The organism is Rhodococcus baikonurensis (genome assembly GCF_040489275.1).
GTDB lineage: Bacteria > Actinomycetota > Actinomycetes > Mycobacteriales > Mycobacteriaceae > Rhodococcus_F > Rhodococcus_F baikonurensis.
Genome location: NZ_JBEUOQ010000002.1, coordinates 515,191 through 628,835, shown reverse-complemented (window position 1 = coordinate 628,835; position 113,645 = coordinate 515,191). Strand labels below are relative to the sequence as shown.

The 113,645-nt window shown below is 63.1% G+C and carries 111 protein-coding genes, 1 tRNA gene and 1 pseudogene (1 of these 113 running past the window's edge); 42 read left to right on the top strand and 71 right to left on the bottom strand.

The annotated features are described in order from the left end of the window. Positions 1-115 precede the first annotated feature (115 nt). Both ABWI03_RS07180 and ABWI03_RS07175 read right to left on the bottom strand, forming a co-directional pair. Entirely contained in the window at positions 116-610 is a 495-nt protein-coding gene (locus ABWI03_RS07180; RefSeq protein WP_003945065.1) for a general stress protein, read from the bottom strand. Between the two features lie 106 nt (positions 611-716). Next, positions 717-1,679 carry an HpcH/HpaI aldolase/citrate lyase family protein gene (locus tag ABWI03_RS07175; protein ID WP_095972901.1) on the bottom strand — a complete coding sequence of 321 codons (963 nt, stop codon included), beginning with the start codon at positions 1,677-1,679 and terminating at the stop codon, positions 717-719. Between the two features lie 72 nt (positions 1,680-1,751). Here ABWI03_RS07175 and ABWI03_RS07170 point away from each other — a divergent pair, with 72 nt between their 5' ends. The 5 genes from ABWI03_RS07170 (at position 1,752) to ABWI03_RS07150 (ending at position 7,292) form a co-directional block, all read left to right on the top strand. Beyond that, positions 1,752-3,038: a magnesium transporter MgtE N-terminal domain-containing protein gene (locus tag ABWI03_RS07170; protein ID WP_019749352.1), complete on the top strand. Its 1,287-nt coding sequence runs from the start codon at positions 1,752-1,754 to the stop codon at positions 3,036-3,038. Continuing rightward, positions 3,035-3,577 (top strand): DUF1003 domain-containing protein, encoded by a 543-nt coding sequence (locus ABWI03_RS07165; RefSeq protein ID WP_003945067.1) that lies wholly within the window; start codon positions 3,035-3,037, stop codon positions 3,575-3,577. Before ABWI03_RS07170 ends, ABWI03_RS07165 begins: the two co-directional genes overlap by 4 nt. Positions 3,578-3,652: 75 nt before the next feature. After that, positions 3,653-5,122 carry a lytic transglycosylase domain-containing protein gene (locus ABWI03_RS07160; RefSeq protein ID WP_298775263.1) on the top strand — a complete coding sequence of 490 codons (1,470 nt, stop codon included), beginning with the start codon at positions 3,653-3,655 and terminating at the stop codon, positions 5,120-5,122. A gap of 145 nt (positions 5,123-5,267) precedes the next feature. Beyond that, positions 5,268-6,131, top strand: a complete 864-nt coding sequence (locus tag ABWI03_RS07155; RefSeq protein ID WP_095972903.1) for a lytic transglycosylase domain-containing protein — start codon at positions 5,268-5,270, stop codon at positions 6,129-6,131. A 24-nt stretch (positions 6,132-6,155) separates the two neighbouring features. Further along, entirely contained in the window at positions 6,156-7,292 is a 1,137-nt protein-coding gene (locus ABWI03_RS07150; RefSeq protein WP_095972904.1) for an Mrp/NBP35 family ATP-binding protein, read from the top strand. 64 nt (positions 7,293-7,356) lie between these two features. Here the strand turns inward: ABWI03_RS07150 and tatB are convergent, their stop codons facing one another. The 4 genes from tatB to sigE all read right to left on the bottom strand — a co-directional run bounded on the left by tatB (position 7,357) and on the right by sigE (position 10,386). Then, the gene (gene tatB, locus ABWI03_RS07145; protein WP_003945177.1) at positions 7,357-7,749 is read right to left on the bottom strand and encodes a Sec-independent protein translocase protein TatB; all 393 of its coding nucleotides are present in this window, start codon (positions 7,747-7,749) and stop codon (positions 7,357-7,359) included. Positions 7,750-7,823: 74 nt separating this feature from the next. After that, positions 7,824-9,302: a S1C family serine protease gene (locus tag ABWI03_RS07140; protein WP_353798767.1), complete on the bottom strand. Its 1,479-nt coding sequence runs from the start codon at positions 9,300-9,302 to the stop codon at positions 7,824-7,826. 75 nt (positions 9,303-9,377) lie between these two features. Next, positions 9,378-9,737 carry an RNA polymerase subunit sigma-70 gene (locus ABWI03_RS07135; RefSeq protein ID WP_298775257.1) on the bottom strand — a complete coding sequence of 120 codons (360 nt, stop codon included), beginning with the start codon at positions 9,735-9,737 and terminating at the stop codon, positions 9,378-9,380. Positions 9,738-9,789: 52 nt separating this feature from the next. Next, the gene (gene sigE, locus ABWI03_RS07130; protein ID WP_029255812.1) at positions 9,790-10,386 is read right to left on the bottom strand and encodes an RNA polymerase sigma factor SigE; all 597 of its coding nucleotides are present in this window, start codon (positions 10,384-10,386) and stop codon (positions 9,790-9,792) included. A 330-nt stretch (positions 10,387-10,716) separates the two neighbouring features. Between sigE and ABWI03_RS07125 the strand changes: the two genes are divergently transcribed. Next, positions 10,717-11,352, top strand: coding sequence for an O-methyltransferase (locus ABWI03_RS07125; RefSeq protein ID WP_007736091.1), 636 nt, complete (start codon positions 10,717-10,719; stop codon positions 11,350-11,352). Here the strand turns inward: ABWI03_RS07125 and glgC are convergent. Then, positions 11,349-12,563, bottom strand: a complete 1,215-nt coding sequence (gene glgC / locus ABWI03_RS07120; protein WP_003945185.1) for a glucose-1-phosphate adenylyltransferase — start codon at positions 12,561-12,563, stop codon at positions 11,349-11,351. The two genes, ABWI03_RS07125 and glgC, sit on opposite strands and share 4 nt — an antisense overlap. Before the next feature lie 132 nt (positions 12,564-12,695). Between glgC and glgA the strand changes: the two genes are divergently transcribed. Then, positions 12,696-13,868, top strand: a complete 1,173-nt coding sequence (glgA, locus tag ABWI03_RS07115) for a glycogen synthase (protein WP_124569917.1) — start codon at positions 12,696-12,698, stop codon at positions 13,866-13,868. 6 nt (positions 13,869-13,874) lie between these two features. On the opposite strand, the gene ABWI03_RS07110 is transcribed toward glgA, so the two are convergent. The 10 genes from ABWI03_RS07110 to dapE form a co-directional block, all read right to left on the bottom strand. Next, complete coding sequence (locus ABWI03_RS07110; RefSeq protein WP_095972924.1) at positions 13,875-14,714, bottom strand: putative RNA methyltransferase; 840 nt, start codon at positions 14,712-14,714, stop codon at positions 13,875-13,877. Positions 14,715-14,831: 117 nt separating this feature from the next. Then, a complete protein-coding gene (locus ABWI03_RS07105) occupies positions 14,832-14,999 on the bottom strand; it encodes a DUF3117 domain-containing protein (RefSeq protein WP_003945169.1) in 168 nt (55 codons plus the stop codon). Positions 15,000-15,150: 151 nt separating this feature from the next. Beyond that, the gene (locus tag ABWI03_RS07100; RefSeq protein WP_166813459.1) at positions 15,151-15,720 is read right to left on the bottom strand and encodes a DNA-3-methyladenine glycosylase I; all 570 of its coding nucleotides are present in this window, start codon (positions 15,718-15,720) and stop codon (positions 15,151-15,153) included. Beyond that, on the bottom strand, positions 15,720-16,097 hold the full coding sequence (locus tag ABWI03_RS07095; RefSeq protein WP_296556564.1) for a DivIVA domain-containing protein: 378 nt from the start codon (positions 16,095-16,097) through the stop codon (positions 15,720-15,722). The genes ABWI03_RS07100 and ABWI03_RS07095 overlap by 1 nt, the downstream gene beginning before the upstream one ends. Positions 16,098-16,129: 32 nt before the next feature. Then, positions 16,130-17,071, bottom strand: coding sequence for a glucosyl-3-phosphoglycerate synthase (locus ABWI03_RS07090; RefSeq protein WP_019749363.1), 942 nt, complete (start codon positions 17,069-17,071; stop codon positions 16,130-16,132). Continuing rightward, complete coding sequence (gene folP / locus ABWI03_RS07085) at positions 17,068-17,967, bottom strand: dihydropteroate synthase (RefSeq protein ID WP_298775240.1); 900 nt, start codon at positions 17,965-17,967, stop codon at positions 17,068-17,070. Before folP ends, ABWI03_RS07090 begins: the two co-directional genes overlap by 4 nt. A 30-nt stretch (positions 17,968-17,997) precedes the next feature. Next, positions 17,998-19,770: a long-chain-acyl-CoA synthetase gene (locus ABWI03_RS07080; RefSeq protein WP_095972910.1), complete on the bottom strand. Its 1,773-nt coding sequence runs from the start codon at positions 19,768-19,770 to the stop codon at positions 17,998-18,000. A gap of 88 nt (positions 19,771-19,858) precedes the next feature. Next, positions 19,859-20,416 carry an LOG family protein gene (locus ABWI03_RS07075; protein ID WP_095972911.1) on the bottom strand — a complete coding sequence of 186 codons (558 nt, stop codon included), beginning with the start codon at positions 20,414-20,416 and terminating at the stop codon, positions 19,859-19,861. Then, positions 20,410-21,213, bottom strand: a complete 804-nt coding sequence (locus tag ABWI03_RS07070; RefSeq protein WP_003945176.1) for an LOG family protein — start codon at positions 21,211-21,213, stop codon at positions 20,410-20,412. The genes ABWI03_RS07075 and ABWI03_RS07070 overlap by 7 nt, the downstream gene beginning before the upstream one ends. A 16-nt stretch (positions 21,214-21,229) precedes the next feature. Beyond that, entirely contained in the window at positions 21,230-22,300 is a 1,071-nt protein-coding gene (gene dapE / locus ABWI03_RS07065) for a succinyl-diaminopimelate desuccinylase (protein WP_172436710.1), read from the bottom strand. A 49-nt stretch (positions 22,301-22,349) separates the two neighbouring features. Here dapE and dapD point away from each other — a divergent pair, with 49 nt between their 5' ends. After that, positions 22,350-23,303, top strand: coding sequence for a 2,3,4,5-tetrahydropyridine-2,6-dicarboxylate N-succinyltransferase (gene dapD, locus ABWI03_RS07060; RefSeq protein ID WP_019749368.1), 954 nt, complete (start codon positions 22,350-22,352; stop codon positions 23,301-23,303). Continuing rightward, positions 23,303-24,685 (top strand): amino acid permease, encoded by a 1,383-nt coding sequence (locus tag ABWI03_RS07055; RefSeq protein WP_073513025.1) that lies wholly within the window; start codon positions 23,303-23,305, stop codon positions 24,683-24,685. Before dapD ends, ABWI03_RS07055 begins: the two co-directional genes overlap by 1 nt. A gap of 9 nt (positions 24,686-24,694) precedes the next feature. Here ABWI03_RS07055 and ABWI03_RS07050 read toward each other — a convergent pair whose 3' ends face one another. Both ABWI03_RS07050 and ABWI03_RS07045 read right to left on the bottom strand, forming a co-directional pair. Further along, positions 24,695-25,453 (bottom strand): ABC transporter permease, encoded by a 759-nt coding sequence (locus ABWI03_RS07050; protein ID WP_298775229.1) that lies wholly within the window; start codon positions 25,451-25,453, stop codon positions 24,695-24,697. Further along, positions 25,453-26,442, bottom strand: a pseudogene (locus ABWI03_RS07045) (ABC transporter ATP-binding protein). The gene ABWI03_RS07050 and the pseudogene ABWI03_RS07045 overlap by 1 nt, the downstream one beginning before the upstream one ends. A gap of 211 nt (positions 26,443-26,653) precedes the next feature. Here ABWI03_RS07045 and ABWI03_RS07040 point away from each other — a divergent pair. After that, positions 26,654-27,874 carry an HNH endonuclease gene (locus ABWI03_RS07040; protein WP_298775228.1) on the top strand — a complete coding sequence of 407 codons (1,221 nt, stop codon included), beginning with the start codon at positions 26,654-26,656 and terminating at the stop codon, positions 27,872-27,874. Positions 27,875-27,889: 15 nt separating this feature from the next. Here ABWI03_RS07040 and ABWI03_RS07035 read toward each other — a convergent pair whose 3' ends face one another. The 8 genes from ABWI03_RS07035 to ABWI03_RS07000 form a co-directional block, all read right to left on the bottom strand. Next, a complete protein-coding gene (locus ABWI03_RS07035; protein WP_296554400.1) occupies positions 27,890-29,491 on the bottom strand; it encodes a substrate-binding and VWA domain-containing protein in 1,602 nt (533 codons plus the stop codon). Positions 29,492-29,704: 213 nt separating this feature from the next. After that, the gene (locus ABWI03_RS07030) at positions 29,705-31,117 is read right to left on the bottom strand and encodes an acyl-CoA synthetase (RefSeq protein WP_298775384.1); all 1,413 of its coding nucleotides are present in this window, start codon (positions 31,115-31,117) and stop codon (positions 29,705-29,707) included. A gap of 12 nt (positions 31,118-31,129) precedes the next feature. Next, positions 31,130-31,810: a rhomboid family intramembrane serine protease gene (locus tag ABWI03_RS07025; RefSeq protein WP_296554401.1), complete on the bottom strand. Its 681-nt coding sequence runs from the start codon at positions 31,808-31,810 to the stop codon at positions 31,130-31,132. A gap of 64 nt (positions 31,811-31,874) precedes the next feature. After that, entirely contained in the window at positions 31,875-32,978 is a 1,104-nt protein-coding gene (gene dapC / locus ABWI03_RS07020) for a succinyldiaminopimelate transaminase (RefSeq protein WP_095972237.1), read from the bottom strand. A gap of 5 nt (positions 32,979-32,983) precedes the next feature. Next, the gene (fdxA, locus tag ABWI03_RS07015; RefSeq protein ID WP_003945248.1) at positions 32,984-33,307 is read right to left on the bottom strand and encodes a ferredoxin; all 324 of its coding nucleotides are present in this window, start codon (positions 33,305-33,307) and stop codon (positions 32,984-32,986) included. Between the two features lie 146 nt (positions 33,308-33,453). Further along, a complete protein-coding gene (locus tag ABWI03_RS07010) occupies positions 33,454-34,212 on the bottom strand; it encodes a hypothetical protein (protein WP_298775222.1) in 759 nt (252 codons plus the stop codon). Further along, a complete protein-coding gene (locus tag ABWI03_RS07005) occupies positions 34,212-36,770 on the bottom strand; it encodes a bifunctional FO biosynthesis protein CofGH (RefSeq protein ID WP_124567140.1) in 2,559 nt (852 codons plus the stop codon). Before ABWI03_RS07005 ends, ABWI03_RS07010 begins: the two co-directional genes overlap by 1 nt. Before the next feature lie 118 nt (positions 36,771-36,888). Further along, positions 36,889-37,077, bottom strand: a complete 189-nt coding sequence (locus ABWI03_RS07000) for an Rv3202a family protein (RefSeq protein ID WP_095972234.1) — start codon at positions 37,075-37,077, stop codon at positions 36,889-36,891. A gap of 82 nt (positions 37,078-37,159) precedes the next feature. On the opposite strand from ABWI03_RS07000, the gene ABWI03_RS06995 reads away from it, so the two are divergent. Together ABWI03_RS06995 and ABWI03_RS06990 are read left to right on the top strand one after the other, a co-directional pair. Then, on the top strand, positions 37,160-37,663 hold the full coding sequence (locus tag ABWI03_RS06995; RefSeq protein WP_200316095.1) for a PH domain-containing protein: 504 nt from the start codon (positions 37,160-37,162) through the stop codon (positions 37,661-37,663). Continuing rightward, on the top strand, positions 37,660-39,231 hold the full coding sequence (locus tag ABWI03_RS06990; protein WP_298775218.1) for a PH domain-containing protein: 1,572 nt from the start codon (positions 37,660-37,662) through the stop codon (positions 39,229-39,231). The genes ABWI03_RS06995 and ABWI03_RS06990 overlap by 4 nt, the downstream gene beginning before the upstream one ends. Here the strand turns inward: ABWI03_RS06990 and ABWI03_RS06985 are convergent. From ABWI03_RS06985 to typA, 6 genes are all read right to left on the bottom strand, one after another. Then, positions 39,191-40,036: a uroporphyrinogen-III synthase gene (locus ABWI03_RS06985; RefSeq protein WP_298775215.1), complete on the bottom strand. Its 846-nt coding sequence runs from the start codon at positions 40,034-40,036 to the stop codon at positions 39,191-39,193. The two genes, ABWI03_RS06990 and ABWI03_RS06985, sit on opposite strands and share 41 nt — an antisense overlap. Before the next feature lie 51 nt (positions 40,037-40,087). Further along, on the bottom strand, positions 40,088-40,504 hold the full coding sequence (locus ABWI03_RS06980) for a hypothetical protein (RefSeq protein ID WP_298775213.1): 417 nt from the start codon (positions 40,502-40,504) through the stop codon (positions 40,088-40,090). A gap of 91 nt (positions 40,505-40,595) precedes the next feature. Beyond that, positions 40,596-40,754, bottom strand: a complete 159-nt coding sequence (locus ABWI03_RS06975; protein WP_019744522.1) for a hypothetical protein — start codon at positions 40,752-40,754, stop codon at positions 40,596-40,598. Between the two features lie 107 nt (positions 40,755-40,861). Continuing rightward, positions 40,862-41,746: an N-acetyl-1-D-myo-inositol-2-amino-2-deoxy-alpha-D-glucopyranoside deacetylase gene (mshB, locus tag ABWI03_RS06970; protein WP_298775211.1), complete on the bottom strand. Its 885-nt coding sequence runs from the start codon at positions 41,744-41,746 to the stop codon at positions 40,862-40,864. Further along, the gene (locus ABWI03_RS06965; protein WP_298775209.1) at positions 41,743-43,527 is read right to left on the bottom strand and encodes an ABC transporter family substrate-binding protein; all 1,785 of its coding nucleotides are present in this window, start codon (positions 43,525-43,527) and stop codon (positions 41,743-41,745) included. The genes mshB and ABWI03_RS06965 overlap by 4 nt, the downstream gene beginning before the upstream one ends. A gap of 150 nt (positions 43,528-43,677) precedes the next feature. Continuing rightward, positions 43,678-45,585, bottom strand: coding sequence for a translational GTPase TypA (gene typA, locus ABWI03_RS06960; protein ID WP_095972227.1), 1,908 nt, complete (start codon positions 45,583-45,585; stop codon positions 43,678-43,680). Positions 45,586-45,909: 324 nt separating this feature from the next. On the opposite strand from typA, the gene ABWI03_RS06955 reads away from it, so the two are divergent. Beyond that, on the top strand, positions 45,910-46,086 hold the full coding sequence (locus tag ABWI03_RS06955; protein WP_003945207.1) for a hypothetical protein: 177 nt from the start codon (positions 45,910-45,912) through the stop codon (positions 46,084-46,086). Here the strand turns inward: ABWI03_RS06955 and ABWI03_RS06950 are convergent. Next, positions 46,064-46,489, bottom strand: coding sequence for a (deoxy)nucleoside triphosphate pyrophosphohydrolase (locus ABWI03_RS06950; RefSeq protein ID WP_095972226.1), 426 nt, complete (start codon positions 46,487-46,489; stop codon positions 46,064-46,066). The genes ABWI03_RS06955 and ABWI03_RS06950 overlap by 23 nt on opposite strands. Positions 46,490-46,505: 16 nt before the next feature. Between ABWI03_RS06950 and ABWI03_RS06945 the strand changes: the two genes are divergently transcribed. The 3 genes from ABWI03_RS06945 to ABWI03_RS06935 all read left to right on the top strand — a co-directional run bounded on the left by ABWI03_RS06945 (position 46,506) and on the right by ABWI03_RS06935 (position 48,303). After that, positions 46,506-46,808 (top strand): 4a-hydroxytetrahydrobiopterin dehydratase, encoded by a 303-nt coding sequence (locus tag ABWI03_RS06945; RefSeq protein WP_095972225.1) that lies wholly within the window; start codon positions 46,506-46,508, stop codon positions 46,806-46,808. Between the two features lie 271 nt (positions 46,809-47,079). Beyond that, positions 47,080-47,823, top strand: coding sequence for an Rv1157c family protein (locus tag ABWI03_RS06940; protein WP_095972224.1), 744 nt, complete (start codon positions 47,080-47,082; stop codon positions 47,821-47,823). Positions 47,824-47,901: 78 nt separating this feature from the next. Continuing rightward, the gene (locus ABWI03_RS06935; RefSeq protein WP_253252990.1) at positions 47,902-48,303 is read left to right on the top strand and encodes a hypothetical protein; all 402 of its coding nucleotides are present in this window, start codon (positions 47,902-47,904) and stop codon (positions 48,301-48,303) included. Here ABWI03_RS06935 and ABWI03_RS06930 read toward each other — a convergent pair. Beyond that, positions 48,294-48,758 (bottom strand): MarR family winged helix-turn-helix transcriptional regulator, encoded by a 465-nt coding sequence (locus ABWI03_RS06930; RefSeq protein ID WP_166813482.1) that lies wholly within the window; start codon positions 48,756-48,758, stop codon positions 48,294-48,296. The two genes, ABWI03_RS06935 and ABWI03_RS06930, sit on opposite strands and share 10 nt — an antisense overlap. 79 nt (positions 48,759-48,837) lie before the next feature. Between ABWI03_RS06930 and ABWI03_RS06925 the strand changes: the two genes are divergently transcribed. Beyond that, the gene (locus tag ABWI03_RS06925; RefSeq protein ID WP_298775199.1) at positions 48,838-50,268 is read left to right on the top strand and encodes an MFS transporter; all 1,431 of its coding nucleotides are present in this window, start codon (positions 48,838-48,840) and stop codon (positions 50,266-50,268) included. Positions 50,269-50,502: 234 nt separating this feature from the next. Next, entirely contained in the window at positions 50,503-51,003 is a 501-nt protein-coding gene (locus ABWI03_RS06920; RefSeq protein ID WP_298775197.1) for a nuclear transport factor 2 family protein, read from the top strand. On the opposite strand, the gene ABWI03_RS06915 is transcribed toward ABWI03_RS06920, so the two are convergent. Next, positions 50,990-51,772, bottom strand: a complete 783-nt coding sequence (locus tag ABWI03_RS06915) for a DUF1906 domain-containing protein (RefSeq protein WP_200316118.1) — start codon at positions 51,770-51,772, stop codon at positions 50,990-50,992. The two genes, ABWI03_RS06920 and ABWI03_RS06915, sit on opposite strands and share 14 nt — an antisense overlap. Positions 51,773-52,672: 900 nt before the next feature. Between ABWI03_RS06915 and ABWI03_RS06910 the strand changes: the two genes are divergently transcribed. Continuing rightward, on the top strand, positions 52,673-52,903 hold the full coding sequence (locus ABWI03_RS06910) for a PLD nuclease N-terminal domain-containing protein (RefSeq protein WP_166813488.1): 231 nt from the start codon (positions 52,673-52,675) through the stop codon (positions 52,901-52,903). On the opposite strand, the gene ABWI03_RS06905 is transcribed toward ABWI03_RS06910, so the two are convergent. The 8 genes from ABWI03_RS06905 to ABWI03_RS06870 form a co-directional block, all read right to left on the bottom strand. Beyond that, positions 52,891-53,832, bottom strand: coding sequence for an antibiotic biosynthesis monooxygenase (locus tag ABWI03_RS06905; protein ID WP_298775187.1), 942 nt, complete (start codon positions 53,830-53,832; stop codon positions 52,891-52,893). The genes ABWI03_RS06910 and ABWI03_RS06905 overlap by 13 nt on opposite strands. Before the next feature lies 1 nt (position 53,833). After that, complete coding sequence (locus ABWI03_RS06900; RefSeq protein WP_298775185.1) at positions 53,834-55,234, bottom strand: amidohydrolase family protein; 1,401 nt, start codon at positions 55,232-55,234, stop codon at positions 53,834-53,836. A gap of 69 nt (positions 55,235-55,303) precedes the next feature. Next, the gene (locus tag ABWI03_RS06895; RefSeq protein ID WP_124567143.1) at positions 55,304-56,002 is read right to left on the bottom strand and encodes a CPBP family intramembrane glutamic endopeptidase; all 699 of its coding nucleotides are present in this window, start codon (positions 56,000-56,002) and stop codon (positions 55,304-55,306) included. A gap of 168 nt (positions 56,003-56,170) precedes the next feature. Next, positions 56,171-57,133: an ABC transporter substrate-binding protein gene (locus ABWI03_RS06890; protein WP_298775182.1), complete on the bottom strand. Its 963-nt coding sequence runs from the start codon at positions 57,131-57,133 to the stop codon at positions 56,171-56,173. Positions 57,134-57,243: 110 nt separating this feature from the next. After that, positions 57,244-57,723, bottom strand: a complete 480-nt coding sequence (locus ABWI03_RS06885; protein WP_003945229.1) for a VOC family protein — start codon at positions 57,721-57,723, stop codon at positions 57,244-57,246. 85 nt (positions 57,724-57,808) lie between these two features. Next, entirely contained in the window at positions 57,809-58,795 is a 987-nt protein-coding gene (locus tag ABWI03_RS06880; protein WP_298775179.1) for an alpha/beta hydrolase, read from the bottom strand. Continuing rightward, entirely contained in the window at positions 58,792-59,796 is a 1,005-nt protein-coding gene (locus tag ABWI03_RS06875; protein WP_298775177.1) for an alpha/beta hydrolase, read from the bottom strand. Before ABWI03_RS06875 ends, ABWI03_RS06880 begins: the two co-directional genes overlap by 4 nt. A 330-nt stretch (positions 59,797-60,126) precedes the next feature. Beyond that, positions 60,127-60,252 carry a hypothetical protein gene (locus ABWI03_RS06870; protein WP_019744544.1) on the bottom strand — a complete coding sequence of 42 codons (126 nt, stop codon included), beginning with the start codon at positions 60,250-60,252 and terminating at the stop codon, positions 60,127-60,129. 272 nt (positions 60,253-60,524) lie between these two features. Here ABWI03_RS06870 and ABWI03_RS06865 point away from each other — a divergent pair, with 272 nt between their 5' ends. Together ABWI03_RS06865 and ABWI03_RS06860 are read left to right on the top strand one after the other, a co-directional pair. Then, entirely contained in the window at positions 60,525-61,646 is a 1,122-nt protein-coding gene (locus ABWI03_RS06865; RefSeq protein ID WP_235169874.1) for a winged helix DNA-binding domain-containing protein, read from the top strand. Positions 61,647-61,760: 114 nt separating this feature from the next. After that, positions 61,761-63,458: a fumarate hydratase gene (locus ABWI03_RS06860; protein ID WP_029536802.1), complete on the top strand. Its 1,698-nt coding sequence runs from the start codon at positions 61,761-61,763 to the stop codon at positions 63,456-63,458. A 60-nt stretch (positions 63,459-63,518) separates the two neighbouring features. On the opposite strand, the gene ABWI03_RS06855 is transcribed toward ABWI03_RS06860, so the two are convergent. The 7 genes from ABWI03_RS06855 to ABWI03_RS06825 all read right to left on the bottom strand — a co-directional run bounded on the left by ABWI03_RS06855 (position 63,519) and on the right by ABWI03_RS06825 (position 68,173). Beyond that, positions 63,519-63,869, bottom strand: coding sequence for a hypothetical protein (locus tag ABWI03_RS06855; RefSeq protein WP_003945214.1), 351 nt, complete (start codon positions 63,867-63,869; stop codon positions 63,519-63,521). Between the two features lie 52 nt (positions 63,870-63,921). After that, positions 63,922-64,485 carry a mismatch-specific DNA-glycosylase gene (locus ABWI03_RS06850; protein ID WP_166813504.1) on the bottom strand — a complete coding sequence of 188 codons (564 nt, stop codon included), beginning with the start codon at positions 64,483-64,485 and terminating at the stop codon, positions 63,922-63,924. A 20-nt stretch (positions 64,486-64,505) separates the two neighbouring features. Continuing rightward, positions 64,506-65,834: a WS/DGAT domain-containing protein gene (locus ABWI03_RS06845; RefSeq protein ID WP_166813506.1), complete on the bottom strand. Its 1,329-nt coding sequence runs from the start codon at positions 65,832-65,834 to the stop codon at positions 64,506-64,508. Between the two features lie 32 nt (positions 65,835-65,866). After that, positions 65,867-66,343, bottom strand: coding sequence for an SRPBCC family protein (locus ABWI03_RS06840; RefSeq protein WP_166813508.1), 477 nt, complete (start codon positions 66,341-66,343; stop codon positions 65,867-65,869). A gap of 75 nt (positions 66,344-66,418) precedes the next feature. Next, positions 66,419-66,784, bottom strand: a complete 366-nt coding sequence (locus ABWI03_RS06835) for a VOC family protein (RefSeq protein ID WP_298775167.1) — start codon at positions 66,782-66,784, stop codon at positions 66,419-66,421. Next, the gene (locus ABWI03_RS06830) at positions 66,781-67,167 is read right to left on the bottom strand and encodes a phage holin family protein (RefSeq protein ID WP_003945275.1); all 387 of its coding nucleotides are present in this window, start codon (positions 67,165-67,167) and stop codon (positions 66,781-66,783) included. The genes ABWI03_RS06835 and ABWI03_RS06830 overlap by 4 nt, the downstream gene beginning before the upstream one ends. A gap of 40 nt (positions 67,168-67,207) precedes the next feature. Then, positions 67,208-68,173 carry an L-lactate dehydrogenase gene (locus ABWI03_RS06825; RefSeq protein ID WP_095972209.1) on the bottom strand — a complete coding sequence of 322 codons (966 nt, stop codon included), beginning with the start codon at positions 68,171-68,173 and terminating at the stop codon, positions 67,208-67,210. Between the two features lie 107 nt (positions 68,174-68,280). On the opposite strand from ABWI03_RS06825, the gene ABWI03_RS06820 reads away from it, so the two are divergent. Both ABWI03_RS06820 and ABWI03_RS06815 read left to right on the top strand, forming a co-directional pair. Next, on the top strand, positions 68,281-69,138 hold the full coding sequence (locus tag ABWI03_RS06820; RefSeq protein ID WP_298775163.1) for a PE-PPE domain-containing protein: 858 nt from the start codon (positions 68,281-68,283) through the stop codon (positions 69,136-69,138). Positions 69,139-69,201: 63 nt separating this feature from the next. Then, positions 69,202-70,299 carry a glycerophosphodiester phosphodiesterase family protein gene (locus ABWI03_RS06815; protein ID WP_298775161.1) on the top strand — a complete coding sequence of 366 codons (1,098 nt, stop codon included), beginning with the start codon at positions 69,202-69,204 and terminating at the stop codon, positions 70,297-70,299. Between the two features lie 300 nt (positions 70,300-70,599). On the opposite strand, the gene ABWI03_RS06810 is transcribed toward ABWI03_RS06815, so the two are convergent. After that, positions 70,600-70,672: transfer RNA gene (locus ABWI03_RS06810), tRNA-His, on the bottom strand. Positions 70,673-70,860: 188 nt separating this feature from the next. Here ABWI03_RS06810 and ABWI03_RS06805 point away from each other — a divergent pair. Beyond that, positions 70,861-71,925, top strand: a complete 1,065-nt coding sequence (locus tag ABWI03_RS06805; protein ID WP_298775159.1) for a pseudouridine synthase — start codon at positions 70,861-70,863, stop codon at positions 71,923-71,925. A gap of 442 nt (positions 71,926-72,367) precedes the next feature. Here the strand turns inward: ABWI03_RS06805 and ABWI03_RS06800 are convergent, their stop codons facing one another. The 3 genes from ABWI03_RS06800 to ABWI03_RS06790 form a co-directional block, all read right to left on the bottom strand. Next, positions 72,368-74,002, bottom strand: a complete 1,635-nt coding sequence (locus ABWI03_RS06800) for a DUF5677 domain-containing protein (RefSeq protein ID WP_054827600.1) — start codon at positions 74,000-74,002, stop codon at positions 72,368-72,370. A gap of 282 nt (positions 74,003-74,284) precedes the next feature. Further along, positions 74,285-75,364: a redox-regulated ATPase YchF gene (gene ychF, locus ABWI03_RS06795; RefSeq protein WP_054188760.1), complete on the bottom strand. Its 1,080-nt coding sequence runs from the start codon at positions 75,362-75,364 to the stop codon at positions 74,285-74,287. 70 nt (positions 75,365-75,434) lie between these two features. After that, positions 75,435-75,938 (bottom strand): CD225/dispanin family protein, encoded by a 504-nt coding sequence (locus ABWI03_RS06790; RefSeq protein ID WP_298775151.1) that lies wholly within the window; start codon positions 75,936-75,938, stop codon positions 75,435-75,437. Positions 75,939-76,027: 89 nt separating this feature from the next. Here ABWI03_RS06790 and ABWI03_RS06785 point away from each other — a divergent pair, with 89 nt between their 5' ends. The 3 genes from ABWI03_RS06785 to ABWI03_RS06775 all read left to right on the top strand — a co-directional run bounded on the left by ABWI03_RS06785 (position 76,028) and on the right by ABWI03_RS06775 (position 80,208). Continuing rightward, positions 76,028-77,605: an FMN-binding glutamate synthase family protein gene (locus tag ABWI03_RS06785; protein WP_298775381.1), complete on the top strand. Its 1,578-nt coding sequence runs from the start codon at positions 76,028-76,030 to the stop codon at positions 77,603-77,605. 111 nt (positions 77,606-77,716) lie between these two features. Then, positions 77,717-79,999: a carbon starvation CstA family protein gene (locus tag ABWI03_RS06780; RefSeq protein ID WP_007726338.1), complete on the top strand. Its 2,283-nt coding sequence runs from the start codon at positions 77,717-77,719 to the stop codon at positions 79,997-79,999. Positions 80,000-80,007: 8 nt separating this feature from the next. Further along, positions 80,008-80,208 carry a YbdD/YjiX family protein gene (locus ABWI03_RS06775; RefSeq protein WP_019744572.1) on the top strand — a complete coding sequence of 67 codons (201 nt, stop codon included), beginning with the start codon at positions 80,008-80,010 and terminating at the stop codon, positions 80,206-80,208. A 23-nt stretch (positions 80,209-80,231) separates the two neighbouring features. On the opposite strand, the gene ABWI03_RS06770 is transcribed toward ABWI03_RS06775, so the two are convergent. After that, positions 80,232-80,636, bottom strand: coding sequence for a hypothetical protein (locus ABWI03_RS06770; protein ID WP_003945253.1), 405 nt, complete (start codon positions 80,634-80,636; stop codon positions 80,232-80,234). Between the two features lie 152 nt (positions 80,637-80,788). Between ABWI03_RS06770 and ABWI03_RS06765 the strand changes: the two genes are divergently transcribed. After that, positions 80,789-81,988: an AI-2E family transporter gene (locus ABWI03_RS06765; RefSeq protein ID WP_124567069.1), complete on the top strand. Its 1,200-nt coding sequence runs from the start codon at positions 80,789-80,791 to the stop codon at positions 81,986-81,988. Here the strand turns inward: ABWI03_RS06765 and ABWI03_RS06760 are convergent, their stop codons facing one another. Beyond that, complete coding sequence (locus tag ABWI03_RS06760) at positions 81,989-84,967, bottom strand: AAA family ATPase (protein ID WP_298775148.1); 2,979 nt, start codon at positions 84,965-84,967, stop codon at positions 81,989-81,991. Beyond that, positions 84,964-86,139, bottom strand: coding sequence for an exonuclease SbcCD subunit D (locus tag ABWI03_RS06755; protein ID WP_298775145.1), 1,176 nt, complete (start codon positions 86,137-86,139; stop codon positions 84,964-84,966). The genes ABWI03_RS06760 and ABWI03_RS06755 overlap by 4 nt, the downstream gene beginning before the upstream one ends. 217 nt (positions 86,140-86,356) lie before the next feature. Between ABWI03_RS06755 and ABWI03_RS06750 the strand changes: the two genes are divergently transcribed. Then, positions 86,357-87,313 carry a DUF6542 domain-containing protein gene (locus tag ABWI03_RS06750; protein WP_124567071.1) on the top strand — a complete coding sequence of 319 codons (957 nt, stop codon included), beginning with the start codon at positions 86,357-86,359 and terminating at the stop codon, positions 87,311-87,313. A gap of 70 nt (positions 87,314-87,383) precedes the next feature. Here ABWI03_RS06750 and ABWI03_RS06745 read toward each other — a convergent pair whose 3' ends face one another. Continuing rightward, positions 87,384-88,397 carry a 4-hydroxy-3-methylbut-2-enyl diphosphate reductase gene (locus ABWI03_RS06745; protein WP_003945273.1) on the bottom strand — a complete coding sequence of 338 codons (1,014 nt, stop codon included), beginning with the start codon at positions 88,395-88,397 and terminating at the stop codon, positions 87,384-87,386. Between the two features lie 175 nt (positions 88,398-88,572). On the opposite strand from ABWI03_RS06745, the gene ABWI03_RS06740 reads away from it, so the two are divergent. The 3 genes from ABWI03_RS06740 to ABWI03_RS06730 are packed head-to-tail and all read left to right on the top strand — an operon-like array spanning position 88,573 to position 90,649. Continuing rightward, positions 88,573-89,172, top strand: a complete 600-nt coding sequence (locus tag ABWI03_RS06740; RefSeq protein ID WP_124567072.1) for a lipid droplet-associated protein — start codon at positions 88,573-88,575, stop codon at positions 89,170-89,172. Further along, on the top strand, positions 89,169-90,434 hold the full coding sequence (xseA, locus tag ABWI03_RS06735) for an exodeoxyribonuclease VII large subunit (protein WP_003945258.1): 1,266 nt from the start codon (positions 89,169-89,171) through the stop codon (positions 90,432-90,434). The genes ABWI03_RS06740 and xseA overlap by 4 nt, the downstream gene beginning before the upstream one ends. Then, a complete protein-coding gene (locus ABWI03_RS06730) occupies positions 90,431-90,649 on the top strand; it encodes an exodeoxyribonuclease VII small subunit (protein ID WP_003945276.1) in 219 nt (72 codons plus the stop codon). Before xseA ends, ABWI03_RS06730 begins: the two co-directional genes overlap by 4 nt. A 21-nt stretch (positions 90,650-90,670) precedes the next feature. On the opposite strand, the gene ABWI03_RS06725 is transcribed toward ABWI03_RS06730, so the two are convergent. Continuing rightward, the gene (locus ABWI03_RS06725) at positions 90,671-91,240 is read right to left on the bottom strand and encodes a DUF4245 domain-containing protein (RefSeq protein ID WP_003945206.1); all 570 of its coding nucleotides are present in this window, start codon (positions 91,238-91,240) and stop codon (positions 90,671-90,673) included. A gap of 180 nt (positions 91,241-91,420) precedes the next feature. Between ABWI03_RS06725 and glpX the strand changes: the two genes are divergently transcribed. Further along, complete coding sequence (glpX, locus tag ABWI03_RS06720; protein WP_019744581.1) at positions 91,421-92,455, top strand: class II fructose-bisphosphatase; 1,035 nt, start codon at positions 91,421-91,423, stop codon at positions 92,453-92,455. A gap of 101 nt (positions 92,456-92,556) precedes the next feature. Next, complete coding sequence (locus ABWI03_RS06715) at positions 92,557-93,960, top strand: class II fumarate hydratase (RefSeq protein ID WP_298775138.1); 1,404 nt, start codon at positions 92,557-92,559, stop codon at positions 93,958-93,960. A 50-nt stretch (positions 93,961-94,010) separates the two neighbouring features. Here the strand turns inward: ABWI03_RS06715 and ABWI03_RS06710 are convergent, their stop codons facing one another. Together ABWI03_RS06710 and ABWI03_RS06705 are read right to left on the bottom strand one after the other, a co-directional pair. Then, on the bottom strand, positions 94,011-94,730 hold the full coding sequence (locus tag ABWI03_RS06710) for an NADPH-dependent F420 reductase (RefSeq protein ID WP_166812525.1): 720 nt from the start codon (positions 94,728-94,730) through the stop codon (positions 94,011-94,013). 59 nt (positions 94,731-94,789) lie between these two features. After that, the gene (locus ABWI03_RS06705; RefSeq protein WP_095972193.1) at positions 94,790-95,245 is read right to left on the bottom strand and encodes a nitroreductase family deazaflavin-dependent oxidoreductase; all 456 of its coding nucleotides are present in this window, start codon (positions 95,243-95,245) and stop codon (positions 94,790-94,792) included. A gap of 355 nt (positions 95,246-95,600) precedes the next feature. On the opposite strand from ABWI03_RS06705, the gene ABWI03_RS06700 reads away from it, so the two are divergent. The 5 genes from ABWI03_RS06700 to ABWI03_RS06680 all read left to right on the top strand — a co-directional run bounded on the left by ABWI03_RS06700 (position 95,601) and on the right by ABWI03_RS06680 (position 100,423). Next, on the top strand, positions 95,601-96,167 hold the full coding sequence (locus tag ABWI03_RS06700) for a TetR/AcrR family transcriptional regulator (RefSeq protein ID WP_095972247.1): 567 nt from the start codon (positions 95,601-95,603) through the stop codon (positions 96,165-96,167). A gap of 96 nt (positions 96,168-96,263) precedes the next feature. Beyond that, the gene (locus tag ABWI03_RS06695) at positions 96,264-97,835 is read left to right on the top strand and encodes an MFS transporter (RefSeq protein ID WP_095972192.1); all 1,572 of its coding nucleotides are present in this window, start codon (positions 96,264-96,266) and stop codon (positions 97,833-97,835) included. A gap of 96 nt (positions 97,836-97,931) precedes the next feature. After that, positions 97,932-99,545: a serine hydrolase domain-containing protein gene (locus tag ABWI03_RS06690; RefSeq protein ID WP_298775133.1), complete on the top strand. Its 1,614-nt coding sequence runs from the start codon at positions 97,932-97,934 to the stop codon at positions 99,543-99,545. 17 nt (positions 99,546-99,562) lie between these two features. Next, positions 99,563-99,988, top strand: a complete 426-nt coding sequence (locus tag ABWI03_RS06685; protein ID WP_124567076.1) for a limonene-1,2-epoxide hydrolase family protein — start codon at positions 99,563-99,565, stop codon at positions 99,986-99,988. A 30-nt stretch (positions 99,989-100,018) separates the two neighbouring features. Further along, the gene (locus ABWI03_RS06680) at positions 100,019-100,423 is read left to right on the top strand and encodes a carboxymuconolactone decarboxylase family protein (protein WP_124567077.1); all 405 of its coding nucleotides are present in this window, start codon (positions 100,019-100,021) and stop codon (positions 100,421-100,423) included. 61 nt (positions 100,424-100,484) lie between these two features. Here ABWI03_RS06680 and phoH2 read toward each other — a convergent pair whose 3' ends face one another. From phoH2 to ABWI03_RS06655, 5 genes are all read right to left on the bottom strand, one after another. Further along, a complete protein-coding gene (gene phoH2 / locus ABWI03_RS06675; RefSeq protein ID WP_003945274.1) occupies positions 100,485-101,852 on the bottom strand; it encodes an RNA 5'-3' helicase PhoH2 in 1,368 nt (455 codons plus the stop codon). A gap of 275 nt (positions 101,853-102,127) precedes the next feature. Then, positions 102,128-102,847 (bottom strand): helix-turn-helix transcriptional regulator, encoded by a 720-nt coding sequence (locus ABWI03_RS06670; RefSeq protein WP_298775124.1) that lies wholly within the window; start codon positions 102,845-102,847, stop codon positions 102,128-102,130. Positions 102,848-102,873: 26 nt separating this feature from the next. Then, entirely contained in the window at positions 102,874-104,307 is a 1,434-nt protein-coding gene (locus ABWI03_RS06665; RefSeq protein WP_235169890.1) for an amidase, read from the bottom strand. A 160-nt stretch (positions 104,308-104,467) separates the two neighbouring features. Then, positions 104,468-105,775, bottom strand: a complete 1,308-nt coding sequence (glyA, locus tag ABWI03_RS06660; protein ID WP_003945195.1) for a serine hydroxymethyltransferase — start codon at positions 105,773-105,775, stop codon at positions 104,468-104,470. Positions 105,776-105,851: 76 nt separating this feature from the next. Further along, complete coding sequence (locus ABWI03_RS06655; RefSeq protein WP_298775121.1) at positions 105,852-107,048, bottom strand: DUF885 domain-containing protein; 1,197 nt, start codon at positions 107,046-107,048, stop codon at positions 105,852-105,854. Positions 107,049-107,220: 172 nt separating this feature from the next. Between ABWI03_RS06655 and coaA the strand changes: the two genes are divergently transcribed. Continuing rightward, entirely contained in the window at positions 107,221-108,153 is a 933-nt protein-coding gene (gene coaA, locus ABWI03_RS06650; RefSeq protein ID WP_095972184.1) for a type I pantothenate kinase, read from the top strand. A 6-nt stretch (positions 108,154-108,159) separates the two neighbouring features. Here the strand turns inward: coaA and ABWI03_RS06645 are convergent, their stop codons facing one another. Beyond that, positions 108,160-108,927 carry an isoprenyl transferase gene (locus tag ABWI03_RS06645; protein WP_095972183.1) on the bottom strand — a complete coding sequence of 256 codons (768 nt, stop codon included), beginning with the start codon at positions 108,925-108,927 and terminating at the stop codon, positions 108,160-108,162. Positions 108,928-109,099: 172 nt separating this feature from the next. Here ABWI03_RS06645 and trhA point away from each other — a divergent pair, with 172 nt between their 5' ends. Next, entirely contained in the window at positions 109,100-109,768 is a 669-nt protein-coding gene (trhA, locus tag ABWI03_RS06640; RefSeq protein ID WP_095972181.1) for a PAQR family membrane homeostasis protein TrhA, read from the top strand. Here trhA and ABWI03_RS06635 read toward each other — a convergent pair. Genes ABWI03_RS06635 through mca form a run of 3 tightly spaced genes read right to left on the bottom strand, consistent with a single transcriptional unit; the run spans position 109,735 to position 112,971 of the window. Further along, positions 109,735-111,762 carry a thioredoxin domain-containing protein gene (locus ABWI03_RS06635; protein WP_298775113.1) on the bottom strand — a complete coding sequence of 676 codons (2,028 nt, stop codon included), beginning with the start codon at positions 111,760-111,762 and terminating at the stop codon, positions 109,735-109,737. The genes trhA and ABWI03_RS06635 overlap by 34 nt on opposite strands. Before the next feature lie 19 nt (positions 111,763-111,781). Then, positions 111,782-112,096 carry a hypothetical protein gene (locus ABWI03_RS06630; protein WP_095972180.1) on the bottom strand — a complete coding sequence of 105 codons (315 nt, stop codon included), beginning with the start codon at positions 112,094-112,096 and terminating at the stop codon, positions 111,782-111,784. Continuing rightward, the gene (mca, locus tag ABWI03_RS06625) at positions 112,093-112,971 is read right to left on the bottom strand and encodes a mycothiol conjugate amidase Mca (protein ID WP_200317706.1); all 879 of its coding nucleotides are present in this window, start codon (positions 112,969-112,971) and stop codon (positions 112,093-112,095) included. The genes ABWI03_RS06630 and mca overlap by 4 nt, the downstream gene beginning before the upstream one ends. Positions 112,972-113,226: 255 nt before the next feature. Here mca and ABWI03_RS06620 point away from each other — a divergent pair, with 255 nt between their 5' ends. Further along, a protein-coding gene (locus ABWI03_RS06620; protein WP_020970262.1) for a DUF4307 domain-containing protein crosses the window boundary here: on the top strand, positions 113,227-113,645 show its 5' portion. 7 nt of this gene lie beyond the right edge of the window; the window shows 419 of its 426 coding nt (coding positions 1-419); it begins with the start codon at positions 113,227-113,229; the stop codon falls past the right edge of the window.

The window sequence follows — 113,645 nt, the reverse complement described above, 5'->3', positions numbered from 1 at the left end:
GGAGAAGGGACCTATTTCCTTGTCCGGCAAACGGTCACGGGGAAGTGAGTGTCACCTCGCCCGCGTGTACACAAAGTAACCGAGATCACACGAATTGGCAGCCCGAGCAAGAATGTCAGATGGCGAGCTTGGCAAGTAGGTCGCGCGCCGACTCCGCCGTCTTGGGCTCACACAGAACGTCGTATCGTCCGGCGACCAACTGCATCGTCGAGGCGAAGTCCCGCTGCCCACGCGTCGCGGCATACGGAATGGTCGTCGAGATGACGCCGAAGATGATGCCGCCCACGATGCCCGCGATCAACGGCGCGAGGAACCCACCGGTGACGATCCCGAGCACCAGGCCGAAGAAGACGCCGAGCCAGGCGCCGGACACGATGCCGCCGCCGATCACCTTGGCCCAGGTCAACCGACCGAGAACTCGCTCGACCTGCATCAGGTTCACGCCGACGATCGTGACGTCCTGAACCGGGAATTCCTGGTCGGAGAGGTAGTCGACTGCGCGCTGCGCCTCGGCGTAGGTGGGGTACGACCCGATGGGCCATCCCGAAGGCGGTGTCGGCAACGCTCCACGGCGCGACCCATTCGACGATTGACCGAGCGGATTGGACATGGCTGGCTGCGCTCCTCTTTTCGGGCACGTCATCCACGCGGACGACGCAAGTACATCTACCCCTATTGTGCCCTTTACAGACCTGATTCGTTCGGCTATGCGAGCGTCAGGCGTGTTCGGGTGGGGTGAATTCCGACGTACGCGTCATCCCCGCAGCACGCCCCTTGGCCGAAATCACCAGCGCCATTTTGCGACTCGCCTCGTCGATCATCTCGTCGCCGAGCATGACGGCGCCCCGTCCTCCCCCGGCGGCCGAGGTGTGGAATGCGTACGCGTCCAAGATGAGTTCCGCACGGTCGTAATCGGATTGGCGCGGACTGAACACCTCGTTGGCTGCCTCGATCTGCGTGGGATGCAGAACCCACTTACCGTCGAAGCCGAGCGCTGCCGTTCGCGCCGCCGAACGAGTGAAAGCGTCGACGTCACGGATCTGCAGGTACGGACCGTCGATCGCCTGGACGCCATGCGCACGCGCGGCCATCAAGATGGTCATCAGAATGTGGTGATACGCGTCACCGCGGTCGTAGCCGTCCGGTTGCTCGCCGACGACCAGAGTTCGCATGTTCAGGCTCGCCATGAAATCCGCCGGGCCGAACACGAGCGCCTCGACGCGAGGGCTCGCGGTGGCGATCGCGTCGATGTTGGTCAATCCGATCGCGTTCTCGATCTGAGGTTCGATTCCGATCTTGCCGACCTCGAGACCGTTGGCCTTCTCGACCTGCGTCAACAACAAATCGAGCGCCTGGACGTGGCTCGCGTCGGGCACCTTGGGCAGCAATATGGCGTCCAGATGCGCTCCGGCGCGGCCGACCACCTCCACGACGTCGGCATACGTCCATTCGGTGGTCCAGTCGTTGACCCGGACGACCTTGACCTGTTTGCCCCACCCGTCCTCGGCCAACGCGTCGCCGATCGACTCCCTGGCCGCTTGCTTCGCCAGCGGCGCCACCGCATCTTCGAGGTCGAGAAAGATCTCGTCGGCGGGCAATCCCTTCGCCTTGTCGATCATCTTCCGGCTGCTGCCGGGAACTGCCAATACCGATCGACGGGAACGGTTGCGTGAAGTCATTGCGGACTGCCCTTCTCGATTTTCGGTGGCGCCGTTGCAGATTTTGACGCTGGACGAATTAGCCTTGCAATCATGGCAGCAGCAGGCAAGGTATTTGCAGCCAGGCTTGCCGGCCTGGTTGTACTCGGCCCGGACGGCGAATCGATCGGTCGTGTGCGCGACGTCGTCATCACGGTCCGTATCGGACGCCAGCAACCCCGCGTTCTCGGTCTGGTGATCGAAATGTTCACGCGCAAACGTATTTTCGTTCCGATGCTCCGCGTGACGGCCATCGAACCGAGTGCGGTCACCCTCACCACGGGCAACGTCAGTCTGCGGCGTTTCAACCAGCGCCCGGGCGAAGTGCTCGCTCTGGCGCAGGTACTCGATTCGCATGTGCGCGTGGACGACCCGGAACTCGAGGAGCTTCACGGCGTCGACACGATTGTGGTCGACCTCGGGATCGAATCGACTCGAACCCGCGACTGGGTCGTCTCGAAGGTCGCGGTTCGCGGCCATCGTGGACGCCTCGGTCGACGCGCGGCGATTCACATCGTCGACTGGCAGCACGTCGCGGGCCTCACGCAGAGCGATCTCTCACTCCCCGGTCAGGGCGTCGCTCACCTCCTTCTGCAGTACGAAGGCATGCGACCCGCCGATGTGGCCAACGCCATGCGCGAACTGCCGGAGAAGCGCCGTCACGAACTGGCCGTGGCCCTCGACGACGAACGCCTTGCCGACGTCGTCCAGGAACTGCCGGCGGACGACCAGACCGATCTGCTGATGCACTTGGAAGTCGAACGTGCCGCCGATCTTCTCGAGGCCATGGATCCCGACGACGCCGCCGACCTGTTGGGCGAGCTGCCCGAGACCGAAGCCGAATCACTGCTGCAGTTGATGGACCCTCAGGATTCCGAACCTGTTCGACGCCTGCTCGAGCACTCCCCGGACACTGCCGGTGGTCTGATGACGCCCGAACCGGTAGTACTGACGGCCTCGACGACCGTCGCCGAGGCCCTTGCCCGCGCCCGCAACTACGACGTGACCCCGGCGCTGTCGAGCATGGTCTTCGTCGTACGTCCGCCGACCGCGACTCCGACCGGGCGGTACCTCGGATGCGTCCACTTGCAGAAGCTTCTCCGCGAGCCTCCCGCCAGCCTGGTCGGCGGAATACTCGACACCGATATGCCCAGGTTGGCTCCGGATGACTCGTTGGCGTCGGTCACCCGATATTTCGCTACCTACAACTTGGTGTGCGGGCCGGTCGTGGACGACGAGAATCACCTGATCGGGGCCGTGACGGTCGACGACGTGCTCGATCACCTCCTGCCGGAAGACTGGCGCGAGGATTACTCCGACGACGAGGAACTACTCCGATGAGCGAACGGGCGTCGAGCACGACCGCACGGCAACGACTGGAAACGCCTCGCGGAAGCCGCCGGTTCAATCTCGATTTCGACGTCGAAGCTGTCGGACGCGTCAGTGAACGCATCGCCCGCTTCCTCGGTACCGGGCGTTATCTCGCGATCCAGACGATCATCGTGATCGTCTGGATCCTGATCAACGTGTTCGCGGTGGCTCTGCAGTGGGACCCGTACCCGTTCATTCTTCTGAACCTGGCCTTCTCCACCCAGGCCGCCTACGCGGCGCCGCTGATCCTGCTGGCACAGAACCGTCAGGAGAATCGCGACCGGGTCTCGCTCGAGGAGGACCGCTCGCGCGCCGAGCAAACCAAGGCGGATACCGAATTCCTCGCCCGTGAACTCGCAGCTCTGCGTATTGCCGTCGGCGAGGTCGCCACCCGCGACTACCTGCGGCGCGAGCTCGAAGAGATCAAGTCGATCCTTGCTGCCGACGGCGAACCGACCCCGAAGAAGAAGCACCGTGACTCGAATACTGCGAAACAAAGTCACAACTAGCTGAGCGTTCGCTGAGTTTTGCTGCACGCACCGTGACCGATATGTAACGTAAGTCACAGCAATATGGATATCACGGTGGGTACTCCGGAGCGGGAGCGCCAGCAAAGGGGAATCGTGCGAGTACGCGGAATGATTGCAGCATCCACACTGGTGGGGGGACTGCTTGTCGTAACAGGTCCAGCGGCCCTCACGGCCGGAAGCGCACCGTCCGGTGGGTCGCAGGTCCCCATCGCCCTCGCAGGCTCCGCCTCCGCTGCGCAGCCGGACTCTGTCGACTTCCTCCCGACGCCCCGCACGGTCCGAACGCAAAGATCGGCCCCGCCCAGCGATACGGTCGCCGGCGCTCCGGCAGCGCCCAACGCCGCGGCCGTCGTCCTCACCTCCCTGGGCATCCCCGAGATCGTTCTGAACGCGTACCGCTCCGCCGAACTGGTGATGATGACCGACGCGCCGGGTTGCGGCATCCCCTGGCATCTCCTGGCCGGCATCGGACGCATCGAATCCGGTCACGCCAACGGCGGCAAGACGACCTCGGTGGGTACGACGGTCACCCCGATCCTCGGCCCCGTCCTCGACGGACGGCTGGCAGGCAACGAAGTCATTCGGGACACCGACAAGGGCGCGATCGACGGCGACCCCACTCACGACCGCGCCGTCGGGCCGATGCAGTTCATTCCGGCCACCTGGGCCGGATATGCCAGCGACGGCAACGGGGACGGAATCAAGGACCCCAACAACGTCTTCGACGCGGCGCTCTCGGCAGCGAAGTACCTCTGCAGCGGCGGACTCAACCTGCGCGATGTCGCCCAGGAGACCAAAGCTGTTCTGCGATACAACAACTCGGCCGCTTACGCAGCGAACGTGATCATGTGGTCGACGGCCTACAAGAACGGTGTCATCCCTTCCGGTCAGCTGCCGTACACCTCGGGCATCAACACCGGCAGCTCCGCGATCAACGCCGCCGCCTCGGCGGACTCCGCCGCTTCGGCCGTACTCGCCGCGGCTGCCGCTACCGATCCGGCGGCCGGCGACAAGGAATCAGCTTCGACGACGCCGACCCCGACCACGACCCCCCTCTTCCCGGGTCTGCCGGACATGCCGGCGCTCTCACCCGAAATCCAGGCACTGATCCCACCTGGAGTCATGCCGACCAGCCCCACTCCGGGACCGGACGCCGCCCGGAACGCAGCTCCCGGTCCGATCATCCCGCTCCCCGTCCTCACCTCACGGGGTCTCGTCTGGCCGATTCTGACGGCCGAGGGATGGCGCTGGCCCGACGACATGTGTGTGATCCTTCCGGACCCCGCAGCACTGGACGCCTTGCAGGACGGCATCCTTCTGCCGTGCACCGTCCCGGGCATGGCAGTGGCCGCCACGGCACCCGTCACCACCGACGCAGCCCCCGCGGAATCTTCGCCGCCCGCCGCGCCCGCGCCTGAGCCAGCTCCGGCACCCGCCCCGGCTCCCGCGCCGGAGCCCGCCCCGGCGCCTGCGCCGGCATTCGTTCCGTTCTTCCCGGGCCTGCCCGGCATGCCCGCTCTGTAACCGAAAAATCACGAAAGAACAGTGCATATGCCCCAAACTGCCCTTCTAGATCACGGTTGAATAACGGAAACGCAACAAATCAGGTAGCCTCGACTCCGTCAGTTGAACGGAAAACCTCCTCGCGGAGGTTCAGGAGGCATACACAGTGGGTCGGCACAGCAAGAAGACAGATTCGCACATCCGTCGAAATTCGGTCATCGCGCTCACCGGACTCATCCCTATCGGACTCGTCACCGCAGCCAACACGGCCGGCGCCGCTCCCAAGGTTCCGTTCTTCAACACCAGCTCCGCAGAAACGGTGGACACTGCCGCGCAAGCCACGCAGGAACCGCAAGCCCAGATTCTGCCCGCCGTCGAAGCGATCGCCGAACCGGCACCCGCCCCCGCGCCGGAGCCCGCACCGTTGGCTCCCGTGCAGGCGACTCCCCCGCTCCCCGCCTCCATGGCCGAGGGCGCACTCGGAATCCCGAGCGTGAGCGTCGCCGCGTACCAGAACGCCGAGCGAATCCTCGCCGTCGAGAAGCCCAACTGCAACATGCACTGGACACTCCTCGCCGGAATCGGTCGCGTCGAATCGGGCCACGCGAACGACGGCAAGGACGCCGACGCGAACGGCAACCTCTACAAGCCCGTGATCGGCCTGCCGCTCAACGGCAGCCTGCCCGGCCAGGCCGTCATCATGGACACCGACGGCGGCGCCCTCGACGGCGACACCGTCTACGACCGCGCCGTCGGCCCCATGCAGTTCATTCCGTCCACCTGGAACCAGTACGCCGGCGACGGCAACGGTGACGGAATCGCCGACCCCCAGAACCTTTTCGACTCCGCACTGACCACCGGCAAGTACCTGTGCGACGGTGGACTCGACATGCAGGACGTCACCCAGGTTGCCTCCGCGATCCACCGCTACAACAACTCGGCCGCCTACGTCGCCAACGTTCTGGCCTGGTCGCTCGGGTACTCCACCGGCATCGTGCCCGCCGCATCGGACCTGCCGCGCATCCACTGACCTACCTGGACTTACCATGGAGTCATGTCTGTACTGACCGAGTCCGACGTTCGCTCCGCGCTCGCGCGAGTTCTGGACCCAGAGATCCGCAAACCCATCACCGAACTGGGGATGGTCAAGGGGATCACTCTCTCCAGTGACAACAGCGTCGACATCGGCATCTATCTCACGACCGCCGGTTGCCCGATGCGCACCGAGATCACCGAACGCGTCACCAAGGCCGTCGCCGACGTCGCCGGTGTCGGCGCGATCCGCGTCGAACTCGACGTCATGGACGACGCTCAGCGAACCGAGCTCCGCAAGTCGCTTCGCGGCGATTCCGCCGAGCCCGTCATCCCGTTCGCCCAGCCGGGTTCACTCACCCGCGTCTACGCCGTGGCCTCCGGCAAGGGTGGCGTCGGAAAGTCCAGTGTGACAGTCAATCTCGCGGCAGCCATGGCAGCTCGCGGATTGTCCGTCGGTGTCCTCGACGCGGATATCTACGGTCACTCCATCCCCCGCATGCTCGGTACCGACGCCAAGCCGACTCAGGTCGAGCGGATGATCATGCCGCCCGTCGCACACGACGTGAAGATGATCTCCATCGCGCAGTTCACCCAGGGCAACACTCCCGTCGTCTGGCGCGGCCCCATGCTGCACCGCGCGCTCCAGCAGTTCCTCGCCGACGTGTTCTGGGGCGATCTGGACGTGCTGCTGCTCGATCTGCCGCCCGGCACCGGTGACATCGCAATCTCGGTGGCTCAGCTCATCCCGAGTGCGGAGATCCTCGTCGTCACCACACCGCAGCAGGCTGCCGCCGAGGTCGCCGAGCGCGCCGGCGCCATCGCCCTGCAGACCCGTCAGCGCGTCGCCGGCGTCGTCGAGAACATGTCGTGGCTCGAACTTCCCGACGGCACCCGCATGGACGTCTTCGGTGAAGGCGGCGGGCAGACCGTCTCCGATCGCCTCACGAAGGCCGTCGGAGCCAAGGTTCCGCTTCTCGGACAGATTCCGCTGGATCCGTCCGTCCGCGAGGCAGGCGACGCCGGGACGCCGATCGTTCTCAGCGCTCCCGATTCACCTGCAGCGATCGCACTCAAGGACATCGCCGACAAGTTGGCTGTCCGTCAGCGTGGGCTGGCCGGGATGTCGCTCGGTATCAATACGGTTCGCAACCTGTAGAACCCCCTCATACGAAAGGGCGCCTGTCACCGATCGGTGACAGGCGCCCTTTCGTATGTCGAATCTAGGTTGCGTCGAAGTCCACAGGAGGACGTTCGCCCGCGGTGAGTGGCTTGTCCTTCGACAGCGTCTTCGGCTCCTGCACTCCGCTCTGCGGCTTCTTGTCGAAGTTGCCCGTGAAGATGGAGTCGTCGCCGTCGAGAAGGTGTTGGGTGATCACGGCGCGCGGCGTCATCCCGCGCAGCTTGTTCAGATCTGCGAGTGGTTTACGCAGATCCTCGAAATCGGTGCCCAGTTCTTCCTTGAGCTGATTGGAAGCGCCCGAAGCATATTCGCGCACCTGCCTCAGGGATTTCGTGACCCAGGAGACCGCACCAGGAAGCCGCTCAGGTCCCAAGATGACCAGAGCCGCTACGAGGAGGATCATGAACTCGCCCCAACCGATGTTGCCAAACACAGGGTCAGCCTACTGTGTGCTCGCTCGGTGCGCGCATGTCCGGATCAACCTCACAGGAAGATCGCAGGGTCCGATCAGTCGGACACCGGCGTGACCGAAATGTCGACCTGCCGTCCGTCGCGGATCAACTGGACGTTGACCGGCTGATCGACAGTCGTCGCGTTGACGGCAACCACCAATTCGTCGGCACTGGTGACCGGGCGGTCACCGACCTTGACGATGACGTCACCCTCGACGATCCCCGCACGTTGCGCTGGGCTGCCATCGCGGACGTTGGCCACGGCAGCGCCGCTGGTCGCGTCGTTGACCGCGGTACGGGCATTCACGCCGATGTCGGGATGATGAACCTTGCCGTCGCGGATGATGGTCTGCGCCACCTCGGTGACCGTGTCGATCGGAATCGCGAAGCCGAGCCCGACCGAACCACCGGACTCGCTGAGCATTGCGGTGTTGATGCCGATGACGCGGGCTTCGTCGTCGACGAGCGCACCGCCGGAGTTGCCGTGGTTGATCGCCGCGTCGGTCTGAACGGCGTCGATGACGGCGTTGGTGTCGGTGCCTTCACCCGACAACCGCAGCGGCCGGTTCAACGCACTGACGATTCCGCGAGTGACGGTCTTGCTCAACCCGAGCGGTGAGCCGACGGCGACGACGTCGTCGCCTACCTGGACGTCTTCGGATTTTCCGAGCTGGGCGACCGTCAGATTGTTGGCCGAGACTTTGAGCACCGCGAGGTCTGTCTTGACGTCTCGGCCGACGATCTGGGCGTCGGTCTTGGTTCCGTCGGAGAAGATCACCTGGATCTTCGCGTCTTGTGCCGGCGGTACGGCCGAGGAGATCACGTGGTTGTTGGTGACGATGTATCCCTCACCCGAGATGACAACACCGGATCCGGTACTTCCCTGGTCACCGACGGCGACCTGAATCGACACCACGGAAGGCAGCACCGCGTCGGCGACCTTCGCCACCTGCGACTCCGGCTGTTCGCCGCCGCCGGATTGAACGAGCGTGACACGTGAGCTGGTGAGCGAACTGCGATCGGCAGTGATGACCGTGGCGAGTAACCCGCCGACGAGCGCGATGACCAACGCCATGCCTGCAAGCGCGGCCAGTGCCGAAGGGGCGACCTTGCGACCGAACAACAACTCACGCACATCGAGTTTCTGGGCGGGAGGCAACTGCACCGGCGCCTCGGACGCTGCTGGATTTCCCAGTGAGACCGCGGATTCAGGATCGCGCCACGGATCGCTCGGCGGTTCTTCGTCGGGAGTGCTGTCGGCCGACGCCTCGGGATCGCGACCGATCGACGCGGTTGCGTCTGCGGGTCGACCGAACGCTTCGGCCAGAACCGGGTCCGGAGTCCCGATCACGACGTCGGACGACGGGGTCGATCGCGTGGCAACCGGAGTGAACGAGCCCTCGACTCCGCTCGGCCGACCGAACACCTGGCGCGAGGCCGGATCGATCTGAGGTCGGTACACCGGGCGGGGGTCGAGTACCGGCGCATCTGCCGGTCGATCCACCGAACCGTTTGCCGAAGAATCCGAGCTCACTCCGGAGTGCCCCCTTTTTCCGTCAGTCACGTCGTCCAGTATCACTGATCCGCGCCGGGAAGCAGGCGCGCGGCGTCATTTGCGCCAGCGACGGGACAACCGCTTGCTGATGGTGGAGAAGCCCACAGGCTGATTACCGACGGAACTGTCGGCGTTTTCCGAATTTGGTCCGGTACTCGGACTGTTGCACGAGGGAATCTGACTGAGAAGTCCCACCAGGGACAACGGCATCGTCATCTCGCCGCTTCGACGCAGTGCACCACGTGCCTGCTGCTGAGCATCGACGGCCGCAGCGCACTCGGCGCAGATCGAGATGTGATGCGAGGCCCGCAAGTAGGCCTGCATTCGGAGTTCCCCGTCGACGTAGGCAGCGATTGCCTCGCTGGCCAGATGTTCGGTCGAACCGAACTGGCGATGTGCCCGCGCCTCCGTCATTCGTCCCTCCAGGTGATTGACCACGTCCCGCTCTGTAGCTCGAACCCGACCGTCAGAAACCGACGAGTTCGGATTCGGCTGCGCGCTGCGCTGCCAGATGATCACGAATCGCCTGTCGCCCACGATGGATACGGCTACGAACCGTTCCGAGCTTCACTCCCAGTGTGGCACCGATTTCCTCGTATGACAGACCTTCGATGTCACAGAGCACGACAGCAGCGCGAAATTCAGGTGCGAGTGAGTCGAGCGCGGCCTGCAGACCTGCGTCGAGGCGCGCGTCGTGGTAGATCTGCTCGGGGTCCGGGCCGGGTGAGGGAACACGGTCGTAGTCCTCGGGCAGTGCTTCCATACGGATGCGGTTGCGTCGGCGAACCATGTCGAGGAACAGATTTGTCGTGATGCGGTGCAGCCAGCCCTCGAACGTTCCGGGCTGATAATCGGAGAGCGAGCGGAACACCCGAATGAAGGTGTCCTGCGTCAAGTCCTCGGCGTCCTGGGCATCGCCTGACAACCGGTAAGCCAGGCGGTACACCCGGTCACCATGTTGACGCACGAGTTCGTCCCAAGACGGCATGGAGGACTTCTCACCAGTTGCATCGAACACAGCTGTGCCGATCAATTCGGAATCCACAGCCGATTCCGTCGTCAAAACTTCCGACTCTCGAGGGCGAGGCTCGTCGTTGACCTGGTAAATAAGTTGATCCTCCTGCTCGGGATCGCGTAGTTCGATCACCGCGTTGTCCGAATCACGTGATGCGCGATATTCGGGAGAACCAGCCGATGCTGTGATTTGTTCCCGATCACCGAGCTGCGAAAGACCAACTTGGTAGAAATCGATACCGCCGTGCGATCTTCGATCCGGCGATGTATACACCTTTTCTCATCGCGGTGTGCACGCCATATGAGGAGCCTGAGGGATTCCTGAGAATCCTGGTGACTGCGCGCCTTGCAGCGACAATCCGAACCGCCCGATAACCTCATGAGCGTGACCCACGCCGAACAGATACTCCGCCACGTCGAGGACGTAGTTTCCGAGGACGAGATTTTGACCGCGGCGCGAGATCGAGCGCTGGATCTCGGAGCCCATCCGGTGACGCCTGCCGTCGGCGCGACTCTCGCCATGTTCGCGAGAATGCTCGACGCGAAGACGGCCGTCGAGGTGGGTACCGGAGCCGGCGTGAGCAGCCTGTGGCTTCTGCACGGAATGCGTGACGACGGCGTTCTGACCACGATCGACAGCGAACCCGAACATCAGCGGGCAGCCAAGCTGACCTTTCGCGAAAGCGGCATCGCTCCGGCACGCACTCGCCTGATCAACGGACGGGCTCTCGACGTCCTTCCCCGTCTCGCCGACGGTGGCTACGACCTGGTCTTCGTCGACTGCGCCGCAATCGACCACCCGCATTACGTCCGCGAAGGTGTCCGGTTGCTGCGCTCCGGCGGTGTCATCGTTCTGCACAACGCCCTCGCCGACGGCCGCGTTGCCGACAGCTCCGCCCGCGACGCGACAACTGTCGCGGTCCGAGAAGCGGCAAAGGCCGTAACCGAGGACGAGCGACTCATTCGAGTCCTGCTCCCCCTCGGCGACGGCCTCCTCTGCGCGAGCAAGCTCTAGATCCAGACGCCCTTACCGATGGCGACGACGCCGCCCTGACTGACGGCGAATCGTTCGCGGTCACGTTCGAGGTCGACACCGATGATTTCGCCGTCACCGACGACGACGTTCTTGTCGAGGATGGCGCGCCGCACGACGGCGCCCTTGCCGATGCGCACACCCGGCATCAGCACACTGCCCTCGACCGTCGCGCCGTCTTCGATCATGACGTTTGAACTGAGCACCGAATTGCGCACGGTCGCGGCAGAGAGGATCGACCCCGCACCGACCACCGATTCCTGTGCGAGTCCGCCCTTCACGAACTTGGCGGGCGCGAGATTCTCGGTGGCGCCGCGGATGGGCCAGCGGCGGTTGTAGAGGTTGAAGATCGGGTGCACCGACACGAGGTCCATGTGAGCGTCGTAGAAGGCGTCGAGAGTACCGACGTCACGCCAGTAACCACGGTCGCGATCGGTGGCACCGGGAACGACGTTGTCCTTGAAGTCGTAGACCGACGCCTCACCCGCAGCGACCAAGGCGGGAATGATGTCGCCGCCCATGTCGTGATCGGAATCGGAGTTCTCCGAATCGGCGCGGATGGCGTCCACGAGCACCTTGGTGGTGAACACATAGTTACCCATGGACGCGAACGTCGAATTGGGGTCGTCCGGTGTCCCGGGAGGATGGGCGGGCTTCTCGAGGAACTGGGTGATGCGTCCGGACTCGTCGCTGTCGATGCAGCCGAAAGCAAAAGCCTCGCTTCGCGGTACACGAATACCGGCGACCGTCACCCCTGCCCCGGATTCGATGTGGTGTTGCACCATCTGTTCCGGATCCATCCGGTACACGTGGTCGGCACCGAACACCACGATGTACTCGGGGTCCTCGTCGTAAACGAGATTGAGCGACTGCAGGATTGCGTCGGCGCTGCCGGTGTACCAGCGCGGCCCGAGCCGCTGCTGGGCCGGGACCGGAGTGATGTACTCACCCGCGAACCCGGACAATCGCCACGTCTGCGAAATGTGGCGGTCGAGTGAATGTGACTTGTATTGCGTCAACACACAAATACGCAGATATCCCGCGTTGACAAGGTTGCTCAACACGAAGTCGATAAGTCGATATGCACCTCCGAAGGGCACTGCGGGCTTCGCTCTGTCCGCGGTCAGCGGATACAAGCGTTTGCCCTCGCCCCCGGCGAGCACGATTCCAAGCACATGCGGCTGGCTTCTCACACCGCTAACCTATCCGCACTGGTGAACTCCCGCTAGCGAAGCAGTCCGAGAGGTCCGATCGTGTCCCCTCCGGGCGGACGGGGTTACGTTCGATCGGTAGCCGGATCGACCACGGGCGGTTAGGTTTAGCGCGTGCGAGTCGCGATGATGACCAAGGAATACCCGCCGGAGATCTACGGCGGCGCAGGAGTACACGTAACCGAGCTTGTCGCTCAGATGAAGCGGTTGTGCGAGGTCGACGTGCACTGCATGGGCGCCCCGCGCGAAGGCGCGATCGTCCACTCACCCGACCCCGCTCTCGCCGGATCCAACCCCGCCTTGACGACGCTCTCCACCGAACTGCGGATGGCGGATGCCGCAGCCGGCGTCGACATCGTCCACTCCCACACCTGGTACACCGGACTGGCCGGGCATCTCGCCTCGGCGCTCTACGACGTACCGCACATCCTCACTGCCCACTCACTCGAGCCCAGACGCCCGTGGAAGGCCGAACAGCTAGGTGGTGGCTATCGGATCTCGTCGTGGTCCGAACGCAACGCCGTCGAGCACGCAGACGCGATCATCGCCGTCAGTTCCGGTATGCGACTCGACGTCCTCGACGCGTACCCCGCTGTCGATCCGAGTCGCGTGCACGTCGTACGCAACGGAATCGACACCGAGGTTTGGCATCCCGGTGGAGCGGCACCGGGAGCGCAGTCCGCACTCGCGTCGATCGGCGTCGACCCGGCGAAACCCGTCGTGGCCTTTGTCGGGCGGATCACGAGACAAAAGGGCGTCGGGCACCTCGTCGCAGCAGCACACCACTTCGATCCGGAGATTCAACTCGTGCTGTGCGCCGGTGCGCCCGATACACCGGAGATCGCCGCCGAGACCGAGAAGGCGGTGGCCGAACTCGCCAGGCACCGGGGCAATGTCTTCTGGGTGCGCGAAATGCTACCCACGGAGCAGATCAGGGAAATACTCTCGGCAGCAACGGTATTCGTCTGCCCTTCGGTCTACGAGCCCCTCGGGATCGTCAATCTCGAAGCCATGGCGTGCGAGACCGCCGTGGTCGCTTCCGATGTCGGCGGCATCCCCGAGGTGGTCGCCGACGGCGTGACCGGACGACTCGTGCACTACAACGCCTACGAGCCGAACGCATTCGAGGAGTCACTCGCGGCCACCGTCAATGCCGTTGTCGCCGACCGAGAAGGCGCAGACGCGATGGGTCGTGCAGGCAGAATCCGTGCGATCGACGAGTTCTCCTGGGCCGAAATAGCCAAGCAGACGCTCGAGGTCTACGCGGACGCCGTCACGAGACGCTGATCCGCATCAGATCTTGCGATAGGTCGAGACCGTCGCCGACGCGGTGACGGTGCTCGGCTGCGGCAGTTTCGCCACGGCGGCAGCCAGATCGGCGGGCGTCAGGTGTCTCGCCGACGGTCCCATCCCCACCAGGTCGAGAACATCCTGGTGCGAGAGCGACATCGTGAACTCGACCTCGTCGCTACTCACGCGCTCGAAATAGCCGGCCATCGACGATTCGAGACGTTCCACCTTGCGATCGTCGACCTTGACCATTGCGAGAATGTCGATCAGTTCACGCAGATGCCTGTCGGTGGGCGTCAAGACCACCAGAACGCCGTCATCGGCGAGAACTCGATGGGACTGCGGACCGTTGCGTGGTGCGAACACACAGAGCACGTGAGAGAGCGCTCCGTCCCGAATCGGCAGTGGTTGCCAGACGTCCGCGACGATCGAGCCGATCCTTTCGTGGACCTTCGCTGCTCGCCGTGCCGCAAATTTGGACACGTCCAAGGCTATCGCCCGAGAATCGGCAAGCGAATCCACGACGTGTGCGAGGTATTGTCCTGTGCCTGCACCGATTTCGACAATCCGCGCCGGTTCCGACCCTGCCGTCGTCACGCAGGCCCGCGAGACGGCATCCATCAGCGGACCGAAGTGGCCGGCGCCGAGCAACCGTGCACGCGCGGCGATCATCTCGGCACTGTCGCCGGTGAACTTCGTGGCACCGCCACTGATCAGGCTCACGTAGCCCTGGCGAGCGACGTCGAATCGATGTCCGCGGTCGCACTCGACGGCGCCGTCCACCAATTCCAACTCGGCAGCACACTGCGGGCAGGACAGGAGATCGATCACGGTGGCAAGCATTGATCCGTCCTTTCGGCTACCGGTGGTGCGCACACACTTCAGGCCCCGTACCGAATCGGATACGGAGCCTGCGTGCAATCACGTGCTGTTGTTCGTACTGCTACAACCTGGACCCGACTAGCTGGTGACGTTCGTGAGTTCCACACCGAGCGCTGCAGCTTCATCCGGGGTCAGCTCGACGACGAGGCGTCCGCCACCCTCGAGTGGAACCCGCATGACGATTCCTCGTCCCTCTTTGGTTGCTTCGAGGGGACCGTCCCCGGTCCGGGGCTTCATGGCCGCCATCCTCTGCTCCCTCCAGATCTGCGCTGCATTGCTCTGCGCCTCGACTAACGGTGCGCCCCGCCAACAATCAGCGAGGCTCGTACCCTCCATTGTTCCCTATGGATGCGGGAACCGGGAATCTGAGTCACATTTAGGGGTGTTCAGTCGACCGTCACACCTGCGCCGGAACCCAGCAATCAGCCACGTGATCGTCGACCATTCCGGTAGCCTGCATGAGCGCATAAGCCGTGGTAGGACCCACAAACTTGAACCCGCGCCGCTTGAGTTCCTTGGCCATGGCAGTCGACTCGGGAGTGACCGCCGGAACCTCTGCAATTGATGTCAGTCTTCTGGTGCGTCGAGGCGGCGAGAACGACCAGAGTAACGAATCGAGGTCCAGATCGGGTGAATTCACGAGCACTCGGGCGTTGGAAATCGTCGCCTCGATCTTCGCGCGATTGCGGACGATCGCGGCATCGGAGAGCAGTCTCTCCACGTCCGCAACTCCGTACGCTGCGACCTTGTCCGGATCGAACCCGTCGAAGGCTTCGCGGAACGCCTCGCGTTTACGCAGAATCGTGATCCACGACAGTCCCGATTGGAATGCTTCGAGGGCGAGCCGCTCGAACAGTTCGTCGCGCCCGTGCAGCGGACGCCCCCACTCCTCGTCGTGATAGTCGCGGTACAGCGTGTCACCGGGCGTCTCGACCACCCAGCCGCACCGAACCAGTCCGTCTGTCATCAGCCCTGGGAATCCTTCGATTCGGATTCGGTCTCAGGCGCCTCCTGCGATGCTTCAGCCTTGGCCGGAGCATCCGCCTTCACCAGGACCTCAGACCGCTCGTCACGGCCCAGTTGTGCACGCAGAGAATCGATTTCCAACCCGAGGCGATGCAGGGCCCAATCCACTTCACTCGCCTTGTAGCCGCGCAGCACCTGCTGAAAACGCAGAGCGTCGACATCCGCACCGGTGACGTCCTCTGCCGGGAGTACGGTCGCCGTCGTGCCAGGAGGCAGCGGCGGCAGCTCTTCCGAGCGCCCGAACACAGCACTGGCGGCGAGGAAGATCATCGCGCCGACCAGTGCCATGACAATCAGGTACAGGAGGATCGTCATCATGGACCGATACTCCCATACCCGAGTGTGAGCGGTCAGACCCCCGCGGTGCGCACTATCGAATTCATCGGGGGTCGATCGAGCAGCGATACCTCCGTGGTCTCGGGCACGAAAGAATCACCGTCGACCAGGAATTGGGTCAACCCCGCCCCCGAATCCTCGATCCCGCACCGTCTGAGCATCGTTCCGATGATCTGCCGACTCATCACGCCGAGATCGGCGAGCGGCCGGTTGCGATGCTTGCGCACACCGAGATTGACCTGACCGATCGCCGCCAGCCCCAACGTGTCGTACGTGTCGAGCAGCAAGCCGATCTCGACGCCGTAGCCGGGGGCGAACGGGACAGCCGAGAGCAACTCACGGGTGCCGGCGTATTCACCGCCGAGTGGTTGCAGTACCGACGTGAGTTCGGGCCGCAGCGCGGCCAACATGGGCCGCGCAACCAATTCCGTGACTCGTCCGCCGCCATTGGCGTCTTCCGTGCCGCTCACGCGCAGCGGGCGGCGGTAGTAACCCTTCACCAGATGGATGCCGTCCACCGTGAGCAACGGGCCCAGCAGTTTGGGCACGAACGCCGGATCGGGATTGATGAGGTCGGAATCGACGAATGCGATCAGATCGCCCGTCGTTGCGGCGACCGAACGCCAGAGCACCTCACCTTTGCCCGCGGTCGGTGGGATGGACGGAACTGCGCTCTCACGACTGATCACCGTCGCTCCGGCCGCGCGCGCACGCTCGGCAGTACGGTCGGTGGAACCGGAATCGAGAACGATCAATTCGTCGACCAAGCCCCCGAGCAAGGGATGAATGGTGTCGACCACCGCAGCAACGGTGTCTTCTTCGTTGAGCGCGGGCAACACCACCGAGACGGTTCGGCCACCCTTCGCCCGTTCGAGTTCGGCGACCGTCCAACTCGGATGGTCCCAACTGTTGGCTTCTGCCCATACGCGGGTCGGGCCCGCACCGGTGATACTCATGCCAGACCTCGAACCGTACGTACGGGGGCGCGGCGTCCCTGGATCGCGGCCACCATGTCGACTACACGACGGGTGGACGCCACCTCGTGAACACGGAACACCCGGGCGCCGCCCGCCGCGGCCATTGCTGTCGCTGCCAATGTTCCCTCCAACCTCTCGGAAAGCTCCACACCAAGAGTCTCCCCGATGAAGTCCTTATTACTCAGCGCCATCAGCACTGGCCACCCGGTGTTTACAAGAACGTCCACTTTCCGCAACAACTCGAGCCCGTGGAAGGTGTTCTTACCGAAATCGTGGGTGGGATCGATCAGAATCGCATCGCGCGGAACTCCGAGCGCCGAGGCGCGTTCTGCTGCCGACACCACCTCGGTGACCACATCTGCGACGACGTCGTCGTAGCGGACACGGTGGGGGCGCGTGCGCGGAACTGCGCCGCCGGTGTGCGAGCAGACGATTCCGGCACCCGTCTCGGCGGCGACCACGACGAGTTCGGGATCCGCACCGGCCCACGTGTCGTTGATCAGGTCGGCACCTTCGTCGCGTGCCAGCCGTGCGACGCCACTTCGCCAGGTGTCGACGCTGATGATCAACTCGGGGTACTTGGCTCTGATCGCGGCGACGAACGGAACGACTCGCCTGACCTCTTCGTCGGCGTCGACGAGGTCACCGGGCCCGGCTTTCACTCCCCCGATGTCCACCAGATCGGCGCCTTCGCCGACGGCCCGATCGACGGCAGCCATCGCTGCCGAGTCCGAGAACGTCGCGCCCTGGTCGTAGAAGGAATCGGGAGTGCGGTTGACGATCGCCATCACCAATGCACGGTCGACCGCGACCGGACGCCCACACAGGGTGGGCGCCGGACCTGGCTGCGCGGTCGAACCGGAGAGTGAAGACATGCCACTCATACTGGCATGACGGAACTCGGTCTAGCCCTTGGGTACCGAGCCTGCCGCGACCTTTCCGACGTATTCGTCGTACGAGTCCACATAACCACCCTCGCGGCCTTCGAGAACGTGCAGAGTGTCGGCGCCGACGTCGTAACCTTCGTTGCGCAATTCCACCTTGCGCGACTTGAAAGTGCTGGTGTGTTCGAGTGAGTCGACGATGCGGATGAACAGCGGGACCGCGTAGTTGGGGAGCTTGCCGTAGAGGTGAGCCGCGACTTCGGTGCCCTCGAAACTCCCGCCGTCCCGCAGCTTGACCGCTGCCATGCCCGCGCGACCGTCGGTGCCCGGAATCTCGACGCCGTAGACAACTGCTTCCTCGACGGCCGGGTGCGAACTCAGCGCGCCCTCGACCTCCGTGGTGGCTACGTTCTCACCCTTCCACCGGAAGGTGTCACCGAGGCGGTCGACGAAGGCGACGTGGCCCCATCCCTGCTTGCGCACCAGGTCTCCGGTGTCGAACCAGGTGTCGTCGTCCTTGAATCCGCCGCGTACCAGCTTGCTGTTGCTCGCCGCTTCGTCGGTGTAGCCGTCGAAAGGTGCTCGGTCGGTGACCTTGGACAGCAGGAGCCCGACCTGACCCGTGGAAACCTTGCGCAGTCGACCGTCGGCTCCCCGCAACGCTTTTCCGGTGTTCTCGTCGAACTCCACCACGGCGTGCGGCAACGGGCAGATACCTGCTGTCTTGTCCACGTTGAGTGCGTTGACGAACGCGATGTTGCATTCGCTCGCACCGTAGAACTCGGCGACGCGGGGAATGCCGAACCGCGCAGTGAACTCGGCCCAGATCTCCGGGCGCAGACCGTTACCCACCATCAGCCGAACTGCGTTGTCGCTGTCGGTCGGCTTGGCCGGCTGGTTGAGCAGATAGCGGCACAGTTCACCGATGTAGGTGAATGCGGTCGCCTTGTTGAGTGCGATGTCGTCCCAGAACCGCGAGGCGGAGAACTGACGTCCGATCGCGATGGTCGCACCGGACGCGAGCACCGACGACAGCGATACCGTCAACGCGTTGTTGTGATAGAGCGGCAGGCAGCAGTACAGAGTGTCCGAGCCCCGCAAGCGCACGCCCATCAACCCGAGACCGGACATCGACTTCAACCAGCGGAAGTGAGTCATCAAGCTCGCCTTGGGCATTCCGGTGGTGCCCGAGGTGAAGATGTAGAACGCCTTCTCCTTCGCCAGCACCTCGGCGGTGACCGCCGGGTTGGCCGGATCAGCCGTCTTCGCCAGATCGGAGAGTTCGCTGACAAGAAGTTGATCGGGCCCGGTAAATCCGGCGGGCAACGATTCGAGGGCTTCCTCACACTCGTCGGCGACCACCAGGACGCGAGCGTCGAGCAGCGTAAGGCTGTGTGCCAGAACGTCGTCGCGCTGGTTGTAGTTCAGCATTCCTGCCGCGGCACCGAGTTTGACGGCAGCGAGTGCAACCAACAGTGCCTCAGGAGTGTTCTTGGCCAGAACGCCGACGACGTCACCGCGGTCGACGCCTCGGCCACGAAGAACATCCGCGTAGCGATTGACCAGTTCGTTGGCCTCCGCGTAACTGGTCGCGTGGCCCTCGAACCGGATGAACGGGCGCGACGGGTGCGCGTGCGCGGCCTTCTGGAAGATCAACCCGATCGATTCCTTGGCCGAAGGCTTGCGTGTGAGCCCGGCGGCCCCCCGCGCCAGGATCGGCACCTCGGTGATCATCGACGGCAGTTTTGCCGCCAGATCCAGCAGGCCGACGGTCGAACGGGCTTCCGAACTCATGGCTCCCCTAACACGTATCCGGCGCCCATTCGGCCGCCCAGTCTGCGGCCACCTTACTGCACGGTAATAAAGCCCGCCATGCCCCAGGTCAGCCTTTCACGCACGCGTCGAGCGCGGCCTCGACATCCGTTCTCACCAGCAGGGTGTCCAGCGCCTGACGCCCGACGAAGCCGGTCCCGTCGAGCTTGTTCAGCCACTCGAGCAGGCCGGTGAAGTGTCCGACGGGATCGAGCATCACCACCGGCTTCTCGTGCATCCCCAGGTAACCCGCGGTCCACGTCTCGAACAGCTCCTCCAGCGTCCCGATCCCGCCGGGCAGCGTGATGAACGCGTCGGCGTGATCTTCCATCAGCTTCTTGCGCTCGCGCATGGTGTCAGTGACGATCAGCTCGTCGGCATCGACGTCGGCAACTTCCTTGTGCACCAAGGCCTTCGGAATGACGCCGACGGTCCAAGCGCCCGCCGCGCGAGCGGACTCGGCGACAGCGCCCATCATCGAAACATTGCCGCCGCCCGAGACCAACTGCCATCCGCGTCGACCGATCGCGGTGCCCACCTCCGACGCCAACGCCAGGAACGATTCGTCCACCGGACCTGACGCGCAGTAGACGCAGATCGAGTACTTCTTGTCGGAATCGGTCACCATTCTTCTTCTTTCCCCAGATCTGCGGCCTCGTCGACGCCCTTGTCGGCGTTGAGGACGATTCGTACTGCTTCTTCCACGCTGTCGGTGACGTGCAGCAAGTTCACGTCGCCTTCGGAAATCTTGCCGTCACGCTCGAGGGTGCCGCGAATCCAGTCGACGAGTCCGGACCAGTACTCGGTACCGAACAGGACGATCGGGAAGCGCGTGACCTTGTGGGTCTGCACCAGAGTCAGTGCCTCGAACAGCTCGTCGAGTGTGCCGAAGCCGCCCGGCAGGCAGATGAATGCCTGGGAGTACTTCACGAACATCGTCTTGCGTGCGAAGAAGTAACGGAAGTTGATTCCGAGATCCACCCACTCGTTGAGTCCCTGCTCGAACGGCAGCTCGATGCCGAGGCCGATCGAGTATCCACCGGCCTCGCTGCAACCGCGGTTGGCAGCCTCCATGACTCCTGGTCCACCGCCGGTGATGACGGCGTACCCGGCTTCGGCCAACGCGGTTCCCAGCTCACGGCCGGATTGGTACTCGGGATGATCGACCGTGGTGCGTGCCGAACCGAACACCGTCACCGCACGCGGAACCTCGGCGAGCGCGCCGAAACCTTCGATGAATTCGCTCTGGATACGCAACACACGCCACGGATCGGTGTGGACCCAGTCCGTGGGTCCGCGCTTGTCGAGCAAGCGCTGATCGGTCGTGGTCTTCTCGTCCTTGCGCTTGCGGCGAAGCTGTACGGGCCCGCGGTGCTTGATCGACGAGCTCTGCTTCTTCGAAGCCGAATTCTTCTCTGGTGCCATGCGGCAAGGCTAACGGTCAGGCCGACAGATATTTCCTCAGCACGGCCGCGACGTCGGTGATCTGTTGCACCGGAACATGCTCGTCGCGCTTGTGCGCGAGGTTCGGATCCCCTGGTCCGTAGTTCACCGCGGGAATGCCGAGTGCCGAGAATCTGGACACATCGGTCCACCCGTACTTCGCTCGGAACTGGCCACCCGCCGCCTCGATCAAGGCGGCAGCAGACGGGTTCGCCAAACCGGGGAGTGCGCCGGGCGAGGAGTCGGTGACCTCGAATCCGAGGCCCAGGCCGTCGAACACTTCACGCACGTGTGCCTCGGCTTGCGCCTCGTTGCGATCGGGCGCGAATCGGAAGTTGACGTCCATCTCGGCTTCGTCCGGGACCACGTTTCCGGCGACACCGCCGGATATCCGCACCGCCGACAAACCCTCGCGGTAACCACAACCGTCGATGTCGACCGAACGCGGCTGGTACGCCGACAACCGCTCCAACGCTCCGCCGAACTTGTGAATGGCGTTGTCCCCCAGCCAGGACCTGGCCGAATGTGCGCGTGTTCCCGAAGCCGTCAACCGAACCCGCATCGTGCCCTGGCACCCGGCCTCGATGAAACCGGCCGTCGGCTCACCGAGAATTGCGACGTCGGCGGTGAGCCATTCCGGAATCTCGCGTTCGATCCGACCGAGGCCGTTGAACGTCGCGGCGATCTCTTCGCAGTCGTAGAAGACGAGAGTCAGGTCGTGGGCCAAGTTCTCGATGGTGGCCGCCAGGTGCAGGAACACCGCATCGCCCGACTTCATGTCCACGGTCCCGCAGCCGTGCAAGATGTCGCCGTCGCGTCGCGAAGGAACGTTGTCGGCGATCGGCACCGTGTCCAGATGTCCGGCGAGCATGACGCGGCTCGGCAGCCCACGCGACGTACGCGCCAACACGGCGTTGCCGTTTCGGATGATCTCGAAGCCCGAAGTCTGCTCACGCAGCGCATCCTCGACGGCCTGCGCGATGACGGATTCGTCGTGCGAGACGCTGGGGATGTCGACCAGGGCGGCCGTCAAGTCGATGGGGTCCGAAGCAAGATCGAGGATGCTCACACACACCAGCCTAGGCCGGTGCACCCACCACCCAGTAATCTCTAGTCCCGTGAGCGCACAGGGAGCAACAGCAGTAGGTATCGCCAACGTGACCGCGGACGGAACCGTCCTCGACACCTGGTTCCCGGCACCGGAGCTGGGAACATTCGACAAGACCGGTACCGAGAACGTCGAGGGAACAGACATTCCTTCCGATCTTGCACTGCTGGCAGGCACCGACGACGCTCGCGAGGTCTCGCAGGTCGTCGTCCGCACCACCATCGCCGATCTCTCCAAGGCGCCCGTCGACGCACATGACGTCTACCTGCGCCTCCATCTGCTCTCGCACCGCCTCGTCGCGCCCCACGGCGTGAACCTCGACGGTCAGTTCGGCCTGCTCAGCAACGTCGTGTGGACCAACTTCGGTCCGTGCGCCGTCGAAGGCTTCGAGCAGGTTCGCTCGCGTCTGCGCATCCGCGGAGTCGTCACCGTGTTCAGCGTCGACAAGTTCCCGCGCATGGTCGACTACGTCGTCCCGTCCGGAGTTCGCATCGGTGACGCGGACCGAGTCCGTCTCGGTGCACACCTCGCCAGCGGAACAACCGTCATGCACGAAGGCTTCGTCAACTTCAACGCCGGCACCCTCGGCAACTCGATGGTCGAAGGCCGCATCTCCGCGGGCGTCGTCGTCGACGACGGATCCGATGTGGGCGGCGGCGCCTCGATCATGGGCACCCTCTCCGGCGGCGGCAAGGAAACCATCTCCCTCGGCAAGCGCTGCCTCCTCGGCGCCAACGCCGGCCTCGGCATTTCACTCGGCGACGACTGCGTCCTCGAAGCGGGCCTCTACGTCACCGCGGGCACCAAGGTCACCGGCCCGGACGGCACCGTCGTCAAGGCCAAGGAACTCAGCGGCAAGTCGAACCTTCTCTTCCGTCGTAACTCGGTCTCGGGTGCCGTCGAGGTCGTGCCGTGGAAGGGCACCGGCGTCGAACTGAACGCTGCTTTGCACGCCAACGACTGATGAGCAGCACCGACGTCTCCGACGGAACAACCACTGCTCTCGGCCACGGTCTCAAGGTCCGACATCTGACGATGATGGGCCTGGGCTCGGCCATCGGCGCCGGCCTGTTCCTCGGAACCGGCGTCGGTATCGCCAAGGCCGGCCCGGCCGTCCTTATCTCCTACATCCTTGCGGGCGCCGTCGTGGTGTTCGTGATGCGCATGCTCGGCGAAATGGGCGCAGCGATTCCGGCCAGCGGTTCCTTCTCGCACTACGCGCGCCTGGGGATCGGCGAATGGGCCGGCTTCGTGATGGGCTGGCTCTACTGGTTCATGCTGATCATGGTGCTGGGCGCCGAGATCACCGGGGCCTCTGCGATCGTGAACGACTGGGTGCCGTCGATCCCGCAATGGGTCGTCGCCCTGGTCTTCGTGGTGTTCTTCGCCGTGGTGAACCTGGCGAAGGTCAGCAATTTCGGCGAGTTCGAGTTCTGGTTCGCCGCAATCAAAGTCACCGTCATCATCGCCTTCCTCGTCATCGGCGTCCTGCTGGTGTTCGGCATCCTCCCCGATACCGATCCGGTCGGTACGAGCAATCTGTTCGGGCAGGGCGGCTTCATGCCCAATGGGTTGTCCGGCATCGCCGCAGGGCTTCTCGTCGTGGCGTTCGCTTTCGGTGGGATCGAGATCGTCACGATCGCCGCCGCTGAATCCGAGAATCCGGAACGCTCCATCGCCGTCGCTGTCCGAAGCGTCGTGTGGCGCATCAGTGTCTTCTACATCGGCGCCATCTCGATCATGGTTCTGGTGCTGCCCTGGAACGATCCCGAACTCGAGAGCGGACCGTTCGTGGCCGTCTTGAACAAGGCGAACATTCCGGGCGTTGCCGGGTTCATGGAACTCGTCGTCGTGGTGGCCTTGCTTTCCGCGTTCAACGCCAACATCTACGGCACCTCACGGATGGCGTTCTCACTGTCGCGCCGCGGCGACGGACCCGCTTTCATGGCGAAACTGTCGAGCACCGGAGTTCCGACCAATGCCGTTCTGCTGTCGGTGTTCTTCGGCTTCGTCAGCGTCCTGCTCAACTGGCTGCTCCCCGACGACCTGCTCGGCATCCTGCTCAACGCAGTCGGCGCTGCGCTGCTGGTCATCTGGATCTTCATCGTCGTCTCGCATCTGCGACTGCGTAAACAACTCGAAGCGTCGGGCAAGCTGACAGTTCGTATGTGGCTGTTCCCGTACCTGAGCTACGCGACACTCGCGATGCTCGGCGTCTTCGTCGTCCTCATGCTCTTCGACGCCGATGCCCGTGCACAGTTGATCTCGACCACAGTGTTGTTCCTCGTGATCGCGGCATTGGGTTTCCTGAACGCTCGCTGGCGTAAGCAGAATCAGCCCGCGTGATCTTCGCGCCTATGCATCTCGTCGGTTCACGACGAGGATGCTGAGACCGAAGACGACGAGCACGAAGAGGGCGAAGTAGATCAGGCTGCCCCAGGGTCCCCAGTGGAAGTCGACGCTACCGCCGGAACCGAGAAAGTTATTGGCGTTCATGAACGGCAGGAACGGCATGATCTTCTCGCCGATACTGCCGAACAGGTTGAACAGATTCTCGATGAGCAAGGGCCACAACAGTAGTAGCGCGATCGCACCGGCGGACTGCCGCAGCAACGCTCCCACTCCTACAGCTAGAACTACGCAGAAGAACGCGTAGATCGGCGTTCCGTAGACGATCCGCCAGTTCTCGTCGCCGGACAGAGTGAGGAATCTTCCCGCGTCACCTGATGTCGCCTTCGTGAGAGCGAAGGCGCCGAACGACAGTACGAGAGTCAGTACAGCTCCGAACCCGCCGATGAGACCTGCTTTGGCGATCAGAACCGAGGCGCGGTTCGGAACTGCCTGGAATGTCGTTCGGATTGTCCCGAAGCGATACTCGCTGGTGATCGCGAGGGCAGCCATGATCATCAGAACCAACACACCGAAGCCGGTGACTCCACTGAGCGCCCCCGACACGGTCGGCATCATTACACCGTCCCGTCTGTTGAGCGACGACTTGGCGCTCAGTCCGAAAACGGTGGCGAGCCCCAACCCGAGCACGATAATGATGACCGTGCACCACAGCGGGGACTTGGTCGTGGTGATCTTGATACGTTCAGCACTGAGAACAGCCATTACAGTGCACCTCCCATAGCCTGCTGTGTGTTTGCGTGCTGTGTGTTTGCGTGGTGGGCTCCGGCACCCGGATCGACACCGGACGCGTGGTACTGGACATCGTCTCCGGTCAACTTCATGAACGCATCCTCGAGCGACCCCTGCTGAGACGCCAACTCGTACAACACGATTCCCTGCGAGCCAGCCAGACCACCGATCACATCGGTCGTCGAATCCACGACCACCAACACCGGCTCCGATCCTGAATGCTCCTCGCGGACAGTCAGTCCGTGGGCAGTCAATGCGGCATGGAGAGCGTCGAGTTGTGGGCTACGCACCCGCACCGTCGACTCCGACGAACGATCCACGAACTCCGCCACCGTCGAATCCGAAATCAACCGACCCCGACCGATCACCACCAACTGCTCCGCCGTCAACGCCATCTCCGACAGAAGATGACTCGACACCAACACCGTGCGGCCCTCGGCCGCCAACCGCTGCATGAACTTACGAATCCAGACGATGCCCTCCGGATCGAGACCGTTGACCGGCTCGTCGAACAACAACACCTTCGGATCCCCCAACAACGCACCCGCCAACCCGAGACGCTGCGACATCCCCAACGAGAACCCGCCGGCCTTCTTGCCCGCCACCTCGGACAACCCGACCAACCCGAGCACCTCGCCCACCCGAGACTTCGGAATACCGTTCGAAGCAGCCATCCACTGCAAATGCGCCCGCGCACTCCGATTCGGATGCACCCACTTCGCATCCAACAACGCGCCGACAGTCCGCAGCGGTGTCTTCAGCTCCCGATACGGCTAGCCGTCGATCAACGCCGCACCCGACGTCGGCTGATCCAAACCCAGAATCATCCGCATCGTCGTCGACTTACCCGCACCGTTCGGGCCCAGAAAGCCCGTCACGATGCCCGGCTTGACCGTGAACGACAAATCGTCCACCGCTTTCGTCGGTCCGTAAACCTTGGTCAATCCCCTCAGCTCGATCATGCTGACCAGTCAACCACGAAAACCGAACTGTCGGAACTTTCGGTCACCAACAGAGAAAGGTGTTGCGGGCGTTCATTGTCGAAGCTATTATCGAATGTATGTTCGACACTACCGGGGGGTAAAAGTGACGACGCAAGTATCTGAACAGGCGATATCCAAACAGACGGTATCCGAAGAGACAATCGGACAATTCCGAGCGTCGCTCGTCAGCATGGATCGTTCCATCGACAACGCAGCACGCGTTGATCTTCTGCGCGCGTTGGAAGAGTTGAAGGCCAGTTGTGCTGGGGCCCAGGCATTACTGGCTGCCGATCTCGACGCGTTCACCCGCAAGGACCGCGGCGAACGGGGAGTTCCGCGCGCATACCAGGGCCGTGGAATCAACGCGCAGATTGCCCTCGCACGGCGAGAGTCGGCATGGTTCGGAACTCAACATCTGAGCTTGGCCCGCGCACTGAACGACGAGATGCCGCACACACTTCGACTACTCGTCCGTGGCTCCATCAGTGAGCATCAAGCGACAATTCTCATGCGTGAAACTGCCTGTCTCACAGTCCAGGATCGCGCTACATTGGATCGCGAGTTCTGCTGCGACGCTGCAATCTTGGACGGATGGGGCAACCACCAACTGACAGAAAGAATCCGCGCACGCACTGCCGAAATTGACTCCGACAGTGTTGCCAGACGAGCACGCAAAGCTGTGGGAGACAGACGAGTAACGTCACGGCCTGCACCCGACACGATGTGCTGGCTCAATGTGCTGCTTCCGGCAGCCGAAGGTATCGCCGTGCACGCCACGCTCAGGCGCGACGCAGATTCCGTACTTGCCGGCGGGGACAAGCGCACACGAGCGCAAATCATGGCTGATCTCCTGGTCGAGCGGGTTACCGGAATCGGCCGCGCCACACCGACACCCGTCACCGTGAATCTGGTTGTCTCTGACCAGTCATTGTTGGGCGACAATTCCGACCCGGCGCACGTTAACGGGTACGGGCCTGTACCAGCCGATATTGCACGCGAATGGATCGCCAAGTGCAGCGAAGACTCCGAAACAATGGCGACGGTCCGAAAACTCTACGCACGCCCCGACACCGGCGCGTTGACCGCAATGGAATCCACGGCGAGAACCTTCCCGAAGGGGTTGGCACGATTGATCGAACTCCGGGATCGCAGCTGCCGTACTCCGTGGTGCGACGCTCCGGTTCGCCACCGTGACCACATTCGCGACCACTCGAGGGGTGGACTCACCAGCGCAGCGAACGGTGCCGGGTTGTGCGCGGCATGCAATTACGCGAAACAGGGCTCGGACTGGTCTGCCGAACCTGTGCTGGGTAACCGGCACACCTTCACCACGACGACGCCTACCGGGCACCGATATTCGTCTGAGGCTCCGCCACTTCCGACACCCTGGACCGGTCCCGACGCGGCCTGAGTTCTTCGGTGGGGCTCATGATCCTCGGTGAGCCAGTGCGTTCACGAATACTTCGGAAATCTCCGAGGGGTCCCGTGCGATATAGGTCGACCCGCCCGTCACGCGGGAGATATCGGCGAGCGCTGCAGCGTCGGCGTCATCGGTGATGCCGATGGTGACGATGATGACCGGACGCGCCGGATCCTGCTCGCGTGCAAGAACATCGAGCAGCTGTTCACGGCTGATGCTGTCGGGATCTTCGTTTGCACCGTCGGTCAAGATGATGACGCTGTTGACCGCTCGCGGATCGTACGATTCCTGGACTTTCCGGAAGGCAGCCAGCGTCGTGTCGTACAAACCTGTGGCACCACGCTTGAGTTCGGTGAGCCGGTTCGCCTGATCAGCCATCAACTTTCGTTGAGTCACGCCGTCGACGATGGTGTCGTAGCGCCTGATCGGCACTAATTCCTGGAAGTCCTGGGTTCCGTTCATACCTTGGGAGAAGGCCCACAGACCGGCAGCGACGCTGTCCGGGAAGACTTGATTGCCGGCGAGAGCAGCAGCAGTGGTCAACTGCATGCGCGTCTTGCCACCTGCCGCCGGATAGTCCATCGATGCAGACACGTCGATCGCGACGAGTGTTCGGATCGGCTTGGCCATCAACGCCCAAGCACCCAGTGTCTGATCGGCCACCGACTGTTCGGAGACAGTCAATGCCGTGACGTCACCAACTCCACCTTCGACGGTTCCACCGCCGGAAGTACGGAAACCGCTGCGTGCCAGTACTTCCTGGGCAGATTCACTGTGCAACAGCTCGGCGATGGCGTCACTCTTCTTGGCTGCGGCGTAGTGCCGGTCCGGTGCCGACGCACTGACCACCAGTGGGTAGTCCATGATCATGGTTCCAGTCGCCGGCACTGTCGCGGAAATCTTCGACTCTGCCTTCGTGAACTCGACCACCTGCTGCTCGGTCGAAACACCAACCTTGCCTGAGCTGACCAATTCGGTGAGCATCTTCTGTCCTACCGGCTGATCTTCGGTACGAACACTTTCGGCTTGAGCATGGGGTACGAGTGCCGCTCGAACCGATTCGGAGGTGGCCCCGGTCTCCGCGAGAGCTCCGAGAATGGGCGCCGATGCAACTCCGGTGAACAATGGATTGCCCAGCGCGAGGTCAGGAACCTGTAGCGCTGTGAGCCAACTGGCAAACTGCTCGCCACCGCCGGAGGCGAGAACGACAGGTGAGGTCGCGATCGAACCGCCGGCCGCAGCGACCGGTCCCTTGGCCGTCAATGACGCTTTGCCGACCCACGCTGTCGAATCCGGTATCCACATGTCCGGCGCGTCCACGCCCTTGCCCAAAGTTCCCGCGACGTCGCCGGGCAGCGCAGAGGTGACCGTGATCCGCGAACAGCCCGTCTGCTCGGGCGACGCTTCTGCGAGAATCTCCGTTACTGCAGGCGCGATCGCAGGATCTGCTGCCAGCGAGTACTCGTCGACGCTCTCGCAGGAATCGGACTGTGTTGCCTTGAAGACCACCACCCCGGTGGCGACTACCGCGACGGCAACCAACCCACCCACTGCGTAGAACCCGATCGACCGCCCGCTGTCAGGACTCGAATGCCGTCCGCCCGCCATGAAATCTGCCCTTCCGAGGCCACTCGCACTCAGGCATACCGACGGCATGCGTGCGACTGGAGCTATCCCTACCGGGCGGTAGTGTAGCCAAGAACACAGAATTTCCAACTAGCGCTGAATCATCGGCGAACCGGCGGGCCCACATTCCGGGACAGGCGGGCCGAACTCACCAAGATTCGAGCGCCGGAGCGACTTTTCAGCAATCGGCTCCGCTCACCACAGGTCGCGCTTCTGGACCTTACCCATCGCGTTACGCGGCAGAGTCTCGGCAAAACGAACTTCGCGGGGACGCTTGTGCGCCGACAACTCTGCCCCGACCAACTCGACCAATTCGGCTTCGGTGACGTCGGGACTGCCTGGCTTGCGGACGACGACGGCGATGATCCGCTGCCCCAGATCGGCGTCGGGGACACCGATCACCGCAACTTCGGACACCGAGGGGTGCCCGAGGATAGCAGTCTCGATCTCGCCTGCGCCGACTCTGAATCCGCCGGTTTTGATCAAGTCGATGGATTCGCGGCCGACGATTCGGTGGAACCCACCCTCGTCGATGACGGCGACATCGCCGGTCTTGAAGTAGCCGTCCTCCGTCCAGGACTCGGCGGTTGCGTCTGGACGGTTCAAGTAACCGTCGAAAAGCATCGGCCCGCGTACCTGCAGGCCGCCGATGCTCTCGCCGTCGTGTGGAACGTCGTTGCCTCTTTCGTCACGAAGACGAGTCTCGACACCGCGCAATGGCACTCCGACCCAACCCGGGCGTCGCTCGCCGTCGAATCGTGTACTCAGCGTCAGCATCGTCTCACTCATGCCGTAACGCTCGATTGGTGTCAATCCTGTTCGCTCACGCAACTTTTCGAAGACTGGGACGGGAAGCGGCGCACTGCCTGAGACGAGCAGTCGGGCGCCGGACAACGCACGGGCCGCCCCTTCGTCTTCGGCGATACGCGACCAGACGGTGGGGACACCGAAGTAGAGGGAGCCTTTGGCTCGTGCATAGTTTTCCGGCGTCGGCTTGACGGTATGGATCACCCGGCTGCCGATCCGGAGCGGACCGAGGATGCCGAGGATCAGCCCGTGCACGTGGAAGAGCGGAAGCCCGTGCACGAGGGTGTCTCGCCACGTCCAGTCCCAGGCCTCGGCGAGCGCGTCGATCCCGGCTGCGATGGCCGAGCGACTGAGCAGAACACCCTTCGGTGGGCCGGTGGTTCCCGAGGTGTACAGGACGAACGCTGTGGACTGAGGAGCCGGTTCGGGATAGCTGTGCCATGAGCGCGCATGCAACCGGACGGGGACTACCGGCAGAGTGTCGCAGTGCTCGTCCGTTTCACCGAGCCACGCCTGAGCTCCGGAGTCACGCAGAATGTGCTCCCGCTCAGCCCTGCCCGAGTCCGGCGGTACCGGCACAACGGTGACGCCGGCAATCAATGCACCGGCGACGGCGAGGATCGTTTTTGCTGTGGGAGTTGCCAATACGGCAACTCGGTCGGCCTGCGCCACTCGTTCCGCGACCGAGGTCGCGGCACCGAGAATGGCACTCCGCGAGAGCACCGTGTCACCGATCGTCACGGCGTCTTCGAGGTCGTCACCGCGGGCAACAGCAAGGGGGTTCAGTGATCTCAGCAGCACCACGACAGCATCTCACAGCGCGGATGGTCGCAAACTTTCTCCTGCCCGACGCGCATCCATCGAGTGCGGAGGGAACAGCGTCACCAGCGCCGCCCCCAGTAGAGCCCCGGAAAGAACTGCGAATCCGTGCGCGTCGTCGACCGTCACCAGAGTTGCACCGCCGACGACAATCACGGCAGTCAGGACAATCTCGGGCATTCGCGGGCGCACCAGAACGCCGATCCCCGCCGCCGCCGCTGCCAGAGCCAGTGTCGCACCGGAGTTACCGGCGCCGGTCGACGGGAAGACTGCGGTGGTGAGCAAACCGAACAGCAATTGACCGAGCAGGAAGAGTGCCCAACCGCGTGCGGCGCCCCAGAGCCGAAAAGCAGGCGGCGCCACCACTGCCAACGTGAGAAGGTTGGCAACCGTCCCGGCAAGGCCGCCGTCCTGGACGAACACCGACGTCAGAATCCGCCACCACTGACCGTCGCGGATCAACGTGGGATCACGGCGAAACATGTCCAACAGTCCCGGCATCAGCGCCTGCAAAATTGACGGCACTGCCACCACGAGCCAAAGCACAACGGCCGAAAGAGGTAGGTCTCCGAATATTCGACGATCCTTCAGCCACGCGAGCATCAGCGCGATCGAGGCAACAACGACGGCGACAATCAGTACCGCGTCCAAGCCGCCGGTCCCTGAGGTGGTCACAGCGCGACCTTACATCGGACTGATACCGACATCAGGGAACCTGACACCCGCGAAAGCACACTGTTCAGGCAGAGAGGCGCTTTGCTGCCGCGGCGATTCGTTCGTCTGTTGCGGTGAGAGCGATCCGAACGTGCTTGCTCCCGCTCGGTCCGTAGAACTCACCGGGCGCAACGAGGATCCCACGATCGGCGAACCAACTGACCGTCGCTCGACATTCCTCGCCGCGGGTTGCCCAGAGGTACAGACCGGCCTCGGAATTGTCGACGGTGAATCCGGCACCTCTGACAGCTTCGATCAACACGCTGCGACGCTCGCGATACCGCTCGCGCTGGACGTTCTCGTGTTGGTCGTCGCCCAAGGCTGCGGTCATCGCGGCTTGGATCGGCAAAGGCAGGATCATGCCCGCGTGCTTGCGCACCTCGAGCAGTTCCGACACCAGAGCCGGATCACCGGTGACGAACCCGGCGCGATAGCTCGCGAGGTTCGACGTCTTCGAAAGTGAATGGACCGCAAGCAAACCGGTCAGATCGCCGTCGTTGACCCGAGGATCGAGAATGGAGAGTGCATCGGCTTCCCACGTCAACCCGAGGTAGCACTCGTCGGAGACGACGATGGCGCCGCGCTCGCGTGCCCAGGCCACGACCTTCTGCAAGTGCTCGAGCCCGAGCACCTTTCCGGTGGGGTTGGACGGCGAGTTCACGAAGATCATCGCCGCCGACTCGGGACCGAGCTTGTTCAAGCCGTCGGCGCGCAAAACGCGCGCGCCTGCGAGTTTCGCCGCGACCTCGTACGTCGGGTATGCCAACTCCGGAATGACCACCAGATCGTCGGCGCCGAGACCGAGCAATTTCGGCAGCCACGCGATCATTTCCTTGGTGCCGATGGCCGGCAGCACCGCTGCCGGATCGACGTCGGGAATGTTGTAGCGGCGATCCAGTGACTCCGCCACGGCCTCGCGCAGTGCGAGCGTGCCATGAGTAGTCGGATATCCCGGCACCTCGGCAACAGATGCCAAAGCCTCCTGGATTACCGGATCCACCGGATCAACCGGCGTACCCACGGACAGGTTCACGATGCCGTCGGGATGAGAGTGTGCCTTCGCCGTGACATCGGCGAGCGAATCCCACGGAAAATCAGGAAGCCCAGCGGCCACCGGAGTACGAGACAAGATCTCTATTCCTCACCCATGGGAGGCAGCGCCTTGATGAACGGCGTGTCGTAATCGACCTTGCCGAGCTTGGCTGCTCCACCCGGCGAACCGAGATCGTCGAAGAAATCGACGTTGGTGCTGATGTAAGCGTTCCACTGGTCCGGGACGTCGTCTTCGTAGAAAATGGCTTCGACGGGACAGACAGGCTCACACGCGCCGCAATCGACACACTCGTCGGGGTGGATGTAAAGCATGCGTCCACCCTCGTAGATGCAGTCGACAGGGCATTCTTCGATGCACGCCTTGTCCATCACATCTACACACGGTTCAGCAATCGTGTAGGTCACTGCCGATCTCCCTGCCTTCCTGTCGTGCATCGCCGCCGCAACACGCAGTTGCAAGGGGCCGAAAATCCGATACGACTCTCACGTACCGCGGGAACAGCCTATTATCCCCCTGCCGACCGACTCTGAGCAGGCGGGGGTAACACATTTCAGCCTACTGTGGTGATGTTCCTCGACCGAATCGCGATCCACTTCTCCCCCGCGGCCGCAGCGCGTACCAGTGCGCCGCGTTCACCGAGGTAATCCGCCACGACGCCGACCACCGGAATCTTGCCGAAGATCTCGAACGGTTTGGTCCGCGACGGACGCTTGTGCAGCTCGTCCGTGATGGCGCGAAAAGTCTTGGACGTGCGCCACAACGTGCCGATGAGCGCGAACGGGCGCCAGGTCTCGTCGGCGCCGCTGGCTGATTGCTCGGCGAAGTCCTCTCCGGCGAGAAGCTCTCGGGACTTCGTCTCACGCCGGCACAACACCGACGCCAGGAGGTCCACCTGTTGATCCCGTTCCGTCACTCCGTGTTCACGGGCAACCGCAACGAGCACAACGGCCTGATTCGCGAATGCCAGCAGGTCCTGGATCGGGAGCCGATTGAGGAGGACGCCGAAGATGCCGGGGAACGCGACGGCAACAGTGTTGAGTGCGCCCAACCGGGTCGTCCACCACTTCGAACGCTGCTCGTCGGTCATCACCGACCACGCCGCCGTCCCGGGGAACTTGACGACATCGAGGACCCAAGCGGCTGCGTCCAACACCATCGCGGCAGCATTTCGCTCGGGATCGGTCGGCTCGAAGGTCCGACGCTTGATTCCGAGCGGATCGCTGTAGGCGAGGTCCAGAACGGGGTTGATGCCCCAGACCGCCCGATCGAGAACCTCGACGACCTTGCGGTCCCCCAATACGTCAGCCATCAGGCGATCGCTCCTTCGCGTCGTGCATGTGTGGTGGTTCGTTCGCGTGCCGGACGTCCGATTCCCTCGGCGATGGCGCGCAGTTCTGCGACGGTCTTCTCGGACCCGTGTTCGGAGCCGGCCATCCTCGAGATCGTCTCCTCCATCAGCGTTCCGCCGAGGTCGTTGGCTCCGCCGTTGAGCATCATCTGCGTTCCGGTGATACCGAGCTTGACCCAGCTGGTCTGGATGTTGGGGATACGACCGTGCAGCATGATGCGTGCCAGTGCGTGCGCAGCGCGGTTGTCCCGGTTGGTCGGCCCTGGTCGTGAAGCGCCCGCCAGGTACAGCGGCGCGCTCTGATGAACGAACGGCAGCAGCACAAACTCTGTGAATCCGCCTGTGCGATCCTGGATTCCACGGAGGACGTTCAGGTGCCCGACCCAGTGGTGCGGCTGATCGACGTGTCCGTACATCATCGTCGAACTCGACCGCAGTCCCACCTCGTGTGCCGTGGTGACCACTTCGATCCACTCCGCCGTGGGCAGTTTGCCCTTGGTGAGGATCCAGCGCACCTCGTCGTCGAGGATCTCCGCTGCCGTACCGGGAATGGTGTCGAGGCCCGCCTCACGCAGGGCGGTCAGCCAGTCCCTGATGCTTTCACCGCTGCGCGAAGCACCGTTCACGATCTCCATGGGCGAGAACGCATGGACGTGCATCGACGGCACGCGCTTCTTGACTGCGCGAACCAGGTCGGCGTAACCGGTGACGGGAAGTTCAGGATCGATACCGCCCTGCATGCACACCTCGGTCGCCCCGGCGACGTGCGCTTCCCACGCACGGTCGGCAACCTGGTCCGCCGACAGGGTGAAGGCGTCGGCGTCACCTTTGCGCTGCGCGAACGCACAGAACCGGCAGCCCGTGTAGCAGATGTTGGTGAAGTTGATGTTCCGGTTCACCACGTAGGTGACGTCCTCACCGACAGCATCCTTGCGTAGCGCATCAGCCAGCGCCACAACAGCTTCCAGGCCCGGGCCCTCCGCTGTGGCAAGGGCCAGGTATTCGTCGTCGGAGCATCCGGCCGGGTCGCGTTCGGCACTGCGCAATGCAGCCAACAGATCGGTGTCGACGCGAATCGGAGCACTCAACTCGAGTACCTGTTCGCGCACGGTCTCCCAGTCGCCGAACGCACTGCCCAGGTCACTGCGGGTCTCGGTGTTGCGCCCGTCCGTGTCGATCTCGGTATTGAGATCGATGCGTCCGCTCGATTCCCACGACTCGTCCGGCTCCTGCCACGGTCGACCCACCGGCTTGGTGTCGGGCAAGGCGAGGCCGGTCTTGGGATCCGCCAGTGCCTGCACGTGACCCGCAATGCGCGGATCGATCCACGGAGCCCCGGCCAGGACATATGCCGGCTGAGCCGCAGTGCGTTCGGTCAGCGTGAAGCCGCCTTCGGCGCTGATCTCGGCCAAGGTCTCGAGATTCGGCCACGGGCGCTCCGGGTTGACGTGATCGGGGGTCAACGGCGATACCCCGCCCCAGTCGTCCACACCGGCGCCGAGCAGCGCGAGGCACTCGCTGTTCGAGACGAGATTCGGCGGACTCTGAATCCGCATCGTCGGCCCGAGCAACAGGCGTGCGACGGCGATGGCCGCGAGAAACTCGTCGAGTCCTGCATCAGGGGTGTTGCGCATCGCGGTATCAGGCTTGGCCAGGAAGTTCTGAATGATCACTTCCTGGATGTGGCCGAACGCCTTCTGCGACTTGCGTATCGCCATGATCGATTCGGCACGCTCGAGGAAGTTCTCCCCGATGCCCACAAGAATTCCCGTGGTGAACGGGATGTTCAGGCGGCCTGCGTCGGTCAGAGTGCGCAGCCGAACCGCCGGGTCCTTGTCCGGGCTGCCGTAGTGGCATTCGCCTTTGTCGGTGAACAGCCGAGTAGCGGTCGTCTCGAGCATCATGCCCATCGACGGCGCAACAGGCTTGAGTCGCGAGAGCTCTTGCCAGCTCATCACACCGGGATTCAAGTGCGGAAGAAGTCCGGTCTCCTCGAGCACCCGAATCGACATCGCCCGCACGTAGTCGAGGGTGGAGTCGTAGCCGCGTTCGTCCAGCCATTGCTTGGCTTCCGGCCAGCGAGCCTCGGGGCGATCCCCCAGCGTGAACAACGCTTCCTTGCAGCCCAATTCGGCACCTGCCCGGGCAATGTCCAAAACCTCGTCAGGCTCAAGGAACATGCCGTGCCCAGCGGCACGCAGCTTCCCGGGCACCGTGACGAAGGTGCAGTAGTGGCACTTGTCCTGGCACAGACGGGTCAGCGGAATGAACACTTTCCGCGAATACGTCACGGTGTTCGGCCGACCCGCTGCCAGCAGACCGGCATCGCGAACCTTGGCCGCCGAGGAACACAGATCGGTCAGATCGGTTCCCCGTGCCTGCAGCAGCGTTGCCGCCTCGTCGACGTTCAGGGTCGCTCCGTCGCGTGCACGACGGAGAACGCGCCGCATCGCCGACGCTGACGGGCCGGGCGACGGACTGGACGAGGCGGACGCGGAAATACCTGGCATCGGAAGCATGGTGGGTTTGCCGGAGTCATCACCAGTTCGGTTCACCTAGCGATCATGCGCCATGTGAGACGACTAGTGCCACCCGGTGCCAGAAGTAGGAGGCCTCACGGGCTCGATACCCCCTCGATCACGAGGGCGGATAGTCGTCGTCGACCACTACCTCGACTCGTTGATCCACCACGTCAGCCACTGGTGCGTCGAGTGGGATGTCGGTCAGATCGGGTTCTTCGGGGGCGTTCGGATCTACGGGTGTCGATTGTTCGAGCGCATCTGATTCCGGAGCCTCCGGGTCGAATGTCGCATCTTGTTCGGTCATCACGTGCTCCCTTCTCGGTCGCCACACTCCACGATAGGGCCGATGTCGACAGATCGCCCCTCACTCGACCAAAGTAGTGCCCATGACTGCGCCGCAACCGCTGACCATGGCCGACCCACTATGGCGACCCAGCACCAAAGCCCCGAGGCTGTGGGCAATCACTGCCGCACTGTTCTGGGTACCCGTCATCATCGCCGAAATCGTCTGTGCCGTCTTGATACCCGGAATCCCGTCCTGGGTGGTCGGCACCGTATTCGCAGTCACCGTCCTCTTCGCTGCCACCTACATTCTGATGGTTCCGGCGTGGCGGTATCGCGTCCACCGATGGGAGATCAGTGACACCGCGGTATACACACGCACCGGCTGGTTCACCCAGGAACGACGCATCGCACCGATCTCGCGCGTGCAGACAGTGGACACCGAGCGCGGACCGATCGACCGGATGTTGGGTCTGGCAACCGTGACGGTCACGACGGCGTCGTCGGCCGGGGCCGTGAAGATCTCCGCGCTCGACCAGGAAATCGCCGATCGCACGGTCGCTCAACTGACGGAGATCGCGGGCACCAACGTGGGAGACGCAACGTGAACGAGAAACAGTTGGGCGACCCGACCGCGATCGACATTCCCGCCGAGGCGGAAACGGCAGCTGCCGAGGCAGCCGAAGAGGAGCAGCCCTGGCTCCGCCTCGACCGACGCATGCTTCTGGTTCACCCCGTCAACGAAGTGGTCAAGCTGCTCCCGGTCCTGCTCGTCTCCGTTGTTCTCGGCAGCCAATCCGGGAATCACTGGTGGGGACTCGGCGTCGTCACTCTGCTCGTCGTCTTCGGTCTGTTGCGGTACTTCACCACCACGTACCGAATCGGGCCCGTTCACGTACAGCTGCGCACCGGGGTCTTCCAGAAGAAGCTGCTCTCCGTCCCACGCAGCCGCATCCGATCCGTCGACGTCGAAGCCGGGGTCATGCACCGACTGCTCGGACTGTCGATCGTGCGCATCGGAACCGGCCAACGCGCTGGGAGCGGCCACGATTCGAACAAGTTCGAGCTCAACGCCCTGTCGACCGCCCTGGTTCCGGACCTGCGCGCCGCACTGTTGGCCGGCGCGCAACAGGCACGAGGGCTGCAAACCCCGGGCGCTCCGGCCTCGAACGTCACCGAACCGGTCGACACCGAGATCGGACACTGGGAGCCCAGTTGGGTTCGCTACGCACCCTTTTCGTTCACCGGGATCGCCATCATCGCAGCGATCATCGGCATCTCGTTTCAATACGGCATCGGCACTGCCGTCGCGAAATCGTCGGCAGTAAGCGACAGCTTCGACTCCCTCGAGAGCCTCGGCATCGCGCTGATGGTCGTCATCGCGCTCGTCGTGCTGCTCGTGCTGTCGAGTGCACTCGCCTGCGTCCAATACCTGATCGCGTTCGGCAACATGAAACTCACCGACAACGGACGCATCCTGCATGTCAGTCACGGCCTGTTGAAGACTCGGCAGACCACACTCGACCGCGCCCGCCTACGCGGCACGACGCTCAAGGAACCGCTCCTGCTGCGGCTGGCCCGCGGCGCGCGCCTCGACGCCATCATGACCGGGGTGAGCGCCGAGAAGAAGGAATCTTCACTGCTGCTGCCGCAGGGACCACGCCGGGAGGCCGAGCGAGTGATGGCCACCGTGATCGGTGATTCACGCCAGGCTTCCACCCCGCTGATCCCGCACGGCCCGGCCGCGCGCCGTCGCCGCTACACCCGGGCACTGTTTCTCGCGACAGTGGCGTTCCTGGTCTGCGTGGCGTGCGCGGCATCCGGCGTGCACGTGCCGATCTACGCGTGGTTCGGGGTCGCTGCGCTCGCGATCGGCGGCGCTGCGCTCGCCTACGACCGATACAACGGCCTCGGCCACGCAGTTCTGCCGGGGTGGTTGATCACCCGAAGCGGCTCGCTCGACCGACAGCGTCACAGTCTCGAATCCGAAGGTGTCATCGGATGGACGGTGCGCGAGACGTTCTTCCAGCGGCGCGCAGGTGTGGCAACCGTGGTCGCTGCGACGCCGGCCGGCACGGGAAGCTACGAGGTGATCGATCTCCCCGCCGAGAACGCGTGGGCCATGATCGAAGCCGTCACTCCGGGCGGTGGCGACGTCTGGGCAGGTCGTCGATGATGAGCCTCGCCAGCGAACCGAGACGAGATCGCTCCGGCTGGATGGTCGGAACACCGAGGAGTTCGAGCGGAGCGGCCGTCACCGGTCCGACGCAGTAGGTCGGTACCGCTCCGCGCATCGCTGCGACGAACCGCTCCAGCTCGCCCATTTCTTTTGCCGTGCTGAGCATCGAGGAGACCGCGGGGGCACTGGTGAAGGTCAGCGCGTCGATTGCACCGGAACGAACTGCAGCAACCAACGCGCGGACCGGCGACTGATCCGGCGGCCGGATCCACCGATAGACCGACACCGGAGTGACAACCGCGCCGATGTCGGCGAGGGAGGCGCTCAGGTCCGTCAACGGCTCCCATTCGGTGATGGTGCCGTGCAACTGAACCGCGACGCGTAAACCGGCCACTCCCTCGCTTCCGAGGTGTGCCAGAACTTCCTCGGACGACTCGCCCGAAGGCGACCATTCCTCACGCAATCCGGCGCCCCGGATGGCGCCCGTCGCCTTCGGGCCGCGGGCAATGATGCGCGTGCGGGCGAGAGCTCCGAGGAACTCGTCGGTCAAACCCCACGACGCGACGGCGTCGAGCCAACCTCGAAAGCCGATTCCGGTGCTGATCACGACCAATTCCGGTGGATCGGCAATCAAAGCGGACGTCTGAGTGCGCAGGTCTCGATCGTCCACCAACGGCAGCACATGGATCACCGGTGTTCGCACGATCTCCGCGCCTCGACGTTCGAGGAGCGTCGCAAATTCTTCGACACGCCGTTCTGCGGTCAAGGCGATAGTCGCGCCCGCCAAATCATGTTCAGCCACAGGCTGAGTGTCCCTTATGCACGGGTCAGTTTCCTACGCGCGCGCCGAGAACTAGTGCGAACTGAGGGTGGCAAGCCTGTTGATCGCTACTTTGAAGAGGAAAACCGCGGCCGGAGCGATTGCGCCGACCAGCAGCAGGAAGGTCAGCGGGGACGAGAGCACCAGCACGTCGCCGCCTGGACCGCCGACCATGCACACCAAGAACCCGACGATCCAACCGGCGAGCGGCAAGGCGGCCCTACCCGGCGTCGTAACCGTGCGGGCGGCGATCACCAAGACGAGGTTCGCCACCGCTGCCACGAGAATGCTGATCGGAAATGCCGTAGTACCGAGATGAGTCGGCAAGAACAGGACGGACAACACCGCGCACAGGAACCCGTCGAAAATCAGGACGCCGAGGATGACAGGGTCGAGCCACGACAGTGACGTTCCTGTCGAAGCGCCTGTGTTGGTCTCGGCCGTGATCATGGTTTCGATAGTGGTCTATCGACGGCTGACGCGCGAGCGCGGGGTCCTCCCGACAAGCACCCCGGCTCGCACCCGCCAAGTACGAAGTCGATCAGGGAACCGGTGGGAACCCGAGCAGCGTCAGCAGATGACTTTGCTGATCTGCGAACGCGTAGAGCGATCCGTAATACATGTCGTGGTAGTAACCGGCCATCGGACGCAACGAATCGACGAAGGCAACGATCTGGTTCTGCAGGTCCCAGTTGTACATTTCTTCAGCCCCCAGGCTTTGCTGTCACCGAAAGGACCACCCATCCGGTGACACGCATCACACACCACTACGGCGTCGATCGCAATGCCGGCCAGCCGACGCCCAGGTCAGCTGTGCAGCCCGCCGAACAGATCGCTCTCACGACCGTCCTCACCCACCGGACCGAGCGTGCCGGCGGCCAATACGAAATGCTCGACCGTCAGGATCGGTTGAACCACGTTGTTCGACAGTGCGAACTCGGCTCCGCTCGGGGCTACCGTCACCTGAGTGGCGTGGGCGCTCAATGCCCTCGCCTTCGCGTCGATGACGCCTCGAACGTCGATCGCCGTCGTCACGTCTCCGTCGTCGACGCTCGGCAATTCCCCGGGCTCGGGCAGACGCCAGTTTTCCGGGAACTCGGAAATTGCCGCGATGCCGCGTTCGAGTCCGCTGCGCTCGGTCACGGTCCAATAGAACTTCGGAGTCGACCACGGCTCGCCCGTCTCGGGATACGCGGTCGTTGCGGCAGCTTCCACGGCCGCGGTCGTGATCGCGTGCGCCTGGATGTGATCCGGGTGCCCGTAGCCTCCGTTGGGGTCGTACGTGATCACGACGTGCGGCCGAATCTCACGAATGACGGCGACCACCGCGCCGACTGCCTCGTCGAGTCGAGCATTGACAAAAGCACGGGGATTGGCGGCCGAAGGTGTGCCGATCATTCCGGAATCGCGATACCGACCGGCACCGGCGAGGAAGCGGGGAGCGGCACTGCCCAAAGCCGACAAAGCAGCACTCAGTTCCGCGATCCGGTAGCCACCGAGTTGATCGGCCTCGGCAGCCACGAGCCCGGCCCACGCGTCACCGATCACTTCGCCTTCCTCCCCCAACGTGCAGGTGAGGACCGTGACCTCGGTGCCTTCGGACGCGTAACGCGCGATGGTGCCGCCGGTGGTGATCGTTTCGTCGTCCGGATGTGCGTGCACCAACAGAAGTCGCTTCGCCGACGCCGTCACTTTGCCACCCTCACCCAGTCCGTAGCGTTTCCGAATATCCCTACCTGCACCGGGCCGTCGAGTACGACGCCCTCGACGCCGGTACCGACTGCGACCAGCGCCCGTGACTGCACGATCGGCAATACCGCCGCAAGGTCCCACAGCTTGGGCTCCGCATCGTTGATCAACGATCCGAGATCCCCGACTCCACTGAGCGCTTCGTCGATCCGACCTTGTAGCGCAGGATCACACAGCCCGGACAGATTGCTCGGGGCCTCGACGCTTGTCGTACGGACCGGCTCCGGCGTCTGCGACGGCGTCGGAGCGGGCACTGCCGAAGCCGGCGCGGGGACGGAAGGTGCTGTCGGGCAACTGAACCGGGAGGCCAGTGACGTCGCCGTGTCGGCGCCCGCTCGGCTCCACCCGACGATCATGTCGACGCGTCCTGCAGTCAGATCCTCGCCGTAGAGCTCCTCCGGCGGCACCGATTCGACGGTCGCCAGGATTCCCACGTCACGCAATTCGTCGGCAGCGGTGTTTGCCACGGCGATCGCGATGTCGTCGTTTTCGGGAGCGCCGATCAGCAGTGTCAGCTGAGCGCCGTCCCGAACGATCGATCCGACCGTTCCAGTGCCCGTGACGATTCCGGTGGGCGGTGCCGTCAGGTAGCCGGCTGCGGTCAGCTCGCCCAGCGCCTGCTCTCTGGTCGGTTTCGGCGGGGCGGTGGGCGCATATCCCGGATCCGACGGAGCGAGGATCTGAGCTTTCACCGGGGCGGACGCCGATTCACTCCCGGCCGCCACTACGGCGAGCAGGTCCGGATCGAGCAGTCCCAGAACACCTTTACGCACCCGAACGTCGGCGAAGTTCTTGCTGCGCCCGTTGACGTTGATGTCGAGAGTGCGCGGAACGTAGGAGAATGCCGTACTGACACCCGGGATGGCAGACAGCTGAATATCCGTGGCGCTACCCGAATGAACTTGCGCCACTTGAGCATCGTCGGTACGCAGTGCGTCCGCCAACTGCGAAGCCGTTCCTCCGCGTCGCAGAACTATCTGATCCGGATCCGAAGGCTTGCCCCAGAATCGGTCGTTACGTTCGAGCACGATTTCGTCCCGGCCACGATCGACCGAGCGCACGTGAAAGTGGGCTCCCGACACCGGAATCCCCTCACTCAAGCCGGTGCTGAAACCGCCGGGAGTGTCCTTGATCAGGTGCGAGGGAAGAATATCGGTGAACAACTCTCGCCACGCCGGATACGGCGCACGCATCACGACGTTGACCGTCTTACCACCGCCGGACGAGTTCACGTCGTCGATCATCTGATAGCCCGCGGGATTGACCACGCCGGGAACCGAGATCATCTGCTGCCACAGGTAGCGAAAGTCTTCTGCCGCAATGGGTGCACCGTCCGACCATTGGGCTTCGTTGCGCAGTTGGTAGCGAATCGTGAACGGGGCCTGCGACGTCACTTCAGCCGAAACGAGGAAGGAGTCGTCGATCGCCCACTCCGTCGCACCAGGCTGCGTCGGCGAATTGATCGGACGAAATGCACTGGGCAATACGAGGTTGCCGACTGCGGAGTTGACCGGCGACTGATCCGCGAGCAGGTGCGGGTTGAATCCGCCTCCTACCTCGTCGATTGCCACAGTGACCTGCTTCATCGCCGGAACGACCGGAGTCGGTGTGGGCTTGACGGTTTCGGTGCTCTCGACCGGAGGCGGCGGATCGGCTGTACATGCAGTCAGCGACAACGCCGTCACTGCCACTGCCAACGCCAGGTAGCGACGTCCTGAGGCCACAGACAATTCCTTCCGTACGGGGCCGCGTCGCCCCTTCGCGCTCGATTTCCCGGCAGAACTTTGCCCGGAAACCATGAAGGCGAATGTACCTTTCCGCCGAAAACTCGGCTGAAAGGCACATCCGCCTGTCAGGTTGTAACCGACGAAAGACTACAGAGCAGCCTTGTCGCGTGCCTTGCTACGTGAACGCTCACGAGCGCGCTCGGTTGCGTTGAGGTGCACCTTGCGGACGCGGACGTCCTCCGGGGTGACCTCGACACACTCGTCGCCGGAGCAGAACTCCATTGCCGCTTCGAGTTCGAGCTTGATCGGCTTTGCGAGGGTCTCCATCACGTCTGCGGACGACTGACGCATGTTGGTCAGCTTCTTCTCGCGGGTGACGTTGATGTCGAGGTCTTCCTGACGCGGGTTGATTCCCACGACCATGCCCTCGTAGGTATCGGCGCCGGGCTCGACGAAGAAGGTTCCGCGGTCGGCCAACTGGATCATGGCGAACGGCGTCACGGTGCCGGAGCGGTCCGAGACGAGCGAGCCGGTGTGGCGCGCACGGATCTCGCCGGCCCACGGGCCGTATCCGTCGAACACGGCGTTGGCGATACCGGTTCCGCGGGTTTCCGTGAGGAAGTCCGTGCGGAAGCCGATGAGGCCACGCGAAGGAACGATGAACTCCATGCGAACCCAGCCTGCGCCGTGGTTCGACATCTGGACCATCTTGCCCTTGCGGTTGGCCAGAAGCTGGGTGATGGCGCCGAGGTACTCCTCGGGGCTGTCGATGGTCAGCTCTTCGAAAGGCTCGTGAACCTTGCCGTCGACGAGCTGCGTGACAACCTGCGGCTTACCGACGGTGAGCTCGAAGCCCTCACGACGCATCTGCTCGACGAGGATGGCGAGTGCGAGCTCTCCACGACCCTGGACCTCCCACGCATCGGGACGACCGATGTCGAGGACCTTGAGCGAGACGTTACCGACGAGCTCCTGGTCCAGACGGGACTTGACCATGCGTGCGGTCAGCTTGTGGCCCTTGACGCGACCGACGAGCGGGGACGTGTTGGTGCCGATCGTGACCGAGATTGCCGGCTGGTCGACAGTGATGCGGGGCAGTGCGACCGGGTTCTCGAGATCGGCGAGGGTGTCGCCGATCATGATGTCGGGGAATCCTGCGACGGCGCAGATGTCGCCGGCAACGGCGACCTCACCGGGAACGCGCTCGACACCGATGGTGGTGAGCAGTTCGGTGATCTTGGTCTTCGTGACGACAGGCTCGCCGTCGACCTCGCGGCACCAGGACACGGTCTGTCCCTTGCGCAGCTCGCCGTTGTGGATGCGAACGAGTGCGAGGCGGCCGAGGAATGCCGATGCGTCGAGGTTGGTGACGTGAGCCTGCAGCGGTGCGTCGACCGAGCCCTTCGGCGCGGGGACGTACTCCATCAGAACCTGGAAGAGGGCGGTGAGGTCCTCGGCGTCGGGAGCCTTGCCGTTCTCGGGCTGCACGGTCGATGCCTTGCCTTCGCGACCGGATGCGTAGAGGACGGGCAGTTCGAGTGCGAGCTCGGCGGCTTCGGCGGCCTCGTCGGACAGGTCCGATGCGAGGTCGAGGAGCAGGTCCTGAGCCTCGGTGACAACCTCTTCGATGCGGGCGTCGGGGCGGTCCGTCTTGTTGACGACCAGGATGACGGGCAGCGAAGCAGCGAGTGCCTTGCGCAGCACGAAACGCGTCTGCGGCAGCGGGCCCTCGGAAGCATCGACGAGCAGGACGACGCCGTCGACCATGGACAGGCCGCGCTCGACCTCGCCGCCGAAGTCGGCGTGGCCGGGGGTGTCGATGACGTTGATGACGGTGATGGAACCGTCCTCGTTGACCTTATGTACTGCGGTGTTCTTCGCGAGAATGGTGATGCCCTTCTCGCGTTCGAGGTCGCCGGAGTCCATAACGCGATCGACCAGCTCGGCGCGCTCCTCGAACGCGCCGGACTGACGAAGCATGGCGTCGACGAGGGTGGTCTTGCCGTGGTCGACGTGTGCGACGATGGCAACGTTACGGAAGCTGGTGATGGTCACGCGATGGCTCTCCTGGCTGAGTTGATTCGGCCACGCGAAAGTCAAGTCGCACGGCTCTTCTGGTGGCCGCTGCACGAGTGTGTGATCCGAATCAGGGCACGAATCGCCTGAGAAGGCACCGCGGCCTAGTAAATACTACTCGCTCCGGGCGGATACTCCTGCATTGTGCGGCCTCTATCACCGCCCCCACCAGCCAATAGTGATCTGCACCACGCCGAAGCGCGTAGGATTACGACCTGGAGAAACAGGGTGTTTAAGGGTACGCTAACCTCGTTCCAAGAGCGGGCTCTCCGCCGTAGTGAAACAGGAAAGCCGCAGCGTCACATGGGAAAAGTCAAGGCAAGCAAGGTCTCGCAGCTCAAGCCGAAGAAGAAGTGCTGCCGCAAGAAGACGCGGTGCATCAAGTGTCCCGTCGTCATCATGCGGATGAAGAAGCTCGAGAACGAGGGCGCCTCCAAGAAGGAACTGAAAGCGGGTCTCAAGAAGGCTCGTGCGGCGTAAGCGCGCTCAATTCCTCGAGTAGCTCAGGGATCCAGGCTCGATCGTTGTCGACCAGATCCATCGACAACAGTTCTTCGGCGTCGACCCACCTCAACTGAGAGTGCTCGAGCGCGACCGGCTCGCCGGACACCAACTCCGCCCGGTACGCCCGCAACACCATCCCCCGCGACAGCGGCACATCGACGCCGATTCTGGCTCCGCATCGAACCTCTACTGCGAGTTCCTCGCGCAATTCGCGAACCAAAGCACTCTGCGGCGATTCGAACTCCTCGACCTTCCCGCCCGGCAGTTCCCAGCGCCCGGCCAACGCCGGCGGTCGCGTCCGCTGCGCGAGTAGCAGCCTTCCCCCGTGGAAGATTGCACCGGCGACAACTTCCCGATCCCTTGCAGGTGCATCACTCATCGCACCATGATGGAGTATGGCCACTTTGTTGCCCGACTCCGCAATCCAAAGCGCTCTCGACGAACTGCCGACCTGGCAACTGTCGCCGGGGTCGATCACTCGCACGGTCGAGTCTGCGACGTTCCCGGACGCCATCGCGCTTCTCCAACGCATCGCAGCAGTCGCCGAGGCCGCGGATCACCATCCCGACATCGACGTTCGCTGGCGAAAGGTCACGTACACGCTTTCGACGCACTCGGCGGGCGGTCTCACGGAACTGGACTTCGACCTTGCCCGTCGAATTGACGTACTTGTCGACGATTCGGTCCGATTTGACTGATCTTCCGATGAACAAACCTCGGAATCTGACGTAACAGTTGCATCAACTTTCACATAGATCACTTCAGTCACAGGTATGGTCGCCGTAAATCACGATCGAGGCCGGTCATGCCATAGACTCCCCCCGGTGCGTAGCTGCTCAGCAACTGAACAGCTGTACAACCCGGGGGCTCTGTACATAGAGTGACCCCTCGAGCCGTCAAACGCGGAGCTCGCCTAGGCGCCCGCGCGGTATGACTAAGGATGGGGAAACAGTGCTTCGAACCCGAGGTATGCGAAAGGCGTTCACCGCCGTCGCTATTGCCGCAGTAGCAGGACTGGCATTGCCGGCACAGGCAATGGCCGATCCGGCAGCACCGCCCGCACCCGAAAGTGTGCCGATCGAGTTCCTCGCATCGTTTGCGCCCGCCATCATCGGCGCCGCTGCCGGTCCGGCTGACGTCGCCGGCGGCCCGCAGCAAGCCTTGCTCGACCAGGCCCGCGCGATCCTGAACTCCCCCGGCATTCCGCCCGAGATCAAGGCCACCCTCGAGAAGGTCATCACCTTCCTCGACGGCAGTGGCGGCGGCGGACCGGAAATCCCGAACGAGAACGCTCCCGTCATCGCGCAGTTCCTGTACCCGACGCTCGGCAAGGGTTGCATCTCGGCCACCGCCGATTCGGTCGGAACCGCGCTTGCTGTTCCGGGCCCGGCTCACCTGCCTCCTCCCGGCCCCGCTGCCGGTCAGGCCGGCTTCGTCTTCACCGCTCTCGGAACTGCTCCCGCGGTCGACGACCAGCCGGTGCCGATGACCGTCACCTGGGTCAACATCGACAACCAGCGCAGCGCCACCCAGAACCTGACCAACGCCGCGCGCATCAACCCGGACGGCCCCGCCACTCTGTCGGCTATCGCCGACACCGGCCCCGGACGCGTCCTCTCGGTGATCAGCGGCTCGCTGACCACCCAGCCGGAAGGCGCAGATCGCATCACCTGCAGCTTCCTTCCGACCGTGGGCATGTTCGCGGTAGCTTGATCGAAGTCTTGTGACAGGGACCCGCCGAATTTCGGCGGGTCCCTTTTGCATCTCCGATCACCGTGATAGACCCGATAGATGGGACATCTACGAGTGGACATCACGCATGGCCGTCGAGTGCGGAAATCACGCCCAGACGACCAGTCGATACGGTCGCACAAGTCGACGCGATCGATACTGTCCATCCGATCCGAAGGGTCCATTCTCTCGATCGGATCGGCGTACTCGATTCTCTCGATCGGTAGCGTCGGCTCTTTTCTTTCCATCGGAAGCATCGGATCTACGGCGTCGGTGCTGAGTTCGGGGTCCTTCGCCAGTCTCGGGTCGGCGCTGTCCGGTCTCTCACGCTGGTCGTTGCTGTCCTGGCGTGGAAATCATGCAGCCCCCGAAGAACACCCGAAACTTGTTGTCATTGCGCCGGAATCGGATTCGAGCGACCCGAACCCCTCACTACGGTCGGTTTCGCACTCTCAGACCTGATCCGGCCGCGGCCAGTCGCGACCCTCCAAGTTCTCCACCGAGCGATTGAATTGTCGCAACAGATCACCGAGGGCCTGGCGCTGCTCCGGCGTCCACTCGCGCAGGACCTTCTCGACGCCTGCCGTCGAGTGTTCGCGATCGGCATGAAGTTTCGACAGCCCCTGTGCTGTCGGCCGAACCTTTCGCGCCAGCCCACCGTCCGGATCCTCCACTCGCTCCACCAGACCCTGACGCCTCAGCGCGCCGATCTGCCGGTTGATGGTCGAGATGTCGAGCGAGAAAGCGCAGGAGAGCTCTTTGAGGCTCATGGGATGTTGCAGCTCCAGTCGACCAAGCAGCAGATAGGCAGACCGGTCCAGATGAAGTTCGGCCCGTTGAGCGAGCGCGTGATATCGCGAGAGCAGGGTCAACTCGTACTCGATATCCACCAGTTCGGGTTCCCGATCCACACTCATATTGTGCAGAATACACACGATGTGTAGCGTGCACACTGGGGCGAACGCACCGAAGTAGAACCTCCATGGCGGGAGCCAAATGTCCGTTCACGCAGATTCGTCGAGCGTCGACGAGAAACCCCCGGTCACGAAGTACGCACCCTCGGGTCCCGTGCTTACCGTCCTCGGGCTGTGCGGCATCGTCGTCGCCTTGATGCAGACGCTGGTCGTCCCGATCATTCCGCAGTTGCCGCACCTCCTGAACTCCACTCCCGCCGACACCTCGTGGGCGGTCACCGCAACACTCCTCGCCGCCGCGGTGATCACACCTATCAGCGGACGCCTCGGTGACATGTTCGGCAAGAAACGAATGCTGCTCGTCAGTCTCGGGATGGTCGTCCTGGGCTCGGCGATCTGCGCGATCGCACCTTCTCTGATCGTGCTCGTCATCGGTCGCGCACTTCAAGGTGCATCTGTCGGGGCAATTCCGTTGGGAATCGCAATTATTCGCGACGTGCTTCCACCGAAGAAGGTGGCCGGCGCCATGGCCGTCATGAGTGCCACCCTCGGCGTCGGCGGCGCGATCGGACTGCCGATCGCCGCAGTGATCGCTCAGAATGCCAACTGGCACTTCCTATTCGTCACTTCGGCGGCATTCGGCTTGATCTGCATCGCTCTGGTTGCGTTCGTCATCCCCGAATCAACGGTACGACGTCCGGGCCGTTTCGACTTCGTCGGTGCGCTCGGTCTCACCGTCGGCCTGATCACCCTGCTGCTCCCCATCACCAAAGGCGGGACTTGGGGATGGGGCGACACGAAAACCCTGGGCCTCCTGGCAGTTTCCGCTCTCAGTTTCCTCGTCTGGGGATGGTGGGAACTTCGACGCAACGCACCACTGGTGGACCTCCGCGTATCGGCCCGGCCTCAGGTTCTCTTCACCAACTTCGCGTCCATCGCCGTCGGTTTTGCCATGTACGGCAATTCCTTGACACTCCCCCAACTTCTGATGGCACCGACGTCCACCGGCTACGGACTCGGATTGTCCATGGTTGCAGCGGGACTCGCATTGGCCCCCGGCGGACTCGTCATGATGGCGCTCTCGCCCGTCTCCGCCCGAATTTCGGCGTGGCGTGGCCCACGAATCACGTTGATGCTCGGCGCCCTCGTCATCGGATTGGGTTATGCCTTCGCATATTTCACGGTGTCGAGCGTCTGGCAGGTCGCCGTGGCCGGAATGTTCATCGGCGCGGGCGTCGGGCTCTCGTACTCGGCCATGCCCGCCCTGATCATGGGCGCGGTACCCATCACGGAATCCGCAGCCGCGAACGGCCTGAATTCACTGATGCGATCAATCGGCACGTCGACGTCTGCCGCGATCGTGAGCGTCGTTCTGGCCGGTATGACCATCACCGTCGGCACCGCAGTGATCCCCTCGTTCGAGGCGTTTCGTGCGACGTTCCTGATTTCCATCGCCGCCGCCGTTGTGACGATGGTGTTCGCCGGGTTGATTCCCAAACAGAAAGCCATGTAAGGGAACCAACCCGGCAGAGGACTCACTTCTCCGAAGAGCCTTCGATGCTGCCCGTCTGCAACTTCGACAGAAGTGTGTAGATGAAGTCGATGATGAATTCCACGTGTTGCCCTCTCACATAATGGGTCCCGACCCGTCAACGACGGTACCGCAGAACTCTTCTGCATCGAATCGCCGACAATCAATTCTGCAACGTGTTCTAATCTGAGGCGACGACTACCCGAGGAGCCTTTCATGACCTGGACGCGTACCGAACTCGAAGACGCCTTCGCGGGGTATCAGAACACCGTTGTCGAGTGCACACGCTCCGGCGACTGGAACGCCTTCGCGGACATGTTCACCGAGGACGTCGTCTACGTGGAACACGCTTTCGGCACCCTCAACGGCCGAGAGGCGGTACGCAAGTGGGTCACTCGCACGATGACGGAGTTCCCGGGACGCCGGATGACCGAGTTTCCGGCCAACTGGTTCGTCGTCGACGAGGAGCGCGGATGGATCGTGTGCGAGATCGACAACCCGATGGAGGATCCGGGTGACGGATCCAAGCACGGAGCCGCCAACATCACGATCCTGCACTACGCCGGCAACGGACTGTGGTCCCGCGAAGAAGACGCATACAACCCGATGAACTTCCTGTCGATGGCAAAAGCATGGTGCCTCGCCGCCGAAGCGGCGGGCACCCTCCCCGAGGACGCCAAGTCCTGGCTCGCCAAATTCGGCGCTATGGTGCGATAGAACCCGTCGGCAACGAGGATCCGACGGGCTGGGCCGGACCGACCGATCCGGCCAACGACCACTGGCCGTAGTCGCGAGTGAGGATCGAATTCAGGTCGACGCCAACGCCGTCGACCTTGCGCTTGTCGATTTCGAACTGGTGCAGGTTTGCCCTCGGATGCACATACCCGGCGGGCGAACCCCAGTTGTGCTGCCAGAACCAGGTTCCGACGCCGGCACTGATCATCGCGTCGATCACGCGAGTGTTTCCGTAGACACCGAGCGCTCCGTTGCCGACAACCGACGCCCATCCCTCGAGGTACGGCCTGATCAGTGTCGTGATCTCGGTGCTGGTGGGATTGTCGTCGATCGACGCGTAGATCGGCCGACCAGAGGGCCCACCGGCAGCAGCGTGGAGTTCGAGGCCCCGGGAAGCGTGACGCTTGCCGGCCTCTCGAGCCCCACGCCAGTCCGCCGTTCCGCCCTTGCCGAATTGATAGCAGGACACGACTTGGAGTCCGGCCGCCGTCAACGCGTCGGTTTCCCGCGCCAGTACGGGCTTGCCGACCATCCAATCGGCGCCCGGGCGCCTGTCCGAAACGTATCGAATGGCGCCTGCATATCCGGCGGCTTTGATCGCCTGAGCAGACGGCACACCGGCGGCGTAATCGAGCAGGGTCCCGAGCGAACCGGCATTGGCCACCGACGTCGTACCGCTCAATGCAGCGAGTCCGGCAGCGGCCGATCCAGCCGCTGCGTACTTGAAGAGGTTTCTTCGCGAGACGTGCACAAAGCTCCGATCATCGGCGTGTCCCGCTGGAAGTGGCGGGCAGGCAAGCTATCTTCTTTCGCTCGCATTCCACCACAGTCACATCAACCCCGCCATGCACTTGACCAACAATGCTCACATTGTCATCAAATTGGACGCTAGACAGATAGTCAGACAGACAGCAGTGGCCCCCGAAGACATCGTCTTCGGGGGCCACTGAGTCGGCCTAGCGGCCGGAAGCTATCAGCTGAGCGAGGTGAAGAAGCTCAGAGCGCTGAAGAGATCAGACGCGTTGCTGAAGAAGTCGTTGAGGAAGGTGAAGGCATCCGAGAATTCTGCGCTGCTCATGCGATGTGCTCCTGTCGAAGATACGGTCCAGAGGATTGCCGCCACGTGAGTGGCTGCTGGCGATAAGAGTAGAGGTCTTCCGTTACTTCCGCGACACCAAATGTGTCCGGGACGTTACATTTCGACCCCTTCAGGACACGTACATACACACAGGTGACACCCACCAGCAGTGATCAAACTGTCACCTACGGACGATTTGTTGACACATTCCGAACATCGTTCCCGATAGCAGCTACCCCACAGCATCAAACCTGTAGGTCGACCACAAGATTGGCAAGCCTTACTTAACAGGGTGGGTGTTGCTCCCGCTAGAGCGCGTACCAGCAGCTTGGCCAAATCCCTCGCGCCAATGTGGCCACGCGAGCTTAGTGCGGGCGCAAACATTCAGCCACAGTTCGAGTTAGCGAGATCTTTACGCCGAAAACGACCGCCCCGACGGCCCGCGGGACCGTACCTATCGGTCATCATGGTGATGCTATTCACATCGATTCGAGGAACTTCGGGCACCGATAACAGCACCGATAACAACCCGATCTCGACACCGATCGGACATTCGAGGGCAAGGTGGACACCATGAACCTCACAAAGAAGAAATCCTGGAGTGAGCTTTCACCCGCGCAGCGCCGCGTCGTCGCCCTGCTCGCCACGATTCAGTCCCTGCTGGCGATCGCCGCGTGGACAGACTTGGCGCGACGCCCTGCCGATACGGTCAACGGCAGCAAGAAAAAGTGGGCGGCGATCATCTTCGTCAACTTCTTCGGGCCGCTCGCGTACTTCCGCCGAGGCCGGATTCAGTCGAAATAGTCCCAGAACTGCAGCCACTTCACGGACGCGAAGAGCGTCAGAGTCACTGCGTACACCACTACTACCGCCGCGACGCCGCGAAAATTGGTGCGGGGAACGGCACCGTCGACCGGGTCCAGCCAATGGCGGAACCACCGCGTGACCGTGGGCATCAGAAACCACGTCATGGCGCCGACGCTGACTATCTGGCTCAGCCACATCGACAGCCAGGGAGGTGCTCCGATTCCGTCGAGAAGCGGACCGAGAAATCGTGACAGGGTCATCACTGTCGGATAGAGAACGAGCAGGATGATCATCGCCGTCTTCCAATTCGGCGTCGCGCGAGTCTGCCCGTTCTCCGTGCGCAGGATGGTGCCGAACGGTGTCGACCGCGTGGTCTCGGTGAAGTCCTCGGCCAACTCGGCACGCAGTTTCGGTAGTGCTGCGGCCCTCTCGGGTGACGCCATCCAGACCGCCAACTGCTGTTCTGTCCGAAACCGAAGGACGGACTTCCACTGGGTGGAGTCGGTGACCGACCGCAACAACATCACCGATTCGTAGCCGGAAAATCGCGAACTGAGATCGATGAGGTGTCGTTGCGTTCGCAGAAACTCGTTCTCCTTGCCCACGACGACGGCGTGGTCGTACACACCGATACCGGGCGGCGGCAGCACGCCGTCGACCAGGACGAGATCACTCGTCTGCGCCAGAATTCCCGTTGCAGCAGCGGATCTTTCGAGATCGCGGCGATCACTCGACTCGAGCCAACGGTGTAGATCGTCGGCACTGTCGAAAGTGACGGACACGCCATGCGACACCGGTTCCGGTTGATCACTGATGCCACAGCTCAGGTAGCCGTCGAATCGACCGGCGGTCTCGGCCGCGCGCTCGACCCACGCCCGGAATCCCGAACTCGTTCGGTGGTACCCGGTGATGGCGGTTGCGGACACGTCAGCCCGACACCCGGCGCCCTTGCACGTATACGTGCGCAATCGCGGGCTCACGCATCGCCATCAGGAGCCCGAAGAGCGTCTGGTCGCGGGCGAGAATCGGATCGTCCGAACGCGTTCCGTGGTTGACGAGCCCGGCGAGCGGCGGCCATCCGGCCGGGTCGATCACCAGGAAGTCTGCTTCTTTGCCCTCGTCGAAGTTGCCGATCCGGTTCTCCATGTCCAGCGCGCGAGCACCGGCGAGTGTTCCGGTGAACAGCAGTTCGGCTGGGTGCATCGACACTCCGTCGTCGCCGGCTTCGGAGATGTGAACTTTGAACGCGTCGCCGAGGACTCGGGTGAGCAGGCACTCGTCGCCGCCGCCGAAATCCGATCCGATCGCGATGTTGACCCCTGACGCCACGGTGCGTTTCCACGGCATGGTGCCTGAGCCGAGAAACTGCTGGGACGTCGGGCAATGTGCGATCGAGGTTCCGGTCTCGGCCATTCGTGCGAGTTCGGAGTCCTGGCAGTGCACCGAGTGCGCGAGTATCGCGCGTGGACCCAGGAAGCTCTTTCCGCCGACCTGCGAGCCGGGGAAGAACTTGCCGTCGTACGTGTCGAGATAGGTCTCGACCTCGTACTCGGCAAGCGTGGTTGCCACCTCGCCCGTTCCGGGCCGATTGTTCTCGTTGAGATGGCTGTGAAAGTAGACGCCCCGGTCACGGACCGAGTCGTACAACTCCCCCAGATCCTTCAATGTCCGTGTTGTCACCGCGAGGGAGAAGCGGGGAACCACTGCAACGTGAATGAGTGCAGTGTTCACGTGGCCGGTGTCGGATGCGTGCCACTTGTCGATCTCCTCGCTGGTGAGTCTGATCGCGTCCTCTTCCGAGGTGATCAGCGCGGCAGCGGAGGCCGGTCCGGTGGTCTGAATCCCGCGGCCGCTGACCACTCGAAGGCCGCGTTTCAGAGTTTCCGAGAACAACGCGTCCTGCGCGTGTGGGAAGGCCGATCCGAACACCATCGCCGCCGTGGTTCCCGTGGCGATTCGGCGAGAACAGAAGGCCTCGGCAGCGTGCTGGGCGAACTCGGGATCGACAAACCTCGATTCGGAGGGAAAGACACAGAGATCGAGCCACTCGAGGAGTTGACCGCCGCCGTACGCATCGCCGGCGTAAGTCTGCGGGAAATGAATGTGAGCGTCGACGAAGCCGGGCAACAGGAATCCCGGTCGGTGGTCGCGGGTTTCAGCACCTTCGAGATCGCTCGGGAGTGATTCGAATTCTCCGCAGTAGACGATCGTTCCGGCATCGTCGATCGCCAACACGCCGTCCGGGATCGAGACGAGCGACTGCGCCGCATCCTCAACCGTCGGACGACCGGAAATGTGGAAGACATGGCCTCGATGAAGGTGCGTCACCCACTGAGCAAAGCACAGAACTACCCGGCGCCGCGCGGCGAATGCTGTCCTTTTTGTCAGATATTGGGATCAAGCAAGAGTTGCGTGCCAAACAAGAGCCGCAGCCAATGCGCCTGCCCCGTTCAACGACCAATGCAGCGCAATCGGCGCAATGAGGCTGCCACTGCGATGACGAAGCCAGGTGAACACGAGGCCGGCTGCAGCGGTTGCGAGAACAGCTCCGAGGATTCCGGCGACCTGACCGACGACTCCGGTCCCCAGAAAGCCGGAAAGCCCTTCGTTACCACTGGTCAACCCCATCGACGACGCGATGTGCCACAGCCCGAACATCAGTGAACCGGCAGCGGCGACGCCCCGGAATCCACTGACCCGGTTCAACGTGCCGTGCAGGACGCCGCGGAAGGCCAACTCTTCGGGAATGACGGTCTGCAGCGGGATCACGATCATCGACGCGATGATCGCGCCGGAAATAGTGGCGTAGCGATCCGCCATGAAGAAAGGACGTGTGAGCGGGAGCAACGCGCCAACGGCGACTACGGTCAGGACCAGGCCGACGGCGGCAAGAGCGTACTTCGAACCCCGCCGCAGATCACGAGGTGAGAGCCCTAATTCCGCCCACCCCATCCCCCGGCGCTTGGTGAGCGCCAACAGGACGAGAGCAGAAATGGGGACCGTGGCGATGCTTGCCCATGCGGTGGTGAAATGCGCGATCAGATTGGTTCCCACCAAGACCACGACGACGACAGCGATATCCACATATGCGTGCATACGTGGAAAACGAGGAGCGGTCGCTGCGATCTCCACTGGACCGATCTCCACTGGGCCGCCGCTCGTTAGCTGAAAGTTCACTTTTTCCAGTGTACCGACGCACGAGAACTGCCCGCCACTGTTTGCGAACACGCTCACAGTGACGGACAGATCCCGAAACAGCTCTGATCAGGCGCCGAGTGTGCTCGCAAACTTCGGAACGGCGTTGTCGATTGCGTAGGTCAACCCCGGTACCGAGCCACTCGAGAACGCGTTGACGAGCGCGGGATCGTCGAGGATCAACAAATGCCCCTGCTGAGCCGAAGGAATTGCGCGCAGTAGCGGATCGTTCGCAAACGCACTGCTGTCGAGGAAGATCGGGAACAGCACGGTCAGGTCGGCGTCGAACAGATTCAGGTTCTCGTTGGCGACCGGGATGTAGAAGTTGCCAGTGGCTTTTTCGGTGATCGCCGTCGGGATCGTGAAGCCGAGTCGGGTCATGAAGTCGGCGCGTGCGTCGCCGGATACATATGCGCCGTAACCATCGGAACTGTAGGCGCCGACCGCCGCGGTCTTGCCCGCGAAGGCCGGATTGGCGGCAATTGCGGCGTCGAACTTGGCGTCGAGGCCGTCCAGTAGCGCCTTTCCTTCTGCTTCCTTACCGAGAGCTTCCGCGACGAGTTCGGTCTGCTGCTCGACCGTCGTCCCGTACGCAGTGGCCAGACCCGGCGGCGGCCCGACCGTCGGCGCGATAGCGCTCAGCTTGTCGTAGGTGGCCTGCGTGTTGTCGCTTCGTGTCCACAAGATCAGGTCCGGCTCTAGAGCAATAACGTCCTCGACGCTCAGGTCCATCGTTCCGAGGATCTTCGGGTCTGTGGTGAACTCGTCCGCAATCCAGGGTCCGACGCCTTTGCCACCGAACGCCATCCAGTCCGCGACACCGACCGGCTGCGTTCCGAGGGCAAGTGCTGTTTCGGCGTCCGACCAACCGAGCGCCACGACGCGCTGTGGGTTGGCCGGAACTTCGACGTCGCCGAACATGGTCGAGACGGTTGCTCCCGCCTCCGCGGGTGCGTCAGCGCTGTCGCTGCTGCAGCCGGCAAGCCCGGCGACGGCGAGCGAGGCCGCCAAGGCCGTGACTGCGATCTTCATTCGAGAGACTTTGATTCGCATGGTTACCAGCACTCCTCCAACGCTCCAGCGAGAATTAGGGAAGGCTAGCATCAGCTAACGAAGACTGTCGCCCATCGGCCAGATCGTGTTCAGGATGCGTCCGCGGCCCGTTCGAGCTCTGCGATGTCGATCTTCTTCATCTTCATCATCGCGTCCGTGGCGCGTTGCGCCTTGGCCCGATCCGGATCCTTCATCAGTTCGAGAAGGCGATTCGGGACTACCTGCCAGGACAATCCGAACTTGTCCTTGGCCCATCCGCACGGGCCCTCTTCTCCGCCTTCGGTCAGCCTGGACCAGTAGTGATCGACCTCAGCCTGATCGACGCACGGAATCTCGAAAGACACTGCTTCCGAGAACGTGAACATCGGTCCGCCGTTCAATCCGGTGAATCGCTGACCGTCGAGCTCGAAGCTGACGGTCATCACCGATCCCGCCGGCATTCCGGAAGGCGATCCCTCGACGTACCTTTCGATTCCCAGGATCTGCCCGGAACCGAACACCGAGATGTAGAAGTTCGCTGCTTCTTCTGCTTGGTTGTCGAACCACAAACAGGGAGTGATGGAAGGCATGTTCTGTCCTTGTCGATGAGGTGACGAATCAGGTGTACACGGTTATAGACCCGGCCCGAAGCGGAAACTCATCGCAAGGAATTACTCAAGCCGACAAGGCAGAGTCGAGCATCGGCCAGGAGCGAACGAGTTCGTCGCGCCAGTACGGCCAACCGTGCGTCCCCACCGGTTGAGCGCTGCGGGTGACATCGACTCCGCGATCGCGCAACACCTGCGTGATCTGGTCGGTGCACAGGTTCGATCCCAGTTCCATGACCCCGCCGACGACCAGTACACGCCCCAGGGCAGGAGTGTCGAGAGTTTCGTGCGGGCCTGGCAGTCCCGATCCCGAGGCGAGATACACCTTGGTGCCGCGTAGCTTGTCGGCATTGGCGAAGATGTCGTGCTCTTGCCAAGCCTCGCTGCCTGCCGGACCCCACATCTGCTCCGAACGGGCATTTCCGTTGACGACCACAAGATCGGTCAACGCCTTGCCGAATCCTCCGACGGTTGTGTAGCAGCCGCTGTAGCCCGCGACTGCGTCGTACAACCCGGCCGAGCGTTGGGCCAGGATCAGCGCGGCCTCTGCGCCCATCGAGATACCACCGATTGCGTTGTGTCCGTTCGTTGCGAACCTCGTGTCGATCAGTGGGGGAAGCTCTTTCGTCAGGAACGTCTCCCATTTCAGACGACCGAATTTCGGGTGGTCTTCCTGCCAATCGGTGTACATGGTGCCTGTTCCACCGATGGGGAGTACGACGTTCACGTTCTTGTCGGCAAAGAACGGGACGATATCGCCGTTAGCCGGGGCCAACCAGTTGTTCTCTTCGATCTGCCCGGAATTGCCGTCCAGGAGATACAGCGTCCCGCGCGGTTCCGAGCGGTCGGCAGGAAGCAGCACTTTCACCTGCATGGTGCGCCCCATGGCGGGACTCGCGACGTCGAGAAGAACCAAGCGCGAAGACAGTTCGGTGACGCCCGTTATCTTCGGGGTCTCGTCGGCGAGCGCGGTCGAGGGCAGCGCAAGTAGTGAAATCAAGGCGAGCGCGCCGACGAGACCTACGCTTCGAAGGCTCGCTCGATGGGACCTCACACGCCGAGCGACGCGGCGATCATCGGCCACGAGTCGTGTAAGTCGTCTTCCCAGTATCCCCATGAATGAGTTCCTGCCGGCTTGAAGTTGTAGCGAATGTTGTTCATACCCAATGCGTTCGTCCTGTCCGCAAGCTGGGTGGTGCAGTAATGCGTTGCCGCCTCGATTCCGCCACCGAGAACGAGCTGCAACGCCAAATCTGTGACGTCGTTGCCGATCCGTGGATCGGCAAGTGTGTCGTACGGACCCGGAATCCCGGTTGCAGTGGTGATGTACATCGGGATGCGAGGTAACTTGTCCGCGTTGACAACCGGATCGTGAGCCGGCCAGCCGGGACCATCGTACGGACCCCACATGTTCTCCGCGTTACCGCCACCCACTGCAACCACGAGTTTCACGAAGTCCTGACCGATGCCGGGACTCGTCATCGCACACCCACTGAAGGACCCGACACTGTTGTACAGCGAGGGCGCCGCCATAGCCAGATCCAGTACCGACGTGCCTGCCATCGACAAGCCTGCCAGAGCGTTCTCGCCGGTCGTCGCGAACATCGAATCGATCACCGGCGGTAGTTCTTCCGTCAAGAACGTGGTCCACATGTTGACCCCGTTGTTGTTGCCGGACTTCGCGAGGCCGGGGTCCGGCCGCTCCCAATCGGTGTAGTAGCTGAATGCTCCGCCCAGAGGGGTGACCACGTTGACGTGCTTGTCCGCGAAGAACTTCGGCGCATCGGTCCGCACCGACCACGTCGCATCGTCTTTGCCTCCGTCCACTCCGTTGAGTAGGTAGAGCGTCGGAGCGGGCCTCGAGGTATCAGCGGGCCGCAAGACCTGCAACGGAATGTCGCGCCCCATCGACGGTGAGTACACCGAGATGTCGACCAGCCTGCTGTCCACCGACTGAGCGTGACCCGGTGCCATGAGGAGCTGGAGCCCACATACTGCCGTGGCCAACGACACGAAGACGCGGAAAAACGTTCGCAAAGCACGAGTCTCGATCATCGGGGTCACTCTCTTCGGCAGCGGAACCTTTCGAACGGTACCGGCCGAAAGAGACAAACCCGACGTGATCGGAAAAACTCGATCCGGTCGACCTAGTTCCGGTCGACGACGAAAGGCTCACGCACCGAGTGCGTGAGCCTTTCTCGTCAGACGACGCTTACTTGGGCGTAACCGTGCCGCCGCTGAGCGTGGTCAGTGCGTCGACGAGACGCTGACCGAGGTTGTTGACGCTTCCGATGGCTTCACCGAGAGATCCCATGAGTTTCCTCCTGCAGTTTGTCGAAATTGAAGTAACTACACCCGGAGCGGGCGTGGCAATGTCGCGCTGAATTAGGGGGTGGGGTCTTTGGAGATGGTCTCTACCGATCCCATGAAGGTCTTGAGCAGACCGTCAGCGCTGAACAGTGATCCCAGGCCCTGAACAACAGCGCCGAGAATTCCTTCCATTGAACCCATGTGAATCTCCTTGAGAGGTCAGAGGTCAGCTGCCGAAAAGCACCCGACAGTGCTGTGACAGCTGCGTCACATCTGTAATGTATCCGTGACGTGGGTAACAGTAACCATACGAACGACCAGTTGGCAAAGGATTCCGACAATGGGGTCATTATTTCGACTAATAAGGTCTGCTACTGAAAAAATTCCGGCCAATCGGTCGAATCTGACCAATTCTGTCGCCACATTGATTAACCGCCCCAAATCCTGCGGTTACCCACCAGTAAACTGAAATCATGTCTAGCGCAACCTCACTCACGCAGGTAGCTAATTTCCGGTGGCACCGCCACCAACTCGACAGGCCCCATTCCGGTGACGCCGATCACAACGACTGCGCAATACTCGACCTCGGGATTCAGAACACCGGACCGGACGGCGCCGCGTGGGCACTGCGGATCCGCGGCGTCCGCGGCGACGCCACTGACCTCGCTCTTGCCTGGACGTTGCGCGGCGCTCCCCACTACTACCGTCGTCGCGACCTGCCTGCTGTCGCCGTCGCCACGTCCCCGTTCAGCGAAGCTGATGCAGCCAAACGCATTTACGACGCGAACCGGCCACTGAAGGCCGCCGGCATTCCGACCCTGACCGCTCTGCAAACAGTTGCTACCGCGATGCGGGATATCGTCTCCAAACCCACCGTCAAGGGCGAGATGTCCGCGAAGTTGACCACCCGGGTCACCGAGCCGTATCTGAGATTCTGCCGCCCGTGCAACGCCACTCATCTGTACGAGATGCCGTTCCGGCTCGCGGCACTCCAGGCAGGCCTCGAGCTACAGCCGGGCACATCTCCCCCAGTGCTCGAACGCATTCCGGGTTGGCGCCGACGCCCGTACACATCCTCAGGTTCGGACGCCGATCCTCGCTTCGACGTGATTCGCGGATATTTGCGCTTCTACGGCCCCGCCACTCATGCTCTCGTTGCGTCGTTTCTCGATGCCCCGGTCAAGGACGTCAGGGCCCACTGGCCCACCGATACCGAGGAGATCGAGGTGAACGGCGAGAAGCGGTGGATTCTCGAACAGGACCGCGAAGACTTGCTCGGCTCCCCCACCGATTCGAGCACTCGCCTACTCGGGCCTTTCGATCCGTATGTACAGCTCAAGGATCGGGAGACCCTGGTTCCCGATCCGGACGCACAGAAGACGGTGTGGCCAACCCTCGGGCGACCGGGCACGGTGGTGGTCGGCGGCACGATCACCGGACTGTGGCGACCGCGGGCGTCCGGAAAGAAGCTGAAGGTCGCGGTCACCCCGTGGGGAACGTGGTCACGATCGGCCCGCGCAGCGGTGGCCGAGCAGGCCGAAATCCTTGCCGAATTTCGCGGCGTCGAGCTCTCCGAACTGGTCGAAGTATCTTGATCGAGCCAGTGGTATCCGGATAATTCCAGCTCACACCCGCCCCGATTCAGAGAAGGAAACCCCCAACGATAACCTGAATGCGACCTTCGCACGCACCCTTGTTCAGGAGAGATGATGGCCGACTTCCTCTATGAGGACCTGTTGCCGATCGGTGATGACACCACCGAGTACCGATTGCTCACCACCGAAGGGGTGTCGACAGTCGAGGGACCGGACGGCCGAACCTTCCTGCAGGTCGAGCCCGAAGCAATGCGCTTGCTGACCGAAACGGCGCTGCACGACATCTCTCATTACCTGCGCACGGATCACCTGACGCAGCTCGCGAGCATCCTCGACGATCCCGAAGCCTCGAACAACGACAAGTTCGTAGCGCTCGATCTGCTCAAGAACGCCAATATCGCCGCTGCCGGCGTTCTGCCGATGTGCCAGGACACCGGAACCGCCATCGTCATGGGCAAGCGTGGACAGCACGTACTCACCCCCGGCGACGACGAGAAGTCCATCGCCCGCGGTGTCTACGACGCCTACACGCGTCTGAACCTGCGCTACTCGCAGAACGCCCCCATCACGATGTGGGACGAGAAGAACACTGGCAACAACTTGCCCGCACAGATCGAGCTGTACGCCGATACTGCTGCCGGACACGAGAACTCGTACAAGTTCCTCTTCATGGCCAAGGGCGGCGGCAGCGCCAACAAGTCCTACCTGTACCAGGAAACCAAAGCGATCCTGAACCCTGACTCGATGATGCAGTTCCTCGAGGCAAAGATCCGCTCGCTCGGTACTGCTGCCTGCCCGCCGTACCACCTTGCAATCGTCGTCGGCGGTACTTCGGCCGAGTTCGCGATGAAGACGGCGAAGTACGCGTCCGCGCACTACCTCGACGAATTGCCGACCGAAGGCGCCATCACGGGTCGCGGCTTCCGAGATCACGAGCTCGAGAAGAAGGTCTTCGAGCTCACGCAAAAGATCGGTATCGGCGCCCAGTTCGGCGGCAAGTACTTCTGCCACGACGTCCGCGTCGTCCGACTCCCCCGTCACGGTGCTTCCTTGCCCGTCGCCATTGCGGTGTCGTGCTCGGCCGATCGACAGGCGAAGGCCAAGATCACCCCGGAGGGCGTGTTCCTGGAACAGCTCGAATTCAACCCTGGCCGTTTCTTGCCCGAGGTCACGGACGCTCAGCTCGACGAAGAGACGGATGGCATTTCGGGTACCGGCAAGGGTGCTGCGGTCAAGATCGATCTGACCAAGCCGATGTCGGAGATCCTCGCCGAGCTTTCCAAGCACCCGGTGAAGACTCGTCTCTCCTTGACCGGTCCGCTCGTCGTGGCACGCGACATCGCGCACGCCAAGATCAAAGAGCGTCTCGACGCAGGCGAAGAGATGCCGCAGTACCTCAAGGATCACCCGGTGTACTACGCCGGCCCCGCCAAGACACCCGACGGTATGGCATCCGGTTCGTTCGGCCCGACCACGGCCGGCCGTATGGACTCGTACGTCGAGCAGTTCCAGGCCGCCGGTGGCTCGATGATCATGCTCGCCAAGGGAAACCGCTCAAAGCAGGTCACCGACGCCTGCAACACCCACGGCGGTTTCTACCTCGGATCCATCGGTGGACCGGCAGCTCGCCTGGCACTCGACTGCATCAAGAAGGTCGACATCCTCGAGTACGCCGAGCTGGGGATGGAAGCCGTCTGGAAGATCGACGTCGAGGACTTCCCCGCGTTCATCGTCGTCGACGACAAGGGCAACGACTTCTTCGCCCATACCGGTGAAGTGACCCTGACGATCGGTAAGCGTCCAGGCCTGTAGACACGTCAACAGCAAAGAGCCCCGGCGAGTTTCGATCGCCGGGGCTCTTTTGTGTCTTTGTCAGGTCCAGAGCGCGGCCACGAATACGGTCACGATCGACAAACCGCCGACGACGTGTACCAGATTCGGATTGGGCTGGCCCTTCTTCTGCTTCGCACGGGTGATCTCGGCAAGCGCCACGATGACCAACGAAAGCACCAGTTTCACAGCGATCTTCGCGTGAATGTAGTTCTTGTCCAGGGCGCCTTCGCCCAACCCGACGATGATCAGGCCGGACACGAACTGCATCCTGGCACCCCACACCATGACCTCGGTGATCGAAGGAGCCTTGAGGACGGTGAAGTAGCTACCGACCAGGGCAGCCATACCGAGTAGGTGAATCACTACAAAGACGTTGTATAGAACAGACATACAAGCACTTTAACTTGCACCTTGTTCTGGCCGAACGGAACTGCGACTTCTCTCAGAGAATTCCGGCTTCGGATGCGGCGGAACGATATTTCGCTGCCAAGGTGTCCACCGTCTCGTGTGCGTTGAGGCCACTGGGATTGGGCACGATCCACAGTTTTGCCCCCTCGAAATCGCGGTCTTGGCGCCCGGCCTTCGCCTTCTTGTCACCGAAAGCTGTTCGATAGGCGGTGATCCCGGCGAAGGCAACGACTACTGGTTTGGTTGCGCGCACGATGTTTCGGACCCGGACTCCGCCAGTTGCGAGCTCCTCCGACGACAATTCATCTGCGCGCGCAGTTGCCCGCACCGCCAAGTTGGTGATGCCCACTCCCCGATCGATCAGATGTTGTGTGTCAGCGTCCGACATACCCGCGGAGGGGTCGATCGCACGCTCGATGATGCCTGCCCGCAGCAGTGCCGGATAGAACCGATTACCCGGCCTCGCGAAATGCGCGCCCGTCGCGGCAGTCCACAGTCCCGGATTGATACCGACGAACAACAGCCGACAATTCGGCCCGATCAGATCCTCGATCTCGGCGTCTCGGAAAGACTCCAGCTCGGCGCGCGTGAATCCCATGCTCCCAGTACATCAGGCCGTCACGACAGCGCCTCGCGCACCTCGTCGATCGCGTCGTGCATCATCTGCTCGTACACGTCGATGTCCGGAATCGAGGCCGGACTGCTGGTGATGCTGATCGTCACCGTGTCCCCGATCCCGTGGACGCCGTGGGTCAACGACATGACCGGTGACAAACTCGGGAAGCCGGCGGTGAACCGAACGACGCCGCCTCCGAGCATCAGATCCGCGTCACCGCGCGCGACACTCGACACCACGGTGTTGCCGGTGACCTCGTCGGGCACCGCCGTGAAATCGTATTGCTGCACGCCCCAACGGACCAGCGGGCCGGGAACCGCGTTCAGCGCGAGATCCGACGCTGCACTGGACGGATGGGACGCTCGTGCGCGACGCTCGTCCATCGACTCCTTGATCCGTTGGGCTCGCTCACGAAGGTCTTCGACGTCCGGGAACAGTCCGACACCTGCATTGCGGAAGTGGTTGCGCGCCGTGGGTGTACCCGCCTTGGCGATGGTCACCTCAGCTCCCAGTTCCGGCGGTACCGAGCCGTCTCGCTCGGTGAGGTAGTTCGCCATCGCCAGCGAGATAGCTGTCATCGCTCCGACCGTGACGGATACGCCGTCGCCACGGAAATCTGCGCTGTCCCGCACGACCATGCGCACCAATCGGTGAGGTCCGGGAGGGATGTTGGAGCGCACTTTGGGACGGCTCGCCGCCTGCGGCGCAACAACTCCCGATTCGGTGTCGGCCTGCAGTTGCAACTGCGCTCGGTGCCCCGCCCGGCCGTCGCGGAACAGTGAAACGAGTTGACCCGGCAGGCGCAAGGCGGCGCGGCCCAGAATCTCGGCTGATCCGCTACGCCGCACGTCCGTCTTCTGCTGCGCGGGCGGTTGCGGCGAGAACAGCTGGCGAGCAATCGCCGACGCCCGTTTGCCGTCTGCCAGAGAATGCGCGACCTGCAGAACTGCGATCAGCGCCGGGCCACTGCAGCGCGGCACGCCGGTGACGCCGTGAAACAGGTGCAGCGCCCACGGCGACTCGCGCGGATCGACGTGGTTCTCAAGGAGTTTCTCGATTCCCTGAATGCACGAGATCCACGAGTCATCGGTCAGCTCATGCACTCTCACCAACGAGGCATCGACCGGCATGGGTTCCCAGACCGGATAGTCGAGGTGCCACGGTGATTCACGAATCCGAACATTGAGATCCGGAATGAGCGACGCTCGTTCCACCGCTGAGCGGCGTAGCTCGTCGATCGACTGGCTCTGACCGTCGAAACAGTAGAGCAATAGCTGATCGTTCGGGATCTTCTCCGAAATCCAGAAAGTTTGGGCATCGGTGGGCGTCATCCGTAACACCGGGAGACGGTACCACCGGCTTGTCAGCTCTTTTCTGCAGCAGCTTTCAGCTGAGACAGGCCCTTCTCGAAATCCTTACCGACGAGCTTGTCCATGCTGAAGATGAAACCGAAGATCTTGAAGAACAGATTCTTCTTCCCGGTCATCTTCCACGTCACCTGAACATCACCGGCATTCGGCGAGATGAGAAAGGTGGTGACGTTCTGCGCCTTGAACGGCTTGAGGAAGGCCAGGTCCAGAACTACGCGTTCATTCGGGACGGATTCGGTGATCACCATCGAGCCGGAGCCCGCCTTCTTGTTTCCCGCCCAGGCGTACGAAGCCCCGACGCCCGCGTCCGGACCCGCGTACGTACGCTGCATTGCCGGGTCGAGACCTTCCCAGGGCGACCACTGCGTCCACTGGTGGAAATCGTTGATCAACGCGAAGACGTCCGATGCTTCTGCCTTGACGATCGTCGTACGTTCTACCAGGAATTCGTCGGAATTCTGCGAAGCCATCGTCGATCTCCAATTCTCGGGCCTGACAAGTGTTCGGAATTATCCACGGTCGACGAGATCGGGGCGATTCGGCACTCAGCCCCGCAGGCACAGGCAGAAGTGGTGACCGACCGGGTCGCGGTAGACGCGGAAAGTCTGATGCTCCGGGATGCCGGTCACCCGCTGCGCACCCAGGCTGATCACCCAAGCCTCCGCGGGGTCGAGAGAATCGACGAGCAGATCCAGATGGATCCCGACGCCGGAGGTCGGCCAGTCCACCGGAACGAAATCCGGAGCGAGCTGAAACGCGAGCCGCTCCCCGCCGGGTCCTTCGATCACGTGCCAATCGTCCTCGTCGCGAACACTTTTCCACTCGAGGACCTGGACGTAGAAGCTGGCCAATGCAGCCGGATCCGGGCAGTCCAGGACTGTGTAGTCCATACCGATGTTCGGGCGCGTCACTGTGCCTTCTTCTCCTGAACTTTCTTACGCACGAACAACAACGGAAGAACCAGCGTCGCAACTGCGGTTACCAGCCACACGACGACGGTTCCCAGAATCCACGTCGAGACACCGGAAATCGACAGATTGGAGAAGAGCGACGCCACCAACAGAGCGACAAACGTCGATACCAATCCGATTCCGCCGAGAAACGCCGGTGCGTGTCGCTTCGCCACTGTGGCGATGAACGGCGCCAGGACCGACTGCGCAATCGCAAAGATCACGACCGCAACGATGAATCCGGATGTGGGCGCCGAGAAACCCGAAAGAATCAACGACGCAACAAGAAGCCCGACAGCGGCAGAACCCAGGAAGATCGCGGCGCGAATCAGGAAGCTGATCATTTGTTGATCCTATATGTCGGATATCGAGGAGAACAGATATTCACAATCCCAGAGATTCCTGCACCTCTCGCAATGTACGGGCAGAAGATCGGAGGCCCGAAGCCTCTTTTTCAGATAGCGGTATTTCGAGGACTCGACCGGCACCCGCACGACCAACCATCGTGGGAAGGGACAGACAAACGCGCTCGAGTCCGTGGACGCCGGTCTGCAAAGTCGATACCGGCAGAACCCGTTGTTCGTCCCGCAGCACGACTTCCGCGATGAATGCGCTCGACAATCCGATGGCGAGGTTGGTCGCACCCTTTCCTTCGATGATCTCGTAAGCACTGCGGACCACAGACTTCGCGACGTTCGCGCGTAGGTCGGGGCCGAGGACGCCGCCCGACGGTCCCACGAACGAGGTTGCCGGCACTCCGCCGATGGTTGCGCTCGACCAGAGCGGAATCTCGGAGTCCCCGTGCTCGCCGACGATGAAGGCATGGACGTTCTCGACTGCGACTCCGAGTTCGGTGGCCAGCAGGAATCGCAATCGGGCCGTGTCGAGCACCGTCCCCGATCCGAAAATTCGGCCGCTGTACGACGGTCCAGCGGCCTGGATCGCGGCGTAGGTCGCCACGTCGACCGGGTTGGTGACGAAGAGAAGAACCGCGTCCGGCGACACCGACAACAGTTGTTCGGTCAAAGTCTGTGCAATCGTGACGTTCACCGCGGCAAGTTCGAGCCGCGACTGGCCGGGATGCTGCTTGGCGCCCGCGGTGACAATGACCAAGTCCGATCCCGCGGTGACCGAGATGTCATCACCTCCCTCGACGGTGCACGGCGGTGTGAACTGGGTTCCGTGGTTGAGATCGAGAACTTCGGCGCGGACCTTTGCCCTGTTGGTGTCGTAGAGGGCGAGCGCGTCGGCTGATCCGCGTATCAAGCACGCGTACGCAATCGCAGTGCCGACGCTTCCCGCCCCGACCACGGACACTTTTCGCCTGGATGAACGATTCGGCGTCGTCATTGGTAAATGATGCTCGTTCCATAACGATTTCGCAGCACAACGGATTGCCAGTCTCTTCTCAGGGTTTGGATGCCGACCTCTCAGAATCGACGTGGATCATCGCTGGCATGGCTGAGGTAACCGTTCTTGCAGTTGGCGGCACCGGCGAATCCCACGTCGGCGACGACGGCGCCCGTGTGCGCGGACTCCTCAGTGCCGTCACCGACGAACTCGACAGTCGATTCGATTCTCGCTGGGTCGCCTATCCCGCGTCGTACGGCCCGGTCGCCGACGGCGGCCTGAGCTTTCGGCACAGCACCGCGATGGGTGTGAAGGCCCTCACTGCCGAAATCGCACAGACAGACGGCCCAGTCATGCTGATCGGATACTCCCAGGGATGCAGCGTGATCCGCGCAGCACTTCCGACATTGACTTCTCCGACGCTGAACGGCGCCAACATCATCGGAGTCGGTTTGATCTCGGATCCTCAACAACCGGCCGGTGTCATCGAAGGTTGTGAGGGACACGGCGTTGCCGGCGACGGACCCGAAGTCCAGCCGTGGATTCCGGTCAAGTGGATCGGGCACCCACAGGACATGATCTGTAATGCCAGCGACGACAGCTACATTCGCGACATCGCAGACTTGACGCGCTGGATGTCCTTCTCCCAGGCACGCGTGTGGGCACGTAAGGTGTGGGAACTACTTCGCAGCAATGCTTTCCAGAACGCGCAGAAGACTCGGTTCAGCCCCAAGCAGTGGCGTACCGATCTACGACGCATTCGCACCGCGTTCCTCGAAGTACTCGGCTATCTGCCGACGCGGTTGAACCTGAACCGCTTTCAGCTGGAGAACCCTCGCGGCGGTAGACACGTCAGCTACGCGATCGAACCTCTCGACGAGAGCGGACTGACCGGGTGCGAGCTTCTGGCGTCGTGGATGAAGGTCCAAGCGAACGGCATCGAGCAGCGCATTCACGCGGCCTGACCTTTACCGTTAGTTTACCTAACGAACCCCAGTGGGCCATTCGGCGCCTCTACGTTTCCTTTCATGCAACTGAGCAGAATATTGTCGTGCGCCGCCGTGACCGTCGCACTCCCCCTCACCGCCTTGGCGACCCCGGCCGCCGCATCGCCCACCGGAAGTCTCGACTGGTCCGGTTCGTTCGGTAGTTCAGCGCCCCAGCCGGTTTCGACGTTCGACGTCCAAGCCCACCGCGGCGGACTCGGCCTGTACACGGAGAGTAGCCTGGCCGCATTCTCCAACGCTCTCGAAATGGGCGTCAGCACATTGGAACTCGATACCCAGATCACCGAAGACGGGATCGCTGTCGTCACGCACGATCGTAAGATCTCGAACAAGAAATGCCTCGACACCGAGCCGGCAACTGCCGGTGACCCGGAGTTCCCCTACGTCGGCAAATTCGTCAACACGCTGAACCTGCAGCAGATCAAGACCATGGACTGTGGCACGCTCCCCCTTGCCGGATACCCTGAGCAGCAAAATGTTCCGGGAGCGAAAATGCAGACGCTCGAAGACGTCCTCGCTCTGGTGAAGTCGTACAACGCACCCGGAATCAAGCTCAACATCGAGACCAAGGTGGAAGCGGGAGCGCCCCACGAGACCGCGCCGCGTGAGCAGTTCGTCTCCGTAGTTCTCGACACGATCCGGGCAGCCGGATTGTTGGACAGCGTCACCATTCAGAGCTTCGACTGGGGCTCACTCATGCTCACCCGTCAACTCGCGCCGAGTGTGCCGGTCGTCGCGCTCACCAACGGCGACTTTCTCCAGGTAGGCAAGGACGGAGCGTCACCGTGGCTCGGTGGTCTGGACATCGATGATTTCGGTGGCGACGGCATCGCGGCGGTGGCAACCTTCGGCGCCTCCGCCTACTCCCCTGTCCAAGGAACTCCCCAGGGTGGAAAGGTCGGCGACCCCGGCTTCGCCTTGTACCCGACAGCCGACATGATCGCGAGCGCACATGCGCGTGGCATGAAGGTCATCCCGTGGACCGTCGATGATCCCGCCACCATGCACGCCCTCATAGACCTGGGTGTCGACGGAATCATCACCGATTACCCTGACCGTCTCCGCGCCGTCCTGTCCGAGCGCGGTATGCCGCTACCAGCGCCTGCGCTCAAGAAGTAACCTCCACCGCGCACCGAAGCAGGTACCTGAACAGGTACTTCGGCCGATGTCCGCGGGGTGTCGCCGGACGCATCCTGGACAGGTACTTGCTCGGGTGATCGGAGGTGAATTCTGATGATGTCTTTGAAGGATCAGTTGGACAACTGCGAATACCTACTTGCCGACGCGGAAATGGCGGGTGACTGGAATGCTGTTCGGCGATTCAGGGAATACCGGCTGAGGCTCGTTCGACAACTGTGCAGGCAAAGGGCTGCCGGTCTCTGCGCCTAGAGTCCTCACGTCAGCCGTATCTGAACTGAGTCCCTCTGGGCGGTTACGATCCGCCGTCGCCCGAGTCACAGTCGGGTGCTCTCACCAATTGAGCTACAGAAGGTATGGACCGCAGTGCTTTTCGACTGCGACCTTTCTCTGCCGAACCATACGGGCCCGCATCTCGCCTGCGCTACTGATTTTCCGACTCGACGATCTCTGGTGATCACCGGTCCGAGTTGGTCCCCACGTCCCCGCGGGGACGTCTCCGGCAAGGCCGCACCGAATCACCGCTGACCAGCAGTCGATGGGATGATTACCTGTGTGTCCATGTCCCCACCGCTGCCCGTCAAGAACGGGGTTGGCCCGACGCGCCTACGCATCCCGCTCTCTGGGCCGTGGACGACGATCGCCGAGTACGTCGTAGCCAAGTTCGACCATCTGGACGCCGAAAACCTGTATCGGCGGTTCGACGACGGCGAGTTCGTGGGTATCGACCGCCACCCGATCTGCCGGAGCACCGAGCTCAGCGCGCACCGGTTCGTCTGGTACTACCGCGAGTTACCGGCGGAGGACCCGGTGCCGTTCCGCGAGGAGATCCTGCACCTCGACGACGATCTCGTCGTCATCGACAAGCCCCATTTTCTCCCGACCACCCCCAGCGGGCGCTACCTCCGCGAGTCGGCGCTCGTCCGACTGCGGGTCCGTCTCGACAACCCAGATCTGACCCCGATCCATAGACTCGACCGCGGCACCGCAGGGGTGGTGATGTTCTCGGCCCGCCCCGCGACGCGCGGCGCGTACCAGTCACTGTTCGAGAAGCGGCAGGTCACGAAGGTCTACGAGGCGGTGTCGGCGCGACCGTCCCGGTGGGACCAGGATGCGCCAGCGCTCGACGTCCCTCTCGTTTACCGCAACCACATCGAAGCTCGACGCGGCGAGTTGCGGGTCGTCGTCGACGACAGCCGTGAACCCAACTCCGAGACCATGATCGAGGCGCGAGGGATGGGCGTGAGCGCCTCCGGACGTGCTGTGCTGCACACGGTTCTACGTCCGCAGTCCGGACGGATGCACCAGTTACGGGTGCATCTGGCAGCTCTCGGCACCGGGATCCTGGGCGACCGGCGATACCCCGACCTGCTTCCCGACGCCCCAGACGATCATTCCCTCCCACTCCAATTGCTCGCGAGGGAACTCGAATTCACCGACCCGTTGACTGGGAGAGCGCGGCGGTTTGTGACACGTCGGACGCTCAGCGAGATGCCCGCGTTTGACTGCTGTGCCCACCGGCAATTAGAGAGTCAAACTGCTGATTCCGTATCTCAGCTTGCTTGCGAACTGGTTCCAGGGCGCGAACCTGCTTCGGGCCGCATGTGACAAGCGAGATGCTTGGAGACCAGCGGCCGCGCAGTGCGGCGTATTCCCCCGCCACCGTTGGAACCGGTGCCCAACGACCTGTTGGAGTCCACACAAACGGACGAGGCGGTGCCTAAAATGCGAAAGTACGGGTTACCGCTGTACCGCTCTCGCCCCCGCCATGCGGGCCAGCCGGCAGGCGCCTGCCACGAGTGACCCGTACCGGTGCCGCCCATCTCGACATACGCCTGCTCATGGCCTCAATCCGAACGAAATCCATCGACGTTGCGGCGCTGCGGTGACTGTCTGCGCGATGGCTGATTCTCTGGAAGCTCGCCGAGTCGAGTCAGCCATGCCATGTCGCCTCTCAGCCGGGAAACTGCTCACTTCTCAGCCCGTCGGCGAGCCATTCATTGGCCTGCCGCTAGACCGGAACTCGGCTACACATCGCCACGTAGCAACCTCATGACACCAACCCCTCATTGTCAGGTGCCTCCGACAAATCGTCGTCGGCGTTCATCCAGGCAAAGGCGGCAGTTACTGCGTCCTCGTCAGTCCCGAGGATGCCCAGTCCCTCGCGCGCGAGGGAGTAGAACTGTTCCACCCAAGACCCAGCTAGCTCGACGTTCCCTCCGGGGTTCAGCGACAGACTGGGTATTAGGTGCATTCCGTGGAGAACATTCAAGCACGGCTCCATCGCATGCGTTTCGACTGACCACCATTCGGAGTGCGCTACCCCGCTTGAGAGGGAGTACGCCTGCCGGTAGAAGTCCAGCAGACCGGCTTCCTCCGCCATCGCCCGGATCGACTTGCCGCCAGCGAAGGTGTCTCGTGTGTCAACTGTCCGGTGATCAACAACGTCGTGATTGTGGCTGAGGCGCTGAAGTTCGTCGATGCTTTCGCGAAAGCCAGCGGTTCGCGCATCGTCGGGCAACTCATCTGAGATGCGGGCGTAGAGCTTTGCCTTACCTGCCCCGTATTCCTGGAACTGTCTGTAGATGGCTGGATCCTGCAGCGCCATCCAGTGGAGATTTATTTTCGTCTCAACCAACATGCGAGCTATATGCGCGCCATGCTCTAGACACCACAGATCGGGGGCGCCCAGCACCGCGATGAGATCACGCCCGGCTCGGGCCACAAGCCCGGAAATCACCTCCTGCCGTTCGTTCGAGTAGAGATGGGCCGGGGCGGTCTCCAGCGCCTCGACGAAGCTGCTCATCACGTCCATCGTGAACCTGCGCAGATTCTCACCATCCACGGACATGGATGTCGGCTCGGCTTGATCGGAGTGCGCGGCTGATGCAATGTTCCCGGCCGGTTCGCCGTCATCCGGTTCAGTGCGGCCGTCATGGGAATTTTCGACAGCCCGCTTCCGGACGCAACGAGATGTCATAGAGTTCACTCCCCAGAAAACACGTGCCCACTTAATCGCTTCATCGAAGTAACCCGGATCGTTGAACTTCACCATCGCTTTGTGTGCGCCCCAGGAAGCACGAACCATGGAATCTGCTGCCGCGCGATTGTCCAGATTACCCGGGTAGTCTTTCAGGAGTTCGATCATCTGGGCATCAGAACTGAAGGTTCCCGCCTGGACCGCACTCCAGGTGCGCAGGCATTTAATGAGCGCTTCGCGGTGGCCGCCGCGTAGGACCGAGAGCAACGCATCGCGAATAAGGTCCAGATCAGGTTGCGCTGGGGGTTTGACCTCGATGTCGCCGACAAGCCACGGTGCAGGGCGGAACGGATATGAGACCAGCGCGCGAACAACTCCCGCCGAAAGCAGGCCTTGACGGTCGGCCTCCGATACAACTATTCCGACTGAGTTGGGGAACTTCTCGGCAAGGCCAGCCAAGTGTGTAAGGCGTCCATCCAACGATTCCGCGACAAAGGCAACTTCCCCATGGTGCGCGAGCGATTCCTGGACTGCCTTCTGCCACTTCACGAATCGTCGAATGCTGTCGTTCCCGTGCTCAGCCAGGACGAGTGCGGGCCAGAGAAGGTCCGGGAAATCGTCCTTGATCCAATTCTCGATGCCCAGCACACCCGTCGCAGCGAGCGGGGACTTGTAGACGCGACCCTTTCTTACATGGCCGACCATAGGTCCAGCGTGTTGGTTTGGCTTCGGGAAGCTCATGTAAAGAAGCTACCCTCTGGGTCTGACGCGGCAGTCTTGACGACGTCACGTCCCCGGATCTCGGGGCATGACCGCGACTCGCCACGAGTATGGGCAGCACTCTGCACGTGGGTACGGAACCCCGGTAGTTTCTAGCGCTGTCACCAGATGATTCGACCCGACTCAGCCAACGAGACGAGGTTGACGGGCACTCTGGTAGATATGGCCCGTCTTCCTGTGCGGATGTAAGGGTTAGACCGAAAGCGGCTACACGTTGAAGCGGAACTCCACCACATCACCGTCGGCCATGACGTATTCCTTGCCCTCCATGCGGACCTTGCCTGCAGCCTTGGCTGCGGCCATGGAACCGGCCTCGACGAGGTCGTCGAAGGACACGATTTCAGCCTTGATGAAGCCGCGCTCGAAGTCGGTGTGAATGACGCCGGCAGCCTGGGGAGCGGTGTCACCCTTGTGGATGGTCCAGGCGCGAGCTTCCTTCGGACCAGCAGTCAGGTAGGTCTGCAACCCAAGAGTGTGGAAGCCGGTGCGCGCGAGAGCGTGCAGGCCCGGCTCGGTCTGACCGATCGAGTCGAGCATTTCCTGGCGGTCTTCCTCGTCCAGCTCGAGGAGTTCCTGCTCGACCTTTGCATCGAGGAACACGGCGTCGGCAGGAGCGACGGAAGCGCGCAGTTCCGCGATCTTCGCCTCGTCGGTGAGCACCGACTCGTCAGCATTGAAGACGTAGAGGAAGGGCTTGGTGGTGAGCAGGCTCAGTTCGCGCAGCAGCGAGAAGTCGAGCTTGTCCTTGACGCTGAAGAGCGTCGTGCCCTCGTTGAGGAAGGCCTGGGCCTTGAGTGCCTCGTCGTGGGCAGGCTTGAGCTCCTTGTTCTTGCGAGCTTCCTTGTCCAGACGCGGGAGAGCCTTCTCGAGGGTCTGCATGTCGGCGATCACGAGCTCGGTCTCGATGACCTCGATGTCGGAGGCCGGGTCGACCTTGCCGTCAACGTGGATGACGTCGTCGTCGGCGAAGACGCGCACTACCTGGCAGATGGCGTCCGCTTCACGGATGTTGGCCAGGAACTTGTTGCCAAGGCCTGCGCCCTCGGACGCGCCCTTCACGATTCCCGCGATGTCGACGAACGACACGGTCGCGGGGAGGATGCGCTCGGAGCCGAAGATCTCGGCGAGCTTCTGCAGCCGCGGATCGGGCAGCTCGACCAGGCCGACGTTGGGTTCGATGGTCGCGAACGGGTAGTTCGCTGCCAACACGTCGTTGTTGGTCAGTGCATTGAAAAGGGTGGACTTGCCGACGTTGGGCAGTCCGACGATTCCGAGGGTAAGGCTCACGGTCTGTGGATTCTACGGCCTCGCGGCGACGTGACGGGTACTCGCCCCACCGTCACGTCGCGGCAGGTGATCAGTTGTAGGTATACGAATCGACGGACGACACGATCGCAACCAGGAAGATGACGTAGAACGCGATGAACAGCACCCAGCAGATGACGGCTATGAGGAGCGAGATCTGCCCGAGCTTCTTCACCCGCTCGGACGCGTACTGTGCGCCCTGGTGATCGCCCATCGCCCACTTCGGGTAGATGTCGTGGAGATGGTTGAACGCGGCGAACGCGATAGGCCAGAAGAACAGGATCGACGCGACGGCCCATCCCGCGTTGGACTTCGGCGGACCGTACTGGGGCGCCGCGTACGTGGGAGCGGCGCTGTACTGCTGGGGCGCGCTGTACTGCTGACCGGTCGGATACTGCTGCCCGGCTGAATACTGCGGGTCGGTCGGATACTGCTGGCCCGTCGCATACTCCTGGCCTGCTGAATATTGCTGCCCGGCTGAATACTGCTGGCCCGCCGGATACTGCTGCTCCTTCGGATCCTGCGGGTCGGTCGGATACTGCGGTTCGGTCATCATTCCCCCAAAGAGTCGGATTCGGTTCTCTATCGCAGAACCTAGTGGAGACTTACCGCTGCCGTGTCGCAGTGAGCGCCTACGCTCTCGAGGTGACTCGGATGCTGATCGTGCTCTTGATATGGATAGTGGGTCTCGGCACCGCCGCGCTCGCGATTGTGGTCTCTCCCGGATGGTGGGTGATCGCGGTCGTCACTCTCGCGCTGGCGGCGATGGGCACCTACGACCTCACTCAGAGGTCCCACAGCATCCTCCGTAACTATCCGGTCCTGGGGCACGCCCGATTCCTCCTCGAGAAGATTCGACCGGAGATCCAGCAGTACTTCGTCGAATCATCCACCGATGGAATGCCATTCGATCGCGAAACGCGAGATCTGGTCTACGAGCGCGCCAAGGGAACGCTGGCTGAGGAGCCGTTCGGGACCGAGCGCGACGTCAATGCGATCGGCTACGAGTTCATGACGCATTCGATTCGCGCACGCACAGCCTCCGACACCGTTCCACGAGTTCGCCTCGGCGGACGCGATTGCACGAAACCGTACGACATCGCTCTCTTGAACGTCTCCGCGATGAGCTTCGGGTCGTTGTCCGCCAACGCAATCGAGGCCCTCAACGCCGGCGCAGCCAAAGGCGGCTTCGCCCACGACACCGGCGAAGGTGCGATCAGTCCGTATCACCGCAAACACGGTGGCGATCTGATCTGGGAAATCGCTTCGGGATACTTCGGATGCCGAACCGAGGACGGCCGATTCGATCCTGACCGTTTTGCCGAGCGTGCCGGCCTCGATCAGGTGAAGGCCATTTCGATCAAGCTCTCGCAAGGTGCGAAACCCGGGTTGGGTGGCGTGCTTCCCGGAGTCAAGGTCTCCCCCGAGATCGCCGAAACCCGAGGGGTACCCGTCGGCCAGACCGTGATCTCGCCGCCTGCGCACACCGCGTTCAGCACCCCGGTCGAATTGGTCGATTTCATCGCGACCCTGCGAAAACTGTCGGGAGGCAAGCCGGTCGGGGTGAAACTGTGTGTCGGCTCGCGTCGTGAATTCCTCGGAATCTGCAAAGCGATGATCGAGCGAGGCATCACGCCCGACTTCGTCATCGTCGACGGTTCCGAAGGCGGCACCGGCGCAGGTCCGGTGGAGTTCGAGGACCACATGGGCATGCCGTTGACCGAGGGCCTGATGCTCGTGCACAACGCCTTGGTGGGAACTGGCCTGCGCCCTCTCGTGAAAGTCGGCGCCTCCGGAAAGGTGGCGAGCGGTTCCGACATCGTCAAACGCATCATCCAGGGCGCAGACTTCACGATGGCGGCCCGCGCAATGATGTTCGCAGTGGGCTGCATTCAGGCCCAGATGTGCCACACCAACCGCTGCCCGGTCGGCGTTGCCACTCAGGATCCGGCACGCACCCGCGCACTCGACATCCCCGACAAGAGCGAGCGCGTCTACCGCTTCCAGAAGGCAACCGTCGCCAGCGCACAACAGATGATCGCGTCGATGGGCATCGATTCGTTCGACCAACTGCAACCGGGAATGCTCAACCGCCGCGTCGACGGTCTCACCACCCGCACCTATGCCGACCTGTTCGACTGGCTGATGCCGGGTGAACTGCTCGACTCCCCGCCGCAGAGCTGGCTCACCGATTGGATCGACGCCGACGCTCACCGATTCTGACGTCGGTCGACTCCCGCGTTTCAGATCGCGCGGATTCACCCTTCTGGTCCTACAGTGACAGATGGCCCGCTGTGACGGCGGCCACACTGCACTAGTGGACGGAGTTCGACGATGAGCTTGACGACTGCGCCGGAACCAAATGTCGAGTACCTGAAAACCGATCCTGACCTGCCACCTGTCGGCGTCATCGACAAGACGCCCATTTCCACGACTGCGCGCGTCGTCTTCCTTGTTCTCGGACTGGTCGGCGCGGGCGCTTGGTACATGATTGCGATCGTCCGCGGTGAACACATCAGCGCCGTGTGGTTCGTGTTGGCCGCAATCTGTACCTACCTGATCGCCTACCGCTTTTATGCGCGGTTGATCGAACGCAAGATCGTCAAACCTCGCGACGACGTCGCAACTCCCGCCGAGATCATGGAAAACGGCGCCGACTACATGCCGACCGACCGTCGGGTGCTGTTCGGTCACCACTTCGCGGCAATCGCCGGCGCGGGCCCACTGGTCGGGCCCGTCCTGGCCGCGCAGATGGGATATCTTCCGGGAACGATCTGGATCATCGTCGGCGTGGTGTTCGCCGGGGCCGTGCAGGACTTCATGGTCCTGTGGATCTCGTCGAAGCGCCGCGGGCGCAGCCTCGGACAGATGGCCCGCGAAGAACTCGGCCTCGTCGGCGGCGTCGCCGCATTGATCGGCGTGTTCGTCATCATGATCATCCTCATCGCGGTCCTCGGACTTGTCGTCGTCAACGCCCTCGCCGAGTCCCCGTGGGGTGTGTTCTCGATCGCGATGACCATCCCCATCGCACTGTTCATGGGCGTGTACCTGCGGTATCTGCGGCCGGGCAAGGTTTCCGAGGTTTCCTTGATCGGCGTCGTCCTGCTTCTCCTTGCCATCGTCTCCGGCGGCTGGGTTGCCGACACCGGCTGGGGCGCAGACTGGTTCACCCTCTCGAAGGTCACCATCGCGTGGCTGATGATCGCGTACGGATTCGCCGCATCGGTGCTGCCGGTCTGGCTGCTCCTGGCGCCGCGTGACTACCTGTCGACGTTCATGAAGGTCGGCACCATCGCACTGCTGGCCATCGGAATTCTGGTCGCACGGCCCGCCCTGAACATGCCGGCAGTGACGCCGTTCGCCTCCAACGGCGAAGGCCCGGCCTTTGCCGGTTCACTGTTCCCGTTCCTGTTCATCACCATTGCCTGTGGCGCACTCTCGGGATTCCACGCGCTGATCGCGTCCGGTACGACGCCGAAGCTGCTCGAGAAGGAAAGCCAGACCAAGATGATCGGGTACGGCGGCATGCTGACCGAATCGTTTGTCGCGATCATGGCTCTGGTCACCGCCTGCATCCTCGATCAGCACCTGTACTTCGCACTCAACGCTCCCGCGGCGCTCACCGGTGGAACACCGGAAACCGCAGCCGAATACGTCAACAATCTGCCCCTCGGCACTGCCCCCATCACACCGGACGTGCTGACTCAGGCAGCCGAGGCCGTCGGCGAAGAATCGATCATCTCGAGAACCGGCGGCGCCCCGACTCTCGCGTTCGGCATGTCCGAAGTGCTCAGCGACGTCTTCGGCGGCGACTCGCTGAAATCGTTCTGGTACCACTTCGCGATCATGTTCGAGGCTCTGTTCATCCTCACCACGATCGATGCCGGCACTCGCGTCGCTCGATTCATGCTCTCGGACTCGCTCGGCAACTTCGGCGGTCCGGCAAAGAAGTTCAAGGACCCGTCGTGGCGCATCGGTGCGTGGCTGTGCTCGCTGATCGTGGTCGCTGCGTGGGGCGCGATCCTGCTCATGGGTGTCACCGACCCACTCGGCGGAATCAACACGCTCTTCCCGCTCTTCGGCATCGCCAACCAACTTCTGGCCGCGATCGCACTGACGGTGGTCATGACGATCGTCATGAAGAAGGGCCTGTTCAAATGGGCCTGGATCCCCGGCGTGCCATTGGTGTGGGACCTGGTCGTGACTATGACCGCGTCGTACCAGAAGATCTTCTCCGACAACCCCGCGATCGGTTACTGGGCTCAGCACAACGTGTTCAAGGATGCGAAGGCAGCAGGTGAGACGGCGCACGGTTCTGCGAAGACTCCGGAGGCCATCGATGCCGTCATTCGCAACACCTTCATTCAGGGCACGTTGTCGATCATCTTCGCGTCACTGGTGATTGTCGTGGTCATCGCCGGGATCATCGTATGCGCCAAGGCAATCCGAGCCGGCGGGCTGCCGACCACCGAGTCCCCGGAAGAACCGTCGAAGATCTTCGGACCCGCCAGCTTCATTCCGACGCCCGCGGAGAAGGAAATCCAGAAGGAATGGGACGAGCTCATCAAAGCCGGGAAGGTCCGTGCGCCCGGCGCCGCGCACGGAGGTGGGCACTGACCATGACCATGACCATGACGGCAAAACTCACCACAGCGTTCCGCGGAACGCTGTGGTGGGTTCGCTCGGTGATGGGTGATCTCGACTATCAGCGTTACGTCGAGCACACCCGACGCCACCACGCCGACTCACCGGTGATCAGCGAACGAGAGTTCTGGCGCCGCCGGCACGCAGCAGCCGACGCCAACCCAGGCGCCCGCTGCTGCTGAATCCCGCGCTTGATGAATCTCCGTCAGGGGCAGGTGGCCTTCGCGAGTTCGTAAATGTGGCCCGCCTGCTCGTCGGTGGGCTTGTTGCCGTTGTTCTCGGCCAGGTCGGTGATCTTGGTCTTGACCTCCGCCTCGTCCGTGCCGTTGGCGACCTCGGTGCACGTGGTCGTCAAGATCTCCTCGATGTCTGCGTCGTCGCGATTCTCCGCCAACGGCGCGTAAGCCCCACGGAACGTGGCGACGAACAGCGCTGTCTTGCCCTGATCGATGGCGTTGCCCGCGGACTGTTTGGCTGTCTCGAGCGCCTGTTGCCCGCTCGTGACTGCTTCGCTGATCTTGTTCTGCGCGTTGTCCTGATCCTCGGTGCTACACGCGGTGAGCCCGAGAACGACGATTGCTGCTGCCCCGACTGCTGCTGCGATTCTCATGACGGAAATGTTAGTCCGATCGGCATGCTTCAAAACACAGTATTGCAGCGCAACACACGAGTTATCGCACGCAGTCGTTACGATCAGCTCAGCTAGATCACCGGAATCGCACATCGGCGAGGAGATCCCTGCGCCGACGGAAAGGACGATCAGTGAGCGAGCAAGACAAGGGGACGTCCGCAGGGGTGCGCAAGCGCGACCGCGGCGAGATCATCGGGCAAGGGGGTATGTGGCTCGCAAAGTGGTCGTTGGTGTTGGCGTCGATTTCGCTGGGCGCCTGGATTTTCGGCTGGCTGATCGAAAAGCTCTGGGTCATCATCCTGCCGGTGGCTCTGGCTATCGTTGTCGCGACAGTCATGTGGCCGCCGACCCGCGGAATGATCAAGCGCGGTATGCCACCGGCCGCGGCAGCCGGCATCACCTTGGTGCTCTCGATCGGAATCTTGGCCGGCGTGATCGCAGGCATCGTTCCGTCAGTGGTCAGCCAGGCCCCCGAGCTCGCGAACAAGACCACCGAGGGCATCAACCAGGTTCAGGACTGGCTCCAGGGTCCGCCGCTGAACCTGAAGGACGACCAGATCGACAACGCCGTCCACGCCGTCATCACCAAGGTGCAGGAAAGTGGAACCGCCATCGCTTCAGGCGTTTTCAGCGGCGTGAGTACCGCGAGCTCCTTGTTGGTCACGCTCGGTTTGGTTCTGATTCTCGCCTTCTTCTTCATCAAGGACGGACCGAGGTTCATCCCCTGGCTCCACGCTGTCGGCGGCGGACGCGCCGGTCGGCATCTCGAAGAGGTCCTCACCCGCATGTGGGACACGCTCGGCGGATTCATCAGGACTCAAGCGCTGGTGAGCCTCATCGACGCGGTCTTCATCGGCGCCGGATTGCTGATCCTCGGGGTCCCACTGGCACCGGTGCTGGCAATTCTGACGTTCATCGGTGGCTTCATCCCGATCGTCGGCGCGTTTGTCGCCGGCGCCCTGGCCGTGTTGGTTGCGCTGGTGGCCAACGGTCTCACCACCGCCATCATCGTGCTGATCATCATCCTGGCGGTACAGCAGATCGAAGGAAACGTCCTTCAGCCAGTGCTGCAGAGCAAGTCGATGAAACTCCACGCCGTCATCGTGCTGCTTGCCGTGGCCGCCGGTAGCTCGCTGTACGGCATCGTCGGCGCCTTCCTCGCAGTGCCCGTCGCCGCGGTGGCAGCAGTTGTCATCCGGTACATCGGAGAGCAGATCGACGAGCGCGCAAGCGACAACGAGCCGATGCCCGCCGGCGACGCGTCGGACATCCTCGAAGATCAAGACGACGACGCCGACGCCGAATCAGAGGTAGAGAACAAAAAGGCCTGATCAGCCTGCAATCACGTTCACCGAGGAGCCTGCACGTCCGCGAATGACGTGCAGGCGACTCGGGATTCGCTGCCTCATCTCGTCCACGTGACTGACGATGCCCACCACTCGTCCTCCGTCGCGAAGCTCGTCCAACACAGCCATCACCGAGTCGAGGGTGTCGGCGTCGAGAGTGCCGAATCCTTCGTCGATGAACATCGTGTCGAGAACGATTCCGCCGGACTCCGCCGCAACCACATCGGCGAGGCCGAGCGCCAAAGACAATGACGCCAAGAACGATTCACCACCGGAGAGCGTCTTCGCCGAGCGAACGACTCCCGTGAAGTCGTCGCGGATGTCGAGTCCCAGACCGCCGCGGCGACCCCGAGAACCTGCCTCGTCACTGTGCACGAACTCGTACCGACCCCCGGACATCCGCTGCAGCCGAACCGACGCCGATACGGCGATCTCTTCCAACCGCGAAGCGAGCACATACGCTCGCAGCGACATCTTGCGACTGTTCTGACCTTTGCCTGCGATCACGTCGGCGAGGGCCGCGAGTTCGTCGTGCAGTTCCCGCTCGGGCGCAACCGCCTCGTATGCCTTCTCGAGTTGTCCGCTGAACCGTTCGAGATCCGACACACGGTTCTCGGCCAGGGATGCGGCTGCAACAGCCGAGTTCACCACCTCGGCGCACTGAACGGCGAGGCTGCGAGGACCCTCGACGTCGACTGTCTCGATTTCGCCCACCGCAACGACCTCGGGGTCGTCGAGGATGGTGCGAGCGGCCACCTCGAGGTCACGCGCTTTGGCGAGTTCGGTTTCGATCGCCGCGATTCGGGCAGGCGATCTCACCCCTTCGATCGCAGCCTCGACCGAATCGAATCCGGCAGCGGCCGCCGCAGCGGCCAGTTTGGTCGACAGTTCCGCCGATCGCGCCTGCGCACGAACGGCCTCGTCACGCATCTCAGATGCCGCCGTGGCCGCGGAGGCAAGCCTGTCGAACCGCGAGCGCCGAGCAGCGATGGTCGAATCTTCTCCCACCGCAGCGACAATCGCCGCTCGAATCTGCTCGACCGTGGCCGACAGTGTCGTCATTCGCTCGGTCAGTGCTGCCAATTCGGCAGTCAGAGAAGCCGATTCCTGTTGCAGCTCGCCGTCACGCTCGTTGAGTTGCGCGAGCTTGTCGGCCAACACTCCAACCTGACCGGCAGAGTGTGTCGCCTCGTCGACGGCGCTCTGAGCCGCGGCGCGGAGCCTGTCGAGTTCTTCGACGTCTCCATCCCCGCCGCGGGCGATCACGCGGTCGATGTCACGGTCGACGGCTACCTGGCGGTCGACTACCTTGCTCAGGGCTTTCTCCGCTGCACGCTCGGCTGCGGACGCGGCTTCCAGATCGGGCTCGGTGACCGTGACGACGTCCGACTGCGCCAGGGCAGGGTGTTCACGCGAACCACACACCTGGCAAGGGTCACCGGGCGCGAGTGAACTCGCCAACTCCGCCGCCATGCCTTCGATACGCTTCTGCACGAGATCGAGCCAGCGCCCGCGAGCACTCTGATGGACGTCGCGCGCATCCAACACCTGCACACGAATCTTCTCGGCTTGCGCACGCAGAGAGACGATTTCATGGGCCGCCGTCGCAGCATCCGACGCTCTGACGAGTGCCGCCTCGAGGCCGGGCAGAGTGGCATGCGCGCGTTGCGCGTCGTCCAATCTTCGGCCGGCCGCGCGTACCAGTTCTGGCAGTTCGGTGCGTTCAACCGCGATGGCATCAATGCGCTCGGACAGGGCGTCTCGACGAACTCCGAGTTTTTCGACCTCGGCTTCCGCCGCATCGGCTCTGCGAGCGTCCTCCGCCATCGCGTCGAGACGAACGATCTCGTCACGCCAGGTCCGGATCCGAGTTACGACGCGTTGACGCTCATCGTCGGTGGGTGGCCACACTCCCGGCTCGAAAATCTCCGGCCCGCCCGTTGCCGAGTAGGTCGACATCGCGGTGTTCATCGATTCGAGCGATGCGACAAGACCCACGCGGGCAGTCTCTACATCGTCGGCGACAGCAGCTACCTGCACAGCCCGCCTGGCGGTCTCGAGTTCGGCGCCGATCGCAAATCGGTGCGCGGTGCCCGTGTTGAATGCTGCGAGTTCAGCAGTCGCACGATTACGGCGAACGAGCAGCTCTGCGGTTCGCTGCGCCGTTGCGAGCACCCGATTAGCCTCGGCTGCTGCATCTTTGGCGGTCACCATCTCGGCGAGACTTGCATCGCGGGTGTCCTGAGCCTCGGCGAGGAGTTTGCGCGACCATTCCAGTGGGTGCGCCTCGGCGCCCACCTCGAGCCCAGCGGCAGTCTCGACCTTCGCGAGCAGCAGACGCACGGATTGCTCCCTGGCGGCGAGCGCGGTAGCACTTGCCTTTCGTTTGGCGTCGAACCATGCCTCGACGGAGACAAAACGCTTGGTGTCGAACAAACGCTCGAGCAGTTTGCCTCGCTCGTCGCTTTCGGCGCGCAGAAATTTGGCGAACTCACCCTGCGGCAAGAGCACCACCTGGAAGAACTGATCAGCGCTCATGCCCATGAGACGGTTGATCTCGTCACCGATGTCAGGGATGCGCGAAAGGTTCTCGCCGCGGCCGTCCAACCACGTCAGCGTGGCCTTGGCATTCTCGGTAATCGAACCGGTCCCGCGCTTCTTCGGGCGCGAATACTCCGGACTGCGAACGAGTTTGATTCGGCGACCGCTGATGGTCGCCTCCAGTTCCACGCGCGGCACCGAACCGGCCGGCGCGTGATCCGACAGCAATCGCTTGCCCTCGTTGCGCGCGCCCGGCACCCGCCCGTACAGGGCGAACGCAACCGCGTCGAGAATCGTGGTCTTTCCTGCCCCGGTGTCGCCGTGAAGAAGGAACAACCCGTCTGCACCCAAACGGTCGAAGTCGACTTCGACCGTGTCGGCAAAGGGCCCGAAACAGCTGACTTCGAGTTTGTGCAGTCTCACGCGGTTTCACCCAGTTCTACCGTGGACTCCTCGGCGCGCGCGGCAGCGCTGAGCGCTTCGGTCATCAACGAGACCTCATGCTCGGACGGGTCACTACGCACTGCCGAGACAAAGCCGCGGGCGATCTCCATGTCGGTTCGACCACGAACCGCGTCGCGGTACTTGAGATCCGATTGTCCTTCCGGCCTTTGCCATTCGAGATGAACGGCAAACGGGAAACGGGCTTGAAGTTGCCTCATGGCATCGACCGGACGGACCGGGTCGGTGAGCAATGCGGAGACATAGCACTGCTCGGAATCGGCATATTTCGACTCGGTGAGTAGTTCGTCGAGTGTCCCCACTACCTGGCTCAGCCCCCGAATGACCGGGAGATCCAGGCGCTGCACCGACGACAGGCCAGCGGCGTCGAGTTCGATCAGCAGCGCCGCCTTACGGTGGCTGCGCTCACCGAACGAATACGGCAACGGTGAGCCTGAGTATCGAACACTCTCCGAGAGCATCTGCGGAGAATGCAGGTGCCCGAGGGCGACATAATCGACGCCGTCGAACTCGCCCACCGCGACGGTCTCCACTCCGCCGACCGAGATCGAGCGTTCCGATTCAGAGGCCTCACCGCCCACCACGAAGGCATGGGCGAGCAATACCGATCGAGTCGACGGGTCGGCAGCCGTTCGCTCGGCGAGATCTCGCCGAACACGCGACATGGCCGCTCCGAGGATGTCGGAATGAGTACGAGCCCGGGGCACGTCCAACTCGACGCGCGTGATCTCCGGCTCGAGATACGGAATCCCGTAAAACGCGACCGGCCCGAACTGATCGCTCAGCATCACCGGAGTACCGATCTGGCCGACGCGGGTGATCAGGTGCAATCCGCCGGCAGCGGCGAAGGATGCCCCGGCCCCGAGCCGCACCGCTGAATCGTGGTTGCCGGACGTGGCGACGATGACCGCTCCGGCAGCCCGGATCGCCTCGAAGCCTCGATTGCACACCGTGACCGCGTCGGAACGGGGAATGGAGCGGTCGTAGATGTCGCCGGGCACGACCACGACGTCGACACCGTGTTGGCGGACGGAATCCGCGATGGACCCGAGCACACTCGCCTGATCGGCCAACAGATCGACGCCGTGAAAGGTGCGACCTATATGCCAATCAGAGGTGTGCAGAATCTTCATGAATCCGACGGTAGAGCAGCCCACCGACACCACCGATCTCCCACGCTGACGGCTCCGGCGGTGTGCCCCAACCCACGAGCGTCCGGTGACCCTGCACACAATCCGTCCGGTTCGTTTGGCGAAGAACCCGAAACCATCGCGCCATCGCGTCGATAAATGCGCCAGCCACGACCCGCACAAACACGGCCGACAACGCAAGAACCGCTAATGTCGTTATGTGTCTGCAACCCAACGTGCTCGCTCCGGGGTACCGCTGGACAAGCGATCGCTCATCGTGACCGTCCCCGGCCTGCCCTGGTGGGGAGTGATCCTGCTTGCTGCCGGTGTCACCGCCGTCGGCGTACTGATCGATGCCACCGGAGGCGGCGGAGAGCTCACCGCGGTGTTCTCGACCTTCTACTTCCTGGGCTGTCTCTTCGCTGTGGTTGCCGCTTCGAACAAGGCTCTCTTCACCGCGATGGCCCAACCGCCGTTGCTGCTCTTCGCTGCGGTGCCGATCGGGCACACGCTCATCGGCAAGGACAACAGCACCGCACTGCGCGACATCGCGATCAACATCGCGTACCCGTTGGTCAACCGCTTTCCGATCATGCTGGCAGCAACCGTCGTCGTGCTGATCATCGGCGGTTTCCGGTACTTCCTGCTCAATCAGCGTCCCACCGGGCCTGCGCGCTCGACCCGCTCCCGCCGCTCGGCGGCCGCCACTCGTGACTCCTCTGCGGCTGCAACGCGAGAACAATCCGCACCCGAGACCGGGCGTCGCCGCAGAGTCTCGGACGCACCCGTCCCCGGGCCGCCGCGCCGCCGCGCCCCCGAAGTGGACGAACAGCCTGCGTACCGAAGCGCTCCCCGGCGCGAACCGATCGAAGACGAACGCCCGCTGCCGCCCCGGAGAAGCCCAGTGCCACCCAGGGTCGATCGCACACACCAACCGCCTACGCGTCGCCCTCAGCCGGACAGTCGGCCAGTGGCAGACGACGACTACCCGTCGTACGGTCGCCGCCGGGCGCCCGAGCCCACTCCGTCGCCCAGGCGTGAGGAGCGGATGGAGCCATTCTTCGCTTCGGGTGACGACGTATCGCCGCCGCTGCCCCCGCGCCGCCGCCCACCCGGAGTCGATCTTCCGGCGTATCCGCCGCCGCGAGTTCGGTATCGCGATCGCGAAGAGCCCTGACAGACGAGCCCGGTACCAAAAAATGCGGGGCACCTTCCAGATGGAAGGTGCCCCGCATTTTTGTGCTGTTCTAGGACGTGCGCGCTGCCCGCAATTCGCGGGGAAGAGCGAACACCAGAGTCTCGTTGGCTGTGGTGACGGGCTGAACGTCGTTGTATCCGTGCTCGGCCAGAAGCTCGATCACGCCGCGCACGAGCACCTCGGGTACTGATGCACCTGACGTGATGCCAACTGTCTGGACACCCTCGAGCCACGCGAGATCGACCTCACGGGCGTAGTCGACCAGGTACGACGCGGCAGCGCCCGCTCCGAGCGCGACCTCGACCAGGCGAACCGAGTTGGACGAGTTCCGTGAACCCACCACGATCACGAGGTCGCACTCGGGGGCCATCGCCTTGACCGCGACCTGACGGTTCTGCGTGGCGTAGCAGATGTCGTCGGACGGCGGGTCCTGAAGATTGGGGAAGCGCTCGCGCAGGCGCGCGACGGTCTGCATCGTCTCGTCGACGCTCAGTGTGGTCTGGGAAAGCCAGATGACCTTAGACTCGTCGCGCACCGTGACCGCGTCGACCGAATCCGGGCCGTCGACGATGGTGACGTGATCGGGAGCCTCACCTGCGGTGCCCTCGACCTCCTCGTGGCCTTCGTGGCCGATGAGCAGAATGTCGTAATCGTCGCGAGCGAATCGCTTTGCTTCCTGGTGCACCTTCGTGACCAGGGGGCACGTCGCGTCGATCGTGCGCAGGTTCCGCTCGGCAGCCGAATCGTGGACGGCCGGAGACACACCGTGCGCCGAGAACACGAGGAGTGATCCTTCGGGAACTTCGTCGGTTTCGTCGACGAAGATCACGCCTTGATCTTCGAGCGTCTCGACGACGTGGCGATTGTGGACGATCTCCTTACGCACGTAGATGGGTGCGCCGTGCTTCTCGAGCGCCTTCTCGACGGTCTCGACCGCACGGTCGACGCCGGCGCAGTAGCCGCGAGGCTCGGCGAGGAGCACACGCTTGGCGCTGCCCTTGCGGGTGGACGGCGAATCAGCCGAGTGCGCGATACCGAGATTGAGAGGAACAGCCGAAGACATGTGACCAGCCTACTGGCACGTCGAACGTGAGACACTCCGGCAAACGTGAACACCTCGGTTCAGTGCCTTGATCGACGTTTCTCAGCACCCCGATCGACGGTTGCGAAGTGAACGAGTCCGGCCGTCACAGGCAAGTCGGCTACCGATTGTCGGTGCTTTGCGGCAAGCTGTGGGAATGATCCGACCACCGTTCGTGGCGCGCGTTGCCGCGGGACTCGCCGTCACCGCGATGGAAGAGGCAAGGAAGTTGCCCACCACCGCTGTCGCCCTGCCGATGACCGCCGTGAGCCAGATGCTGCAGACAAGCATGCGCGTGCAGCAGTCGATCACCTCGCTGGCGATCAAGGGCGATCAGGCATTTGCACTGATCAACTGGTCTTCCGAGGACGAACAGCCCGAGTGGGCGGTCTTCGACGACGACGTCGACGCTCCCGCGGACTCGGCACCTTCCACCGGATCGACCACCGCTGACACCCCGACCAACGCCGGACGCTTCGCGCTCTACTCACTCGAGCCGACTGCCCCCATCGAGGAGCCCGCACCCGTCGCCGAGTCCGAATCCGCGGCAGCTACGACGGACAAGCCTGCCGAAGAGCCCGAGATCGTCACGGAACTCGACTACCCCAACCTCACACTCGCACAGCTCCGTGCGCGCATCCGGACGCTCAGCATCGACGAGCTGACCGCCGTCCTGGACTACGAGAATGCGACGCTCGCCCGCGCACCGTTCCAGACCATGCTCACCAACCGCATCACCACAGCCAAGGCAAAGTGACTTCCGCAACGCCCCCCGCTTCATCGCAGCGATCGTCCGGCGCCAGCAGCGCTGAACAGCCGTGGCCGGTCCGCACGGTTTCCGCGAAGGTCGCCGGCTGGATCGATCGACTCGGCAGCATCTGGGTCGAAGGTCAGATCACCCAGATCAATGCACGCCCCGGCACCCGAACGGCCTTTCTCGTTCTGCGTGATCCATCGGCAGACATGTCGCTGTCGATCACATGCTCACCTCAGTTGTTGCACAACTCTCCGGTGCCGTTGACCGAGGGCTCGCGTGTCGTGATGTTCGGCAAGCTCTCGTTCTACACCGGACGTGGAACGGTGTCGTTGCGTGTCACCGAGATTCGTGCCGTGGGTATCGGTGAACTCCTGGCCCGCATCGAGAGACTGCGCGCCTTGCTCGCCGCCGAGGGCTTGTTCGATCCGAGACTCAAACGGCCGCTTCCGTTTCTGCCCGGCACGATCGGCCTGATCACGGGCCGAGCCAGCGCGGCCGAGAAGGATGTCGTCTCGGTCGCCCATCGTCGTTGGCCTGCAGTGGCGATCGCGGTGCGTAACACCGCGGTTCAGGGCCCGACTGCTGTTCCCCAGATCATCGAAGCGCTGAAGGAACTCGACGCCAACCCGGTGGTCGACGTCATCATCCTCGCTCGCGGCGGCGGTAGCGTCGAGGATCTTCTGCCCTTCTCCGACGAAGCACTGTGCCGCGCCATCGTGGCCTGCACGACGCCGATCGTCAGTGCCATCGGCCACGAGCCGGACAGCCCGCTCAGTGACCACGTCGCCGACCTGCGCGCAGCCACACCCACCGACGCGGCCAAGCGCGTCGTACCCGACGCGGTTGCGGAAGCTGCTCTGGTTGCGGATCTTCGTGACCGCAGCGCTGCGGCACTGCGCAGCTGGGTCAAGCGTGAGTCTCATCTGATCGAACAGTTGCGCACTCGACCGGTCATGGCATCACCGCTGCTCGCGGTGGATCGCCGCGCCGAAGAGGTCGAACGGCTCCAAGCCGCCGGACGACGCGATGTGACTCGGTTGATCGACTCCGAGTCCCGAACGATCGAGCATCTGCGCGCCCGGCTCACCACGCTGGGCCCCGCCGCGACGCTGGCCCGCGGATACGCAGTCGTGCAACGTGTTGTCGCCGACGGCGATCCGGAGGTTCTGCGCTCGGTCGAGGACGCGCCACCCGGTACCCAGATTCGAGTTCGACTTGCAGACGGCGCCGTTCGCGCCGCAGTGATGGGAAGAGAAAAATGAGCAACGCCACCGACACCGACATCAACGAGCTCGGCTACGAAGCCGCCCGCGACGAACTGGTGAGCGTCGTGAAGATTCTCGAACAGGGCGGTCTGGACCTCGACGCGTCACTCTCATTGTGGGAGCGAGGCGAAGCGTTGGCCAAGCGCTGTGAGGAGCATTTGGCGGGCGCCAGGGCTCGCGTCGAAAAGGCTCTGGCCGAAGCGGACGAATAACGTCCGCTCCGACCGCAGAACCTATGGCGTGATCGGCTGCGCTGCGCCGACCTTCTCGGCAAGAATCCGGAACTCTTCCGGCGTCGCCGCGCCCGTGAGCAACAGGCGAACGTCCCCGACGTCGGTGACCCAGATCGACTCGACGCCTTCGCCGCCGAAGACGTTCCACGTATCGGCACCGACGGTCTCGACTCCGGTCGCGAATCGCTGTCCACCGGCAACGTGTGACACCAACGGGAATTCCTCGGCGTTGCTCTGTGTCAGCTGGATGTAGCGACCACTGGTCGTGATGAATCCCACAGTGCTCGAATCTCCGCCGCCGTCGCCGGAGATGATTTTGCGACTGCCGGAGTTCGGCGTCCACCCGTCCGGAACACCGGGATTACGGATGGGAAATCCGAGTTCCTTCGCGTCGTAGTTCAGAGCTGCGTCCACGTCGACGCTCGGGATAGGCCCCTGCGTCGGGCCGCCAGGACTGAACGTGCACTGGCTGGCGATGCCCGCAATGATGATGCAGAACAGCACCAACGGTACGAGAGACCAGACCATGTCTTTGTTGTCTTCGAGAATGCGGGGTTTCTTCGATGCCACACCCCCAGTATCCAGGTACTCCGCAGTAGATACGATTCCCGGTCCCCCTCGAGCGAGACAAAACGTCTCTGCGGCGACCCGACAGCGCACGTAGCCGCTCCCATCTGGGACAATGACGCCTGAAGAAACCACTGCGTCGACACACCCCGTCGACCGCGACCGCGCCAGGAGGCACCGCACATGACGGCCAGCAGCACTCATCGTGAGACCCCGGACCGTAACCTCGCACTCGAATTGGTCCGAGTCACCGAAGCCGGTGCTATGGCTGCCGGTCGCTGGGTAGGCCGCGGCGACAAGGAAGGCGGCGACGGAGCAGCCGTCGACGCAATGCGTCAGCTCGTCTCCTCGGTCTCGATGCGCGGCATCGTCGTCATCGGTGAAGGCGAGAAGGACGAAGCGCCGATGCTGTTCAACGGCGAAGAGGTCGGAAACGGCGACGGCCCCGACTGTGACTTCGCCGTCGACCCGGTCGACGGCACCACTTTGATGTCCAAGGGCATGCCCAACGCCATCTCTGTTCTGGCTGTTGCCGAGCGCGGCGCGATGTTCGACCCGTCGGCCGTGTTCTACATGGAGAAGATCGCCGTCGGGCCGGATGCCGCAGACGTCATCGACATCAGCGCGCCGATCGCCGAGAACATCAAGCGCGTGGCCAAGGTCAAGAAGGCGTCGGTCTCCGACATCACGATCTGCATCCTGGACCGCCCGCGTCACAACCAGCTGATCCAGGACGTACGCGACACCGGCGCCCGTATCCGTCTGATCTCCGACGGTGACGTTGCCGGCGCGATCGCCGCAGCGCGTCCGGAGTCCGGCACCGACATGCTCGTAGGCATCGGTGGAACGCCCGAGGGCATCATCGCCGCAGCGGCCATGCGCTGCATGGGTGGATCGCTGCAGGGCAAGCTGGCTCCCACCGACGACGAAGAGCGTCAGAAGGCCATCGACGCCGGTCACGATCTCGATCGGATCCTGACCACCGAAGATCTCGTCTCGGGCGAGAACGTCTTCTTCTGCGCCACCGGCGTCACCGACGGCGACCTCCTGCGCGGCGTCCGCTACTACGGCGGCGGCGCCAGCACGCAGTCCATCGTGATGCGTAGCAAGTCCGGCACCGTTCGCATGATCGACGCGTACCACCGTCTCGAGAAGCTGCGCGAGTACAGCTCCGTCGACTTCGACGGCGAAGAGGGCGCGGTTCCCCCGACGTTCTGATGGGCTCCGCCCCGTGAGTGGTTAGGGAGTCCCTGCACTCCTTAACCACTCACGGGGGACGTAGTCCCCTACCCGCTCTCCAAAAGTGGCAATGTGGAGCCATGACGGAGAGCAACGATCAACAGTTCCGAATCGAACACGACACCATGGGCGAAGTTCGGGTGCCCATCGACGCACTGTGGCGAGCACAGACCCAGCGTGCAGTCGAGAACTTCCCGATCAGCGGGCGCCCGCTCGAGCGCACCCAGATCCGCGCAATGGGCTTGCTGAAAGCAGCGTGCGCGCAGGTCAACAAGGACCTCGGACTGCTCGACGCGGACAAGGCCGACGCAATCATCGCCGCCGCGACCGAGATCGCCGAAGGCAAGCACGACGATCAGTTCCCGATCGACGTCTTCCAGACCGGCTCGGGAACCAGCTCGAACATGAACGCCAACGAGGTCATCGCGTCCATCGCGAAGGCCGCCGGCGTGGACGTACATCCCAACGACCACGTCAACATGTCGCAGTCCTCCAACGACACCTTCCCCACCGCCACGCACGTCGCAGCGACCGAAGCAGCGGTCACCGATCTTGTTCCGGCACTGGAACATCTGCATGCTGCACTCGCCACGAAGGCGTCCGAGTGGAAGACCGTCGTCAAATCCGGACGCACGCACCTGATGGACGCTGTGCCGGTCACGCTCGGTCAGGAGTTCGGCGGTTACGCACGTCAGATCGAGGCCGGCATCGAGCGCGTCAACGCAACACTCCCCCGCCTGGGCGAGCTTCCTATCGGCGGAACCGCAGTCGGCACCGGCCTCAATGCTCCGGATGGATTCGGCCCCAAAGTTGTTGCCGAGCTGGTCAAGTCGACAGGCGTCGACGCCCTGACTCCGGCGAAGAACAGCTTCGAAGCGCAGGCCGCGCGTGACGGCCTGGTCGAGGCATCGGGCGCGCTGCGGACCATCGCCGTCTCACTGACGAAGATTGCCAACGACATTCGGTGGATGGGATCGGGTCCGCTGACCGGGCTCGGCGAGATCGCACTCCCCGATCTGCAGCCGGGTAGCTCGATCATGCCGGGCAAGGTCAACCCCGTCCTGCCGGAGGCAACCACTCAGGTTGCGGCGCAGGTGATCGGTAACGACGCCGCGATCGCGTGGGGCGGCGCTGCCGGAGCATTCGAACTCAACGTCTACATCCCGGTCATGGCGCGCAACCTGCTGGAGTCGTTCACCTTGCTGGCCAACGTCTCTCGACTGTTCGCGGACAAGTGCGTCAGCGGCCTGGTCGCGCACGAGGAGCACCTCAAGACGCTCGCCGAATCGTCGCCGTCGATCGTGACCCCCCTGAACTCGGCGATCGGTTACGAGGAAGCCGCAGCTGTGGCGAAGCAGGCACTGAAGGAGAAGAAGACGATCCGCCAGGTCGTCATCGAGCGCGGACTCGTGCCCGACAAGCTGAGCGAGGAAGAACTCGACAAGCGTCTCGACGTTCTGGCAATGGCGAAGGTCAAGGACTGAACAAATAAAAGGGGTGGCGGTTTCCACGTCGGAAACCGCCACCCTTTTCGCTAGGCCGTGGTGGTTGCCCGCCACTCGTCGGTGCGGTCGGGGCTCGCCTCGGCCAATGCCTTCAGTGTCGCTTCGCGATCGAAGTCCTTGCCGTACACGGGAGTTCCGGGCTGCTGACGCCAGGAGTCGTCGATCGTTCCCGCATCGACGGGATCGAAGCCCAACTGGTTGATCAGATCGAAGACGACCTGCTTGTTCGCGTCGTCGTCGCCGGCGACGGGTAGCGCAATGCGCCCCTCTGCACCTTCGGGAAGCCCCTTCTCGAGGAGATGCTTCCACCAGATTCCGTTGAACGCCTTGAATACCGGCACACCCAGGTGCTCCTGCACCCATCCGCTTTCGGTCTGTCCGTCCTCGATGGCGGAGATCAGACCGTCACGCTGTTGCGGGTAGTAATTGTTGGTCTCGATGACCGGGGCACCCGCGACCGCACCGCTGAGGATCCCCGCCGGCAGATCAACCACGTTCTTCTGCGGAATGCTCACGATGACCAACTCGGCACCCTCGGCGGCCTCGGTGCTGCGGACTGCCTTCGCGCCCGTCTCCGCTTCCAGTTCTGCAAGCGTGTCCGGTGTCCGCGAGTTCGAGACGCGCACGTCGTGACCGAGCGCAGCGAGCCTACGTGTGAGCGTGCCACCGATCTGACCGGCTCCGATGATTCCGATGCGCATGACCCTGCTCCTTCGTCGTGTGCAGTGGCGATCGCGCCACCGCTGCATTCGTCAACGACGAGGACGCACCGGGTCATTCCGTACCGACCATTTCAACTCCCGTTGATTCAATCGGTTGACGTATCGAGTGCGAGTCTGATGCGAACGCTGACCGGATCGGTCTGCAATCCGCGAAAGGCAGAGGCCGTCAGTGCCGATCTGATCTTCCCCGACGCAAATGTCTTCACCCTCGCCGGGACGTCGTCGTCAGGCATGATCTCGGCCTGCCCGTCGATCCACTCGCCGCGGCGACGGATCCGAACCTTCGGCGTCGCAGAGATATTGGCGCCCCAACCTGTGTCGATGCCATGCTGCGCAATGACCCACGCCTCGTCGCCGTCGTAGGTGATCGCGACGGGCACTCGGCGGGTCAGACCGGTTCTGCGTCCGACCGTCTCGATCTCGGTCATCAACGACGGCATCATGCCGATCCGATTCAATCCGGTGACCAGTGGATTGGCGAAATACTTCCCGACTGCAACTTCGATTCTTCTTTTTCGTGCAACTGACGTCGGTACCGGCATGTCGTTTCCTCTCCTCCGGAGCTGGTGCTCTCAGCAACAGTGCTCTCAGCAACAGCTCTATACCGCACGATATAACCACTGATCGCGGAGTTCTGCCACCAAGAATCTCCATCGATACCCACCACCTGCATACAACACTTGACTGTGTCTGTCGGTTACATCTAGTCTCAGATTCGTTCCTATACCGATCGACATACTGGGAGGCAGAGATGAACGCACCTCGAGACGCCTCGTCGCCATGACCGGCCCGCAGACGCGTTGTCCGATCGCCGCAGCGCGCCGCAAGTGGGGAGCACCAAAAGAATCAGCAGCACCAGATGAATCGAACCGCACCGTGATTGCATACGATGACGGGATGGCCGACTCCGATTCCCGCACTCTGATGCTGGTCGGCGCCATCAACGCCTTCCGCGAACACGGGATCGCCACGACCTCGCTCACAGAGATCGTCGAACGGTCCGGGGCGCCCCGCGGGTCGGTCTACCACTACTTCCCCGAAGGCAAAGGACAGTTGGCCGGTGAGGCCGTCGCGTACTTCGGCCGGGGCATCAGCGCAGCCATCAGTTCGATGATCGCTCAGTCTTCCCCACCGGAGATCATCGACGCAGTTGTCACGATTTTCCGAAACAGCTTGGTGGAGAGCAATTTCACGTCCTCCTGTCCGGTCGCGGCCGCGGCCGTCGAGGGCTCGTCGACACCGGCCGCGCTGACTGCAGCCGGCGAATCCTTCACTTCGTGGGAATCGCTCCTCACATCGTTCTTCTGGCAGCAGGGACAGCCGTCCGAGACTGCAGCACAGTGGGCAACCGTCGTGATCGCGTCGATCGAAGGCGCAACCCTGATGGCAAAAGCCCAGCACACCACCGCGCCTCTCGATCGCATCGGCGCTCACCTCAAGGCACTGGTCTCAGCCCCGAGCTGACTGACCACCTACTTCCAACCGCTGCTGCCGTTCGCGCAGGAGCAGAGATGGCGTACAAACATGTCTCACACACTTGCACCGGCGCCCTCGGCGCCCATGATGACCAAGTCCCGTCGATTCGCTGCGCTGATCTTCATCTGCCTCGCCGAACTCCTTGTCGTGCTGGACAACACAGTGGTCAACGTCGCGCTGCCGACGATGAGCGTCGACCTGTTCGCCAGCGTCAGCGACCTGCAATGGATCGTCGACGCGTACACGTTGACGTTCGCCGGGTTCCTGCTCACTTTCGGCCACCTGGGCGATCGCTTCGGACGCCGCCGAGTGATGATCATCGGCCTGATCGGCGTCGGCGCGATGTCTCTCGTCGGCGCTCTGGCTTCCAACCTCGAACAGGTGATCATGGCGCGCGCCGCCATGGGTGTCTTTGCCGCGGCTGTCTTCCCGGCTACCTTGGCCATGATCACCAATATCTTCACCGACGCCAGAGAACGGGCCATCGCCATCGCGGCCTGGACCGCAATGGCCGGCTTCGCGATTGCCATCGGCCCGACGGCGGGCGGCTGGCTTCTCGAGCACTTCTCCTGGCACTCGGTGTTCTGGATGAACGTTCCGGCAGCGTTGTTGGTCATCGTCGGTGTGCTGCTGGTTGTTCCGGAATCGAAGGCGCTCCACGTCGGCCGATTCGATTTCGTCGGAACAATCTTGTCGCTCCTCGGCATCGTCATTCTGGTGTGGACCATCATCGACGCACCACATCGTGGATGGGTGTCGACGTTCAGCATCACGGGATACCTCTCCGCGACAGTGCTGTTGGGCGCATTCGTCTTCTGGGAACTGCGCACCGATGCACCGATCCTGAACATGAACCTCTTTCGGATCCGACGTTTTTCGTTCCCCGCCTTGGCAATTGCGGTGAGTTACTTCAGCATGTTCGGATTCTTGTTCCTGATCACGCAGTACTTCCAAGGAGTCCGGGAGTACTCGCCGCTCGAATTCGGCATCCACTCTTTGCCTTTCGCTGCAGCTGTTGCCGTGGGCGCCCCAGTCGCCACCTTGGCGGCACAGAAACTCGGCACGACCGCAGTGATGGTGTTCGGCCTCCTCGTCCTCAGCGGCGGGATGTTCCTCGCGGGTCGGACGACCGTCGAGACGCCCTACCTCGGACCCGTCGTGATCTCGATGGTGCTCATGGGTCTTGGCCTCGCAATTGTCCAAGGACCGGCAACCGACTCCATCATGTCCTCGGTGCCCCTCGACGAAGCCGGCGCAGGTTCGGCAGTCAACGACACGACGCGTGAGCTGGGCGGGACCCTGGGCGTCGCCGTCATCGGCTCGATCGTCGCCTCGTACTACACGTCCAAGGTGGCTCCGATCGTCGACGCTATTCCCGACGCCGTGATGTCGGCACAGGAGAAGGGCTTCGCTCGTGAGTCGGTGCTCAGCGTCATCGAGATCCGCTCCCGCGACATCAGTCCGCTCTTCGAGCAGCAGAAGGACAGTCTGATCTACACGATGAAGACCGCATGCCTGGAAGGCTTCGCCATCGCGTCGTACTTCACGGTCGGCGCGGCACTGATCACCGCTCTGCTGGTCGCGTTGTTGCTCCCCTGGAAGCCGGTCACGGAAGGCTCCATTCTCGGCAGTCTGACAACCAAGACCCCGAAGTAGTTACAAGGTTTCCCGATTTGTCCCACTATCAGCCCACGATTCCCGATACTGGATTGACCGAGTGGTACCGACGACAGCCCTGCTAGGGAGAATCTCGTGTCCATCACCAGTAGAAACAGCTCGCTTCTGTCGGCAGCGGCGGTTCCGGTAGTACTGACGGTCGCACTGCTCGCCGGATGCTCGTCCGATTCAGACACCACCTCAGCGCCCGGGCCGGTCGTCAGCGACGCCAGCCCGGGTCTCGACGCCGGGGTGCCGATCCCGGACGGGCAAATCGACGACGCGGTCGGGAAGCTCGACGGCCTCGCGAACGATCTCATGGCACGTTCCGGTGTTCCCGGCATGGCTGTGGCCGTGGTGCACGGAGGTAAGACTGTGTATGCAAAGGGATTCGGGGTTCGCGAGTTGGGTAAGAGCGCCACCGTCGATGCCGACACCGTGTTCCAACTTGCGTCGGTGTCGAAATCGGTAGGGGCCACGGTGGTCGCCCACGAAGTCGGAATCGGGACCGTCGACTGGGACACTCCGGTGATCTCGAAACTTCCGGGGTTTACGCTTGCCGATCCGTGGGTGACCGACCACCTCACGATCTCCGATCTCTACACGCATCGGTCGGGACTACCGGACCACGCCGGCGACGGGCTGGAGGACCTGGGCTACAACCGGGGCCAGGTGCTCGAGAAACTTCGCCAGCTACCGCTCAATCCGTTCCGAATCACATACGAGTACACGAACTTCGGCGTCACAGCCGGCGCGGAGGCCGTTGCCGCTGCGGCGGGCACCGATTGGGAAACGCTGTCGCAGAACACGATCTACGGTCCGCTCGGTATGACGTCGACGTCTTCGCGGTTCGCCGATTACCAAGCCCGAGAAAATCGAACAGTGGGCCACATTCTCGAAGACGGAAAGTACGAGGTAGGGCCGGTTCGGGACGCCGACGCCCAATCCCCCGCCGGTGGAGTCAGCTCCTCGGCGAACGACATGGCCAAGTGGTTGGACATGGTGCTGTCGGGTGGTCAGTATCAGGGGCAGCAGATCGTTCGGACAGATGCGCTCGTGCCCGCGGTCAACCCGGAGATCGTCTCGCGCCACGCGCAGGAAATCGGGGAACGCTCCGGCTTCTACGGCTACGGGTTCAACGTTTCCGACAGCGCCGCAGGCCGTGTCACCGCCAGCCACTCCGGCGCCTTTCTGGTCGGAGCCGGAACGAATTTCGTGACGATTCCCTCCGCTGACGTCGGCATCGTCGTTCTGACCAACGGCACGCCCACCGGCGTCGCGGAGACCTTGACCGCCGAGTTCGCCGACCTGGTGCAGTTCGGGAAGATCACCCGCGAGTGGCGCCCGCTCTACGAAGCGTCGTTTGCCTCACAAACCGATCCCGAGGGCGAACTTGCCGGGAAGACGCCGCCGGCCTCCCCCGCTCCTGCACCACCGACAAACCAATTGACCGGCGACTACGGCAACCCGTACTGGGGTCCCGCACTCGTGACGCAGCAGAACGGTGCGCTGACCTTGACCATGGGTCCCGCGGCCGTGACGTACCCGCTGACCCACTGGGACGGAAACACCTTCACGTTCCCGCTCAGCGGCGAGAACGCACCGGCCGGGACGGTCTCGAAGGCCACCTTCGACGGAAACTCGCTAACCTTGGAGTACTTCGATCACGATCATCTCGGTACCTTCATCCGGGCAACACCCGCCGAATAATCAGCCAAGGACACCCCATGAGTAGTTCGACAGCCACGGTGAACGCAATGTTCGCGGCCCTCACCGATTTCGACGTGGACGCCGCAGCCGAATTGATGACAGACGACATCGTCTGGCAGAACGTCTCGCTCCCAACGCTGCGAGGCAAGAAGACCGTCGTGCGAGCGCTACGGCTGGTCACCAAGCCTTCACTGAAATTCGAGGCGGAGATGCACCACATCGTCGGCGACGAGACCACGGTGCTCACCGAACGCACCGACATCCTCACCGTCGGACCGCTGCGCATCGAATTCTGGGTGTGCGGAACCTTCGAACTGCGTGACGGCAAGGTCTCCGTCTGGCGGGACTACTTCAGTCTGCGAGACGTCGCGTGGGGCGTGGTGACCGCGGTCGGCCGTGCAGTCGTCGGGAACGGGACACGAAGTAGGCTTGCTCCGGCCTGAAAACACCTGCCGAAAGCGAGCGAACCTCCCATGTCCGAGAACACCACGCCTGACTCCTTCGACGCCGGCTTGGCTGTGCGAACCGAAGTCATGGGCGCCGATTTCGTCGACGCAGCTTTCGAGCGCACCCGCGGCACCGACAGCGAAGAACTGCAGAACTTCGTGACGGCCAACGTCTGGGGATCGGTGTGGACGCGCCCGGGACTCGATCGGCGCAGTCGCAGTCTGATCAATCTGGGGATGCTGATCGCGCTGCGCGCCGAGAACGAACTGAAGGGCCACGTACGCGGGGCACTGCGAAACGGCTTGACGCGCACCGAGATCGTCGAAACCGTGATCCATGCGAGCGCGTACTGCGGCGCGCCGGCGGGGCTGGCGGCGATGCGTGTGGTGCAGGAAGTTCTCGACATCGAACTGGGACCGCTGCAAAACTGAAACAACTTCGAACCCACACATCTCCCCGTGCAGACCGAAGTCCGCACGGGGAGATCGCTTCTCAGGAAGTGGGGCCGAACTCCTCGAGCATGTCGGTCACCAACTCGGCGATCGGTGAACGCTCACTGCGCGTAAGCGTGATGTGCGCGAAAAGCGGGTGCCCCTTCAGCTTTTCGATAACGGCCGCAACTCCGTCGTGCCTGCCCACTCGCAGGTTGTCACGCTGCGCGACGTCGTGAGTGAGCACCACCCGCGAGCCGGTTCCCAGACGAGAAAGCACTGTCAGCAGAACATTTCGCTCGAGTGACTGCGCTTCGTCGACGATCACGAACGAATCGTGCAGCGACCGACCGCGAATATGCGTCAGCGGCAACACTTCCAGCATTCCGCGGGCGAGAACCTCTTCCAGAACCTCGGGTGAGGCCAACCCGTCCAGAGTGTCGAAGACGGCCTGAGCCCACGGGCCCATCTTCTCGCTCTCACTACCGGGAAGGTAGCCGAGTTCTTGTCCGCCAACGGCATACAGCGGACGGAAGACGACAACCTTGCGCTGAGTACGGCGCTCGAGAACGGCTTCCAAGCCTGCCGTCAGAGCCAAGGCCGATTTACCGGTGCCTGCCTTACCTCCGAGCGAGATGATGCCGATACTCTCGTCCATCAGGAGATCGAGCGCAATGCGCTGCTCGGCGGAGCGCCCGTGCAGCCCGAACGCCTCGCGCTCGCCGCGCACCAACTGGATGCGCTTGTCGGGAGTCACCCGACCGAGAGCGCTCGACGAACCACCCAACAGGCGAAGACCCGTGTGACACGGCAGATCTCGCGCTTCGTCGAGGTCCAGGAATCCCTCGTTGAACAGCTCGTCGATGTCCGTCGACGCGACGTCCAGTTCGGTCATGCCCGTCCATCCGGAGGGCACGACGTCGTGAGCGTGGTACTCGTCGGCAGGCAGTCCCACCGCGCCTGCCTTCACGCGAAGCGGAATGTCCTTGCTGACGAGGACTACGTCCTTGCCCTCCGCCGCAAGATTCAACGCGCACGCCAGAATCCTCGAATCGTTACTGTCCGTGCGGAATCCGACGGGCAGGACTGCAGGGTCGGTGTGATTGAGTTCGACCTGCAGTGTCCCGTTCTCGGTGCCGATCGGCACCGGACGGTCGAGTCGGCTGTATTCGATCCGGAGATCGTCGAGCATGCGGAGCGATTCTCGGGCGAACCATCCCAGTTCGTGGTGGTGTCGCTTGCCTTCGAGTTCGCTGATCACGACCAGTGGGAGAACCACGTGGTGTTCGGCGAATCGTGTGACAGCCCATGGATCGGACAGTAGTACCGAGGTATCCAAGACGTACGTGCGAAGTGCATCTCCCGAATGATTCCCGGCTGATAGATCAGCCCGGGCCGAGTGGGCAGAGACGGAGCGTGATGCAGTCACGTTGGGCTCCTAGGTCTGCGCGGCACCCGCGCAAACTCAGCTCGCTGGGCCGGACGGCTCTGGTGTCAGGTGACGCTGTGTCAGCTGATACAAGGGCCGGGCGCCGGCCCTCTCGTACTGAGTGTTTCAGTCACGATCAGAACCTCCCGCACAAGTAACTTCTGGTTACTCGTTACTGCCGACGGTACTGCGGATCGGACACTCGCGCCACGGAACGAGCCGCACATCTGGTGAACGCCAGGTAACAAAATGCCACTCGTGTGATTCAGCGTCACTCAGGACTCGATCAGACCCCACTTGGCAGCGCGCACCGCTGCCTGAACCCGCGAATTGGTTCCGGTCTTGACGAAGATGTTCTCGAGGTGGGTGGCGACGGTGCGACGGCTGACGAACAACTTCTCGGCGATCTCGACATTGCCCGCGCCCCTGGCCACCAACTGCAGTACTTGGATCTCCCGCGGGCTCAGATGGACACCATCGAGCGCCACCTGGTCCCCCACGACGCGCGAGCAGGCCGCGCTGGACGCCGCCACCACCTCTCGCACACGATCGACGACGCCGGAATCCGCGAAGCTCATGTGCAGCAATCCGGTCACCTCACGGCCGGAGAACCCCAAAGCGACCGAAGCCCCCTCGGCGTACCCGGACGGCCGGAGAACATCGGTGACCATCTCGACCTGCTCGAATCGTGGCACGTCCTGCCAGAACACGGGCACGCCCGAAGCCTCGCGAATGATGCCGAAGAGATTGCGATCGGCCACGAAGTCGTCGAGCAGGAACTCGAGCACCCTGGCGTCGTATCCGGAACTCGCCAGAGCACGATGCCGTCCGCTCGACGACGGGTCCCGGTACGTGACCGCCGCAGCCGAGTACGCCAGTCCCCGTGCGCGGAGTTCTTCGGCGCACAGGCCGAGAATGCCGTAGGCCCCGGCCGCCGGCGATCGCGGCGCGAACATGTCAGGTCCGGCGCCGCGATCAGGCAGTACAGACGTCATCACACCAATCTAGCCAATCGTGTGAGCTAGGCCACCACCAGTGAATCGGCCGGCTTCTTGTCCGCCCAGGGACGCACCGCTTCGAAGTTCGCGGCAGTCCGTAGAACCAGTGCGTCCTGGCGGTGACGTGCGGCGATCTGCAGCCCCACCGGTCGACCGTCGGCGGTAAATCCGGCGGGCACGGTGATCGCCGGATTGTTGAGCATGTTGTACGGGTAGGTGAAGAGCCAATCGAGCAACTGCTCACGCAGCGACGCGCCTTCGAGCCACGACGGCGCGAACTGACTGAGCGGGAACGTGGCCGAAGCCAAGGTCGGCGAGACCAACACGTCGTAGTCGTTCATGAACGTGGTCCACGTGTCCCACATGACGCCGCGGAATGCGTCGGCCCGCCCGACGTCGACACCGGTGAGCCGCTCGGCCTCGTGCATGATCTCGATCAGGTTGTCGTCGACCTCGCCGCGCTGGTCCTCCCAGTCGAGCAAGTCGTATTCGGAAGCGAAACCGGGAACCCAGATGCCGTTCCACATCGACTCCGACGGATTTCCCCACTGCGGGGTCGCCTCGGTGATCTGGGCACCCAATTCCTCGAATGCCGACAACGCGTCGAGGCACACTGCCAGTACCTCCGGATCCACGTGGCCGAGACCGAGATTCGTCGACCACGCGACGCGAAGCCCCTTCACGTCGCCCTTCGATGCTTCGACATACGAGGTCTCGGCACGCTCGATCGAGAGCGGATCCGCATTGTCCGGCCCGGCCATGATGTCGAGCATGAGCGCGTTGTCAGCGACAGTCCTGGTGATCGGACCGTGGTACGCCCAGTTGTAGAAGCGCCCGGCCAGGATGGTCTGCGGGATGACGCCAGTGGTCGGCTTCAACCCGACGACCCCGCAGAGCGCCGACGGGATACGCACCGATCCGGCGCCGTCACTGCCCTCGGCAAGTGGCCCGAGGCCTGCAGCCACAGCAGCCGACGCACCGCCACTGGACCCACCCGCGCTGTTGCCGAGCTTCCACGGGTTGTGCGTCGGCCCGTACAGGTGGTTGTCGGTGCCACCGTAGTAACCGCTTTCGGGAGTGTTCGTCTTTCCCAGGAACAGTCCGCCGGCGCCCCGCAGCCTGTCCACGACGACGGCATTTCCCGTGGCGATGTTGTCGGCCATCGGCTTCATCCCGAACGTGGTCGGCAACCCGTTCACTGCCGTCAGATCTTTGATCGTGAACGGAACGCCGTGCAGCGGGCCGAGTTTCTCGCCCGATTCCTGCTGTCGTGAGAGTTCGGCCGCGTCGCGGGTGACCTGCTCACGATCGAACTGCACTATCGCGTTGATCGACGGATTGACGGCGTCGACGCGCTGGATCATCGCTTCGGCAATCTCGTTGGGCGAGAGACTGTTCGACGCAACCGACGCCGCCATCTCGGTAGCGGAGAGCCAATGCAGATTCTGTTCGGTCATGGGGTTTCCTTCGCCGGAGGGGTGATGCTCTCAGGCTAGGAAGCGCCGCACTCGGCCACCATCGGTCATGTGACCGATGCCACAACTCCGTGAACCGCCCATCCATGAACACCGACGGCCCGGCCCCTCGAAAGGGACCGGGCCGTCGGTGAAGAAATTCCTAGACGTTCTTGCTGAGCAGGCCCCAGTTCTCGAGACCGTCGTAGAGCGGAAGGTCGAGAGCGAGCTTGGCCACACGCGCACGCAGCGCCGGCAGATCCGCGTTGCCGGCCAGAGCGGTACCGATGATGTCGGCGACCTCGGTGAACTCGGCATCGCCGAATCCGCGAGTGGCCAACGCAGCGGTACCGATGCGCAGACCGGAGGTGGTCATCGGCGGGCGGGGATCGAACGGAACAGCGTTGCGGTTGACCGTGATGCCGATTTCGTGCAGAAGGTCCTCACCCTGCTGGCCGTCGAGCTGCGAGTTACGCAGGTCCACGAGAACGAGGTGAACGTCGGTGCCGCCGGTCAGAACGCTGATGCCCTGATCTGCGACGTCCTTGTTGCCCAGACGCTCGGCCAGGATGCGCGCACCGGAAAGGGTGCGTGCCTGACGATCCTTGAACTCTTCACCGGCAGCGATCTTGAAGGTGACTGCCTTGGCCGCGATGGCATGCATGAGCGGACCGCCCTGCTGACCGGGGAAGACAGCGGAGTTGAGCTTCTTGGCCCACTCCTTCTTCGCCAGGATCAGACCGGAACGCGGTCCACCGAGGGTCTTGTGGACGGTCGAGGAGACGACGTCCGCGTACGGGACGGGCGACGGGTGCAGGCCGGCCGCCACCAGTCCGGCGAAGTGAGCCATGTCGACCCACAGGTACGCCCCGACCTCGTCGGCGATCGCACGGAACGCCGCGAAGTCCTGCTGACGCGGGTACGCGGACCAGCCGGCGACGATGACCTTCGGCTTCTCGGCGAGGGCGATCGAGCGCACCTCGTCCATGTCGATGCGGTGATCTTCCTTGCTGACGCCGTAGGACGCGACGTCGTACAACTTGCCGGAGAAGTTGAGCTTCATGCCGTGCGTGAGGTGACCGCCGTGTGCGAGGTCGAGGCCGAGCAGCTTCTCACCCGGGTTCATCAGAGCCATCAGGACAGCAGCATTGGCCTGTGCGCCCGAGTGCGGCTGAACGTTGGCGAACTCCGCACCGAAGAGTTCCTTCGCACGGTTACGCGCAAGATCCTCGATGACGTCGACGTGCTCGCAACCGCCGTAGTAACGACGTCCCGGGTAGCCCTCGGCGTACTTGTTGGTCAGGACGCTGCCCTGAGCCTGCAGAACCGAGCGGGGAACGAAGTTTTCCGACGCGATCATCTCGAGCGTGTCGCGCTGACGAGCCAATTCACCAGCCATCGCTTCGGCGACTTCGGGATCGAGTTCGGCGAGTGATGCAGAGTTGACGTCGGAGCCGGGCACAGCGGTCATCGAGGAATCTCCAAGCTGGATGCGGAAACGAATGCGTCCAGTCTACGAAGTTCGCTCCCGCCGTCTCCACCCGGCACTAGGCAGCACGCAGAGAGCTGGGGACCAGCGGCTCGTCGAGCAGCCTGCGGAACCGTTCGGTGCGCTCTGCGCCCACCGGCACCTCGTCCAGCCAGCCCCCGAGCAGCCGGTATCCCTCGACATATGTGCTGGTGTAAGCGCGCCACAGCGGTGACGAGAGGAACTTGAGCGATTGGCGAGCGCGTTCCGGCGTCGACAGCGACCACCGTTCCAGGAAGAGGGCAACGTCGTCGAGGCTGCGCCCCTCGTCGTGCAACATCAGAGCGGCGTCCTGACGAACGCTCAGCAGTTGCCCCGACGCGGTGGAGAGCCGTTGCGCCTTTTCGCCGTCGAAAGACAATCCGAGGTCGGCGTAGATTTCCTGCGCCCACAAACCCCAGTCCGGGCCGACTATCGCTTCGAGCGCCAGATCCGCGAGGCCTTCGGCCATGATGCACTGCGGCGTGTTGACCAGAAACAGCGTCTGCTCGAGTTGGCCGGTTCCGACGAGGCCGGCTTCCTTGCGGCAGTGCTCGGTGTGATGGCCGGGGTAGGACTCGTGCGCGATCAGCCGCGGCAGGTTGGCCATGAACTGCGGCAGATCCGAATTGATCGCGACCTTGGAGCGGTAGTCACCGAGGTAGTAGTTGAAGCCGGACCACGGCTTGTCCCCCACCACTTCGTATTCGACGGTTTCCGACGCGGGGAGCCCGAAGGTGCCGCGAACCAGATCACGCAGCGCGCTCGACATCGCCTCGACGCACTCGTTCAGTCTCGCCGCAGGGATCTCGTCGGCCTTGCGATGCGCCTGCACCCGCTCGGCCAACGGTCCCGGACCGGGCAGAACTTCACCCATCAACCGGTGTGCGTCGCTGTAGGCATCCTCGTTTCCCTTGTCGATTCGTACGTCGAAATACGCCTCCACCTCGTCCACGAAGCCGATGTCCTCACCCGCGAACTTGCGCCCGGAGCATTCCAGGGCACGCAGGTGAACGTCGATGAAGTGGGCGCGCTCGGCGTTCAGACCACTTCCGGCCAGTTCGCCCCGCAATTCACGTGCCGTGCGGGCAAGTTCGCGCGGATCGGGCTTCGGGGCACTCTCGACCTGCTTACGCAGCGCCGGGTCACCGGTGAACGCGTCGACGAACCCGTCTTCGAGACGGTCGAAACCCAGTCCGAGCAGCAGATATTGGCGAACAAGTGTGTCTGGATCCATAACGACCGAGCCTAGTCGCTCGCTCCGGAATGCCACCCGGCGAAAGTCCCGGACGTGGCACCGAGCACAATCCGACTATGCACTCGGATCGTGCGCACACGCGCCTGGCTTGCTCGCATAGCTGTTTCGTCCGCCGGGCCCCGGGTTCACTACGCGCCGGTGAGCTGGGCTGATGGCGCGCACCAACGAATCGAGTCCCTACGTCGAGTTCGACCGCAAGCAGTGGCGGACACTGCGCAAGTCGACGCCATTGGTGTTGACCGAGGACGAGTTGTACGGCCTGCGTGGTCTCGGTGAGCAGATCGATCTCGAAGAAGTTGCCGAGGTGTATCTCCCCCTCGCGCGTCTGATCCACCTGCAGGTGGCGGCACGCCAACGACTGTTCGCGGCCACCGCGACGTTCCTCGGCGAGAAGCATCCGGATCGTCAGGTGCCCTTCGTCATCGGTGTGGCCGGTTCGGTTGCCGTCGGTAAATCCACGACTGCTCGTGTGCTGCAAGCTCTCCTGGCTCGCTGGGATCACCATCCGCGCGTCGATCTCGTCACCACGGACGGATTCCTCTATCCGACCAAGGAACTCCAGCGGCGAGGCATCATGCACCGCAAGGGTTTTCCCGAGAGCTACGATCGCCGCAAGTTGTTGCGCTTCGTCACCGAGGTGAAGTCCGGCGCCGAAGAAGTAGCAGCGCCGGTGTATTCGCACACCTCGTACGACATCATCCCGGGCCAGTACCACCTCATCCGCCAGCCGGACATCCTCATCATCGAAGGCCTCAACGTCCTGCAGACGGGTCCGCGTCTGATGGTCTCCGACCTCTTCGACTTCTCGATCTACGTCGACGCCCGGATCGAGGACATCGAAGCCTGGTACATCCAGCGATTCCTCGCGCTCCGCAATACGTCGTTCGCCGACCCTAGCGCTCACTTCCACCACTACTCGGGGCTCTCCGACCGTGACGCGACCATCGCGGCGAAGGAGATCTGGAACTCGATCAACCACCCGAACCTGGTGGAGAACATTCTTCCTACCCGCCCTCGCGCCACCCTGGTGCTGCGCAAGGACGCCGATCACACGATCAACCGGCTCCGACTGCGCAAGCTCTGAGCCCGCTCAGGCGCCGAACCGTCGGTGGCGCGCCGCGTAGTCACGCAAGGCCCGAAGGAAATCGACTCGGCGGAACTCGGGCCAGTACGCCTCGGTGAACCAGATTTCCGAATAAGCGCTCTGCCACAACAGGAATCCGGAGAGCCGCTGCTCGCCGGACGTGCGAATCACGAGGTCCGGATCGGGCTGGCCCGACGTGTAGAGGTGACCGTCGATGCCGTCGACCGTGACCGCCTGGATCAGTTCGTCTCCACCCAGCCCCTCACCGATCTTGTCGCGCAGGAGCGATTGGACAGCGTCGGCGATCTCCTGTCGTCCGCCGTATCCGATCGCGACGTTGACATGCGTGCCGGTTCGACCGCTGGTTCCGGCGGCAGCTTCGCGCAACCGCCTGGACTGCTCGGGCGGCAGAAGATCGAGGGCACCGACGATCTGCACACTCCAGTTCTTCCCGGGACCCGAGATCTCCTCGACGACGTCGGTGATGATCTCGAGGAGGGTGTCGAGCTCTTCCGGCTCGCGGCGCAGGTTCTCGGTCGAGAGCAGGTAGATGGTTGCCATCTCGATCCCGGCGGCATCACACCACTCGAGCAATTCGGCGATCTTGAGTGCGCCCATGCGGTGCCCGTGACTGACATCGGTGAAGCCGTTCTCGCGAGCCCATCGCCGATTTCCGTCACACATCACGGCGACGTGCCGTGGGTGCGCGAGACCGTCGAGATGACTGAGGAGCCGTCGCTCGTAGATGCTGTACAGCAGTCCGCGCAGATTCACCGTGACATCACCATGGTGTCAAAGAGTACGCCCGCCGGTCACCGCCACATGCGAGCGCCGTCACGCTTTTTGTGCGCGTCGAAAACCCGCAGGTAGGTTATGCTACTGGTGCGTAACCTACGGTACCGTAGGTTACGCGGTTCGCAACAACACGGAACGAGAGGGGTTGCACATGACGGCATTCGGGCTCGACGAGCTTCCGGTCAAACCACGCATGCGCGGTTGGATCCACCTGTGGGCGCTCGGTGTCTCCGTCGTCGCAGGCATCGTTCTCGTCTCCGTAGCCGGCGCTCAGGTAGGCGCCAAGGCGGCGTGGGCAACCGCGATCTACAGCATCACGATCTGCGGCCTCTTCGGCATCAGCGCGACCTATCACCGTATCCAGTGGCAGACCGTCAAGGGCCGTACGTGGATGAAGCGTGCGGACCATTCGATGATCTTTCTCTTCATCGCCGGCAGCTACACACCGTTCGCCATGCTCGGTCTCCCTACCCACACCGGCAAGATCATTCTTGCGATCGTGTGGGCAGGCGCGCTGGCCGGCGTTGCCCTCAAGATGCTCTGGCCCACCGCGCCGAAATGGGTGGGGGTACCGCTCTATCTTCTCCTCGGCTGGGCGATCGTTCCGGTGGTCGGTGAACTGACACACCAGGTCGGTGTGGCGCCGATGGTGCTGCTGCTCGTCGGCGGGATCTTCTACAGCGTCGGCGCAATTCTGTACGCGACGAAATGGCCCAACCCGTGGCCCACGACGTTCGGGCATCACGAGTTCTTCCACGCCGCGACGGTCGTCGCAGCGATCTGCCACTACATCGCGGTATGGCTCGTCGTGTTCAACTGACTCGCCAGTTCCACCACCGTCGTCACCGGCCGATCACACACGAATCCCCGACAGATGTACGCGGCTTCACCACCGTCGACTAGGGGTCGATCCGCAAGCAGCGGTGAAGAATCCGGTGCACCGCCGACAACTACTGCACCGCCCGGGGCAAGCCGGCGGGCATCGGCCAACAGAGAACCTTCCCCGACGACGGCCACCTGTATCGGACCGCGCAATGACGCTTCCGCCACCGCGAGCCAGTGCCCCGCCGACCGAGGCGCACGCTCGAGCGGCAGCGTGGCCCTCGCCAGCGCGTCCGCCGCGGCCTGTGCGTAACGAGAAGAGCGCTCGGCATCGGTCAACGCCGCTGCGGTCAACAGAGCCTCCGCGACGCTCGACGCACCGGACGGCGTCGCGCCGTCCAACGGGTCTCGGGGCCGAGTCACGAGGGACTCCGCGAAATCGGCCGTGTCGAACCAGCTTCCCGGCTCGGCCGGATCAGCGAAGTGGTCGACAGTGACGTCGAGCAACTGCTGCGCCGCATCGAGCCACCGCGCCAATCCCGTTGCCTGGTAGAGAGCCAGGAGGCCGGTGGCCAACATTGCGTAATCCTCGAGCACGCCCATCGGGGCACCGACAGCCCCGCCGAGGGATGCGCGACGCAAGTGACCGTCCACCAGGTGGAGGTCGAGAAGAGCGCCTGCGCACTCGGCTGCCGCAGCGATCCAGTCGGGTCGGTCCAGGGCAAGTCCGGCTTCCGTCAACGCCGTGACGGTCAGCCCGTTCCAGGCCGTCACCACCTTGTCGTCGCGGCCGGGCTGTGGACGCTGGGCCCGGACGGCGCGTAGAGCGTCGGAGACCGTCTGCCAGCGTGACCAGTCGTCGGGGTTTCGGAGCAACTGCAATACCGAAGCACCCTCTTCGAACGTGCCGGTATCGGTGACCCGGAACAAGTCCGCCGCCCACTGCCCGTCCTCCGCACCGAGTACCTCGACCAACTGCGCCGGCGTCCATACGTACGTGAGGCCTTCGATGCCGTCGGTGTCGGCGTCGAGAGCCGAAGCGAAGCAACCGTTCTCGGTCAGCAGATCGGAAAGCAGGAACCTTGCGGTCTCCTCGGTGACGCGAGTGGCCAGGTCCGAACCGGTTCGCCGCGCCCAGTGCGCGTAGAACCGCAGGAGCAACGCGTTGTCGTAGAGCATCTTCTCGAAGTGCGGAACCACCCACTCGGCATCGACCGAGTAGCGCGAGAAACCGCCACCCAACTGGTCGTAGATACCGCCACGAGCCATTGCTTCGGCGGTGCGCTCGATGCCGCCGAGAATCTCGCCCGAACCCGTTCGCTCGTACTGTCGGAGCAACCCCTCCAGGAGTGCCGACGGTGGAAACTTCGGTGCCCCACCGAATCCCCCGCGCGGGATGTCTTCGTCACCGAGGATCGATCGACCCGCCGCATCGAGCAACTCCGCGTCGACTGGCGCTCCGCCGTACGGAATTCCGCCCGACGCGCGCTGAAGTTCCGTCACGATCGACTGCGCCGCGTTGTCGACCTCGTCGCGCCGATTGGTGAAGGTGTCCGCGATCGCTTCGAGAAGCTGTGTGAACGAGGGCATTCCGCCGCGAGGCGCCGGCGGGTAGTACGTACCGCAGTAGAAGGGGGAACCGTCGGGAGTCAGGAAACACGTCATCGGCCAGCCGCCCTGGCCGGTCATCGCGACCGTCGCGTTCATGTAGACGGCGTCGATGTCGGGACGCTCTTCGCGGTCCACCTTCACACAGACGAAGTTCTCGTTCATGATGGCCGCGATCTCGTCGTTCTCGAACGACTCGTGCGCCATGACGTGGCACCAGTGGCACGCCGAGTACCCGATCGAGAGAAGGATCGGCACGTCGCGCTCGCGCGCCCAGTCCATCGCTTCTTCACCCCACTGTTGCCAGTGGACCGGATTGTCGGCGTGCTGACGCAGGTAGGGGCTCGAGGACCCACCCAGGTTGTTCCGCATCCGTGGGTCCATCATCCCTACCTCGTTCGTCTCAGGATTCTTGCTTCGGCTTCTTCTCGGTAGAGACGTTCGGTTCCGCCGGGCTCGGAGCTGTGATGGCTCCCCGGTCGGTGCCTTCGTCTGCCTGCTGATCGAGTTCGGGATGATCCGGTTCGAAGGTTTCCGGCAGCTTCTTGAGCTGACGATTCATCGACCGGACCAGAAGAATCACACCGATGAGTAGCGCAAGAATGACCACCAGGCCGACCGGAGACGACTTTCCGAACTCCGGACCGGATGGATTACTCGGGGTCTGAGCAAGAAATTGTGTGGTGCCGAGGATTACCTCGGCGGACAGAGCATTCACTTCTGAGCGTCCTCTTCGAGACCTGCGAACAGGTCGGTTTCCGGAATGGACGTGGTGACCCGCGTCTTGGCGAGCTCGAATTCCTCGGTGGGCCAGATCTTCTGCTGAATGTCGAGCGGCACAGCGAAGAACGAACCGTTGGGATCGATCTGCGTCGCGTGCGCACGCAGGGCGTCGTCTCGCTGGGGAAAGTAATCGCCGCACGTGACCTGAGTGGTCACCCGGACCATCATGTCGCCACGCTCGGTCTTCCACTTCTTGAGCCAGTCCGCCATCGGGAACGGCTCACCGCGACGCTCGTACTCCTCCTGGAAGAGTTCGAGGCGCTTACGGATGAACCCGTGCGAGTAGTAGACCTTCTTGATCTCCCACGGCTCCCCGTCCTCGGGGAAGTACTCGGGATCGGCAGCGGCCTCGTACGCAGCCATCGTCACCTCGTGGCACCGGATGTGATCCGGGTGCGGGTATCCACCGTTCTCGTCGTACGTCGTGACGACGTGGGGACGGAACTCGCGAATCACCTTGACCAGCGCGCGCGTCGACTCGTCGAGCGGAACGAGGGCGAAGCACCCTTCGGGCAGCGGCGGAAGCGGGTCGCCCTCGGGAAGCCCGGAATCGACGAAACCGAGCCAGCGCTGCTTCACGCCCAGAATGCGAGCGGCCTCGGCCATCTCCTCCTGGCGGACTTCGCTGATTCGATCGCGGACGCCGGGAACGTCCATGGCCGGGTTGAGAATGTCGCCACGCTCGCCCCCGGTGAGCGTCAGGACCATCACTTCGTGGCCTTCGGCTGCATAACGGGCGGTGGTGGCCGCACCCTTGCTCGACTCGTCGTCGGGATGGGCATGGACGGCCATGAGCCGGAATCCGCTCACGTGTTCGTTCACCTCAACTTCACCTCTAGCCGTTACCGGCAGTCTTCGATTCACACGCTGTGCAGTGCTCGGATTACTCCGGGCCTTCGCCGTCAAACGTACCGACTGCCGACAAACCTACCGACGGCGCGACGGGACACGTCCTCTATAGTTCCACCCGAGAGTTCCTGGCGCAGCCGTGACCCCTTCGGTAGTTCGGTGGGGCGCAGTCAGTTGCTGCACGACACGTGAACTCGAGTCTTCGAGAGCAGAGTGATGAGCAAACCGCTTCCCCAAGATCGGTACCCGAGCACTACTCGCACGGGCAGTCCCCGCAAGTGGATGGTGTGGGCTCTGACCGCTCTCGTCATCGTCGTAGGCGGCGGAATCGCGTACTACGCATACGGAAAATTTGCGGTCAAGGAAATCGAGACCGAGACCATCTCGTTCGACATCGCCAACGACTCCACGGTGAAGATCCGTTTCACCGTCACGCGCGACGACTCGTCACGTGACGCGATGTGCATCGTGCGCGCTCGCTCGAAGGACGGTTCCGAAACCGGACGACGTGAGGTCTACGTCCCGTCGTCTGAGCATCAAACCCTCGAGTTCAACACCGAGGTCAAGACGTCCCAGCCGCCAGGCATGGCCGACGTCTACGGCTGCAGCTTCGACGTTCCGGAGTACCTGACAAA

What these genes read in the sequence shown, in the direction of transcription:
- ABWI03_RS07180 (WP_003945065.1), bottom strand. Translation starts at nt 610, where the DNA reads ATGTCCAATCCGCTCGGTCAATCGTCGAATGGGTCGCGCCGTGGAGCG.
- ABWI03_RS07175 (WP_095972901.1), bottom strand. Translation starts at nt 1,679, where the DNA reads ATGACTTCACGCAACCGTTCCCGTCGATCGGTATTGGCAGTTCCCGGC.
- ABWI03_RS07170 (WP_019749352.1), top strand. Translation starts at nt 1,752, where the DNA reads ATGGCAGCAGCAGGCAAGGTATTTGCAGCCAGGCTTGCCGGCCTGGTT.
- ABWI03_RS07165 (WP_003945067.1), top strand. Translation starts at nt 3,035, where the DNA reads ATGAGCGAACGGGCGTCGAGCACGACCGCACGGCAACGACTGGAAACG.
- ABWI03_RS07150 (WP_095972904.1), top strand. Translation starts at nt 6,156, where the DNA reads ATGTCTGTACTGACCGAGTCCGACGTTCGCTCCGCGCTCGCGCGAGTT.
- ABWI03_RS07135 (WP_298775257.1), bottom strand. Translation starts at nt 9,737, where the DNA reads ATGACGGAGGCGCGGGCACATCGCCAGTTCGGTTCGACCGAACATCTG.
- ABWI03_RS07125 (WP_007736091.1), top strand. Translation starts at nt 10,717, where the DNA reads ATGAGCGTGACCCACGCCGAACAGATACTCCGCCACGTCGAGGACGTA.
- ABWI03_RS07110 (WP_095972924.1), bottom strand. Translation starts at nt 14,714, where the DNA reads ATGCTTGCCACCGTGATCGATCTCCTGTCCTGCCCGCAGTGTGCTGCC.
- ABWI03_RS07105 (WP_003945169.1), bottom strand. Translation starts at nt 14,999, where the DNA reads ATGGCGGCCATGAAGCCCCGGACCGGGGACGGTCCCCTCGAAGCAACC.
- ABWI03_RS07100 (WP_166813459.1), bottom strand. Translation starts at nt 15,720, where the DNA reads ATGACAGACGGACTGGTTCGGTGCGGCTGGGTGGTCGAGACGCCCGGT.
- ABWI03_RS07095 (WP_296556564.1), bottom strand. Translation starts at nt 16,097, where the DNA reads ATGATGACGATCCTCCTGTACCTGATTGTCATGGCACTGGTCGGCGCG.
- ABWI03_RS07090 (WP_019749363.1), bottom strand. Translation starts at nt 17,071, where the DNA reads ATGAGTATCACCGGTGCGGGCCCGACCCGCGTATGGGCAGAAGCCAAC.
- folP (WP_298775240.1), bottom strand. Translation starts at nt 17,967, where the DNA reads ATGTCTTCACTCTCCGGTTCGACCGCGCAGCCAGGTCCGGCGCCCACC.
- ABWI03_RS07080 (WP_095972910.1), bottom strand. Translation starts at nt 19,770, where the DNA reads ATGAGTTCGGAAGCCCGTTCGACCGTCGGCCTGCTGGATCTGGCGGCA.
- ABWI03_RS07075 (WP_095972911.1), bottom strand. Translation starts at nt 20,416, where the DNA reads ATGGTGACCGATTCCGACAAGAAGTACTCGATCTGCGTCTACTGCGCG.
- ABWI03_RS07070 (WP_003945176.1), bottom strand. Translation starts at nt 21,213, where the DNA reads ATGGCACCAGAGAAGAATTCGGCTTCGAAGAAGCAGAGCTCGTCGATC.
- ABWI03_RS07055 (WP_073513025.1), top strand. Translation starts at nt 23,303, where the DNA reads ATGAGCAGCACCGACGTCTCCGACGGAACAACCACTGCTCTCGGCCAC.
- ABWI03_RS07050 (WP_298775229.1), bottom strand. Translation starts at nt 25,453, where the DNA reads ATGGCTGTTCTCAGTGCTGAACGTATCAAGATCACCACGACCAAGTCC.
- ABWI03_RS07040 (WP_298775228.1), top strand. Translation starts at nt 26,654, where the DNA reads ATGGATCGTTCCATCGACAACGCAGCACGCGTTGATCTTCTGCGCGCG.
- ABWI03_RS07035 (WP_296554400.1), bottom strand. Translation starts at nt 29,491, where the DNA reads ATGGCGGGCGGACGGCATTCGAGTCCTGACAGCGGGCGGTCGATCGGG.
- ABWI03_RS07010 (WP_298775222.1), bottom strand. Translation starts at nt 34,212, where the DNA reads ATGGCTGACGTATTGGGGGACCGCAAGGTCGTCGAGGTTCTCGATCGG.
- ABWI03_RS07005 (WP_124567140.1), bottom strand. Translation starts at nt 36,770, where the DNA reads ATGCTTCCGATGCCAGGTATTTCCGCGTCCGCCTCGTCCAGTCCGTCG.
- ABWI03_RS07000 (WP_095972234.1), bottom strand. Translation starts at nt 37,077, where the DNA reads ATGACCGAACAAGATGCGACATTCGACCCGGAGGCTCCGGAATCAGAT.
- ABWI03_RS06995 (WP_200316095.1), top strand. Translation starts at nt 37,160, where the DNA reads ATGACTGCGCCGCAACCGCTGACCATGGCCGACCCACTATGGCGACCC.
- ABWI03_RS06980 (WP_298775213.1), bottom strand. Translation starts at nt 40,504, where the DNA reads ATGATCACGGCCGAGACCAACACAGGCGCTTCGACAGGAACGTCACTG.
- ABWI03_RS06975 (WP_019744522.1), bottom strand. Translation starts at nt 40,754, where the DNA reads ATGTACAACTGGGACCTGCAGAACCAGATCGTTGCCTTCGTCGATTCG.
- ABWI03_RS06955 (WP_003945207.1), top strand. Translation starts at nt 45,910, where the DNA reads ATGGGAAAAGTCAAGGCAAGCAAGGTCTCGCAGCTCAAGCCGAAGAAG.
- ABWI03_RS06950 (WP_095972226.1), bottom strand. Translation starts at nt 46,489, where the DNA reads ATGAGTGATGCACCTGCAAGGGATCGGGAAGTTGTCGCCGGTGCAATC.
- ABWI03_RS06945 (WP_095972225.1), top strand. Translation starts at nt 46,506, where the DNA reads ATGGCCACTTTGTTGCCCGACTCCGCAATCCAAAGCGCTCTCGACGAA.
- ABWI03_RS06940 (WP_095972224.1), top strand. Translation starts at nt 47,080, where the DNA reads ATGCGAAAGGCGTTCACCGCCGTCGCTATTGCCGCAGTAGCAGGACTG.
- ABWI03_RS06935 (WP_253252990.1), top strand. Translation starts at nt 47,902, where the DNA reads ATGGGACATCTACGAGTGGACATCACGCATGGCCGTCGAGTGCGGAAA.
- ABWI03_RS06930 (WP_166813482.1), bottom strand. Translation starts at nt 48,758, where the DNA reads ATGAGTGTGGATCGGGAACCCGAACTGGTGGATATCGAGTACGAGTTG.
- ABWI03_RS06925 (WP_298775199.1), top strand. Translation starts at nt 48,838, where the DNA reads ATGTCCGTTCACGCAGATTCGTCGAGCGTCGACGAGAAACCCCCGGTC.
- ABWI03_RS06920 (WP_298775197.1), top strand. Translation starts at nt 50,503, where the DNA reads ATGACCTGGACGCGTACCGAACTCGAAGACGCCTTCGCGGGGTATCAG.
- ABWI03_RS06910 (WP_166813488.1), top strand. Translation starts at nt 52,673, where the DNA reads ATGAACCTCACAAAGAAGAAATCCTGGAGTGAGCTTTCACCCGCGCAG.
- ABWI03_RS06895 (WP_124567143.1), bottom strand. Translation starts at nt 56,002, where the DNA reads ATGCACGCATATGTGGATATCGCTGTCGTCGTCGTGGTCTTGGTGGGA.
- ABWI03_RS06890 (WP_298775182.1), bottom strand. Translation starts at nt 57,133, where the DNA reads ATGAAGATCGCAGTCACGGCCTTGGCGGCCTCGCTCGCCGTCGCCGGG.
- ABWI03_RS06885 (WP_003945229.1), bottom strand. Translation starts at nt 57,723, where the DNA reads ATGCCTTCCATCACTCCCTGTTTGTGGTTCGACAACCAAGCAGAAGAA.
- ABWI03_RS06875 (WP_298775177.1), bottom strand. Translation starts at nt 59,796, where the DNA reads ATGATCGAGACTCGTGCTTTGCGAACGTTTTTCCGCGTCTTCGTGTCG.
- ABWI03_RS06870 (WP_019744544.1), bottom strand. Translation starts at nt 60,252, where the DNA reads ATGGGTTCAATGGAAGGAATTCTCGGCGCTGTTGTTCAGGGCCTGGGA.
- ABWI03_RS06865 (WP_235169874.1), top strand. Translation starts at nt 60,525, where the DNA reads ATGTCTAGCGCAACCTCACTCACGCAGGTAGCTAATTTCCGGTGGCAC.
- ABWI03_RS06860 (WP_029536802.1), top strand. Translation starts at nt 61,761, where the DNA reads ATGGCCGACTTCCTCTATGAGGACCTGTTGCCGATCGGTGATGACACC.
- ABWI03_RS06855 (WP_003945214.1), bottom strand. Translation starts at nt 63,869, where the DNA reads ATGTCTGTTCTATACAACGTCTTTGTAGTGATTCACCTACTCGGTATG.
- ABWI03_RS06850 (WP_166813504.1), bottom strand. Translation starts at nt 64,485, where the DNA reads ATGGGATTCACGCGCGCCGAGCTGGAGTCTTTCCGAGACGCCGAGATC.
- ABWI03_RS06845 (WP_166813506.1), bottom strand. Translation starts at nt 65,834, where the DNA reads ATGACGCCCACCGATGCCCAAACTTTCTGGATTTCGGAGAAGATCCCG.
- ABWI03_RS06840 (WP_166813508.1), bottom strand. Translation starts at nt 66,343, where the DNA reads ATGGCTTCGCAGAATTCCGACGAATTCCTGGTAGAACGTACGACGATC.
- ABWI03_RS06830 (WP_003945275.1), bottom strand. Translation starts at nt 67,167, where the DNA reads ATGATCAGCTTCCTGATTCGCGCCGCGATCTTCCTGGGTTCTGCCGCT.
- ABWI03_RS06825 (WP_095972209.1), bottom strand. Translation starts at nt 68,173, where the DNA reads ATGACGACGCCGAATCGTTCATCCAGGCGAAAAGTGTCCGTGGTCGGG.
- ABWI03_RS06820 (WP_298775163.1), top strand. Translation starts at nt 68,281, where the DNA reads ATGGCTGAGGTAACCGTTCTTGCAGTTGGCGGCACCGGCGAATCCCAC.
- ABWI03_RS06815 (WP_298775161.1), top strand. Translation starts at nt 69,202, where the DNA reads ATGCAACTGAGCAGAATATTGTCGTGCGCCGCCGTGACCGTCGCACTC.
- ABWI03_RS06805 (WP_298775159.1), top strand. Translation starts at nt 70,861, where the DNA reads ATGATTACCTGTGTGTCCATGTCCCCACCGCTGCCCGTCAAGAACGGG.
- ABWI03_RS06800 (WP_054827600.1), bottom strand. Translation starts at nt 74,002, where the DNA reads ATGGTCGGCCATGTAAGAAAGGGTCGCGTCTACAAGTCCCCGCTCGCT.
- ABWI03_RS06790 (WP_298775151.1), bottom strand. Translation starts at nt 75,938, where the DNA reads ATGATGACCGAACCGCAGTATCCGACCGACCCGCAGGATCCGAAGGAG.
- ABWI03_RS06780 (WP_007726338.1), top strand. Translation starts at nt 77,717, where the DNA reads ATGAGCTTGACGACTGCGCCGGAACCAAATGTCGAGTACCTGAAAACC.
- ABWI03_RS06775 (WP_019744572.1), top strand. Translation starts at nt 80,008, where the DNA reads ATGACCATGACGGCAAAACTCACCACAGCGTTCCGCGGAACGCTGTGG.
- ABWI03_RS06770 (WP_003945253.1), bottom strand. Translation starts at nt 80,636, where the DNA reads ATGAGAATCGCAGCAGCAGTCGGGGCAGCAGCAATCGTCGTTCTCGGG.
- ABWI03_RS06755 (WP_298775145.1), bottom strand. Translation starts at nt 86,139, where the DNA reads ATGAAGATTCTGCACACCTCTGATTGGCATATAGGTCGCACCTTTCAC.
- ABWI03_RS06745 (WP_003945273.1), bottom strand. Translation starts at nt 88,397, where the DNA reads ATGTCTTCGGCTGTTCCTCTCAATCTCGGTATCGCGCACTCGGCTGAT.
- ABWI03_RS06740 (WP_124567072.1), top strand. Translation starts at nt 88,573, where the DNA reads ATGATCCGACCACCGTTCGTGGCGCGCGTTGCCGCGGGACTCGCCGTC.
- ABWI03_RS06730 (WP_003945276.1), top strand. Translation starts at nt 90,431, where the DNA reads ATGAGCAACGCCACCGACACCGACATCAACGAGCTCGGCTACGAAGCC.
- glpX (WP_019744581.1), top strand. Translation starts at nt 91,421, where the DNA reads ATGACGGCCAGCAGCACTCATCGTGAGACCCCGGACCGTAACCTCGCA.
- ABWI03_RS06715 (WP_298775138.1), top strand. Translation starts at nt 92,557, where the DNA reads ATGACGGAGAGCAACGATCAACAGTTCCGAATCGAACACGACACCATG.
- ABWI03_RS06710 (WP_166812525.1), bottom strand. Translation starts at nt 94,730, where the DNA reads ATGCAGCGGTGGCGCGATCGCCACTGCACACGACGAAGGAGCAGGGTC.
- ABWI03_RS06705 (WP_095972193.1), bottom strand. Translation starts at nt 95,245, where the DNA reads ATGCCGGTACCGACGTCAGTTGCACGAAAAAGAAGAATCGAAGTTGCA.
- ABWI03_RS06700 (WP_095972247.1), top strand. Translation starts at nt 95,601, where the DNA reads ATGGCCGACTCCGATTCCCGCACTCTGATGCTGGTCGGCGCCATCAAC.
- ABWI03_RS06695 (WP_095972192.1), top strand. Translation starts at nt 96,264, where the DNA reads ATGATGACCAAGTCCCGTCGATTCGCTGCGCTGATCTTCATCTGCCTC.
- ABWI03_RS06685 (WP_124567076.1), top strand. Translation starts at nt 99,563, where the DNA reads ATGAGTAGTTCGACAGCCACGGTGAACGCAATGTTCGCGGCCCTCACC.
- ABWI03_RS06680 (WP_124567077.1), top strand. Translation starts at nt 100,019, where the DNA reads ATGTCCGAGAACACCACGCCTGACTCCTTCGACGCCGGCTTGGCTGTG.
- ABWI03_RS06670 (WP_298775124.1), bottom strand. Translation starts at nt 102,847, where the DNA reads ATGACGTCTGTACTGCCTGATCGCGGCGCCGGACCTGACATGTTCGCG.
- ABWI03_RS06665 (WP_235169890.1), bottom strand. Translation starts at nt 104,307, where the DNA reads ATGACCGAACAGAATCTGCATTGGCTCTCCGCTACCGAGATGGCGGCG.
- glyA (WP_003945195.1), bottom strand. Translation starts at nt 105,775, where the DNA reads ATGACCGCTGTGCCCGGCTCCGACGTCAACTCTGCATCACTCGCCGAA.
- ABWI03_RS06655 (WP_298775121.1), bottom strand. Translation starts at nt 107,048, where the DNA reads ATGGATCCAGACACACTTGTTCGCCAATATCTGCTGCTCGGACTGGGT.
- coaA (WP_095972184.1), top strand. Translation starts at nt 107,221, where the DNA reads ATGGCGCGCACCAACGAATCGAGTCCCTACGTCGAGTTCGACCGCAAG.
- trhA (WP_095972181.1), top strand. Translation starts at nt 109,100, where the DNA reads ATGACGGCATTCGGGCTCGACGAGCTTCCGGTCAAACCACGCATGCGC.
- ABWI03_RS06635 (WP_298775113.1), bottom strand. Translation starts at nt 111,762, where the DNA reads ATGGACCCACGGATGCGGAACAACCTGGGTGGGTCCTCGAGCCCCTAC.